Raw genomic sequence first — 113317 nt, 5'->3', positions numbered from 1 at the left:
GCCCACGATCTCGACGGAGCCCGCGACCTGCCGCCCGAGCAGGAAGAACGCGGTGCCGAAGACCAGTCCGACCAGGGAGCCGGCGAGCGCCTCGCCCGCCGCGATCCGCCGGGTCATCCGGCCGTCGGCGCCGACCAGCCGCAGCGCGGCCAGTCTGCGGTCGCGCCGCTCGCCGCCGAACCGTACGGCCGTGGCGATGAACACGGCGACCGGTGTCAGCAGCACCACGAAGGCGACCAGCACGAGCAGCAGCAGGACCGGGTCCGTCGGGTCGGACTGGGTCTGCTCCTCCGGCCCGAAGTGCGTGATCCGGGCCGTCCGCCACCCGTCGAGCTGCCGGTCCAGGTTCTTCGCCCCGGCGTAGTAGGCGAGATCGTGCGAGCCGATGAGCCCGGGCTCGGCGATCGTGCCGACGATCCGGTACGGCAGCCGCTCGCGCAGCAGCCTGCCGTCCGCCGAGCCGAGGAGGTCGCGCAGCGCGGGGGAGACGATCATCTCGCCCGGCGCGGGATACCGGGTCAGCCCCGGGGGAAGGGGTGCCCGCGGCCCCTCGGGCTGCACCAGCCGGCCGCGCAGGTCACTGCCGCGGAAGCTGCTGTCGGCGTCGGAGATCACCAGGGTGTCCGACGCCTTCGGCCGGTAGGGGCCGTAGGTGTGGTCCTGGCGGGCCTGGCCGCGCTGGTCCCGTACCGCCAGCGCGTTCGGGATCGCGGTCGTCAGCAGCAGCAGCGCCACGCCGAGTCCGACCCCGACCGCCGTCAGCAGCACCCGGACCCAGCCCTCGCGCCCGCCGGTGAACGCGAACCTGACCCCCATGCCCAGATCGCGGCTCCACTGCCGGATGCTCATACGGTGCGCTCCATGTCCCGCGACTTCCCGTCCCGTACGACGATCTCCCGGTCGGAGTAGGCGGCCACCCGGGCCTCGTGCGTGACCAGCACGACGGCCGCGTTGGTGGAGCGGGCCGCGTCGGTCAGCAGCTCCATCACGCGCTCGCCGTTGAGCGAGTCGAGCGCGCCGGTCGGCTCGTCGGCGAACACCACCCGGGGGCTGGTGACCAGGGCGCGCGCCACCGCGACCCGCTGTCCCTGGCCGCCGGAGACCTCGCCGGGCCGCTTGCCCGCGAGATCGTCCACCTCCAGGCGTTCCAGCCAGCCCAGCGCCGTCCTCTCGGCGGCCTTGCGGGAGGCGCCGTTCAGCCGCAGCGGCAACGCCACGTTCTCCACACAGGTCAGCTCGGGCACCAGCTGGCCGAACTGGAAGACGAACCCGAACTCGGAGCGGCGCAGCGCGCTGCGCTCGGCGTCGCCCATCCCGGCCAGTTCGCGGCCGTTGTAGCGGATCGACCCGGAGTCCGGCGGCACGATGCCGGCGAGGCAGTGCAGCAGCGTCGACTTGCCCGAGCCGGACGGGCCCATCACGGCGACGACCTCGCCGGGGTGGATGGAGAACTCGGCGCCGTCGAGCGCGACGGTCGGGCCGTAGCTCTTGCGCAGGTCGTCGGCGACGAGCAGGGAGCCTGCGGGAGCGTTCACCGGGCCACCGCCTCGCGCAGCCGGTCCAGCCGGGCCGCGGTCAGCTCCAGCCAGCGCAGGTCCGCCTCCAGGTGGAACAGGGCGTGGTCGCAGATCAGCTGGTCGGCGAGGTCGCCCTTGCGCTTGCGGTCGGTGAGGATCCGCATGCTGCGCAGATGCTCGGCGCGCTGGGTGTCGAGGACGACACCTGCGTCGCGGTGGGTGAGCAGGGCGAGGACGACCTTGGTGTAGAGGGTCGACTGGAGGTACTCCTCGGGCTTCTCCGGCGTGCCGAGCCAGCGCTCGACGTCGGTGATGCCGGCGTCGGTGATGGCGTACCGCTTGCGCTCGGGGCCCTCGCCGGCCTCGATCCCGTCGACCTGCACGAGGCCGTGCTTGAGCAGCCGGGACATCGTCGAGTAGACCTGGCCGTAGTGCAGCGGCCGGTCCTGACCGAACTTCTCGTCGAAGGTCCGCTTGAGGTCGTAGCCGTGCCGAGGGCCGGACTCCAGGAGACCCAGAAGGGTGTGACCGATGGACATGCCGAGCACTCTACACACCGTGTATACGCGGTATGTATAGAACCCGGGTATACCCGCGAAGTCGCAGGTCACCCGGGTTGTCGGCCGGTCAGGAGCTGCCGGGCGGCCGTCCGCGGCGGGGCAGCGGCCCGGTGTCCTTCGGCAGTCGCCCCGCCTCCGCCAGCGCCTTGCGCAGCAGGAACTCGATCTGCGCGTTGGCGGACCGCAGCTCGTCCCCGGCCCACCGGGCGAGCGCGTCGTACACCGCCGGGTCGAGCCTCAGCAGCACCTGTTTGCGCTGCTGAGGCCGGCGCCGCGGGGCCGCGCCCTCGGCCGGGTCGGTCACTGGTAGAGCGTCCCGGTGTTGAGGACCGGCTGCGGGGCGCGGTCCCCGCACAGCACCACCATCAGGTTCGACACCATTGCCGCCTTCCGCTCCTCGTCCAGCTCCACGATGTCCGCCTCGGAGATCCGGGCGAGCGCCGCCTCCACCATGCCGACCGCGCCGTCCACGATCTCCCGGCGGGCCGCCACGACCGCGCCCGCCTGCTGCCGCTGGAGCATCGCGGAGGCGATCTCCGGAGCGTACGCGAGATGCGTGAAGCGCGACTCGACGATCTGCACACCGGCCGCCTCCACCCGGACCTGGAGCTCCACGGCCAGCTTCTCGGTGATCTCCTCGGCGTTGCCGCGCAGCGAGAGGCCGTCCGCGTCGTGCGCGTCGTAGGGGTACTCGATCGCGATGTGCCGTACGGCCGTCTCGGTCTGCGTGGCGACGAACTCGGCGAAGTCGTCCACCTCGAACACGGCCTGGGCGGTGTCCTGCACCTTCCAGACCACGACCGCGGCCAGCTCGATCGGGTTGCCGTAGGCGTCGTTGACCTTCAGTACGGCGGTCTCGTGGTTGCGCACCCGGGTGGAGATCCGGGTCCGCGAGGTGAAGGGGTTCACCCAGCGCAGGCCGTCCTGCCGGATGGTGCCCCGGTAGCGGCCGAAGAGCTGCACCACCCGGGCCTCGCCGGGCGCGACCGTGTTCAGGCCGCGCAGCGAGATGACCGCGGCGAGGAAGACGACGATCCCGGCGATGATCAGCCCCGCCTTGGGGCCCGCCGCGGAGACGTTCGCGGCGGCGGCCAGCAGCGCCGCGGTGCCGCCGAGCCCCAGCAGGCCGAGCAGCAGGGCGAGCCCGCCGCCGATGCTGTGCGCGGGGAACTCCCGCACCCGCGGGGCGGGCATCTCGGGTACGTCGGCGGTGGTGTGCGTGGACATGGTCGTGTCCCCCGTTCCTGGTCGTGCTCGACGGCGCCCGTCGGGGCGCCTGGTGTGTGACTAGCTAAGTGATATCACTTTTCTCTGTCAAGCAACCCTGCAACCGTCACAGCCGTCGGTTCCGTTGGGGCGGGTGCTGATTGTCACGTCCGTAAAAGGGCGGATCGGACGCCCTTTGTCATAGAGACGGGTGTTAGCTTTCGGAGCTGACCATCCAGAGACGGAAGCGAGCGTAGGGACTCATGGGACGAGCGGAAGAGAGACGAGCGCGGCAGCGCGGTGGCCGCCGCGCGGCGCCCCAGCCGCGCCGCTCCGGGCCCGAGACCGGCCGCAGGCCGCTCATACGCCGGCTGTTCACCTGGAAGAAGGTCCTCGGCACCTTCTTCGGGCTGTGCCTGCTGCTGATCGGCGGCTTCATCGCGCTCTACCTGTCCGTCGACATCCCCCAGGCGAACGCGGCCGCACAGCAGCAGAGCAACGTCTACAAGTTCAGCGACGGCACGGTGCTGGCCCGCGACGGCAAGACCAACCGCGAGATCGTCGACCTGTCGAAGGTGCCCCGCAAGGTCCAGCTGACCTTCGTGGCCGCCGAGAACAAGAGCTTCTACAACGACGTCGGCATCGACTTCAAGGGCACCGCCCGCGCCATGCTCAACACGCTGACCGGCAAGGGCAAGCAGGGCGGCTCGACGATCACCCAGCAGTACGTCAAGAACTACTACCTCAACCAGGACCAGACCGTCACCCGCAAGCTGAGGGAACTGGTCATCTCGTTGAAGGTGGACCGCGAGAAGACCAAGGACCAGATCCTCGCCGGCTACATCAACACCAGCTACTACGGCCGTGGCGCCTACGGCATCCAGGCCGCGGCCCAGGCGTACTACCACATCGACGCCAAGAAGCTCAGTGTCCAGCAGGGCGCCTATCTCGCCGCCCTGCTCCAGGCGCCCAGCCAGTACGACTGGGCCGTCGCGAGCGACACCGGCAAGCGGCTGGTCAAGGAGCGCTGGAACTACGTCCTCGACAACATGGTCAAGCAGCACTGGCTGGACCCCGCCGCGCGGCAGGCCATGCACTTCCCCAAGCCCAAGGCCCCCAAGGGCGCCCCGGGCCTCGACGGGCAGAAGGGCTATCTGGTCGAACTCGCCAACCAGCAGCTCGAACAGCGGCTCATGCAGACCGACGGCCTGACCCAGGCCCAGGCCGAGACCGCGGTCGAACGCAAGGGCTGGACCATCACGCTCAGCGTCGACCGCAAGAAGCAGGCCGCGCTGGAACAGGCCGTCAAGACCCAGCTGACCGGCAAGCTCGAGCCCAAGCAGCGCAAGGTCGACCGCAACGTCCAGGCCGGAGCCGTCTCGGTCAACCCCCGCAACGGCCAGATCGTCGCGCTGTACGGCGGCCAGGACTACTACAAGCACTACATCGACAACGCCACCCGGCGGGACTACCAGCCGGCCTCGACGTTCAAGCCCGTCATCCTCGCCGCCGCGCTCCAGAACGGCGCCACCACCCAGGACGGCACCCCGATCAGCGCCGACACCGTCTACGACGGCACCAGCGGCCGCCCGGTCGTGGACCACGGCAGCAAGGCCGGGTTCGCACCGCCCAACGAGGACGACGTCGACTACGGGCCCATCACCGTCCAGCAGGCGATGAACAACTCGGTCAACTCGGTCTTCGCGCAGATGGGCGTGGACGTCGGGATGACCCGGGTGATGGACACCGCCAAGCAGCTCGGCATGGACACCAAGGGCATGCAGGCCGTCCCCGCCCAGACCCTGGGCTCCATGGGCGCGAGCCCGCTGGAGATGGCCGGCATCTACGCCACCTTCGCCAACCACGGCGACCGGGTCACCCCGTCGATCATCAAGTCGGCCGAGCTGAACGGCCGTACCGTCAAGCCGGACTCGCTCGGCGCCTCGGTGCTCAGCCGGAGCGCCGCCGACACCGTCACCTCGGTGCTCACCGGCGTGGTCGACGACGGTACGGCGAAGGAGCACGTGGCCGACAACCCGCTGCGCGCCGGCCAGCAGGTGGCCGGCAAGACCGGCACCTCCGACGAGGACAAGTCCGCCTGGTTCACCGGCTACACGCCCGACCTGGTCACCTCCGTCGGCCTGTTCGGCGAGGAGAAGGGCACCGGCCGCCATGTCTCCCTGACGGGCGCGACCGGACAACTGCCCGGCTCGGGCCGCGTCAACGGCGGCACCTACCCGGCGCAGATCTGGGCCCAGTACACCTTCGGCGTGACCCACGCGGCCACGTTCGAGCTGGACACCACCCAGGGCGCCGCCGTCGCCCCGACCCCGCCGCCTACGGTCAGCCACACCCCGACCCGGACGCCCTCGCAGACGCCCACCAGCAAGGCACCGACGTCGTCCGCGCCGCCGTCCCGGACCCCGACGCAGACGCCGACCAGCGCGCCGCCGTCCCGGACGCCCACCCAGACCCCGCCGACCCAGACGCCGACCAGCCAGGAGCCGACGGACCCGATCACCCCGGAGGACCCGCTGGACCCGGCCAACCAGTAGGCCCGGCAGGGAAGCGGACACACGAAGGGCGCCCGGTGCACACCGGGCGCCCTTCGCGTGCGTACGGACCTCAGCTCCGGTTCAGCTCGAACCAGACCACCTTGCCCACGCTCAGCCGGGTCGCACCCCAGCGCCGGGCCAGCCGGTTCACCAGGTACAGGCCGCGCCCGCCCTCGTCCGTGGCCCGCGCCTGCCGCAGCCGCGGCAACTGCGGCACATCGTCGCCGACCTCGCAGCGCAGCACGTCCGTGCGCAGCAGCCGCAGCGTCACCGGCCGGGACGCGTACCGTACGGCGTTCGTCACGACCTCGCTGACCAGCAGCTCCACCGAGTCCGTCAGCTCCTCCAGGTCCCAGCGGGCGAGCGCACGCCGGGCCAGCCGGCGGGCCTGGCCCGGCGCCGAGTCCTCCGGCGCCAGCGTCCAGTACGCCACATCGCTCGGCGCGATCCCGTCGAAGCGGGCCGCGAGCAGCGCGATGTCGTCGTCCCGGTCGCCCGGGCCGAGCATGTCGAGGACCTCGTCACACAGCGCCTCCAGCGGCGGCGGATGGTCCGGGCCGGTCAACTGGGCGGTCGCGGCCAGCCGTTCCCGCAGCTGCTCTATGCCGGTCCACACGTCCCGCAGCCGGGACTCCACCAGCCCGTCGGTGTACAGCAGCAGCGTGGCCCCGGCGGGCGCGTCCAGCTCCACCGCCTCGAAGTCCACCCCGCCCACGCCGATCGGCGCGCCCGGCGGCACCCGCAGCACCTCGGCCCGCCCGCCCAGATGCAGCAGCACGGGCGGCGGATGACCGGCGTTGGCGATGGTGATGCGGTGCGTCACCGGGTCGTAGACCGCGTACAGGCAGGTCGCCATGCGGTCGGTGCCCAGCCGCTGCGCCTGCTCGTCCAGGTGGTGCAGCACCTCCTGCGGCGGCAGGTCCAGCCCGGCCAGGGTCTGCGCGGTCGTGCGCAGCTGCCCCATGATCGCCGCCGAGGTCATCGAGTGCCCCATGACGTCCCCGACGACCAGCGCCACCCGGCTGCCGGGCAGCGGGATCGCGTCGTACCAGTCGCCGCCCACCCGGGCCGTCTCGGCGGCCGGCAGGTACCGGGAGGCGAGCCGCACACCGGTCGGCCGGGGCAGCGTCTCGGGCAGCATGGTGCGCTGCAACTCGTCGGCGATGTAGGCCTCCCGGCCGTACAGCACCGCCTTGTCGATGCCGAGCGCGCTGTGCGTGGCCAGCTGCGCGGCCACCAGCAGGTCGTCCGCCTCGAAGGCGAGCCGCTCCGGGCGGCGCAGGAACAGCGCCGCGCCGATCACCCGGCGCCGGCCGCGCAGCGGCGCGAGGATCGCGTGCTGCCCGGAGGGCACCAGCGCCTCGCCGTCCTCGCCGAGCAGCTCGGGCAGCGCGGCCCGGGCGGCGGGCGCGTCGGCGAACACCGGGCGCACCCCGCGCAGCACCTCGTTCAGCGCGCCGCCGGGCAGCACCTCGCACAGCTCGGTGGTCAGCGCCGACAGATCGGCCAGCGGGGAGGGATCCGGTTCCGGCTCGAAGGCCGGCGGCAGCAGCACACCGTCGGTGTCCCGCTCCTCCGGGATCCGGTCGGTGCGGCGCAGCCGCAGCATCACCGGACCGGTGGGCCGCTCGTCGCCGACCGGCAGCGGATCGCGCAGATAGACCAGGATCGCGTCCGAGAAGGTCGGTACCGTGGCCCGGCACAGGCCCATCACGATCTCGTCCAGGTCGAGGCCGCGGGCGATCCGCCGGGTGGCCGCGCCGACGAACCGGAGCCGGTCGCCGTCGCGCCGCATCGGCATCGGCCGCCCCGGCGGCAGTCCCCGCCCGGTACGGCGCTCCGCGGCGCCCGGTGTCCGGTCCTGCTCGGCACCGGGCTGCGGCGGAATCCCCTCCGCCGCGGGACGCGGGCGGTGCGCGCCGGGTTCGGCGGTGGCCGGCTGGGAGTGCTCTGGACCGTTGACTGCGGGCTCCTTCCCCTGGTCACCCGGGCCGCGGGACGTGGCCGTCCCGGGGCCGGAGGGCGTCCCGTCGGACCGGGCCTGGACCGGTAAGGCGGGCATGCCGAGCTGGGTCGGGGTACGCAAGAGCGCCCCGCGGGCCTCCGCGGGGTCGGCGCCCTGAGGGCGCTCGAAGGAGGTGGGCTGCTCCGTCACGCGTGTCGCATCCATCCGTCCGGGGCTGCGCGCCGGGCGCGCAGTTGGTCCCGCAGAAGTCCCGATACCCGCAATACGTGCCCCAGGAACGGAATTTCCGCGTGCTGAGCGGTTGTCGCCGTGCCACCGGCGGGGCCCGCGCGGCCGGTGATGGTGCCCTGGTACCCCTCGTTCACGTGCTGACGCCCCTCGGTGACGATCGGTCAGGCCCGGTGCTTGCTCCGGTAGTTGCTGCTGTTGTACGCCCTTGCGGAGGACGATCCTACGTTTCTTGCCCGGGGGCGCATCAAGGGTCTCATGAGGACACGTGCGCGGGGGTGCGGTCCCAGTCCTCGGGGAGTGACGGTACCGCCCAGGAGGGGTCCGGGCGCCAGTGCTGCCAGCCGTCGGAGAACGGCGCCCCCCACGCCTCGATCACCCCGATCGCCTCCCGCCCGGCCGCCCGGACCCGCTCGGCGGTCACCGCGTCCATCAGCCCGTCCCGCTGGGCCTGGGCGAACTCGTCCTCGTCGCGCCACTGCCAGCTGCGGTCCGGATCGACCGTGATGTCCAGGAAGTGGTCCTCGGAGTCCACCCCGCCCGCCCAACGGGCCAGCGGCTCCTCGAGGTTGACGTACCAGTTCTTGAACTGCCAGCCCGCCTCCCAGAACAGCCACACCGACCAGGGCCGGCCGGGCTGGGCCAGCTTCAGCACACCGGTGCCGAACCAGCGGCCCCGCTGCACCGCGCGGGGCTTGGTGTAGCGGGACTCCAGCGGCTCCTGGTGGACCGGGGTGCCGTCGGCCAGCACCGGCTTGACGCACTCGGTGCCGGGGGCCATCCAGACGGCGAGCAGCTCGGCGTCGTCGCGGACGACGGTGACGGGCCGTGCGATGTGGAAGTGCGCACCGGAGTTCTCCCGGTACCGCCACAGGATCGGTGTCCCCGGGGCCCAGTAGGTCACGGGTCCGGCTGCCATCTGTGTCATCGCTCCGTCGTCCGTCATGGACAGATATTAGGTGCCCCGGGACCGTGCCGCTGCGGTGCGGGTCACGGTCCCCGGCGGTGGCCGGAAACGTTCGCCGCCGGGGACGTGCCCGGTCACCGGGCCGTCACGGGCGGGTCATCCGCAGCACGTCCAGCGCCTCGTCCAGCTGCTGCGCCGTCAGATCGCCCCGCTCGACGTATCCGCCCTCCAGCACCACCTCACGGATCGTCTTCCGCTCGGCGAGCGACTTCTTGGCGACCTTCGCGGCCTCCTCGTACCCGATGTACTTGTTCAGCGGGGTGACGACGGACGGGGACGACTCGGCGTACTCCCGGGCGCGTTCACGGTCGGCGGTGATGCCGTCGACGGTCCGGTCGGCCAGCAGCCGCGAGACGTTGGCGAGCAGCCGGACCGACTCCAGCACGTTCTTGGCGATGACCGGCAGCATGACGTTGAGTTCGAAGTTGCCGGCGGCACCGGCGGTCGCGATGGTGGCGTCGTTGCCGATCACCTGCGCGGCGACCATCAGCACCGCCTCCGGTACGACCGGATTCACCTTGCCCGGCATGATGGACGACCCCGGCTGGAGATCGGGCAGCCGGATCTCCGCGAGCCCGGTCCGCGGCCCCGACGACATCCACCGCAGATCGTTGGCGATCTTCGTCAGGCCCACCGCGATGGTCCTGAGCTGTCCGCTGGTCTCCACGATCCCGTCCCGGGCGCCCTGCGCCTCGAAGTGGTCGCGGGCCTCGGTCAGCGGCAGCCCGGTGACCCGGGCGACCTCCTCGATCACGGCGCCCGAGAACCCGGGCGGCGTGTTGATCCCGGTCCCGACCGCGGTCCCGCCGAGCGGCAGTTCGGCGAGCCGGGGAAGGGACGCCCGCAGCCGCTCGACGCCGTACCGCACCTGGGCCGCGTACCCCCCGAACTCCTGCCCCAGGGTCACCGGGGTGGCGTCCATCAGGTGCGTCCGCCCGGACTTGACGACGTCGGCGAACTCGTCGGCCTTGCGGGACAGCGCGGCGGCGAGGTGGTCGAGGGCCGGGATCAGGTCGTGGGTCACGGCGGCGGTGGCCGCGATGTGGATGCTGGACGGGAAGACGTCGTTGGACGACTGCGAGGCGTTGACGTGGTCGTTGGGGTGCACGTCCCGGCCGAGCCGCTCGCTCGCCAGGGTGGCGATGACCTCGTTGGTGTTCATGTTGGACGAGGTCCCCGAGCCGGTCTGGAACACGTCCACCGGGAAGTGCTCGTCCCACCTGCCCTCGGCGACCTCCCGGGCCGCTTCCTGGATCGCCTCGGCGATGTCCTTGTCCACCACTCCCAACTCGGCGTTCACCTTGGCGGCGGCGCCCTTGATCCGGGCCAGCGCCTCGATGTGGGCGCGTTCCAGCCGCTGCCCCGAGACGGGGAAGTTCTCGACGGCACGCTGGGTCTGCGCCCGCCACTTCGCGTGCGCCGGAACCCTGACCTCGCCCATGGAGTCGTGCTCGATGCGGTAGTCGCTCATGCCGGGTACAGCGATCGGACGCACGCGTATGTTCCGGGCGCTGGGCCGGTTGGCTGCGGGCCGCGGTCCGCCACACTGGGCCGATGGATCATGTGACGATCGCCCGGGACCTGGTGCGGGACCGCTTCCCCGACGCGCGCGCCGCGTTCCTCGCCGGAAGCGTGCTGACCGAGCGCCGTACCCCCACCTCGGACCTGGACATCGTGGTGCTGCTGGCGGGGCCGCCCGCGCCCTTCCGGGAGAGCCTGGTGCACCGGGGATGGCCGGTGGAGCTGTTCGTCCAGACGGAGACCGACTGGCGGGCCTTCGCGGAGCGGGAGACGGCCGGGCGGAGCTCCCCGCTGCTGCACATGTGCGCGCACGGCATGCTGCTGGCCGACGCGGACGGCCTCGGCGCGGCCCTGCGCACCGAGGCCCGGGAACGCCTCGCCGCGGGCCCGCCGCCCGTCCCGCCCGCCGAGCTGGCCGACCGGCGGTACGCGCTGACCGACACCCTGGACGACCTCCGCGGCTGCACCGACCCGCTGGAGCGCACCTATCTGGTGGCCGACCTGCTCCGCCGCGCCTCCGAGCTGGTGCTGCTCGCGGGGGGCCACTGGCTGGGCGGCGGCAAGTGGCTCTCCCGCCGTCTGGCCATGGCCGACCCCGGCCTGCACGGCCGGCTGACGGCGGGCGCGGCGGCGGCGGTCGCCGGTACGGCGGAGGGGGCCGACGCTTTCGCGGCGGCGGTCCGGGAGGCTCTGGACCTGGCCGGCGGCCCCCTGTGGGCCGGCTACCGCCGGGGCTGACGGCGCCTCCGGCAACCGCCCGTCCCGCCGCCTCTCAGCCCGTCCGGCGTTTGAGGACGAGGCCCTTTCGGGGCCGATCGGGGGTCCAGGGGGGCGGGCCCCCAGGGTGCGGGGGCGACTGGGCGGCCGCCCCAGGGGATGGGTACGGGTGGGGCGGGGGGGGCGCTTAACATACCCCCCCCCCCCCGGCCCGCCGGCGGGCCGGGGGGGGGGGGGGGGGGCCCCGCCCCGCGGGGGGGGGGTGGGGGGGCGCGGCCCCCCCCTGGGGAGGGGACGGGTAGGGGCGGCGGGGGCGAGATCCGTCCCCCGCCGCGCCCGACGTACTACGCCAGCCCGGGCCCGCGAACCGGAATCGACGTGAACGTCGGCTGGGGGGCGGGATCCTGGAAGAAGTCGTTGCCCTTGTCGTCCACCACGATGAACGCCGGGAAGTCCTCGACCTCGATCTTCCAGACGGCCTCCATGCCCAGCTCCTCGTACTCCAGGACCTCCACCTTCTTGATGCAGTCCTGGGCGAGACGGGCGGCGGGGCCGCCGATGGAGCCGAGGTAGAAGCCGCCGTGCGCGGCACACGCGTCGGTGACCTGCTTGGACCGGTTGCCCTTCGCGAGCATCACCTTGGAGCCGCCCGCCGCCTGGAACTGCTCCACGTAGGAGTCCATCCGGCCGGCCGTCGTCGGGCCGAAGGAACCGGAGGCGTACCCGTCGGGCGTCTTCGCCGGGCCCGCGTAGTACACCGGGTGGTCCTTCAGGTACTGCGGCATCTCCTCGCCCGCGTCCAGCCGCTCCTTGATCTTGGCGTGCGCGATGTCACGGGCCACGACCAGCGGGCCGGTCAGCGAGAGACGGGTCTTGACCGGGTACTTGGTCAGCTCCGCGAGGATCGTGTCCATCGGCTGGTTGAGGTCGATCTTGACGACGTCCGAGGACTCGTCGAGGTGCTCGTCCGTGGTCTCCGGCAGGAACCGCGCCGGGTCGGTCTCCAGCTGCTCCAGGAAGACGCCCTCGGCGGTGATCTTCGCGACCGCCTGGCGGTCGGCCGAGCAGGAGACGGCGATGGCGACCGGGCAGGACGCGCCGTGCCGCGGCAGCCGGATCACCCGCACGTCGTGGCAGAAGTACTTGCCGCCGAACTGCGCGCCGATGCCGATCTTCTGGGTCAGCTCGAAGACCTTCTCCTCCAGGTCCTTGTCACGGAAGCCGTGGCCCAGCTCCGAGCCCTCCGCCGGGATCTCGTCCAGGTAGTGCGCGGAGGCGTACTTCGCGGTCTTCAGCGCGTACTCCGCGCTGGTGCCGCCGACGACGATCGCCAGGTGGTACGGCGGGCAGGCGGCCGTACCGAGCGAACGGATCTTCTCCTCCAGGAACTTCATCATGGAGGCCTCGTTCAGGACGGCCTTCGTCTCCTGGTAGAGGAAGGACTTGTTGGCGGAGCCGCCGCCCTTCGCCATGAACAGGAACTTGTAGGCGCCGCCGTCCGTGGCGTACAGCTCGATCTGGGCCGGCAGGTTGGAGCCGGTGTTCTTCTCCTCCCACATGGTGAGCGGAGCCATCTGCGAGTAGCGCAGGTTGAGCTTGGTGTAGGCGTCGTAGATGCCGTGGGAGAGGTGCTTCTCGTCCTCGCCGGACGTGAGCACGTTCTGGCCGCGCTTGCCCATCACGATCGCCGTGCCGGTGTCCTGGCACATGGGCAGCACGCCGGCCGCCGCGATGTTCGCGTTCTTCAGCAGGTCCAGCGCGACGAACTTGTCGTTGCCGGACGCCTCCGGGTCGTCGATGATCCGGCGCAGCTGGGCGAGGTGGGCGGGGCGCAGATAGTGCTGGATGTCGTGGATGGCCTCGGCGGCCAGCGTGCGCAGCGCCTCCGGCTCCACCTTGAGGAACGTCCGCCCGTCCGGGCCCTCGACGGTGGAGACGCCCTCCGACGTCACCAGCCGGTACGGGGTGGTGTCCTCTCCCTGGGGGAGCAGGTCGGTGTACGCGAACTCAGGCATCTCAGCCCATTCCTCACTCTGACGGACGGCCGCCCGCCGACGCTGGCGGGCCTCACCAGCCTAGAACCTGCCGCCGACACGAAAGCTGTGAGGTAAGGCTCAGTTCGACACGCCGGGGTTTTCCACAGCCCCTAGTCGCGATCTATCGCGTTTCGGTACGCTGCTGCCGTGGACCTTCAGAAGCCCGCCCGAACCCCCGACGCGACCGACACGGCCGACACGGTCGCCGCCGCCCCGAGTGCCCCGGGTGCCCCGGGCCCCGGCGGGCTGCGCGCCTCGGACGCCGACCGTGACCGGGTCGCCGACATCCTCCGCGAGGCCCTCGCCGAGGGCCGGCTGACCGCCGACGAGCACGCCGAGCGCGTGGACGGCGTGCTGCGCGCCAAGACCGTGGGCGAACTGGAGGTCTTCCTCCAGGACCTGCCCGGCGCCCACCAGCGGCCGGCCGCCTCCGCCTACACCGCGGCCGCGCCCCGGCCCGCCCCGGACGCGCTGCCCGCCGAGGCCGACGCCAGCGTGGTCGCGGTCTTCAGCAGCGCCGTCCGCCGCGGCCGCTGGCGCGCCGGGCGCCGGCTGCACGCGTACTCGGTCTTCGGCAGCGTCGAGATCGACCTCAGCGAGGCGATCTTCGAGTACCAGCAGGTCGTCATCAAGGCCGTGTCGGTCTTCGGCGACGTCCAGATCCGGGTGCCGGAGAACGTGTCGCTGCGCGGCACCGGCGGCGGCGTCCTCGGCAACTTCGAGGTGGACACGCTGGACTCGGTCGACGCGAACGCGCCGGTCGTCTACGTCGACGGCTGGGCCGTACTCGGCAATGTGGAGGCGCGGGCCAAGCGCGGCAGACGAGTGGCGGACATCCTGGAGCGGGTGCAGGGCAAGGTCGACCGGAAGCTGGAGCGCGTCCAGGACAAGGTCGACCGGAAGCTGCGCAAGCACCTGGGGCGTTGACGGCCGCGCATCGCCCGCCGGGCGGACGGCCGGACCGCCGGGGGCGCTGCGCCGGTGGCGCCGTGCCGGGGGGCGCGAACGAGCCGCCGTGCGCCTGCGCTTGGGAACGCTGTGCATAGGCCCGCGCACAGCGGGTAGGCCTTGCTGCATCGTGTCTCGCCCGCGAAGCCGTCGTCAGGAGTAGACCGTGCTGCAACCGCCGCATTCGTCCCTGCATGTAGCTGCCGTTCCGGCCCAGCGGATGCCGGCACAGGACAGGGATCGAGGCAGGGACCGGGACCAGGACGCCCCGTGGCACACCGAGGCGGTGTGCCGGCGCGACGAGGCGGGTCTGTTCTTCGCCCCGTCGAAGGAGCCGACCGCGGCCCGGCTGTCCCGTGAGGAAGCGGCCAAACGCGTCTGCGCCCGCTGCCCGGTCATGGTCGAGTGCCGCGAACACGCCCTCCTCCAGCCCGAGCCCTACGGCGTCTGGGGCGGCCTGACGGCGGCGGAGCGCCGCGTGGTGCTGGCGAGGCGCCGCCGGCGGGACCTGGAGCTGAAGAAGGCGGCGCGGGCGACCACCAACCGCATAGCGGGATGAGCCCGGCCGCGTAGCCGCAGGCAGAGCCGCCGCCCGGCCGGACGAGATCAGCGCCCCCTCCGCACAGGGGGCGCCGCACGTCCCGGCAGGTGCTACTTGGCCCGGTCGAAGTCGATCGCGCTGTAGGCCCGCAGCTTCCGCAGCCGGTGCTCGGAGTCGATCCTGCGCACCGTCCCCGACTTCGACCGCATCACGATCGACTCGGTCAGCGCGGTCTCCGACCGGTACCGCACACCCCGCAGCAGCTCACCGTCGGTGATGCCGGTCGCGACGAAGAAGACGTTCTCGCCGGACACCAGGTCGTCGGTGGTCAGCACCCGGTCCAGGTCGTGCCCGGCGTCGATGGCCCGCTGCCGCTCCTCGTCGTCCTTGGGCCACAGCTTGCCCTGGATGGTGCCGCCGAGGCACTTCACGGCGCAGGCCGAGATGATTCCCTCGGGGGTACCGCCGATGCCGAGCAGCAGATCGACGCCGGTGCCCTCGCGCAGCGCGTAGATGGAGCCGGCGACATCGCCGTCGGAGATCAGCTTGATCCGCGCGCCGGCCTCCCGGACCTCGCGGATCAGACCCTCGTGCCGCGGCCGGTCGAGGATGACGACGGTGACGTCCTCCGGCGCGGACCGCTTGGCCTTGGCGATGCGCTTGATGTTCACGGCCACGGGCGCGTCGATGTCGACGAACTCGGCGGCCTCGGGGCCGGTGACCAGCTTGTCCATGTAGAACACGGCGGACGGGTCGAACATCGCGCCGCGCTCGGCGGCGGCCAGCACGGCGATCGCGTTCGGCATGCCCTTGGCGGTCAGCGTGGTGCCGTCGATCGGGTCCACGGCGATGTCGACCTCGGGGCCGGTGCCGTCGCCCACGTGCTCCCCGTTGAAGAGCATCGGGGCCTCGTCCTTCTCGCCCTCACCGATGACGACGACGCCGTTCATCGAGACGGTGGAGACGAGGGTCCGCATGGCACGCACCGCGGCACCGTCGGCGCCGTTCTTGTCACCGCGCCCCACCCAGCGGCCCGCGGCCATCGCCGCGGCCTCGGTCACCCGGACCAGTTCCAGGGCGAGGTTGCGGTCGGGAGCCTCGGAGGGAACGTCAAGCTCGGACGGCAGATGATGATTTTCGGTCATCGGAGCGCACCTTTCTGATACGACGACGGCCGGATGAGGGTAGTGCCCCTGACTCTATCGTTAGGCAGACAAAATGAGCAGGGGACCCCACGGATGAGCGCTTGGGGCACCTGCGACGATAGAGGGCGTGGCAGGTTCGAAAGGCAAGCAGAAGACGGCCCGGGACATGGTTCTCTCCCTGGCCCTGATCGCCGTCGTGGCGGCCGGCATCTGGTTCGTCGGTGTCCCGCACGACGATCACGCTCCGGAACTCAAGCGGGTCGACTACCGGGTCGAGCTGCTCACGGCCCGCCGGGCCGCGGGCTACCCGGTCGCGGCACCCGAGGGCCTGCCGAGTACCTGGAAGGCGACCTCCGTAAGCTTCCAGGAGGACAGCGGCGACCGCTGGCACCTGGGCTTCCAGACCCCGGACGGGCAGTACGTCCAGGTCGAGCAGTCCACGCAGAAGCGCGCCGGGTTCATCGACGACGCCAGCCAGGGCGCCTCGGCGACCCAGCGGACCGAGGAGATCGCCGGCCGCACCTGGACCCGCTACACCGGCGGCCGCTACGACGCGCTCGTCCTGGAGAAGACGCCCGGCTCCACCACGGTGGTGGCCGGCACCGCGTCCTTCACCGAGCTGACGAAGATGGCGGCGGCGCTGAAGACCGGGTGACCCGCCCGCCGGCGCACGCGAACACACGAGAACCGGCGCACGCGCACACACGAGAAGAGGCCCCCGGCGATGCTGGGGGCCTCTTCTCGTGTGCCGTGTTCTCGTGTGCCGTGGTGGCTCAGACGGTCGTGACGACGTCCTCGTAGGCCAGGCGCGGCGAGCGCGGGTACCAGGCGTCGGGGCCCGGCTTGCCGATGTTGACGACCATCAGCGGGGTGTGGTCCTCGTCCAGGAACTCCTTGCGGACGCCCTCGAAGTCGAACCCGGTCATCGGGCCGGCGGCCAGACCCGCGGCGCGCACGCCGACGATGAAGTAGGCGGCCTGGAGCGCGGCGTTGAGCGCGGCGGCGCTCTCCCGGGCCGGGCGCTCGGCGAAGAAGAGGTCCTTGGCCTGCGGGAAGGCCGGGAAGAGGGTCGGCAGCTCCTCGTGGAACTCGTTGTCCGCGGAGAGGATCGCGACCAGCGGGGCGGCAGCGGTCTTCGGCTGGTTGCCCTCGGCCATGTGCTTCACCAGGCGCTCACGGGCCTCGGGGGAGCGGACCAGGGTGATGCGCAGCGGGGTCTGGTTGAAGGCGGTGGGGCCGTACTTGACCAGGTCGTAGATCGCCTGGACCTGCTCCTCGGTCACCGGCTCGTCGGTGAAGGTGTTCGCGGTGCGGGCCTCGCGGAACAGCAGGTCCTGGGCGGCGGGGTCAAGAACGAGAGACATGCGTGCCTTCCTCGGATGCGCGTCCGGTCCGGGGTGCGGACCGGCTGACGGGTACGACCCTACGGCAATGAGGTTTAACCTTCAACCAACCTCTGGCCAGGGTGACCCGCCTCACGCGGACCGAGTCCCGCCGGCGCCCTACTCGCTCTCCTCCTCCTCGGCCAGTGCCGCGTCCAGCCGGGCCCGCGCGCCCTCCAGCCAGCGCCGGCACACCTTGGCCAGCTCCTCGCCGCGCTCCCACAGAGCGAGGGACTCCTCCAGCGTCGTACCGCCCGCCTCCAGCCGCCGTACCACCTCGATCAGCTCGTCCCGCGCCCGCTCGTACGACAGCGCCTCGTCCACCTTGCTCGTCATTCGCCCACCTTCACTGTGAATTCACCGTCGGCGACGCGGGCCCGCAGCGCCTCGCCGCCCGTCACCTCGGCCGGATCGCGCACCACATGCCCGTCGGCCTTCTGCAGCACCGCGTAGCCGCGCCGGAGCGTGGCCGCGGGGGAGAGCGCCACCACACGCGCGTGCGTGTGCGACAGCTCCGAGTCCGCCCGGTCGAGGAGATGACCGAGGGTGCGCCGGCCGCGCTCCGCCAGGGCGGCCACCTGATCGGCGCGCTCGTCCAGCATCCGGTGCGGATCCTCCATGCACGGCCGGCCCAGCGCATGCGCCAGCCCCCGCTCCTCCCGCTCCACGAACGCGCGCGCACAGCGCCGGGCGCGGTCCCGGAGCATCAGCACCCGCTCGAGCTCCTCACCGACGTCCGGTACGACCTTCTTGGCCGCGTCCGTCGGCGTCGAGGCCCGCAGATCGGCGACGTGATCGAGCAGCGGGCTGTCCGGTTCGTGCCCGATCGCCGACACCACGGGCGTACGGCACTCCGCCACCGCCCGGACGAGCTGCTCGTCGGAGAACGGCAGCAGGTCCTCCACGCTGCCGCCGCCCCGCGCGACGATGATGACGTCCACGTCCTCCAGCGCGTCCAGCTCCTTCACCGCCTGCACGACCTGCGGCACCGCGTGCACGCCCTGCACGGCGACGTTGCGCACCTCGAAGCGGACCGCGGGCCAGCGGTGCCGGGCGTTCTCCAGCACGTCCCGCTCCGCGGCGGAGGCGCGTCCGCAGACCAGCCCGATCAGCTGCGGCAGGAACGGCAGCGGCTTCTTCCGCTCCGGTGCGAACAGCCCCTCGGTCGCGAGCGCCTTCTTCAGCTGCTCCAGCCGGGCCAGCAGCTCGCCGACGCCGACCGGCCTTATCTCGGCGGCCCGCAGCGACAGCTGCCCCCGTGGCGCGTACCACTCGGGCTTCGCCAGTACGACGACCCGGGCGCCCTCCCCGACGACGTCCGCGACCGCGTCGAACACCTGCCGGTAGCAGGTCACGCTCACGGAGATGTCGTGCGACGGGTCGCGCAGCGTCAGGAAGACGACCCCGGCACCGGGCCGCCGCGACAACTGTGTGATCTGCCCCTCGACCCAGACGGCGCCGAGCCGGTCGATCCAGCCCCCGATCATCCGGGAGACCTCCCCGACGGGAAGCGGGGCTTCGGGGGACGTGTTCACAGCCATGCGCCGAGCGTAACGGTCCCCTGTGACACCGGGTCCCTCCCGCCGTGGGGCTCGCGGTCGTCCGAGGAGTGCGGCTCCGTCGTGGCCGTTCGCGCAGTTCCCCGCGCCCCTAAGGGGCGCAGCCCCGCGCCGTCGGCCTCTCTGGCACCGGGTCCCTCCCGCCGTGGGGCTCGCGGTCGTCCGAGGAGTGCGGCTGCGTCGTGGCCGTTCGCGCAGTTCCCCGCGCCCCTAAGGGGCGCCGCTCCCGCGCCGCTGCGCCACCAGCACCCCCAGCCCGCACACCAGCCACACCGCCCCCACCACCTGCGCCGCCCTGCTCGCCTCCGCGATCACCGCCACCGTGACCCCCGCGCCCACCACCGGCACCACCCCATGCCGCCACCAGCTCCACCCCGCCCGGCGCCGCCCGAAATACCCCACCACGCTCGCGTGCAGCAGCGTGAACGCGGTCAGCGCCCCGATGTCGACCACCGACACCAGCTTGTCCAGCCCGTCCCCGCGCCCCGCCGCCCACACCGCCGCAACCATGGTGATCACCGCCGAGACCAGCAACGCGACCCGCGGAACCCCCGCATCCGTGCGCGCCAGCGCCCGCGGCAGCCGCCGGTCCCGGCCCATCGCGAACAGCAGCCGGCCGGCCGCCGCCTGCCCCGCCAGCGCGGCGAACGCCGCCCCGACCGCCTTGCTCGCGGCCACCAGATCATGCAGCCAGCCACCGACCGACGCGTCCACGGCGTCGTAGAAGGCCGGCCCCTGCCGTACCGGCTCGGCCGCCAGCCGCGCGGACGTCGTCGGCTCCAGCAGCGCCACCAGATAGGTCTGCGCCACGAACAGCACCCCGGCCAGCGCCAGACAGCACAGCAGCGCCCGAGCCACCTTCGCCGAGCCCCCGCCGACCTCCTCCGCGAAGGTCGCGATCGCGTCGAAGCCCAGATACGACAGCACCGCCACCGACACCGCCCCGAGCACCGCCGACAGCGCGAACGCGCCCTGGCTGCCGTCCCCGGACAGCGGCGACCACAGCCCCCGCTGCGCCCCGTCCCGCGCCAGCACCACGACCGCCGACACCACGAACACCAGCAGGACCACGACCTCCAGGACCAGCACGAGGAACCCGACCAGCGCGGCGGCCCGCACCCCCCACAGGTTCAGCAGCGTCGTGACCACCACGGCCAGCGCGGTCCACGCCCACCGGGACACCCCGGGGACCAGCGCGTGCAGGGCGATCCCGGAGAAGAGATAGGCCACCGCCGGGATCAGCACGTAGTCCAGCATCGCCATCCACCCCGCGATGAACCCCGCGCCCGGGCCGAGCCCCGCGCGCGCGTAGGCGAACACCGACCCGGCCTGCGGCACCACCCGCACCATCTGCGCATAACTGAACGCGGTGAACGCCATGGCGACCGTGGCCACCAGGTACACCAGCGCCACCGCGCCGTGCGACCTGGCGTCCAGCGTGCCGAACACGCCGACCGGCGCCATGGGCGCGATGAACAGCAGCCCGTAGACCACCAGGTCGCGGAAGCCGAGGCTGCGCCGCAGCCGGTGGTGTTCGTCGGCGGGGGACGGCGTCGGCGTCGTATGCGTGCCGGCGAACATGCGCACCTCCCGGTCGGCGTACCCCTCCTAGTCTTTCCGCCGGTACCCCGCGACGCGATCTCTGTGCGGCCGATCGCGGGCGGCCCTTACGATGGGGCGCATGACCGCTTCCTCTGGCCGCCGTGTCCTGCTCGCCGCCCCCCGGGGCTACTGCGCCGGTGTGGACCGCGCCGTGATCGCCGTCGAGAAGGCCCTGGAGCAGTACGGGGCCCCGATCTACGTCCGGCACGAGATCGTCCACAACAAGTACGTCGTGCAGACCCTGGAGAAGAAGGGCGCGATCTTCGTCGAGCGCACGGAGGAGGTGCCGCCCGGCAACATCGTCATGTTCTCCGCCCACGGTGTCGCGCCGGCCGTGCACGAGGAGGCCAGGCAGGGCCGTCTCGCCACCATCGACGCCACCTGCCCGCTGGTCACCAAGGTCCACAAGGAAGCCGTCCGGTACGCCAACGAGGACTACGACATCCTGCTGATCGGCCACGAGGGCCACGAGGAGGTCATCGGCACCTCCGGCGAGGCCCCCGACCACATCCAGCTGGTGGACGGCCCCGAGGACGTCGCCAAGGTCGAGGTCCGCGACCCGTCGAAGGTCGTCTGGCTCTCGCAGACCACCCTCTCCGTGGACGAGACCATGGAGACCGTCGACGCCCTGAAGACCAAGTTCCCCGGGCTGGTCTCGCCGCCCAGCGACGACATCTGCTACGCCACCCAGAACCGTCAGCTCGCCGTGAAGCAGATGGGCTCCGAGGCCGAGCTGGTCATCGTGGTCGGCTCGCGCAACTCCTCCAACTCCAAGCGCCTGGTCGAGGTCGCCAAGCTGGCCGGCGCCCGCGAGGCCTACCTGGTGGACTTCGCCAGCGAGATCGAGGAGGCCTGGCTGGAGGGCGTGACGACCGTCGGTGTCACCTCCGGCGCCTCCGTCCCGGACGTCCTGGTCGAGGAGGTCCTCCAGTGGCTCGCCGAGCGCGGCTACGGCGATGTGGAGATCGTCAAGGCGGCCGAGGAGTCCATCACCTTCTCGCTGCCCAAGGAGCTCCGCCGCGACCTGCGCGAGGAGGCCGCCGCCCTGGTGGCCGCGCGCGGCGGAAGCGGTACCTCCGAGGCCTGAGCCGACGCTCGCGGACCGATCGGGGCGTGACTGTCAGTCGTCCGTCGTAACGTAGGGCCATGCAGATCTTCGGCGTGGACATCGGCGGATCCGGGATCAAGGGCGCCCCTGTGGACCTGGACAAGGGCGAGCTGGCCCAGGAGCGCTGCAAGGTGCTCACCCCGCACCCGGCGACGCCCGACGGCGTGGCCGACGGGGTCAAGCAGGTGATCGACCACTTCGGCTGGACCGGCCCGGTCGGGCTGACCTTCCCCGGAGTGGTCACCGGCGGGTCCACGGTGCGTACGGCGGCGAACGTCGACAAGGGCTGGATCGACACGGACGCGCGCGCGTTGTTCGGCTCCCGGCTGGGCGGCCTGCCGGTGACCGTGGTCAACGACGCGGACGCGGCGGGCGTCGCCGAGATGCAGTTCGGCGCCGGCCGGGGCAGAGGGGGCACGGTCGTCCTGCTCACCTTCGGCACCGGCATCGGCAGCGCCGTCTTCGTGGACGGCGTCCTGCTTCCCAACACCGAGCTGGGCCACCTGGAGCTGCACGGCCACGACGCCGAGAAGCGGGCCTCCAGCAAGGCCAAGGAGGACCACGACCTCAGCTGGGAGCAGTGGGCGCGCCGGGTCCAGAAGTACCTGGCCCATGTCGAGATGCTGTTCTCGCCGGAGCTGTTCGTCATCGGCGGCGGAGTGAGCCGCAAGGCGGCCAAGTTCCTGCACTACATCGAGGGCGTCAAGGCCGAGATCGTGCCCGCCCAGCTCCAGAACGACGCGGGGATCGTGGGAGCGGCGATGAGAGCCGCCCAGGAGTGCTGAGCCGGGAGCCGTGAGCCGGACCGGCGGTTCAGCCGGTCCGGCGCTGCCGTTGCCGCTGCCGCACCCAGCCCACCCGTCGTACGAGCACGATCACCCCTGCGACCAGCGTCCCCCCGTACAGCCAGCCCGCCTGGGTGGCCAGGCCGGTGACCAGCCCCATCAGCCGGCCGAGCAGCCCCCCGCCGCCGTCGGCGACGGTCAGCAGCCCGGCGGCGAAGCCGATCGGCACCACGACGGGCGCGGTCAGTACGTCCCCGGCGCGCACCCACAGCGCGGTCAGCACGCACACCGGCAGGAACAGCACGCCGTACACCGCCGGCACGCCGTCGAACAGCAGCTGGTCCAGGCAGCCGAGCAGGACCATCGCGGCCAGGCAGAACAGCCCGGTGCCGAGCCCGGTGAGCCGGGGGTTCGGCAGCCGCCGCACCGGCGGCGCCGGGCGCGCCACCCTCACCCGTCGTATGTCCCGGTCCGCGTCCGGTCCCGGCCTGCGCTCACCGGCCGCCCCGCGCCGGCCCTGCGGCGGCAGCGGGGTGGGCGGCGTGCCGCGTCGCCGTCCGCCGTTCGGGGGTCGCGTCCTGTGTTGCTCCACTGGACCAACTTAGGTCGGCTTATGTGCCGAATCGCCCATCAGACACGCCGGTGGGCAGGGCTTGGCCGGGCGTTCGACGCTCTCGGGAGGCACCCGCCGGGGACGCCGTAGACTGGGGGATCGGCGAGTGCCCTCCTCGGCCCTGGCACCCCCCGCAGCTCTTGGCCCTCTCATCCACGGGAAGTCGCAACGTGTCGCTCACGATCGGAATCGTCGGCCTGCCCAATGTCGGCAAGTCGACCCTGTTCAACGCCCTGACCAAGAACGACGTGCTGGCGGCCAACTACCCGTTCGCCACGATCGAGCCCAACGTCGGCGTGGTCGGTGTCCCCGACGCCCGCCTGGCCAAGCTGGCGTCGATCTTCTCCTCGGAGCGCATCCTCCCGGCCACCGTCGACTTCGTCGACATCGCGGGCATCGTGCGCGGCGCCTCCGAGGGCGAGGGCCTGGGCAACAAGTTCCTCGCGAACATCCGTGAGTCCGACGCGATCTGCCAGGTCATCCGCGCCTTCAAGGACGAGAACGTCGTCCACGTCGACGGCAAGGTCTCGCCGAAGGACGACATCGAGACGATCAACACCGAGCTGATCCTCGCCGACCTCCAGACCATCGAGAAGGTCCTTCCGCGCCTCCAGAAGGAGTCGCGGATCAAGAAGGACGTGGCCCCCAAGGTCAAGGCGGTCGAGGAGGCGAAGGAGATCCTGGAGAAGGGCGACACGCTCTTCGCGCACGGCGTGGTCCAGGGTTCGGAGCGCGCCGAGCTCCTCCACGACCTGCACCTGCTCACCACGAAGCCCTTCCTCTACGTCTTCAACGTGGACGAGGACGAACTGACCGACGAGGACTTCAAGAACGAGCAGCGCGCCCTGGTCGCCCCCGCCGAGGCGATCTTCCTCAACGCCAAGCTCGAGGCCGACCTCGCCGAGCTGGACGAGGAGGAGGCCCTGGAGCTCCTCCAGTCGGTCGGCCAGAACGAGCCCGGCCTCGCCACCCTGGCCCGCGTCGGCTTCAACACCCTCGGCCTCCAGACCTACCTCACGGCCGGCCCCAAGGAATCCCGCGCCTGGACCATCAAGAAGGGCGCCACGGCCCCCGAGGCGGCCGGTGTGATCCACACCGACTTCCAGAAGGGCTTCATCAAGGCCGAGGTCATCTCCTTCGACGACCTGGTCGCCACCGGCTCCGTCGCCGAAGCCCGCGCCAAGGGCAAGGCCCGCATGGAGGGCAAGGACTACGTCATGCAGGACGGGGACGTGGTGGAGTTCCGCTTCAACGTGTGAGCGGTCCGTTTCCACGGAAGAGGCCGGGCTCGACGGAGCCCGGCCTCTTTCCTGTTGCTAATCGGCCCGCGGCGGGACGAGCTTGTCGAGATCCATGTTGATCTCGAAGGGAACGGGGCGCTTCAAGGTGCCCCGGAAGATACCGGCGGGAGCGTAGGCACCGGTGGGTTCATCGAGCTCGTAGGCATGGACGACAGGGGCGCCGTCTTCTTCCTCGACACACCAGTAGTGCGGGATCTTCGCTTGCGCGTATTTGTGCAGTTTCACTCTGCGGTCACGATGCGCGGACTCGGGAGAGACGACCTCGACGACGAGCTGCACCTCTTCCGGTGCGTAGCAGGTGCGGTCGGGGTCGTAGGGGATGGTCGCCACGAGGAGGTCGGGTTCCGGGCGGTTGCGAGCGTCGAGACGAATGGTCATCTCTCGTTCGACCTCGAAACCAGCGGGTGCGATGGCCATGAGCGTGGTGGTGAAGGCGGTGACGAGGCGGCCGTGCCAGGACCGCTGGGGCGACATCATGAAGACAAGCGCTCCGTCGATCAGCTCGGTGTGGCGGGGTGCCTCGGGGAGGCGGTCCAGGTCCTCCGCGAACCAGCCTTCCTCGCGCGGCGGGCGCATCCAGTCGGGCAGTGCGGTCATGGCTCAACGGTAGCGATTCGGCGGGGCCCCGGCCACGAGGTCGTCAAGGGCCCGTGATCAGGACACCGCCACCGGATAAGGCGCCGGGTCCGTCACCCAGCCCGCGATCAGGACCAGGCGGGTCTCGCGGTCCACCGCGAGGAAGCCGAAGGGGCGGTCGAAGGAGGCGCGGACCACCGTGGTCTCGTAGGGGTACTGGGGCAGGCCGCCCGCGGCCACCGGCATCATCGCCGTCACCGCCGCCGCCCGGAAGCCGAGCGCGCCGAACTGGGCGACGGCCGACTGCCTGGCCTCGCCGACGGCCAGCGGGGTGTCGCTGATGCCGGGGAAGTGGCCGTACCGGTCGTCCAGGGCCGAGGTGAGGCCGAACAGGGCCGCCGTCGCGGTCAGATCGTGGTCGGCGCGCACCTCGAAGCCGACCGTCCGCACATCGAGCGAGCGGGGCTCCGGCGCCATGGCCGGCTGCTGCTCCACATGCAGCCCGGGGCCGACGTGGCCGTGTGGGAGGGCGCCGCCCGCCGTGACCGGGAGCGCGCGTTCCACGACGGCGACGCCCGCCGCCAGCACCTGACCGGGCGTCATGCGTTCCTCGCCGAGCGCGAGATGGACGTCGATGCCGTTGTCGCCGGGCACGGTCAGCGTGGTGACGAAGCCGTCCGGGGTGCCGGTGACGCCCACCCGGTCCGGCCGTACGCTCCTGCGGTGCAGTCCGCGCAGGGTACGGCCCTGCCAGGGGCCGGTGTCCGGGCGGTGCGGCAGTTCCTGGAAGGGCTGGCGCCAGGCGGTGCGCAGGGCCAGGGCGCTGGCCAGCACCATGCGGGCCTCCCGGGTCAGGGTGACCGGCATGCGCTCGACCAGCCCGCCGGTGCGCTCGGCCGCCCAGGCGTCCAGCCGTTCCTGCGCGGTGACGAGGTCGTCCCCGAACACCCCGTGGGTGCCGGCCGGCAGCCCGGCCCGCCACTCCTCGCGCACCGCCAGCTGCGCGTGGGTCCACAGCCCCAGCGCGGTGTCCAGGCCGGACACCGACTGGAGCGCGGCGAGCAACTCCCGTGCCGCGGCGGCCGCCTGATCGGCCGGCACGCCCAGCGCGGCGGACAGTTCCGCCCGGGCCGGGCCGCCCGCGCCGTCGGCCAGATGGGCCAGCAGCGGCCAGACGCCCGGTGCCGAGAACACCGTGTTCTCGTGCAGGGCTTGCGCCCAGCGGGCGGTCAACCCGTTGACCCGGCCGACCGTCTCGGCGCTCACCTTGCTCACTCGTCGTCCTCCAACAGGTATTTCGGGATACGGCAGGAGCATACGGAGGTGTGAGCGACCCCCGGTACGGGGGAGAAAGTGGCTGGGTAAAGCCCGTGTGGACGTCATGTCATCACTTCGAGTGATTCTCTGGCCTTCACTTGCACGGCACAACCCACGGTTGCCAGGCTGTTGCTGTCTGTACAACCTGATGGGAGCGGCCAGTGACTTTCGGTGAGCAGCCGGCGTACCTGCGTGTCGCGGGTGATCTCCGCAAGAAGATCGTCGAGGGTTCGCTGCCGCCGCACACCCGTCTCCCCTCCCAGGCCCGCATCCGCGAGGAGTACGGCGTCTCGGACACGGTCGCGCTGGAGGCGCGCAAGGTGCTGATGGCCGAGGGGCTGGTCGAGGGCCGTTCCGGATCGGGGACGTATGTGCGCGAGCGGCCCGTGCCCCGGCGGGTGGCCCGGTCCGGATACCGCCCGGCCGGCGGCGCCACCCCCTTCCGCCAGGAGCAGGCCGAGCCCTCGGTGCGCGGCACCTGGGAGTCCAGCAGCGAGCAGACCGCGGCCGGCGCCGCGATCGCCGAGCGGCTCGGGCTCCAGACCGGCGACCGCGTCATGCGCACCAAGTACCTGTTCCGGGAGGCCGGCGAGCCGATGATGCTCTCCACCTCCTGGGAGCCCCTCGCCGTCACCGGCCGGACCCCGGTGATGCTGCCCGAGGAGGGACCGCTCGGCGGCATGGGCGTGGTGGAGCGCATGCGTGCCATCGACGTCATCGTGGACAACGTCACCGAGGAGGTCGGCGCCCGCCCCGGTCTCGCCGAGGAGCTGCACCTGCTCGGCGGGGTCCCCGGTCATGTGGTGCTGGTCGTCCAGCGCACCTATTACGCCTCCGGCCGCCCCGTGGAGACCGCCGACGTGGTGATCCCGGCGGACCGGTACCGGGTGGCCTACCACCTGCCCGTGAAGTAGGCCCGCCCCGCACTCCGTTCCCGTTCCGCGCGCCCTCGCATGAGGTCTCCGGACGCGACGGAGACCTCCGACGCGCACCCCTGGCGCACACCCCTGACGCCCCTCCGCTGCCTCGCACCCGGTCGAGCGGCCCGCGCCGAGCCCCGGCTGGCCGCTGCAATCCGGCCGTTTTCCCAGGTGGCCCCGGTTCCCCCGGGCATGCCTCGCGACCCGGCCAGCGGTGTTCACGACGGCGCGTTCAGTCCCGTGCGCCCCCGGGGTTCTGGCTGGTTGCGTACCTCTTTGTGAAAACCCGTATTCGCTCCGTAAAGGTTGGGCGTACGCTCGGGCATATGCGGATTGCGGTTTCCTTAGACGCGGCTCGGCGGGGGCCCGGGACAGGACGCAAGGGCGATGCGAGAAAGGGCGGGGGCGGTGGGGGCGATGAGTGAGGGCACGGTCTCCCTGCCCTGGATCGTGATACGGCAGGACGACAACGGCAACCGCTACCGCGTCGGCCGCTATGCGACCCGCGCGGAGGCCCAGCGGATCGCCGACAGCCTCGATGACCGGGGACACAAGCAGCTCTACTGGGTCGAGCGCATCGGCCGGCACGGGGACGACCTCCCGAGCGACCTCCGGAACTGACCGCGCGCACGCTCCCGTACGCTCCGACGCATGACACCCATGCCGTCCGTGAACTCAGGGCCGGAACCGATCGTGCCGGAACCGAACGTGCCGGAACCGATCGTGCCGGAACCCGTCGTGGTGGTGGGCGCCGCCCTGTTCGACGGCGGTCGGCTGCTCGCGGCGCGCCGCAGCGCGCCCGCCGAACTGGCCGGACGCTGGGAGCTGCCCGGCGGCAAGGTGGAGCCAGGCGAGCGCCCCGAGGACGCCCTGGTGCGCGAACTGCGCGAGGAACTCGGCGTCGACGCCGAGCCGGTCGAGCGGGTGCCGGGCGAGTGGCCCCTGCGGGCGCCGTACGTCTTCCGGGTGTGGACCGCCCGGCTGCGCCCCGGCTCCGCCGCGCCCCGGCCCCTCGAGGACCACGACGACCTGCGCTGGCTCGGTCCGGACGAGATCTGGGACGTGGCCTGGCTCGACCAGGACGTCCCGGCGGTCCGGGAGGCCGCCGCCCGCCTGGCCGCGGACACCGAACGGCGTACCCCCTGAGCCGCTGTCCGGCGAGGGCGCCCGGTGTGCTCCCCGGTCTCTGCGCCCCCTGCTTCTTCACCGACCAGACGAGCCGCGCGTACGCCGTTCGTGCCACAGTGCGCCCTCGCGCACGGTACTGCCCACTGGATATCGGGTATGTGCCCATTAACCCCACGAAACCGGACAAGGGTGGGCTCGCTGGCCTGGGAAGTGATCGGCGTGATCGACACCGATGGCGACTGCGCCGACTGGACCTTTGCCGCGGAACCGGGCGCCGTGCGCTCCGCCCGGGCCGCGGTCCGGGGCCAGTTGCACGGCTGGGACCTCGACTGCCTCGCCGACCTGGCCGCGTTGCTGGTCAGCGAGCTGGTCACCAACGCGCTGCGGCATGCCGCCGGCCCCATCGGGGTGCGGCTGGTCCGCCCCACCGGGCGCTCTGACGCCCTGCTGGTCGAGGTCTCCGACCCGCTCCCGGACCCGCCGCGGGAACGCACCGCGCGGCCCGAGGACGAGAGCGGGCGCGGCCTGCAACTGGTCGCGGGCTCCTCGCGCGCCTGGGGCACGCGCCCCGGCGCGAGCGGAAAGACCGTCTGGTTCGAGCTGGCGGTGCCGGGGAGTGCGTGATTCGAGGGCCTGTTCCCTGGTTAGAAGAGGGGAAGTGTTGTCACGGAACGGTCCGAAAAACACCTGGACCGAGCTGTGATCGTGAACACCGTGTCGTGCGGCGCCGTAGTGCTGGATACTGCGGGCAGCCGCCCCCGGTGACCGGTGCCGGGCGCGGTGAGCTGGAGGGGACGGTTCGCGTGAGCGAGATACCAGCGAAGGCCACGGAGTCCGAGGACCCGTCGGACGGCGCGAGGGGCCAGGCCGCGGAGGGTGCCGCGGTGCCCGGAGACGCCCTGTGGCAGAGCAGTCCGCCCGGCTCGATCTACGACTACATCAAGGTGGCGTCCTTCGCCATCGGCCCCGGTGGCCTGGTCGAGCAGTGGAGCCTGCGCGCCGAGCAGCTCTTCGGCATCCCCGCGTCCCGGGCCGTCGGCATGGACCCCATCGAGGCGTTCATCGACCCCGATCTCCGTGCGCGCGGTCAGCGCAAGATGGCCGAGATCCTCGACGGGCGCGAATGGACCGGTGTGGTGCCCTTCCGGATGCCCGACACGCCGGACGGCCTGCGCGGTGCGGAGGGGCTGGCCGAGGTGTACGTCATGCCGACCCGGACCGCCGAGGGCGACCGGGCCGCCGTCTGCATCGTCGTGGACGTCCGGACCCTGCGCAGCATCGAGACCGACCTCGCCGCATCACAGGCGATTTTCGGCCAGTCCCCGTTCGGATTCCTGCTCATCGACGCGGATCTGAGGGTCCGTCGGGCCAACGAGCAGTTCGCCTCCGTCTTCGGCGGAACCCCGGACGACCACCGGGGCAAGGGTGTGCACGACTATCTGGTGCGCGGTGAGGCCGAGCGGGTTTCGGCCACCCTGCGCCGGGTGCTGGAGACCGGGGAATCCATCACCGACATGCATGTCACGGGGTTCGTCCCGGGCTCGCAGGAACGCCGGCACTGGTCCGTCAACCTCTACCGGGTGCACAGCGGCAGCGGCCGGCCCATCGGCATCGCCTGGCTCGGCACCGACATCACCGCCCGCCGCGCCGCCGCCCGCGAGGCCGCCGCCGCCCGCCGCAACCTCGCCCTGCTCAACGAGGCCGGAGCCCGTATCGGCAACTCCCTCGACCTGGAGACGACGGCCCGGGAACTCCTCGACGTCGTCGTCCCCGGCTTCTGCGACCTCGCCACCGTCGACCTCTACCAGGGGCTGCTGACCGGCGACGAGAACCCTCCCGGCCGCGCCGACGGCAGCGCGGCACTGCGCCGGGTCGCCTACGCCAGCGCGGTCACCGGCGCTCCCTTCGCCGGGTCCGGCGAACCCGTCGAGGTCGGCGCCGTCCACCACTTCCCCTTCAACTCGCCCTGCGCGGACGCCCTGCGCACCGCCCGCCCGCAGCGGGTGCCGGCCGAGGAGGGCGGGCTGGTGCAGTCCACGCTGGCCGTGCCGATGGTCGCCCACGACACGGTCGTAGGACTCGCGCAGTTCGCGCGGACCAAGGGCAGCGAGCCGTTCGGCGACCGGGACCGCGAGCTGGCGGTGGAGCTGGCCGCGCGTGCGGCGGTGTGCATCGACAACGCGCGGCTGTACCGCCGGGAGCACGAGCGGGCGCTGATACTGCAACGGTCGCTGCTGCCGCCCGGCGACCCCGAGGCGTCCGGGCTGGACATCGCCTGCCGCTATCTGCCGGGCAACGCGGCGACCGAGGTCGGCGGCGACTGGTTCGACGTGATCGAACTGCCCGGCCACCGCACGGCGCTGGTGGTCGGCGACGTGATGGGGCGCGGGCTGCGCGCCGCCGTCGCCATGGGGGAACTGCGCACCGCCGTGCGGACCTTGGCGCTGCTCGATCTCGAACCGGCCGAGGTGCTGTCCGCGCTGGACGAGATCGCGCGCGGGCTCGGCACCCCCGGCGGGGTCCGGCAGGCCGGCCGTACGGGCCGGCAGCCGCGGGACGCCGACCTGTCCGAGGTGTACCTCGCGACCTGCGTGTACGCGGTGTACGACTCCGTCACCAGACGCTGTACGTTCGCCAACGCCGGGCATCTGCCACCGGTTCTGGTCGAGCCCGGCGAGCCGGCGCTGATGCTGGACGTGCCGCCCGGGATGCCGCTCGGGGTGGGGGGCGAGCCCTTCGAGGAGGTCGAGGTCGAACTCCCTGAGGGCGCGCTGCTCGCGCTGTACACGGACGGGCTGGTGGAGTCCCGGGACCATCCGCTGGACGAGGGCTTGCAGGCGTTCGTCGGGGCGCTGACCGACTCCTCGCGCCCGCTGGAGGATGTCTGCGACCACGTCCTGAACACCCTGGACACCCATCACGGCGAGGACGACATCGCGCTGTTGATGGCCCGGGTGCAGGGGCTGCCGGCCGAGTCCGTCGGCGACTGGACGCTGCCCCGGGAGCCGCGCAGTGTGGGGCGGGCGCGGGAGTACGCCCGGGGGCAGCTGCTCAGCTGGGACCTGGAGCCGCTGGTCGACACCGCCGAGTTGCTGGTCAGCGAGTTGGTGACCAATGCGCTGCGGTACGGCGAGGGGGAGATACGGCTGCGGCTGCTGCTGGACCGGACGCTGGTGTGCGAGGTGTGGGACTCCGGGCTGGTGCAGCCTCGGCGACGGCGGGCCCGGGACACCGACGAGGGCGGCCGGGGCTTGCAGTTGGTGGGCTTGCTCAGTGCGGCGTGGGGTTCGCGGCGGACGCCCCGGGGCAAGACGGTCTGGTTCGAGCTGCCGTTGCCCGGGGGCGAGGGCGGGCTGACGGACCCGGCGGAGGCGCTGTTGAGCCTGTTCTGAGTCCGCGCCCGGGTCGGCCGGGAAGGCACCGCCGGCCTGATCCGGAAGCAAGGCCCTACGCCCGGTTGCCCTGTGCCCGCACGTCCCGTTCGGCCAGGGCGCGGGCGTGGGCCGCCAGGGTGTCGGCCTCGGCTGCCGCCCCCGCGGCCACTGCGCGGACCGCCGCCGCCAGGTCCGAGCGGGCCTCCGGGCCCACTGCCGAGCCGTACGCCGAGATGAAGCCCTCCGCCCCGGCCACCGAACTGCGGGCGACGAGCAGCGCCGCCGTGTCGAGGACGCCGGAGCGGCCCGTGGCCAGGCGCTCCACGGCCCGGGTGATCCGGCGCAGCGCGTCCAGCGGGTCGTACGCGCCCGAGATCAGCTCCTGCCGTACCCCGTTCAGCACCCCGCGCGCATGGGCGAGCCGGGCATGCAGGTCGCCCTCGGTCAGTGGAGTGCGGGAACGCCCTTCCCGGGCCGCCGCGAGTTCCGCCTCCGCGCCGGTCAGCGCGGCCGGGACCAGCTCCGCGGCCCGGCGCAGCTCGGACGCCAGGCGCTCCACCGCGTCGACGAAGACGGCCGCCTGCGCCACCGCGCTCTCCCCGGCGCGCAGGCGTTCGGCGGCCCGGGCCACATCCCCGGTGTCGGCTGCCTGGCGGGCGTCGTTGAGGTGGGAGGTGGCGAGCACCAGCCGGTCCTTGGCCCGTTCGGGATACCCGGTGACCGGGCCGGTGGCCGAGGGCGGATACCGGTCGTGCAGGCCGCGCAGGGTCTCCTCGGCCGAGGTCGTCCGTGCGGCCAGCTCGCGGAACCGGGTCTCGGCGGTCTCCAGGGCCGGGCGCAGCCCCGCGCCGTCCAGCGCCCGGAGCCGGTCCAGGGCCGGGGTCTCCGCGTCCAGGCGCCGGCTCGCCTCCGCGCACCGGCCGAGCACCCCCACCAGGGCCTGCCGCCGGGCCTCGGGATCCTCCGGTACCCCCTGCTCGTACCGCCGCCAGATCGCGAACGCGGCCGCCAGCTCGGTCTCGGCGGCCCGCAGCGCATGCGTGAACGGCTCGGTCTCCGGCTTGTCGAAACGGCACTGGACGAAGGCGAGTTCCTCGCGGCTCGCCCGCACCCGGTCGTCGGCGAGCAGCAGTGCGGCCCGCGCCTGCCGCTCGGACTCGGCCGGGCTGCTCGGGGCGGGCGGCGTCGCGGAGACGGTGCCCGGGGTCGTCCGGGTCCGGGCGCGCCGGGTGCGGCGCAGATAGCCGTATCCGGCCAGCGTCACGGCCGCCACCCCGGCGAGGAGCGGCAGCACGAGGTCGGCCGTGGACGTCCCGCCCTGCTGCTGTGCGGGGGCGCTCGCCACCGGTCCGGCCGGTGCCGGGGGAACCGGCTCGTGGGGGCCGGCGGTCGTCACCGGCAACACCAGCCACCCGATCCCCGTCAGCGCGCCCAGCACGACATGCGTCACCCGCGCCCATATGTGCGCATGGGCGCGCCGGGGGCGGCCCCGAATCAGGGAGGACGTCACATTTCGGAGCGTATGGGCAGGTAGACGGCTTCGCGAGCGGGGCGGATACGGGTGGGGGACGAGACGGGCAGGGGGACGGAATGGACGACGGCACGGCAGGGGGCGCCGTCATGTCGTACGACACATCACCGGAGTTGACGGAATCCATACGCGGGAACGCGGCGCACGATCTGGCGGAAAAGCTTCGCCCGGTGGCACCCTGACCGTCATGCACATGTTCCTGGTGGTGGCGGGTGCCATCGTCCTTGGGCTGCTCGGGCTGAGCGGCGTGATGACCCTCACCACGGGCTGGATCGTGCCCTGGGGGCGCGCCCGGGTGCTGCGCCCGGCCCTGTGGGGGTACGGCTCCCTGCTGGCCGCAGCCGGCGGCGCGGTGTTCCTGTTCCTGGGTCCGCTCGCCCGCCAGTACGGCCCCGTGCCGTGGACCGGCTGGCTCGCCTTCATGGCCGGGCTGGGCCTCCAGACGCTGGCCCAGCGGCCCGGCCGTGCCGCCGCCGCGCCGAAGGACGCCCCCTGACCCCCTCGAACCACACCCCCTGACCCCCTCGACCCGCCCCTGCTGAGCTTCGGCCCCGTCGACAGCGGCGGGGCCTACGCATGCTCCACCGCTCAGGGAGCGTGCCGGTCGCGGGCGCCCAGGCCCTCGTCGTCCGCGTCCGTCCACAGACTGATGTCGTAGGGCGTGTCGGAGACGGTGACGAGGTCGGGCCGGCCGGATCCGGCCGGTGTCGCCGCCTCGCGCAGCAGCGCCACACTCTCGCGCAGGTGGTCGGCGTCCAGCCGGACCCGGCGGAGCTCCAGGCCACCCCTGCCGAGCTGGTTCTCCAGCCGGCCCAGCGACCGATCGAGGTCGTCGAGGCAGCGCTGGACGGTGGTGATGTCGTCGTGCACGGTCATGGCTTGCCCTCGCTTTCCCGGCTCCGGCGGGCGGGCGGGGAGGCGTCTTCCGGGTGTGTTGCGCCGCTCGGGTGGGCTTGCAGGCCCTCGTCGCCGTGTCGCCCGCGCTGGCCGGAACCTTTCCTCTTCAGTGGCCGCATAGATCTGATCAGCTCCATATACCGCCAAAAGTGATCATAACGCTCGCGGCTTCCCGGAGGTAGCAGAGATGTCGTATTCGGCGACGGCAGGGGAGCGCCCCGACGGGGCGCGGGACCGCAGCGATGTGCGAGCGGCCACAACGGCGCCGCAGCCGAACAACGGCGCCCGGCAGCTCCGGCGCGGCCTCGCCCTGCTGACCGCCGGCGCGCTCGCCCTGCCCCTGCTCACCGCCTGCGGCTCCGACGACGAGGCCGGCAAGCCCCTGGCCGGGCAGGACATCGCCCTGGCCGCCCGGGACCTGGTCGCCGACGGCGGCACCCTGAAATGGGCCGTGGACGCCGTGCCCGAGACCCTGAACACCTTCCAGGCCGACGCCGACGCCGGCACCAACCGCGTCGCCCAGGCCGTGCTGCCCTCGATGTTCCGGCTCGACGCGACCGGCCGGCCGGTGCCCAACCCCGCCTATCTGGAATCGGCCAAGGTCATCGAGACCGAGCCGCGCCAGGTGGTGCTGTACAAGCTGAACCAGCAGGCCGTCTGGAGCGACGGCCGGGAGATCGGCGCCGCCGACTTCGTCGCCCAGTGGCGCGCCCTGTCCGGCAAGGACAGCGCCTACTGGACCGCCCGCAACGCCGGCTACGACCGCATCGAGAAGATCGAGCGCGGCGCCAACGACCTCCAGGTCCGGGTCACCTTCTCCCGCCCCTACGCCGACTGGAAGTCGCTGTTCTCCCCGCTGTACCCGAAGGACGTCATGGGCACCCCGGACGCCTTCAACGACGGCGCCCGGCGCAAGCTCAAGGTCACCGCCGGGCCGTTCAAGGTGGAGAAGGTCGACACCGCCGCCAAGGACGTCGTCCTCACCCGCAACCCGCGCTGGTGGGGCAGGCCGGCCAAGCTGGACGAGATCGTGCTGCACGCCGTACCCCGCGACAAGCGGGCCGCCGCGCTCGCCGACGGCAGCGTGGACCTCGCCGACATCGACTCCGCCGAGGCCGAGCGGATCGGGCTCGCCGCCCAGGGCACCGCCAACCCGCTCCAGGGCGCCGGCAAGACCTCGGTGAAGAAGCTGCGCTCCTGGGCGCTGGCACACGGCTTCGACGAGGACAAGGTGCCCACCGGCAAGAAGAAGCTGCGCAAGGCGATCACCCGCTACCTGGACCAGCAGCAGGCCCTGCGCGGCTTCGACGTGCGCAGGTCGCTGGAGCCCGCCTACACCCAGCTCGCCCTCAACGGCTCCGCGGGCCCCCTCGCCGACGAGCGGGTCCGCCGGGCCGTCGCCCGCGCCCTGGACCGCGAGGAACTGGCCAAGCTGGTGCTCACCCCGCTCGGCCTGCCCGCCGTCCCGGTCGGCAGCCACCTCGCCCTGGCCGGCCAGGCCGACTACGCCGACAACAGCGGCGCCGTCGGCGGCCCGGACACCAAGGAGGCCCAGGCGCTGCTCACCGACGCGGGCTGGGTGGCCGGAGGGCCGGTCAAGGAGGAGAAGAAGGGCGAGAAGGCGGCCGGTCCCGAGAGCGACGACCACACGGGCGACGACCAGGCGAGCGAGGAGAAGAAGTCCGACGGCGGCAAGGACGGCGAGTACATCGTCGGCGAGGACGACAAGAACGGCGGGCGGGGCGACACCGGGGACCGGCACCTCGCGCAGGAGGGCAAGCACGGGGGCGCCCCCGGCGCCTACGCCCCCCAGGGCACGGCGGCACCGGCCGCCGCACCGGCAGCGCCGCTCGCCAAGGACGGCAAGGCCCTGCTGCTCCGCTTCGTGCTGCCCTCCGGGCCGGGCTCCGAGACGCTGAACCGGGTCGCGGAGCGGATCTCCGCGATGCTGGAGAAGGTCGGGGTCCGCACCACGATCAGCAAGGTCCCGGACGAGAGCTTCTTCAAGGACCACATCGCCGCCGGCGACTACGACCTCGCCCTGTACTCGTGGCCGGCGACCCCCTTCCCGGCGACCGACGCCCGGCCGATCTACGCCAAGCCGGTGGCCGCGGCCGACGGCTCGGTGAACATCGAGCAGAACTACACCCGGGTCGGCACCGACCAGGTGGACCAGCTCTTCGACCAGGCGGCGGCGACCCTCGACGAGGACGAGGCCCGGGACCTGATCAGGAAGGCCGACGCCCGGATCTGGGCGACGGCCGGGTCGATCCCGCTGTACCAGCGGCCCCAGTTGGTCGGGGTGCGCAGGAACCTGGTGAACGCCGGGGCCTTCGGCTTCCAGACCCCGGTCTACGAGGACATGGGCTATCTGAAGAAGGGCGCGAAGATCTCCCCGAGCCCCCGCAACAGCTAGCGGAAATCGGCCCGGCGAGCCCTTGGTGCGGAGGACACGTACCATGGGGTAAGGCCGTGGCGTGTCCAGCCCGGCAGGGCCCGCGCGGCACAGATGTACGCGCAGGGCGTTCCTCACACTCCGGGAGTACGGCAACCTATGGCCACGCGCCACGACATCCGCAACGTCGCCATCGTCGCCCACGTCGACCACGGCAAGACCACCATCGTCGACGGCATGCTGAAGCAGGCCGGTGCCTTCGCCGCCCACCAGCTCGACTCGGTCGACGACCGCATGATGGACTCGAACGACCTGGAGCGTGAGAAGGGCATCACGATCCTCGCCAAGAACACGGCGGTGAAGTACCACCCCAAGGACGGCGGGGACCCGATCACGATCAACATCATCGACACCCCCGGCCACGCCGACTTCGGTGGCGAGGTCGAGCGCGGTCTGTCGATGGTCGACGGTGTCGTGCTGCTCGTGGACGCCTCCGAGGGCCCGCTCCCGCAGACCCGCTTCGTGCTGCGCAAGGCGCTCCAGCAGCGGCTCCCCGTCATCCTGTGCATCAACAAGACGGACCGCCCGGACTCCCGCATCGACGAGGTCGTCAACGAGACGTACGACCTCTTCCTCGACCTGGACGCGGACGAGGAGCAGATCGAGTTCCCGATCGTCTACGCCTGCGGCCGTGACGGCATCGCCTCGCTGACCAAGCCGGAGAACGGCACGGTCCCGGCCGACTCCAACAGCCTGGAGCCGTTCTTCTCGACGATCCTGGAGCACATCCCGGCTCCGACCTACGACGAGGACGCCCCGCTCCAGGCGCACGTCACCAACCTGGACGCCGACAACTTCCTCGGCCGTATCGCGCTGCTGCGCGTCGAGCAGGGCGAGCTGCGCAAGGGCCAGACGGTCGCGTGGATCAAGCGCGACGGCTCCATCAGCAACGTCCGCATCTCCGAGCTGCTGATGACCGAGGCGCTCACCCGCAAGCCTGCCGAGGTGGCCGGCCCGGGTGACATCTGTGCCGTCGCCGGTATCGCCGACATCATGATCGGCGAGACCCTCGCCGACCCCGAGAACCCGATCCCGCTGCCGCTGATCACGGTCGACGAGCCCGCGATCTCCATGACCATCGGCACCAACACCTCGCCGCTGGTCGGCCGGGGCGGCACCGGCAAGGGCGCCGACGCGAAGTCGGCCGTCAAGGACCGCAAGGTCACCGCCCGTCAGGTCAAGGACCGCCTGGACCGCGAGCTGATCGGTAACGTCTCGCTGCGCGTCCTGGAGACGGACCGTCCGGACGCCTGGGAGGTCCAGGGCCGTGGTGAGCTGGCGCTCGCCATCCTGGTCGAGACCATGCGCCGGGAAGGCTTCGAGCTGACCATCGGCAAGCCGCAGGTCGTCACCAAGGAGATCGACGGCAAGACGTACGAGCCCGTCGAGCGCATGACGATCGACGTGCCCGAGGAGCACATGGGCGCGGTCACGCAGCTCATGGGTGTCCGCAAGGGCCGTATGGACAACATGTCCAACCACGGCTCCGGCTGGGTGCGCATGGAGTTCGTCGTGCCGTCGCGCGGTCTCATCGGCTTCCGGACCGAGTTCCTGACCCAGACCCGCGGTACGGGCATCGGGCACTCGATCCACGAGGGCTTCGAGCCCTGGTTCGGCACCCTCCAGACCCGTAACAACGGCTCCCTGGTCGCCGACCGCGCCGGTGCCGTCACCGCGTTCGCGATGACGAACCTCCAGGAGCGCGGCGTGCTGTTCGTCGAGCCGGGCACCGAGGTGTACGAGGGCATGATCGTCGGCGAGAACTCGCGCTCCGACGACATGGACGTCAACATCACCAAGGAGAAGAAGCTCACGAACATGCGGTCCTCGACCGCTGACGTCTCCGAGTCCATCGTCCCGCCGCGCAAGCTGTCGCTGGAGCAGTCGCTGGAGTTCTGCCGCGACGACGAGTGCGTCGAGGTGACCCCGGAGGCGGTCCGCATCCGCAAGGTCAACCTGGACCAGCGTGAGCGGGCCCGCGCCGCGAGCCGCGCCAAGCACGGCTGATCCACCGGCAGTCGAGCCCGGGCACCCCATGGCGGGGTGCCCGGGCTTTTTGCCGCCCGCTTTCAGGGGTAGTTTGCGGACAGCGCTCGGGTCATTGAGTGAACACGCGGAGTCACATTCCTTCGGGTGAAGTGGGCGAACCGTGACAACTCCTGGCAAGATCGAGGGCCGGTCACCCGGCCGGCTCATGTGGCTGCGTTTCCGACGCGACCGCACGGGTGTGCTCTCGGCCTGCGTGGTGGGCTGCTTCTTCCTGCTCGGCCTGCTCGCCCCGCTGATAGCCAAGGGGTACGGCAAGGACCCCTACACCGTGTACGCGGACGAACGTCCCGAACTCTTCGACAGCGCCGGAGTGCCGGTGCGGCCCAACGGCGGCATCAGCGGCGAGTTCTGGTTCGGACTCGAACCCGGCAACGGGTACGACGTCTTCACCAAGCTCCTCTACGGCATCCGCACCTCGCTGATGATCTCGGTCGCGGTCACCCTCGCGGTCGTCGTCACCGGCATCCTGCTCGGCGTCACGGCCGGCTACCTCGGCGGCCGGGCCGACTACCTCATCGGCCGGGTCATCGACTTCCTGCTCGCCTTCCCGGCCCAGCTGTTCTTCATCGCGAGCATGCCCGTCGTCGTCTCGCTGTTCGTCAGCCCCCGCGACGAGACCCCCACCTACGTCCGGGTCGTCGCCCTCGTCCTGGTCCAGTGGTTCCTCGGCTGGATGGGCCTCGGCCGGATCCTGCGCGGCACCACACTGGCCCTGCGCGAACGGGAGTTCATCGACGCGGCGAGGATCAGCGGGGCCTCGCCGTGGCGGATCATCCGCAGGGAGATCCTGCCGAACATCGTCACCCCGCTGCTGGTGCAGGCGACGTACCTGCTGCCCAACTTCGTGACCGCCGAGGCCGGGCTGTCCTACCTGGGCGTCGGCATCGTCGAACCGACGCCGGACTGGGGGCAGATGTTCGCCAAGGCGTCCACCCAGCTGGTGATGCAGAACGACATCACCTACATGTTCTTCCCCGGCGTGTCGATGATCGTCTTCGTCGTCGCCTTCAACCTGCTCGGGGACTCGGTCAGGGACGCCTTCGACCCCAAGACCGCGCACTGAACCGGCACTTCAGGCAAGCGCACACGGTACTTCGGACAACCGCACGGCACCTCAGGCAAGCGCACGGCACTTCCATCGCACCTCCACGGTCCCGGTGACACACAGATGGGTGGGAATCGCGTGATGAACAGGGGTGGACGTCAACTCCACGGCGCGCTCTGCGTCCTCGCGGCCGGAGCTCTCGTGCTCACGGGTTGCAGCAAGGGCGGCAGCGGCAGCGGCGGCGACAACCGGAAGGACCAGCAGAACGCACGACGCCAGCAGGCCCCCATCAAGTTCGGCGGTACGGCCGACTCCACCGGGCCCGCGGCGCCCGTGCCCGGCGCCAGGTCCGGAGGCACCATGGAGGTGCTCCAGCGCGACTCCTACGCCCACCTGGACCCCGCTCAGATCTACGTCTTCGACCAGATGTCGCTCGCCCAGCTGATCCACCGCGGCCTCACCGGCTACAAGGCGACCGGCAACGACGGCCACCGGCACGAGGTGGTCGGCGACCTCGCCACCGACTCCGGCACCACCACCGACGGCGGCAGGACCTGGAAGTACACCCTCAAGGACGGGATCAGGTTCGCCGACGGCACCCCGATCACCTCCAAGGACGTCCGGCAGACCGTCGAGCGGCTCTTCGCGCCCTTCATCACCCAGGGCCCCGCCTACCTCCAGCAGTGGCTGGCGGGCACCGACGGCGCGGGTTACCGCAAGCTGCTCCCGGACGGCCCCTACAAGGGCAGACACCTGCCGGACAGCGTCCTTTCGACGCCCGACGCGAAGACCGTCGTCTTCCACTTCGCCAAGCCGCACCCGGACCTGCCGTACGCGCTCGCCATGGCCGGCTACTCCATCGTGTCCGCCAAGGGCGACACCCGGCAGCAGTACGACAAGAACCCGGTCACCACCGGCCCGTACAAGATCCAGTCCTTCAAGTCCGGCAAGTCGATGGTGCTGGTCAGAAACCCCGCATGGGACCCGAGGACGGACCCCATCCGGCACCAGTACGTGGACCGCTTCAACATCGTCTTCAACCAGCAGTTCGAGACCTCCACCAAGGCGCTGCTGGCGGACAGCGGCCCCGACCGGGCCGGCCTCAGCTTCAACAACCAGGTCGACGCGGGCAACCTGTCCCAGGTCCTGCGGGACCCGAAGCTCAGGTCCCGCACGGTCTCCGGCTACCAGCCCTACGTCGGCCAGATGAACATCAACCTGAGCAAGCCCGAGATGAAGGACATCCGGGTCCGCCGGGCCATCGCGTACGCCCTGCCGATCACCCCGTTCGTGCGGGCCTACGGCGGTAGCGACGCCATGGAGGTCGCGGGCGGCCTGATCTCCCCGACCGTCCCCGGCTACGACCCCGCCTTCGACCCGTTCGGCAAGAAGAAGCACCCCGAGGGCGACCCGGCCAGGGCCAGGAAGCTGCTCCAGGCGGCCGGCAAGCTCCACATGAAGCTGACCTTCGGCTACACGAACACCAACGAGGGCCAGCAGTACTCCACCGCCATGGCGGCGGGCCTGAAGAAGGCCGGCTTCGACGTCCAGCGCCGGGAGATCCCCTCCGAGACCTACTTCGACCAGGTCTCCAAGCTCGACAACGACTACGACATCTTCCACACCTCGTGGGCCGCCGACTGGCCGTCCGGCGGGACGGTCATCCCGCCGCTGTACGACGGCCGCCAGATCGCCGACGGCGCGTCGAACTACTCCCAGCTCAACGACCCCCACGTGAACAGCGAGATCGACCGCATCGGCCGGATCGCCGACCCCGCCAAGGCCGCGGCCGAGTGGGAGAAGGTCGACAAGTACCTGCTCACCAAGGTGGTGAACGAGGTCCCGACCGCCTACTACAAGCAGGTCCAGATCGCCGGCTCCCGGGTCGGCGGCCTCGTCTACGACGACGTGATCGGCAGCATCGACCCCCGCTGCCTCTACATCAAGTGACCGGCCGTGCTGCGCTTCCTCGTCCGCCGGACCCTCGGCGCCGTCGTCATCCTGTTCCTGCTGAGCATCGTCACGTTCGCGCTGTTCTTCGGGGTGCCCCGGGACCCGGCGCTGCTGATGTGCGGCAAGACCTGCAACCCGGGCAGCCTCGCGAACATCCACCATGTGCTCGGCCTGGACAAGCCGCTCACCGAGCAGTACTTGATCTTCCTGCACAATGTGTTCCTGGGCAGCGACAGCTTCGCCCAGGGACCGTGCCCGGCGCCCTGTTTCGGCTACTCGTACCACACCGACGAGCAGGTCTGGGGCACGCTGACGGACCGGCTGCCCACTACCGTCTCGCTCACCCTGGGCGCGGCCGTGTGCTTCCTGGCCGTCGGCCTCGGCACCGGACTGCTGGCCGCCTGGCGGCGCGGCACGCTGATCGACAAGACGGCCACCGCGGGTGCCATGGTCGTCAGCTCGCTCCAGATCTACTTCCTCGGCCCGCTGGTGCTGGCCGTGTTCGTCTACCAGACCCACTGGTTCGCCAAACCCGCCTACAACGAGTTCACCCACGACCCCGTCGGCTGGTTCACCGGGCTGCTGATCCCCTGGGCCGTGCTCTCCACGATCTTCGCCGCGCAGTACACCCGGATGGCCCGGTCCTCGATGATCGAGCAGCTCCAGGAGGAACACGTCCGCACCGCCCGCGCCAAGGGCATGTCCCGGCGGTACGTCTTCTTCCGCTACGCCTGGCGGGGTTCGCTCATCCCGATCGTCACCATCTTCGGCATCGACCTCGGCTCCCTGTTCGGCGGCGCCATCATCACCGAGTACACCTTCGGTCTGCCGGGCATCGGCCAACTCGCCGTCCAGGCGGTCCTCTTCAGTGACCTGCCGCTGCTGCTCGGGGTGATGCTGTTCGCCGCCAGCATGATCCTGCTCTTCAACATCGTCGTCGACGCGACGTACGCCTTCATCGACCCGCGGGTGCGGCTGTCGTGAGGAGGGACACCATGGAAGAGGAACTGCTGCGGGTCTCGGGGCTGACCAAGCACTTCCCGGTCAAGGGAGGCTTCCCCGTCCGCCGTACGGTCGGCCGGGTGCAGGCCGTCGACGGCATCGACCTGACCGTGCGCGCCGGGGAGAGCTTCGGCCTGGTCGGCGAGTCGGGCTGCGGCAAGTCGACCACGGGCCGGCTGATCACCCGGCTGCTGGAGCCGACGGCCGGCACGATCACCTACCGGGGCCGGGACATCAGCCATGCGACGCGCAGACAGCTGGCGCCGATCCGCTCCGAGATACAGATGATCTTCCAGGACCCGTACGCGTCACTGAACCCGCGCCAGACCGTCGGCAAGATCATCTCCGGGCCGATGGAGATCAACGACATCAACCCGGAGGGCGGCCGGGAGAAGCGGGTCCGGGAACTCCTGGAGATCGTCGGTCTCAACCCCGAGCACTTCAACCGCTTCCCGCACGAGTTCTCCGGCGGTCAGCGCCAGCGCATCGGTGTCGCCCGCGCGCTGGCCCTGAACCCGAAGCTGATCGTCGCCGACGAGCCGGTCTCCGCCCTCGACGTGTCGATCCAGGCACAGGTGGTCAACCTGCTCCAGCAGGTGCAGCGGGACCTGGGCATCGCGTTCCTGTTCATCGCCCACGACCTGGCCGTCGTACGGCACTTCTCCCAGCGGGTGGCGGTGATGTACCTCGGCAAGATCGTCGAGATGGGCGACCGCGCGTCCCTCTACACCCGCCCGCGCCACCCCTACACCCACGCCCTGCTGTCCGCCGTACCGGAGCTGACGCCGGACGAGGAGCCGCGCGAGCGGATCCGGCTGGCCGGCGACGTGCCGTCCCCCATCGCCCCGCCCTCCGGCTGCCGCTTCCGCACCCGCTGCTGGAAGGCGACGGAGAAGTGCGCGGCCGAGGAGCCGCCGCTGGAGCGCATATCCGGCAACCGGGAGGGCCATCTGACCGCCTGCCACTTCCCGGAGGAGCCCACCACCACGGCCCGCGAGGAGGACATCGTCCTGGACCCGGCCCTGACTGCCGTGGAGCAGGGGGAGGAGGGCGCCGGAGGCTAGAGACCGCTCCGACGGGCCGTGTAGTAGGTGGGCTCGGGGGAGTCCGAGTCGTCGACGGTGAGGCTCAGCAGGGTGCCGTAGCGGGTGCGGGCGGCCGTCAGGGGCAGTGGGGCGCGCGGGGTGGTGGTGCAGCGCTCGTGGACGGTGAACCGGGTCGGTCGGGAGCACGCGGCGGGCTCCGCGACGCGGTGCGGCCGGGGTGCGCCCGGGCGGTCCCAGTCGACCGACAGCCCCGGAGCCCTGAGCACCGGGGCGGGCATCGGGGTGCCGTCCTGGAAGCGGCCGTGCTCGCGGTAGTAGTCCAGGGCGAAGGACACGGTGCCCGTCGCGCTGGGCACCTCGTCCCCGGTGGCGTCCCGGGGCCCCCAGGCGGCGATCCGGGCCGCGCGGAGGCGGGGGAGTACGTCGGTGATCCGGCCCCGGACGCCGAAGTAGGCGACGGCCCCCATCCGGCACTCCAGGGAGTTCGGCGACCGGTCGCTGTCGAAGAGCGAGCTGGGCGGCTGGTAACAGGTGTCGGTGAGCCGCGTCCCGATGTGCTCCAGCCCCTCGACCGCGCCCAGCCGCGCGACCAGGGCGTGGATCCGCCGCTCCGCGGCCGCCCGGTGGGACCTCGCCTCGGGTGACTCGGCCTGGTTGCGCAGGTCCTGCACCGACGGCTCGACCGAGCACCCGGTGCCGAGCCCCGCCAGGATCAGCGCCAGCAGCCCTGCGGCCGCCCGTGTCCTCCGCATCCGCACACCTCCGCCCCCCACTCTGCGGCGCCCGGGGCCCGGGAGGCATGAGTAGGCGTACTCAAGCGCGCCGGGCCACCGTGATGATCTCGGGCGCGGCGGCGGTGACCGGGCCCCGCGCCCAGTCGCCGTACTGCTCGACGACGGCCAGCCCGGCCTCGCCGAGGAAGCCGGCCAGGGACTGCGGGTCCAGGAACCGCAGGACGCTGGGGCAGGCCCGGGGCGCCGGCCAGCCGTCGGCGTCGTAGGTCTCGGTGAACCGCACCCGGCCGGCGCCGGGCTCCCACTCCTGGACCTCGTGCCACACCCGTACGGTGCTGCCGTCGCCGGTCCCGAACTCGTGCACCCGGTCGGGAGTCCACCGCTCCCAGGCGCGGACGGCCGGGTTGCGGGTCTCGAACACGAACCGCCCGTCCTCGCCCAGCGCCTCCCGGGCCGCCCGCAGACAGCGGCGGATCTCCTCGTCCCCGACCAGCTCCTGGAAGGCGTGCCCGGTCATGACGACGAGGTCGAACTCCCCGTCCCACCGGCGCACCCGCGCGTCCCCGAGGACCCACTCGACGTCCGGCCGGGCCCGGCGTGCCTGTACGAGCATGGCGGCGGCCGGATCGAGCCCGGTCAGCCGGCCGCGGTGCCCCTCGGCCCGGGCCCGCCGCAGCAGCCGCCCGGTGCCGCACCCGATGTCCAGCACCGAGCGGGCCCGACGCACCAGCCCGAGATAGAAGTCGTCGTCCGGGCCCCAGGGGTTGAGGCTGTCGTAGAACGCGGCGAGCGTGAGATCCGTGAAGACATGGTCCGGCACCGCGGCAGTCTGACACACGTTGCTGAACGGTGCGTCAGTTTCCGGGACACTTCTTGAGGGACCGTCAACTTCTTTCGCCACCCGACTCGTTGAACGCCGCAGGCCCGCGTCCGGGAAGGGCGCGGGCCTGCGGGGATGCCGTCAGTGGAAGGTCAGGCGAGGTCCTTGGAGAGGCGGTCCTTGGACTCCCGGGGCGCGGGGACGGTCTCCTGCGTCTCGGGGTAGTGGCACGCCGTGAGGTGGCCGGCCTTGTTGCCGGTCACCTGGACCAGCTGCGGCGCCTCGGTCGCGCACTTCTCCGTCGCCTTCCAGCAGCGGGTGCGGAAGCGGCAGCCCGACGGCGGGTTGATCGGTGACGGGACGTCACCGACCAGCCGGATCCGCTCGCGCGGCTCCTCGTCCACCGTCGCCTCGGGCACGGCGGACAGCAGCGCCCGGGTGTACGGGTGACGCGGGTTCTCGTACAGGTCCTCGCGGTCCGCGATCTCGACGATCTTGCCGAGGTACATCACCGCGACGCGCTGCGAGAAGTGCCGCACGATCGCCAGGTCGTGGGCGATGAAGACGAAGGCGATGCCCATCTCCTTCTGAACCTCCTGGAGGAGGTTCACCACCTGTGCCTGGATCGACACGTCGAGGGCGGAGACCGGCTCGTCGGCGACGATCAGCTTCGGGTTCAGGGCCAGCGCGCGGGCGACACCGATGCGCTGGCGCTGACCGCCGGAGAACTCGTGCGGGAAGCGGTTGAAGTGCTCGGGGTTGAGACCGACGATCTCCAGGAGTTCCCGGACCCGCTTCTCGCGGCCGCCCTCCGGGTTGATGTCGTTGATCTCCATCGGCCCGGAGATGATCTTGCCGACCGTCTGCCGCGGGTTCAGCGAGGCGTACGGGTCCTGGAAGATCATCTGGATCTCGGAGCGGATCGGCGCCAGCTCCTTGCGGCCCGCGTGCGTGATGTCCTGGCCGCGGTAGGTGATCTTGCCGCCGGTCGGCTCCAGCAGCCGGGTGATCAGCCGGCCCGTGGTCGACTTGCCACAGCCCGACTCGCCGACCAGACCCAGGCTCTCGCCCTCGGACACCTGGAAGTCCAGGCCGTCCACGGCCTGCACCGCGCCGACCGTACGGCGGATCGGGAAGCCGCCCTTGATCGGGAAGTGCTTGGTCAGCCCCGAGACGTCCAGGAGGGGGTTCGTGTTGCTCATGATGGTGAAGTCCCGTCTGCTGTCCGTCAGTTGTGCCGGGTCTCGGCGAGGTCGGCGAAGAGCGTCCGCTTCTGCTCCGCGGTGAGGTGGCAGGCGGAGCCACGCCCCTCGACCACGTCCAGCACCGGCCGCTCACTGGAGCACCGGCCGCCCTCCACCTGGTCCGCGAAGGCGCAGCGCGGGTGGAAGCGGCAGCCGCTCGGCGGGTTGAGCAGCGAGGGCGGGGAACCGGGGATCGGCGTCAGGGGCACGTCGACCGGGCCGTTCAGGCTCGGCATCGAGTTCAGCAGGCCCACCGTGTAGGGGTGGTCGGGGGCGCGGAGCACCTGCTTCTTGGTGCCGCGCTCCACGCACCGGCCGCCGTACATCACCAGCACGTCGTCCGCGATGTCGGCGATCACGCCGAGGTCGTGGGTGATGAAGATGATGGCGGTGCCGAACTCCTGCTGGAGGTCCTTGAGCAGGTCCATGATCTGGGCCTGGACCGTCACGTCGAGGGCCGTGGTCGGCTCGTCGGCGATCAGCAGCTCGGGGTCGCAGACCAGCGCCATGGCGATCATCGCGCGCTGGCGCATACCGCCGGAGAACTGGTGCGGGTACTCGTCCACCCGGACGTCCGGCTGCGGGATGCCGACGCGGCGCAGCATCTCGATCGCACGCGCCCGGGCCTCCTTCTTGGAGCAGCCGGTGTGCTTGCGGTACGTCTCGGAGATCTGGGCGCCGACCGTGTGGTACGGCGACAGGGAGGCCAGCGCGTCCTGGAAGATCATGGACATCTTGTTGCCGCGCAGCTTCTCCAGCGTCCGCTCGGACGCGGTCAGCAGCTCCTGGCCGTCGAGCAGGATCTCGCCCTCCAGGGCGGTGCGCTCGGGGTTGTGCAGGCCCAGGATGGCCAGGTTGGTCACCGACTTGCCGGAGCCGGACTCGCCGACGATGCCGAGGGTCTTGCCCTTCTCCAGGTCGAAGGAGAGGCCGTCGACGGCCTTGACCACGCCGTCCTCGGTGGAGAAGTGCACGCGCAGGTCGCGGACGGAGAGGAAGGGGGTGCTCATGGTTTCTCTCCTTAAGCGAGGCGGACGCGCGGGTCGATGAGGGCGTAGACGGCGTCGACCACGATGTTGAAGACGACGATCGCGGCGGCGGCGACCAGGGTCACGCCGAGCAGCATCGGCAGATCGTTGTCCTTGACGGCCTTGACCGACACGGCACCGAGGCCGTGCAGGCCGAACGTCGCCTCCGTGATGACCGCGCCGCCGAGCAGCGTGCCGAGGTCCAGGCCGAGGATCGTCACGATCGGGCCCATCGCACCACGCCAGGCGAACCGGAAGAACACCGTGCGCCAGGCGAGGCCCTTGGCGCGGGCGGTGCGGACGTAGTCCTCGCTCAGCGTCTCGACCAGCTGGGAACGGGTCATACGGGTGTAGTTGGCGGTGAAGATGATCGCCAGCACGAACCACGGCAGCAGGAAGCCGGTGAACCAGGACACCGGGTCCTCGGTGATGCCGGAGTTGTCGTTCGGGCGGGCGAAGATCTGCCACTCGTCTGCCAGGTAGAACATCGCGACGATACCGACGATGTAGATCTGGAGCGAGGAGCCGATCAGCGAGGCCGAGGAGGCGATCTTGTCCATCGCCTTGCCCTGCTTGACGGCGGCGATCATGCCGGTGCCGACACCGAAGATGACGAAGACGACCGCGCTGCCCAGTGCCAGGGAGATCGTGGTCGGGAAGCGGTCCAGGATGATGCCCGTGACCGGCTCGCGGTTGATGAACGAGTAGCCGAGGCAGGGCGCGTTGCAGTGCCCGTACGACGCGTAGTCACGGCCCATGAAGACGCCCTCGAGCCAGTGCCAGTACTGCACCGGCAGCGGATCGTCGATCCCCAGGTTGTGCTTGACCAGCGCCAGAGTCTGTGGCGTGCAGACCTTGCCGCAGGCGACCCGGGCGGGGTCACGCGGAGCGACATAGAAGAGGAAGAAGGTGATGGCACTGATGATCAGCAGGATCACCGCTGCGCCGAGTATCCGGCGGACGAGGAAGCGGAACATGGCGATGGGATTCCCTGGGCGACGCCGTGGTGGGGGCGGAGGGGGACGGGGGGGGGGGGGGGGGGGGGGGGGCCCCCCCCCCCCCCGCCCCTGGACTGGCTGTGAGCGTCAGGCCTTCACGTACAGCTTGTACATGATGAACGCCGAGAACTGCGGGTCGAACATCGCGCCGCCGACCTTCGAGCCGTGCAGGTAGAACCGGCGCTGGAAGGTTTCGGGGATGATCGGAGCCAGCTCCGTCATGATCTTCTTGTCCAGCGCCTCCCAGGCCTTGGCGGCCTGGTTCGGGTCGGGGATGACCGCGTTCTTCTTGATCGCGTCGTTGACCCAGCTGACGTTCAGCTGCGAGACGTTGTTGGAGCCGTTGGCGATGGTGGAGCCGTCGAACAGCGGCTGCATGACGGTGTAACCGGTCGGCCAGTCCGGGGACCAGCCGAACCACATCACGTCGAAGCTGTTGTCGATCTGCTGGACCTGGTCGTAGTAGCTGGTGGAGTCCACCGGCTTGACGACCGGGTCGAAGCCCGCCGCCTTCAGGGCGTTGGTGATGACGACCGCCGTCTTGGTGTAGGCGTCGTTGCTGCCCTTGGGGTAGGTGTAGACGATCTTCTGGCCGAGCTTGCCGGCCTCCTTCAGAAGCGCCTTGGCCTTCTCCGGGTCGCCCTGCGGCTTCTTCAGCTTGCCGTAGACGTCCTGGTGCTCGTAGCCCAGGATGTCGGGGCTGATGATGGAGGTCGCGTAGTCACCGGCGGACGGACCGCCGTAGATGCGGCGGATCTGCTCCAGCGGCCAGGCGTGGTTGAGCGCCTGACGCACCTTCGGGTCGGTGATCCGCTTGCAGTTGATGGCGTAGTAGTACAGGCCGGTGAGCAGACCGTTGATGGTGCGCTTCTTCAGCTCCGGGTCGCCGAGGACCTTCTGGAGACGCTCGGCCGGGACACCGCTGTACGCCATGACCGCGTACTGGTCGTCGCCGCTCTGGGCGATCAGACGGTCGGTGGCCGCGAGCGACTCGTTGCCGAACTGGAAGGTGAAGCTGTCCGGGTAGGCGTTGCGGATCGCGTCCGTCTTCGGGTCCCAGTTCGGGTTGCGGACCAGCTTCAGGGACTTGTCGACGGAGTGCTGCGCGATCTTGTAAGGACCGGCGGAGACCGGGTCCTTGTCGTACTTCTCCTTGGAGTCGTGGCCGACCGGCACGGCGCCGTAGGAGTGCATCGCCAGGGTGAAGTTGAGGTCCGGGCGGGCGACCTTCAGCTTCAGGGTGATGGTCTTCTTCGCCTTGTCGGTGACGATCGAGTCCAGGTGCTTGCCGCTGAACGGGCCCTTGTACTTGGACCGGAAGTCGCTGGAGCCGACGAGCGCGGACTGGACGTACTGCGCACCCTCGGTGGTGAAGCTGGCGAAGCCGCGCTCGATGCCGTGGCGGACGTCCTCGACGGTCAGCTCGCTGCCGTCGTCCCACTTCAGACCGTCCTTCAGGGTGAAGGTCCAGGTCTTGCCGCCGTCGGACATGGTGCCCGGGTCGGTCGCCAGGTCACCGACGAGCTTCATGGAGCCGTCGGAGGCGATCTTGTAGCCGGTCAGGGTACGGACGTACAGGTTGGCGATGGTGGAGTTCCACGCGAAGTAGATCCGCTGCGGGTCCAGGTGGGAGAAGTCGTCCGGCCCGAGGCCGATGATGTTGCCGCCCTTCTTCGCGCCCGGGATCTCCGGGGCGGGGCCGGTCGAGTCCTCCTTGGTGCCGACGGTCACGGAACCCGTGTACTTGTCGGTACCGGCGTGGGAGTTCTTGCCACCGTTCCCGCTCCCGCCGCTGCTGCACGCGGAGAGGACCATGGAGCCGCCGGCCGCGACCGACGTGGCGATGACGAAGTTTCTGCGGGAAAGGGACATGGCTTCCTGCTCTTGTCGAGGAGAGTTACGAGCTGCTCCGGCGGGCCCCGTCGCCCGGGCCGGAAGGTGGTACGGGAGGTTCAGCGCCCGGCCTTGGGGTCCAGCGCGTCACGCACCGAGTCGCCGAGGAGGTTGAAGGCGATCACGAAGATCACCATCGACAGGCCCGGGAAGAGCATGTACGTGATGTCGGACTGGTAGTACTTCGAGGCGTTCTGGACCATGACGCCCCAGTCCGGGGTGGGGTCGGAGAGGCCGACACCCACGAAGGCCAGACCCGCTTCGGTCGTGACGTACATGGGAAGCGCAAGAGTGGCCTGGATCAGGATCGGCGTCCAGAGGTTGGGCAGCAGTTCCTTGAAGATGATCCGCGCCGAGGACGCTCCGGTGACCTTGGCGGCCTCGACGAACTCACGCTCGCGCAGGGCGAGTACCTCACCGCGCAGCAGTCGGGCCATGGGTGCCCAGCCGAAGATCGTCATGATCACGATCAGCGAGGTGACGATGAGCCAGACCGGAGTGGCCTCCTCGGGGGAGACCAGGATGGTCAGCATGACCGGGAAGAAGCCGATGAAGAACAGCATCTGCGGGAAGGCCAGCAGGATGTCGATGATCCGGCCGACGAAGTAGTCGGTCCTGCCGCCCAGGTAGCCGGCGGTGACGCCGACGATCACGCCGATGACGGCCACCAGGAGGGTCGTCGCCGTGGCGATCAGGAGCGAGTTGCGGATGCCGTAGAGCAGGAACGTGAGCACGTCCCGGCCCAGCTGGGGGTCGATTCCGAACCAGAAGTCACCGCTCATGCCGCCGTTGGGCTTCGCCGGGAAGCCGAAGTCGTCCAGCAGCGTCGGGTCGTTCTGGCCGTACGTCGTGTACGGGTCCTTGCCGTACAGCTTGGCTATGAGCGGCGCGCAGATGCCGATCACGAAGAAGAAGATCACCACATAGGCGGATATGACGCCCGTCCTGTCCCGCTTGAAACGGGTCCAGGCCAGCCGTCCCGGAGAGCGGCTCTCGGTGCCCTTGGGGTTGCCGGGCTTCGCCGATGCGGCGCTGTCTTCGTCGGTCACCTCGAGGGGGGCGGCCGGGGAAGGAGTTGCGGGGGTCATGATGCTCCGTGCCTTGTGGGTCAAGGCTCCGCAGGGCGCTCCCCTACGGGCTACGCCGGACTTTTTCAACGCAATTCATTCAAGGTCAATAAATTCTGGGCCGCCTTGGTTGCGTCTTTACCTTCTTGGCTCGTACTTGACCATTCCGCAGCTACACGGGTAGCGCGCCGTAATCAATCCGTGCTTCAGATCGGACCAATTGGGCGAATCGGGCAAGGCGTTCGTTATGCGGACGGTCGTGTGTCGAAATGCGTACATCGACACGTCCCAATCCAACGTTTCAGCATCGTTAAGCGAAGATCTGTTGCGCTCCTCGGGCAAGATCGTCCAGGGGGTTCACGGGGGTGCCTGCAATCGGATGACGTGTCCCTCTAAAGGCCCCTCAATCGGGCGGCGCGCATGCGGTATGTGATCTATGAGCCGATATTGGCCGGTATCGGGGCAGTGATCACGAAGGAGGCAGCCATGCGGGGAATCTCGCGCGCCCGGTGCGCCGTCTGCGCGGTGGCGGTGGCGCTCGCCGCGGCGGGCTGCGGAGGCGGCGGAGGCTCAGGCGGCGGCGGCAACGGCGGCGGGGTGCTCAGCTCCTCCTGGGGCGATCCGCAGAACCCGCTGGAGCCCGCCAACACCAACGAGGTGCAGGGCGGCAAGGTCCTCGACATGATCTTCCGAGGTCTGAAGCGGTACGACCCGAAGACCGCCAAGGCCGAGAACTGGCTCGCCCAGTCCATCGACACCAAGGACTCGCAGACCTTCACGATCAAGGTGAAGGACGGCTGGACGTTCTCGAATGGCGAAAAAGTGACCGCCCGGTCCTTCGTGGACGCCTGGAACTACGGGGCCAGCCTGAAGAACAACCAGAAGAACGCGTACTTCTTCGGGTACATCGAGGGCTACGACAAGGTGCACCCCGACAGCGGCAGCCAGAGCGCCGGCACCCTGTCCGGGCTGAACGTGGTGGACGACCACACCTTCACGGTCCGGCTCCGGCAGAAGTTCTCCGGCTTCCCCGACACCCTCGGCTACGCGGCCTTCGCCCCGCTGCCCCGCGCCTTCTTCACCGACCACGCGGGCTGGCTGAGCAAGCCGGTCGGCAACGGGCCGTACACGATCGAGTCCTATACGAAGGGTTCGCAGATGACCCTGAGGAAGTGGGACGGGTACCCCGGCAGCGACAAGGCGCAGAACGACGGAGTGACCCTCAAGGTCTACACGGACAACAACACCGCCTACACCGATCTGATGGCGGGCAACCTCGACCTCGTCGACGACGTCCCCGCCGCCCAGCTGAAGAACGTCAAGAGCGACCTGGGCGACCGGTACATCAACACCCCGGCCGGCATCATCCAGACCCTGGCCTTCCCCTACTACGACCCGGCCTGGAACAAGGCCGGGTCGGAGAAGGTCCGCACGGGCCTGTCCATGGCGATCAACCGCAAGCAGATCACCGAGACCATCTTCAGCAACACCCGCACCCCGGCCACCGACTGGACCTCCCCGGTGCTCGGCACGGCCGGCGGCTACCAGGCCGGCCTGTGCGGCAAGGCCTGCGACTACGACCCCGCCGGGGCCAGGAAGCTGATCCAGCAGGGCGGCGGCATCCCCGGCGGCCAGGTCAGGATCACCTACAACGCCGACACGGGCTCGCACAAGGAGTGGGTGGACGCGGTGTGCAACTCCATCAACAACGCCCTCGGCAACGGCACGGCCTGCGTGGGCAACCCCGTCGGCACCTTCGCCGACTTCCGCAACCAGATCGGGCAGCACAAGATGCACGGCCCGTTCCGGGCGGGCTGGCAGATGGACTACCCGCTCATCCAGAACTTCCTCCAGCCGCTCTACTACACCGACGCCTCCTCCAACGACGGCAAGTGGTCCAACAAGAACTTCGACCACCTCGTCGACCAGGCCAACGCGCAGACCGACACCGGCAAGGCCGTGGACCTCTTCCGGCAGGCCGAGGGGGTCGTCCGCGACAACATGGCCGCCATCCCACTCTGGTACCAGAACGGCAGCGCCGGCTACTCGCAGCGGCTGTCCCATGTGGCCCTCAACCCCTTCAGCGTCCCCGTCTACAACGAGATCAAGGTCGGCTGACCGGGCATGGGGCGCTATGTCCTGCGGCGACTGCTCCAGATGATCCCGGTGTTCATCGGGTCCACCCTGCTGATCTTCCTCATGGTGAACGTGATGGGCGACCCCGTCGCGGGCCTGTGCGGGGAGCGGGCGTGCGACCCGGCGACCGCGGCCCAGCTGAGGAAGGAGTTCGGCCTGGACAAGCCGGTCTGGCAGCAGTACCTCACCTACATGGGGAACGTCTTCACCGGAGACTTCGGTACGGCGTTCAACGGCCAGAAGGTCACCGAGCTGATGGCCACGGCCTTCCCCGTGACCATCCGGCTCACCCTCGTCGCCATCCTCATCGAGATCGTCATCGGCATCACCCTCGGCGTGGTCACCGGTCTGCGCCGGGGCCGTCCCGTCGACACCGGGGTGCTCCTCGCCACCCTCGTGGTCATCTCCGTCCCCACCTTCGTCACCGGTCTGCTGCTGCAACTGCTGCTCGGCGTCGAGTGGCAGTGGATCAAGCCGTCCGTCTCGCCGGACGCCACCTTCGGCGAGCTGCTCGTGCCCGGCCTGGTCCTGGCCTCGGTCTCGCTCGCCTATGTCACCCGGCTGACCCGGACCTCCATCGCCGAGAACAAGCGGTCCGACTACGTCCGCACGGCGATCGCCAAGGGCCTGCCGAGACGCCGGGTCATCACCCGCCACCTGCTGCGCAACTCGCTGATCCCGGTGGTCACCTTCATCGGCACCGACATCGGCGCGCTGATGGGCGGGGCGATCGTCACCGAGCGGATCTTCAACATCCACGGCGTCGGCTACCAGCTCTACCAGGGCATCCTGCGGCAGAACACCCAGACGGTCGTCGGCTTCGTGACGATCCTCGTGCTGGTCTTCCTGGTGGCCAACCTCCTCGTCGACCTCCTGTACGCCGTACTCGACCCGAGGATCCGCTATGCCTGAGCAGCCGTACGAACCCGAGCGCGCGATCGCCGGCACGGGCATGGGCGGCACGATGGACCTGGGCGCCAGCGAGGCCGCGACCCTGGAGAAGACGCCGGGGGGCCCGGAAGGCACCGGCCCGGCCGGCGCACCCCGCTCGCTCTGGTCCGACGCCTGGCGGGACCTGCGCCGCAACCCCGTCTTCCTGCTCTCCGCCGTGGTCATCCTCTTCCTGGTCTTCATCTCCCTGTGGCCCTCGGCGATCGCCTCCGGCTCCCCCCTCACCTGCGACCTCGCCAAGGCCCAGGACGGCCCCGGCCCCGGCGCCCCCTTCGGCTACGACGGCCAGGGCTGCAACGTCTACACCCGCACCGTCTACGGCGCCCGTACGTCCGTCACGGTCGGCGTGCTGGCCACCCTCGGGGTGGCGCTGTTCGGCTCCGTGCTGGGCGGCCTCGCGGGGTACTTCGGCGGCACCTGGGACGCGATCCTGTCCCGGATCACCGACATCTTCTTCGCCATCCCGGTCGTCCTCGGCGGCCTCGTCCTCCTCTCCGTGGTGACCAGCAATACGGTCTGGCCGGTCATCGGGTTCATGGTCCTGCTCGGCTGGCCGCAGATCTCCCGCATCGCGCGCGGCTCGGTCATCACCGCCAAGCAGAGCGACTACGTCCAGGCCGCCCGCGCCCTCGGCGCCTCCGACTCCCGCATCCTGCTGCGCCACATCGCGCCCAACGCCGTGGCGCCGGTGATCGTCGTCGCCACCATCGCCCTCGGCACCTACATCGCCCTGGAGGCGACCCTGTCCTACCTCGGCGTCGGCCTCAAACCGCCCAGCGTCTCCTGGGGCATCGACATCTCGTCGGCCTCCAACTACATCCGCAACGCCCCGCACGCCCTGCTCTGGCCCGCGGGCGCCCTGGCGGTCACGGTCCTGGCCTTCATCATGCTCGGCGACGCGGTCCGCGACGCCCTCGACCCGAAGCTGAGGTGATCGTGCCGTGCTGCTCGACGTGCGGGACCTGCATGTGGAGTTCCGGACCCGGGACGGGGTCGCCCATGCCGTCAACGGGGTCAGCTACCGGGTGGACGAGGGGGAGACGCTGGCGGTGCTGGGGGAGTCCGGGTCGGGCAAGTCCGTCACCGCGCAGGCGGTCATGGGGATCCTCGACTCGCCGCCCGGGAGGATCACCGCAGGGCAGATCCTCTTCCAGGGGCGGGATCTGCTCACCCTGAAGGAGGAGGAGCGCAGGAGGATCCGGGGCGCCGGAATGGCGATGATCTTCCAGGACGCGCTGTCGGCCCTCAACCCGGTCCTCCCCGTCGGGGACCAGCTCGGCGAGATGTTCGTCGTGCACCGCGGGATGTCCCGCAAGGACGCCCGGGCCCGGGCCGTCGAGCTGATGGACCGGGTGCGGATCCCGGGCGCCGCCCAGCGCGTGCGGGACTACCCCCACCAGTTCTCCGGGGGCATGCGCCAGCGCATCATGATCGCCATGGCGCTGGCCCTGGAGCCCGCGCTCATCATCGCCGACGAGCCGACCACCGCCCTGGACGTCACCGTGCAGGCCCAGGTCATGGACCTGCTCGCGGAGTTGCAGCGCGAGTACCACATGGGACTCATCCTCATCACCCACGACCTGGGCGTGGTCGCGGACGTCGCCGACCGGATCGCGGTGATGTACGCGGGGAAGATCGTCGAGTCCGCGCCGGTGCTGGACATCTACAAGGCGCCCGCCCACCCCTACACCCGGGGCCTGCTGGACTCCGTACCCCGCCTGGACCAGAAGGGCCGGCAGCTGTACGCCATCCAGGGCCTGCCGCCCAACCTGATGCACATCCCGCCCGGCTGCTCCTTCCATCCCCGCTGCCCGATGGCGCAGGACGTCTGCCGCGCCGACGAACCCCCGCTGTACCCGGTGTCCGAGGTGCGCGGCAGCGCCTGCCACTTCTGGAGGGAGTGTCTGCATGGCCGTGAGCGCTGAGCCGATCCTGGAGGTCGCCGGGCTGGTCAAGCACTACCCGCTGACCCGGGGCGTCCTCTTCAAGAAGCAGGTCGGCGCGGTGAAGGCCGTGGACGGCGTGGACTTCACCCTGGCCAGGGGCGAGACCCTCGGCATCGTCGGCGAGTCCGGCTGCGGCAAGTCGACGGTCGCGAAGCTGCTGTGCAACCTGGAACGCCCCACGGCCGGCTCCATCCGCTTCAAGGGCGAGGACATCACCCGGCTGTCCGGCCGCGCGCTGAAGGCCGTACGCCGCAACATCCAGATGGTCTTCCAGGACCCGTACACCTCCCTCAACCCCCGGATGACGGTGGGGGACATCATCGGGGAGCCGTACGAGATCCACCCCGAGGCGGCCCCCAAGGGCGACCGGCGCCGCCGGGTGCAGGAACTGCTGGACGTGGTCGGCCTCAACCCGGAGTACATCAACCGCTATCCGCACCAGTTCTCCGGCGGCCAGCGCCAGCGCATCGGGATCGCCCGGGGCCTGGCGCTGCGCCCGGAGGTGATCGTCGCCGACGAGCCGGTCTCCGCTCTCGACGTCTCGGTGCAGGCCCAGGTGATCAACCTGCTGGCCCGGCTCCAGTCGGATTTCGACCTCTCCTACGTCTTCATCGCGCACGACCTGTCCATCGTCCGGCACATCTCGGACCGGGTCGGGGTGATGTACCTGGGCCGGATCGTGGAGATCGGCCGGGACGCCGAGATCTACGACCATCCCACGCACCCCTACACCCAGGCGCTGCTCTCCGCCGTCCCGGTCCCGGACCCCGAGGCCCGTGAACACCGGGAGCGGATCATCCTCTTCGGCGATGTGCCGTCCCCGACGGACATCCCGTCCGGCTGCCGCTTCCGCACCCGCTGCTGGAAGGCGCAGGAGCGCTGCGCCCTGGAGGTGCCGGCGCTGGCCGTGCCGGCTCATCTGCACGGCGCCGCCGGGCCCGCCGCGCACGACTCGGCCTGCCACTTCGCCGAGGAGAAGCGGGTCGTACCGCCGGAGGACGTCCTGGAGAACGGCAACGGGCCGGGGTGATATGACGCACCCCGGCCCGTTCACGGCACCCGCACGGCCGTACATGGATCAGCCTCGCGCGTCCGTATATCGGCACCGCTTCCGTGAAGTTGCCTGTGTGTTAACGCGGTTCACGTTCATTTTGCGGGGCGGGCCAGCGACCGCCGCAGGAAGTCCAGCTGGAGCCGCAGCAGGTTCTCCGCGACGGTCTCCTGCGGGGTCATATGGGTCACCCCGGACAGCGGCAGCACCTCGTGCGGGCGGCCGGCGGCGAGCAGCGCGGAGGAGAGCCGCAGGGAGTGCGCGACGACCACGTTGTCGTCCGCCAGCCCGTGGACGATCATCATCGGCCGGTGCGGCTCGGCGGCGTCGACCAGGCCCGCGTCGTCGATCACCGAGTTGCGGCGGTAGACCTCCGGCTGCTCGTCCGGGTGGCCCAGATAGCGCTCCTCGTAGTGGGTGTCGTAGAGCCGCAGGTCGGTGACGGGCGCGCCGACCACCGCCGCGTGGAAGACGTCCGGGCGGCGCAGTACCGCGAGGGCCGCCAGATAGCCGCCGAAGGACCAGCCCCGGATGGCCACCCGGTCCAGGTCCAGCGGGAACCGCCCGGCGAGCGCGTGCAGCGCGTCCACCTGGTCCTGGACCACGACGGCCGCCTTGTCGTCCCGGATCGCCTTCTCCCAGCCGGGGGAGTGGCCCGGGGTGCCCCGCCCGTCGGCGACGACCACCGCGAAGCCCTGGTCGGCGAACCACTGGGAGGTGAGGTGGGCGTTGTGCGCGGCGACCACCCGCTGGCCGTGCGGACCGCCGTAGGGGTCCAGCAGCACCGGCAGGGGCGTGTCACCGTGGTAGTCCCGTGGCATAAGCACGGCGCATGGAATTCTGCGTGCGCCCCCCTGGGTGAGCGTCACCCGGGGGGACATACCGGGATCTTCGGCGTACGACCGGACAGTGGCCGCCGGTTTTCCGTCACGCAGTACCTGCGCCCGGGTGCCCGGCCGGTCCAGCGCCGCGGACACCAGGACCGTCACCCCTCCGCAGCGCACCGCCGAGTGCACACCCGGCTCCTGGGACAGGCGCTCCACGCCCAGCTCGTTCACCCGGTACACATGGATTTCGCCGATTTCCGGGTCCTCCGCCTCCGCGCCCGCGGCGGCGGAAACCAGTACGTCCTGCGGACCGACGTCCAGCACCGCCCGGATGTGCAACTGGCCGCTGGTCAGCGGCCTTTCGCCGACCGCCAGCACGCGTGCCCCGCCCTCGTCCGCGATACGGACAAGCTGCCCGGAGGGGCTCCAGCAGGGCACTCCAGCGAAAAGTTCCAGCCAACTTGGATCTTCATCGGCGTGCACCATCCGGGTGGCCCCGGTGTCCGGGTCCACCGCGAGGATCAACTGGCTCCGCTGGTCCCGCGCCTGCACGAGTACCAGCGGGGCACCTGCCTCTGACCAGTGCACTCGTGCCAGATACGGATAGCGGGACCGGTCCCACGCGACCTCCGTGCGCTCCCCGTCCAGGCCGAGCACGAACAGCCGTACCTCCGCGTTAGGAGTGCCGGCGGCGGGGTACGCGACGTTATTTGGCTCACGCTCCGGGTGGGCCGGGTCGGCGATCCACCACCGCTGCACCGGCGTGTCGTCCACGCGCGCCACGAGCAGCCGGCGCCCGTCCGGCGCCCACCAGAAACCACGCGAACGGTGCATCTCCTCGGCCGCGATGAACTCCGCGAGCCCGTAGGAAACCCCCTCCGCCTCCGGCTCGGCGAGCGCCCGGTCGGCGCCGCCCTCCGCGTCCACCACCCGCAGCGCGCCCCGCGCGACATACGCGATGTGCCGGCCGTCGGGCGCCGGGCGCGGGTCGATCACCGGCCCGGGGACGCCCAGTTCGCGTGCCGTGCCGACCCGCAGCTCGGCCGCGAAAAGCCGCCCTGACAAGGTGAAAGCCGCCAACTCCACGGCCGCGTCGGTGGCGTACCCGACGATCCCGGCGCCGCCCTCGCGGCTCCGCTCCCGGCGCGCCCGCTCCTCGGCGGAGAGTTCTTCCCCGGCCCCCGCAAGCAGTGCGGCCGGGTCCGCCGCGAGGCGCTCGGTGCCCTCCGGAAGATCCAGCACCCACAGGGAGTGGGCGCGGTCCGTGCCGGAACCGGAACGCAGGAACGCGACACGCGAGCCGTCGGGCGCCACGGTGAACGCACGCGGCGCGCCGAGCGTGAACCGCAGCGTCCGGGCGTGCCGACGGGGGAAGGAGTCAGCCTCGGTCGTCATACCCCGACCATATTGGCCATGCGCCCCCTTGTGCGGCCGTGCGCCGAGCGATGCGCGCATACGGATAGTTATGATCACTACCGCTGTGTGGGTATGAACCTGCTGGCGTCCGCATGGATTTGCTCAACTGATCTAGATCTGGCGATCTTTGTGACTGGCGATCTTTGGAGGTGAGCCGCCGTGGCACTCTCGATTTCGGCGGTGGTGCTGCTGGCGATCATCGTCTTCTTGCTGATCAAGAAGTCCGGGCTGAAGGGCGGTCACGCAGCTGTCTGCGTCCTGCTGGGGTTCTATCTCGCCTCCTCGACGATCGCTCCGACGATCAGCGAGCTGACGACCAACGTGGCCAGCATGATCGGCAGCATCAAGTTCTGAGCCGGGCCCGGTCGCGGCCGGCTCCGGCGCCGACTTCGCCGATCGCCCTCGCCACGCTTGGATAGTTGCACTACCTTTCCGGCGTGGACCAGTTGACCGCTGACGACCCGACCCGCATCGGCCCGTACCGCCTGATCGCCCGGCTGGGCGAGGGCGGCATGGGGCTGGTCTATCTCGGGCGCTCCGAGGGCGGCCGCACCGTGGCCGTGAAAGTCGTGCAGGCCGAGTACGCCGGGCATCAGGAGTTCCGCCGGCGGTTCGCCCGTGAGGTGGCCGCCGCCCGGCGGGTGGGCGGCAGTTGGACGGCGGCCGTGCTCGACGCCGACCCCGAGGCCGCCGTCCCCTGGGTCGCCACCCAGTACATCCCGGGGCCCGACCTGCACACCGTGGTCGCCAAGGACTTCGGGCCGCTGCCCGAGTACTCGGTGCACGCCCTGGCCAACCGGCTCGCCCTCGCCCTCGGTGCCGTGCACGAGGCGGGCCTGATCCACCGCGACCTCAAGCCCTCCAACGTCCTCGTCACCGTCGACGGCCCCCGCGTCATCGACTTCGGCATCGCCCGCGCCATGGACAGCCTCTCCGGGCACAGCCTGCTCACCCGCACCGGCATGCTCATCGGCTCGCCCGGCTTCATGTCGCCGGAACAGGTCCGCGGCCTCGAACTCACCCCCGCCAGCGATGTGTTCTGCCTCGGCGCGGTCCTCGTCTACGCCGCCACCGGCCGCCTTCTCTTCGGCGCCACGGAAACCGGTCTGAACGCCCACCTCTTCCGGATCGCCGAGGAGGAGGCCGATCTGACCGGCGTACCCGAGCCGCTGGCCGATCTGGTCGCCGCCTGCCTGCACAAGGACCCGGCCCAGCGGCCGACCCCGCGACAGGTGGCCGAGCGCACGGCACCGGAGCGGGCCGGGGAATGGCTGCCGGGGCCCGTCCTGGCACAACTCGGTCGGCACGCGGCCCAGTTGCTGGACTTCGCCCCGGCGCCGCGGGCGGAGACGCCGGCAGTACATCCCCAGCGGGAGGCGCCCGCGCCGGGATCCTCGGGGGAGGCACCGGTGCCCGGCCCCGGCGCCGAACCCCAGCCGGACCCGCGGGTCGCGCTGGTTCGGTCCCGCGCCGATGCCCCGGTGCCGCAGGCCCCGCCCGCGTCCCCGCCCCCGCCGCCCGCCTACTCGCCGACGGTCCCCACCGCCCCCGCGCCGCCGAACCCCCGGCGCTGGTGGGGTCTGGTGGCGCTGATGCTGGCGCAGCTGACGGTCCCGCTGGAAACGGCGGCGTTCGTGCTGGGGATGCAACCCGTCCAGATCGATCTGCACGCGTCCTACGCCGGCCCGTTCACCCTGCCCGCCGTCTACGCCATCGCCTTCGGCGGCCTGCTGCTGCCCGGCGGGTATCTCGGGGACCGGATCGGGCGCAAACCGGCCCTGGTCATCGGCCTGATCGGGTTCGCGGTGGCCTCCGCGCTCGGCGGCTCCGCCGAGACCGCCGCGGTGCTGACCCTCGCCCGCGCCCTCCAGGGCGTCTTCGCCGCCCTGGTCACCCCGTCCGTGCTCGCCCTGGTGAGCACCGGCTTCCCCGAGCCCAGCGAGCGCCGCAGGGCCTTCGGGATCTACGCCCTGGTGACCGCCGGCGGTACGGCCCTCGGGCTGGCCCTGTCCGGACCGATGCTGGAGTACCTCTCCTGGCGGATCTGCCTGTACGTCGTCGTCCCGCTGGCCGTGCTCGCCCTGGCCGGCGTCGGCCCCCTGGTCCAGGACGGCCCGCGCCGCACCGGTGCCGGATCCGACCTGCCCGGTGTGCTCTCCGGCTCCCTGGGCATGGTGGCGCTCGCCTACTGCTTCAACCGGGTCCGGGACTTCGGGTGGGCCGACCCGCAGGTCCTCGTGCTGCTCCTGGGAGGTGCGGCCCTGTTCGCGGGCCGCGTGTGGCGGCAGCGCAGGAAGGAGCCGTACGTCCTGCGAGACCGCCGCCGCCTCGGCAGCCACCTCACCCTGATCCTGTTCGGCACGGGCGCCATGGGCCTCTGGCACGCCGTGGCCCTCTTGCTGCTCCACCGGGGCAGCGGTTTCGCGCAGATCGGGACGGGCCTCCTGCCGCCGGCCCTGGCGGTGGCCGTCGGCGCCACCCAGGTCTCCGCCCGCCTGCTGGGCCGGGCCGCGCCCCGCGCCCTGGTCGCGGCGGGCCTGCTGGTGGCGGCGCTCGGGGCGGCGTTGCTGGCCGTCCTGTCGCCGGAGGGGGGTCCGCTGCTCCTGGTGGGCACGCTGACGGCCGGTTTCGGCATCGGCTTCGCCGGCGTGCCGCTCTACGCGATGGCCACCGCGGACATCGCCCCGGAACACGCCGGTGCGGCAGCGGCGGCCGCCGGTACGGCCCAGCAGCTGGGCGAGGCGCTCGGCTGGGGACTGCTCATGTCGGCCTCCGGGAACTCCTACAACTCCTACGCCCTGACGTTCGGCTGGTCGGCGGCCGCGCTGCTGCTGGCGGCCCTCCCCGCCACGCTGATCGGCTCACCCCGGACGGCCGCCGCCTCGTAGGGTGGCCCCATGACGGAACTGCCCTCCCGGCGTCTGCTGCTGGTGCACGCGCACCCGGACGACGAGTCGATCAACAACGGCGCGACCATGGCCAGGTACGCGGCCGAAGGTGCCCATGTGACCCTCGTCACCTGCACTCTCGGCGAGCGGGGGGAGGTCATCCCCCCGGAGCTGCGGCACCTGACGGGCCCCGCGCTGGGCGCCCACCGGCGCGGTGAGCTGGCCGCCGCCGTGCGCGAGCTGGGCGTGACCGACGCCCGGCTGCTCGGCGGGGCGGGCCGGTACGGGGACTCCGGGATGATGGGCACCGCCGACAACGACGACCCTGGCTGCTTCTGGCAGGCCGACGTCGACGAGGCCGCGGGGCTGCTGGCGGACGTGATCCTGGAGGTCCGGCCGCAGGTGCTGGTCACCTATGACCCCGACGGCGGCTACGGCCACCCCGACCACATCCAGGCCCACCGCGTCGCCATGCGCGCCGTCGAACTGGCGGACGAGCGCGGGCACCGCATCGCCAAGGTCTACTGGAACCGTGCCCCGCGCTCCGTCGTGGAGGCCGCCTTCGCCCGCCTCCAGGACGAGCTGACCGCGCTGCCGTTCGACAAGAGCGCCGCCGTGGACGACGTACCGGGTGTGGTGGACGACGAGCGCGTCACCACCACCGTCGACGGCACCGCGTTCGCCGCCGCAAAGGCTGCCGCGATGCGCGCCCACGTCACCCAGATCGAGGTCGCCGAACCGTACTTCGCACTCTCGAACGAACTCGCCCAGCCGCTGTTCACCACCGAGTACTACGAGTTGGTGCGCGGCCAGGGGCAGGACGGCGAGACCGACCTGTTCGCGGGCGTCCAGGGCGGGGAGGCGTCGTGAGCGGCAACGGAAACGGCTCGTTGCTCACGCAGCCGCTGCGGCCGCCCTCCGCCGGGCGCGCCGCCGCCCACGTCGGACTGTTCCTGCTCGGCGCGGTCGTCGGCCTGGCCGGCGCCCTGGTGCAGGCCGCCTGGTTCCCCGGCGGGCTGCTGCTCGCCCTCGCGGGCGCCACCGGGGTGTTCCTCGGCGGGGCGTACGCCACCGGCGGGCGCGGCGGGGCGGTCGCCCCGGCGGCCGGCTGGATGGTCTGCGTCATCCTGCTCACCGCCTCGCGCCCCGAAGGCGACTTCCTCTTCGGCGCCGGCGGCGGCTCCTATCTCTTCCTGCTCGGCGGCATGGCCCTCGCTGTGATCTGCGCCACCGTTGGTGCGGTACGGCAACCCGGCGGCGGTCCCGTCCGACTTGGCAAGTGACGTACCACTTCGCCGTACGGTGTGCGTGCGAGTCCGGTGTGGGTTTCCTCAGCGGTCATGGGATACACGCCAGAAGTGGCCAGTATGGTGGTGCGCGCCGCCGAGCTGCCCGAGCAAATGAGGTCGTGACGGGCGGTGGAGCCAACTGGGAGAACCTGCCTTGAGTCGTGAAACTGACACTCCGTCCTCCGGGCCCGACGGGCGCGGCGGAGCCGCATACCCCTCCGGCACGCCGCCGTACGGGACCCCCTTGGCTTCCGACGACGGTACGGACGCGGGCCGTTCGGGTGCGCGTCCGGAGGAGAAGAAGACCGAGACCACGCTGACCACCCGGATCCGGATCAACATCCCCGGTTCCCGGCCCATCCCGCCCGTCGTCGTGCGCAAGCCCGTCGGGGAGGCCGAGGGCTCCGCCGCGGACGAGGCACCCGCCGAGCAGGCGCCCGCCGCTCCGGCCGAGCCCGACCGGGCCGCCGCCGAACCGGCCGCGCAGGCCGAGGAGAAGGCCAGCGACTGGTTCGCGCCCCGCAAGTCCTCGGCGCCCAAGGGCGCTCCGGGCGGCGGCGGCACGAACGGGGCCGGGACGCCCGGCGGTTCCGGCACCGCCCCCGGCGCGTCGGCCGCCCGTCCGGGTGGTCCGGGTGCATCCGGTACGACTGGTAGCACCGGCGCACGCCCGGGTGGCGCACGCTCCGGCGGTGGCCGTCCCGGTGGCGTGGTCGGCTCCATGAGCATGTCCGGCGGCTCCCGGCCCGGCGGTACGGGCGGCAAGGGCGGTCTGCCCGGCGCCACCGGCGGTCCGGTCGCCCCGGGCCACGGCGGTGGCACCGGCTCCTTCGACGTGACCGAGGCGCTGGCCGCGGGCCCGCTGGGCGGCGGCTCCCGCCCGTCCGGCACGGGTGACTCCCGCCGGGACGAGCTGCCGTACTTCTCGGACGGCGCCGACACCGGCGCGGCCGACGGCTTCGGCGGCGGTGCCGCGGCCGGTTCCGGCGGTTCCGGCGGCTTCGACGGGCCGCTCGGTTCCGGCGGTCCCGGCGGCCCGCAGGGTCCGGCCGGGCCCACCGGCGGCCCGGTCACCGGCGACAGCCCCTTCCTCACGTCCGGCGCCGACCTCGGCCGCGGTGAGCCCTTCGGCGGCCCGCGGGCCACGGCCCAGCGCAGCGCCATCGCCGACCTCGCAGGCACGGAGGCCGCCGGCGCCCCCGTCGGCCGCGGTCCCGGCGGCGGGATCAGCGACGACACCGCGATCCTCACCCCGCAGAAGCCGGCCCCGGAACCCGGCACCCCCGGCTACCGCTCCCCGGCCGACGACAACGTCTCCGGGCACACCGTCACCAGCGGCATCCCGGTCGTCCCGGGCGCCGGCAGCCCGTCGGGCGCCCCCTTCGGCTCGCACTCCGACGGCCCGGTGCCGCACACGGCGCCGAAGCCCGCGCCGGCCCCCGCGCCCAGGGCGCAGAACAAGGCGCAGGCCAAGCCGAAGAAGAAGGGCCGCAGCAAGCTGATGCTGCTCGCCGTCGGCCTGGTCGTCGTCGCGGGCGGTGTGTACGGCGCCGGACTGCTGATGAACCACACCGACGTGCCCAACGGCACCACCGTGCTCGGCGTGGACATCAGCGGCACCCGCGACGACGCCGTCAAGAAGCTCGACGACACCTTCGGCAGCCGGGTGAACAAGCCGCTGAAGCTGTCCGTCGACGGCCGCACGGTCACCCTCACCCCGGCCAACGCGGGGCTCCAGTTCGACTTCCAGGCCACCGTGAGCAAGGCCGCGAAGAGCGACTACAACCCGGTCTCCGTGGTCGGCTCCCTCTTCGGCCAGAAGCGCGTGATCGACCCGGTCATGCCGGTGGACGAGGAGAAGCTCCAGGCCGCCCTCCAGCAGGCCGGCGGCGGCTCCGGCTCGGTCACCGACGGCACCGTGAAGTTCGTGGCGGGCAAGGCCGTCGCCGTCTACGGCAAGACGGGCAAGGGCATCGACGCGGGCCGCTCCACCGCGGCCATCGAGCAGGCCTACCGCACCATGGTGGAGACGGACAGCGCGGCCGCGGTCGCGGTACCGACGACCACCCGGCAGCCGACGGTCTCGAACGCCGAGGTCGACCGCGAGCTGAAGGAGTTCGGGGAGCCGGCGATGTCGGGGCTCGTGACCGTACGGGTGGACGCGGCGCACTCGGTCCTGATGAGCCCGCAGAAGTCGCTGTGGAAGTTCCTCAAGGTGACGGCCGTCAACGGCAAGCTGGTCGACAAGCCCGACCTGGTCGCCCTGAAGCAGCTGTACGGCCAGGCCTTCGACGGGGTGCTCATCACGCGCGGCAACGGCAAGAAGACGCCGGTCACCCCACAGGACGTGTACGCCGCGCTGCGTCCGGCACTGCTGAGCAAGACCAACCGGGTCGGGGTCATCTCCACCAACCCCAGCTGACACCCGCGCGGCGGGCCCGTGGCCGTCCACGGGCCCGTCGCGCTTGTGCGTATGACATCTGTCATGCGGCACTCAGGACCGGCGACACTGCCCGCCTCCCGGTCCGCTCGGCGAGCATGGGTGTCATGACAACGACAGCGGCACCGGCCACCGCCGCCCCGGTGGTCGGGTTCGACCAGGTGACCAAGACCTACGGGAACGTGCGGGCCGTCGACGGCCTCTCGCTCCGCCTCCACCCCGGCGAGACCGTGGCCCTGCTCGGCCCGAACGGCGCCGGCAAGTCCACCACCCTCGACCTGCTCCTCGGCCTCAAGCAGCCCGACAGCGGCTCGGTGAGCCTGTTCGGCGGCACCCCGCGCGAGGCGATCGTGGCCGGCCGGGTCGGGGCCATGCTCCAGAGCGGCGGCCTGATGGACGAGGTCACCGTCGCCGAACTCGTCAAGCTCGGCTGCTCGCTGCACCCGAGGCCGCACAAGCCGGCCGACGTGATGGCCCGCGCGGGCATCACCCAGATCGCCGACCGCAAGGTCAACAAGCTCTCCGGCGGCCAGGTCCAGCGGGTCCGGTTCGCGCTCGCCACCGCCGGGGACAGCGACCTCATCCTGCTGGACGAGCCGACCACCGGCATGGACGTCTCCGCCCGCCAGGCCTTCTGGGCCACCATGCGGGAACAGGCCGACCAGGGCCGTACGGTGCTGTTCGCCACCCACTACCTCGAAGAGGCCGACGCCATCGCCGACCGGGTGCTCGTGCTGCACCGCGGCCGGCTCCTCGCCGACGGCACCGCCGCCGAGATCAAGGCCAGGGCGGGCGCCCGGCGGGTCTCCTTCGACCTGGAGGGCCGGATCGACGAGGACGCGCTGCGCGCGCTGCCGTTCCTGACGTCCGTCGACGTGTCCGGGCAGACCGTCCGGCTCCAGTCGTCCGACGCCGACGCCACCGTCCACGCCCTGTACGGCCTCGGTGTCTACCCCCGCAACCTCGAAGTCGCCGGGCTCGGCCTGGAGCAGGCCTTCGTCGCCATCACGGAGGCCGAGGAGGCCAAGCAGTCATGAACTCGCTGATCAAGCTGGAACTCGCCCGCGTCATGCGGAACAAGAAGTTCCTGTTCTTCTCGGTGCTCTACCCCTCCTTCATCTACCTGATCTTCTCCAGCAGCGCCGGCTCGAACCAGAAGGTCGACGGCACCGGCCTGACCGTCGCGACCTATCTGATGGTGTCCATGGCCTCCTTCGGCGCCCTGACCGCCGTGCTGATGGGCAACAGCGAGCGCATCGCCAAGGAGCGCGAGAGCGGCTGGGTACGGCAGCTGCGGCTGACCCCGCTGCCCGGGCACGGCTACGTCCTCGCCAAGACCGCCAGCGCGGCCGTGGTGAGCCTGCCGTCCATCGTCGTGGTCTTCGCGGTCGCCGCCGCCGTCAAGCACGTACGCCTCGACGCCTGGCAGTGGCTCGCGCTGACCGGGGTCATCTGGGCCGGCAGCCTGGTCTTCGCCGCGCTCGGCGTGGCCATCGGCTATATCGCTTCCGGGGACGCGGTCCGCCCCATCACGATGATCGTCTACTTCGGTCTGTCGATCCTCGGCGGCCTGTGGATGCCGACCACGACCTTCCCGCAGTTCCTCCAGGACATCGCGAAGTGGCTGCCCACCCACGCGTACGCTGCCCTCGGACGGGCGATCGAGCAGAGCCAGGCACCGCACGCCACCGACATCGCCGTCCTCGCCGTCTACTTCCTGCTGTTCGCGGGCGGCGCGGCCTGGCTGTACCGGAAGGACACGCTGAAGGCGTGAGCGCCATGACGGAAGACACCCGGGCCCGCGAACGGCGGCCCGAGCGCTTGGTGCTGATCGGCCACGGCCCGCGTACGTGGCGCGAGCTGCGGGTCAAGGCGCTGTGGATCGGGGTCTGGCTGGTCTTCCTCGCCCCGCCGGTCGGCGACCTGGCCGGCGGCCGGCACCCGGCCGCGGCCACCGCGGCCGGCGCGCTCGGCCTCACCGTCTTCGTCGCGGCCTATCTGACGCTGGTCTTCCGGAACATGGGCCGGCCGTTCGCCCGGCGGACCGTGGTCGGTCTGCTCGCGGTCCTCGGCGTCCTGGCCCCCCTGCTCGCCTTCACCCTCGGCAGTGCCTGGCTCGGGCTCTTCGTCTACGTCTCGGTGGCCTGCGGGGCGACCCTGCCGGTCCGGGCCACCTACTGGGCGATCCCGGCCACGGCCGCCGTGGCCCTCCTCGTCGGGCTGCACGACGGGCAGCGGCCGGGCTGGGACCTGCTGCTCGTCCTCCTCATCGGGTTCGCGATGACCGGCGTCGGCCAACTGGTGCGGACCACGATCGAGTTGCGCAAGGCGCGGGCCACCGTCGCCCAGCTCGCCGCCAACGAGGAGCGCCTGCGCCTCGCCCGCGACCTGCACGACCTGCTCGGTCACTCCCTCTCCCTGATCACGCTGAAGAGCGAGCTGGCCGGCCGGATGCTGCCCGACCACCCCGACAAGGCGGCCCAGCAGGTCGCCGACATCGAACAGGTCAGCCGGCAGGCCCTGGTCGACGTCCGGGAGGCCGTCACCGGCTACCGGCGGCCTCGCCTCGCCGCCGAACTCGCCGGTGCCGAAGTGGCCCTGACCGCCGCCGGGGTCACCGCCGAGATCCCCGCCGAGCCCGACCTCACCGGCGTGCCCGAGGAGGCCGAGGCGGCGCTCGCCTGGGCGCTGCGCGAGGCGGTCACCAATGTCGTCCGGCACAGCGGCGCCGACACCTGTGCCGTGCGGCTGCTGCGCCGCCAGACCCTGGACGGGCCGGTCCTCGAACTCACCGTGGAGGACGACGGGTCCGGCGCGACCGGCAGCGTCCCCGGCGGCGGCCCCGGCAACGGGCTGACGGGCCTGGCCGAGCGGCTGGAGAAGGCCGGCGGCGCTCTGGAGGCGGGCCGGTTCAGGCACGGCTTCCGGCTGGTCGCCCGCGTGCCCACGGAGCCCGGCGCGGACATAGGATCCGGGGCATGACGAGCACGATCAAGGTCCTGTTGGCCGAGGACCAGTCGATGGTCCGCGAGGCGCTGGCCGCACTGCTCGGCCTCGAGGACGACATCGAGGTCGTCGCCCAGGTGGCGCGCGGCGACGAGGTGCTCGCCGCCGTCGGCGCCCACGGTGTGGACGTGGCGCTGCTCGACATCGAGATGCCGGGCTGCACCGGCATCGAGGCGGCGGCCCGGGTGCACCAGGAGTTTCCGCAGGTCAAGCTCGTCGTGCTGACCACCTTCGGGCGGCCCGGCTATCTGCGCAGCGCCATGGAGGCGGGTGCCGACGCCTTCCTGGTCAAGGACGCGCCGGCCGCCCAGCTCGCGGCGGCCGTGCGCAAGGTGCTGGCCGGGGAGCGGGTCATCGACCCCACCCTGGCCGCCGCCGCGCTCGCCGAGGGCGCCAACCCGCTCACCGACCGCGAGCGCGAGGTGCTCCGCGCGGCGGCCGACGGCTCCACCAACGCCGAACTGGCCAAGGCCCTCCACCTCTCCCAGGGCACGGTCCGCAACTACCTCTCCACCGCCATCCAGAAGCTGGCGGTGCGCAACCGGGCGGAGGCGGTCCGCATAGCCCGGGAGAAGGGCTGGCTCTGACCGCCCCGGACCGTCAGTTGAGCTTGGCCCGCGCCGTGTTCGCCTCCTGGCGGACCTGGTGGGCGGCGCTCTCGTCGACCACCTCGATCAGGTGGGCGTAGGCGTCCAGTTCCGCCGCCCCCGCGGTGAACTGCCCCCGCTGCACCAGCAGCTGCCCGCGCTCGTAGCGCAGCCGGGCCGGATGCGAGGGGATCAGCAGCGCCAGCTCCACGGCCAGCAGCCCGACGTCCGACCGCTCGGGCCGGGCGGCGGCCCACGCGCGCATGTTGTTCAGGATCCGCTGGACGACCTCCAGCGGCGGCGCGGGCTCCAGCATCCCGGGGTCCAGCGGCGCGCCCGTGGCACCGGCCACCAGCAGTTCGGCGTCGGTGCCGGTCAGCACCCGCCCGCCGTCGAACGGATCGGCCAGCACCTGCTCCTTGGCCGTACCGAAGCCGACCACGAAGTGCCCCGGCAGCGCGACGCCGTACACCGGGGCGCCCGCCCGCCGCGCGACCTCCAGCCACACCACCGACAGCAGGATCGGCAGCCCGCGCCGCCGCCGCAGCACCTCGTGCAGCAGCGAGGACTCCAGCCGCTGGTAGTCGCCCGGGGTGCCGTGGAAGTCGTACGCCCCGCCGAGCAGCCGTCGTACCGCCTCGGCCCAGGCGCGCGGCCCGCCCGGCCGGTACGGCAGCTCACCGGCCAGCCGGTCCAGCTCCAGCTGGGCGGCGTCGATGCCGGCCTCGTCCAGCGTGCCGTCCGCCTCCGCGCCGATCAGCAGGCACAGCGCGGCGAGGTCGGGCCGCTCGGACCGGGCCTCCTGGGCGAACCGCTCGCGCAGCTCGGCGGAACGTTCCGGCGGGGGCGGGTACGGCGGCGGCAGATACGGGTGGTGCATGACTGGCTCCTGCCCATTCCCGACGGGTTCTACGACCGTGCCGACCCGGTCGCCGAGCCGTCCTCCGGCCGGTCCGGCGCCCGGTAGTAGTGGTAGGCGTGGTGCGGGGCGAAGCCCAGGGCCGTGTACAGGCCCCGCGCGGCCTCGTTGTCCCGCTCCACCTGGAGCCAGGCCGCCGAGGCGCCCTCGTCCAGGGCGCGCCGGGCCAGCGCGGCCATCACCTCGGTGGCGAGCCCCTGACGGCGCCGTTCGGGGTCCACCTCGACCGCGGCGAACCCGGCCCACCTCCCGTCCACCACACACCGCCCGATCGCGGCGGGAGCCTGCCCACCGGGAACCGTCGCGAACCACGTCGAGGGCCCGCTGTGCAGCACCCGCAGGGCCACCTCGCTCACCCCCTTGCGCCGGTACCGCGCGAGCCATGCCTCGTCCGCCTCCCGGGACAGCACCACCCCGGCGCCCTCGGCCCGGTCCGCGACCGGCGCCGCCGCACCGGTCCACAGCTCGGCGGTCACCTCCCGCACCCAGCCGCGCCGCTCCAGCTCCGCGCCCAGCAGCTCCTGGGTGCCCTCGGCCCCGGTGGCGGTCTGGACGTAGGCGGGCAGGCCGCGCTCGCCGTACCAGCGTCGTACGGCCTCCAGGGCGGCGTCGAGCGGGCGGCCCGGGTCGCCGAGCGGCAACACGCTGTTGGCCCGCCGGGTAAAGCCCTGGGCAGCCCGCAGCTCCCACTCGCCGAGCCGCTCGCTCTCCACCGGCTGCCAGGCGCGCGCGGCGATCCGGGCCAGCTCGGCATAGGAGGCCGCGGGGCCCGGCCGGCGGGCCGGGGCGGCCGGCACGACCTTCCCCGCGACCAGGGACTTTTCCGGAATCCGGACGCGCTGACCGTCCCGTCGTGTGATCATGAGCACGCCAGCATCCCATGATGTGAGAACACCGACCGTGTCAGTGAACTTCTGGGCTCCCTGACCGGTTCCGGCCAAGCATCGTACCGAGATACGTTTTCCCACGTCAGAAGGGGTAACACGGACTTCCAGACGTCCTGCCGCCGAGATTCCCACTGGTCAGATCACCCCTCCTGCTCGGATCATGCTCCGGAACGGAGATACTAGGGGCGGGCATCGACTACGCCGCGCTCCCGCGCGCCAGGCGGCGGAGCCTGAGGAGGCCCGCCAGCGCCCTATCGAGGAGGAACGACAGCGTGACCTACGTCATCGCGCAGCCTTGTGTCGACGTCAAGGACAAGGCGTGCATCGAGGAGTGCCCGGTCGACTGCATTTACGAGGGCTCCCGGTCCTTGTACATCCACCCGGACGAATGCGTCGACTGTGGTGCCTGTGAGCCGGTCTGCCCGGTCGAGGCGATCTTCTACGAGGACGACGTCCCGGAGGAGTGGAAGGACTACTACAAGGCCAACGTCGAGTTCTTCGACGAGCTGGGCTCGCCCGGCGGGGCCAGCAAGCTGGGGCTGATCGAGCGCGACCACCCCTTCGTCGCCGCGCTGCCGCCGCAGGGCGAGTGACCGTTTAAGCACCAAGCGGCCCGCCCACCGCGCCGCGCCGCCTCGGTCCCGTACGGCCGGATCGCCCTGATCGCCGCCGCACGGGACCGAGGCGTTTTCCCACGCCGCCGGGCGTTCCGCCGTACCAGACGAAAGCGAGCCACCGACCGTGTCCGCAGTCTCCGACCGGCTCCCCACCTTCCCCTGGGACAAGCTGGACCCGTACAAGAAGACGGCCGCCGCGCACCTCGACGGCATCGTCGACCTCTCCGTCGGCACCCCCGTCGACCCGGTTCCCGAGCTGGTCCAGAAGGCGCTCGTCGCCGCCGCGGACTCGCCTGGCTACCCGACGGTCTGGGGCACCCCGGCGCTGCGCGACGCGATCACCGGCTGGCTGGAGCGCCGCCTGGGCGCCCGCGAGGTGACCCACCGCCATGTCCTGCCGGTGGTCGGCTCCAAGGAGCTGGTGGCCTGGCTGCCGACCCAGCTCGGCCTCGGCCCCGGCGACCGGGTCGCCTACCCGCGCCTGGCCTATCCCACCTACGAGGTCGGCGCCCGCCTGGCCCGCGCCGCGTACGAGGTCTACGACGACCCGCGCGAGCTGGACCCCGAGGGCCTGAAGCTGCTCTGGCTGAACTCCCCGTCCAACCCGACCGGCCGGGTCGTCCCGAAGCAGGACCTGGCCGACATCGTCGCCTGGGCCCGCGCGCACGGCGTCCTGCTCGTCTCCGACGAGTGCTACCTGGAGCTGGGCTGGGAGGCCGACCCGGTCTCGGTCCTGCACCCGGACGTGAACGGCGGCTCCTACGACGGCATCGTGGCCGTCCACTCCCTGTCCAAGCGGTCCAACCTGGCCGGCTACCGGGCGGCCTTCATCGCCGGCGACCCGGCGGTGCTGGGCCCGCTGCTGGAGATCCGCAAGCACGGCGGCATGATGACCTCGGCGCCGACCCAGGCGGCGGTCGTGGCGGCGCTGTCCGACGACACCCACGTCCACGAACAGCGCGAGCGCTACGCGGCCCGCCGGGAGATCCTGCGGGCGGCGCTGCTGGCCCACGGCTTCCGCATCGAGCACAGCGAGGCGAGCCTGTACCTCTGGGCCACCCGCGACGAGTCCTGCTGGACCACCGTCGCCCACCTGGCCGAGCGGGGCATCCTGGTCGCCCCCGGCGACTTCTACGGCGAGGCGGGCCGGAACTTCGTCCGCGTGGCCCTGACCGCCTCCGACGAGCGCGTACGGGCCGCTGCGCAGCGTCTGACGGTGTAGCACCCGCCTGACGGCCCGGCAGCCGGGCGGGTACGGCAAAACGGGGCCCGGGGAACTCCCCGGGCCCCGTCAGCGGCCGTCAGCGGTCGAGCGGCGCGCTCAGCCGCCCAGCGGCAGGCCGCCCTGCACCGGCAGGTTCGGCAGGCCGCCCTTCGTCGCGGTGGACGCGGTGTCGCCGAGCACGCCCCCCGCGGCACCGGCCGCGTCCCCCGCGGCCTTCTGCGCCACGGGCGTCGTCTTCTTCACGGCGCTGCCACCGGTCTTGCCCGCGGCCGGCACCGTCTGCTCGACGGCCTTGCCGCCCGCGTGGCCCGCGAGCGAGGTGACGTTCTGCGTGGCACCGTCGACCGTGTTGCCGACGTGCGCCCCGTCCACGGCGGTCAGACCACCGAGGTTCGGCGTGGCCGCCGGCAGGTTCGCGGCCGCATTGGCGGAGCCGGCCGCACCGACCCCGGCAGCCGCTCCCGCTGCGACGAGCAGCGCGGCACGGGCGATCCGGCGGGTCAGAGGGAGGGACATGATGCTCCATTCGACGGAAGAAAACGGTGGTGGTGTCCGGTCCGGTTCCGGCTCGGACGCCGTGACTACCGCTCGAACCCCCTGAAGGTTGCGGACGCCGCAGGTAAAGAATGGATAACGCATCGCATTATCAGGTGTGGATAAAAACGGGCAAAGAACGTCTGCCCGAGCGTGTGCAGAATCCTTCCGGCCCTTGAATTCCCGGGAATTCCGGCACAGAGGCCACCCTCGCCGGGGCGGCGGTCCGGTCCGGCGCCGCGCAACCCCCCGGAGTGATCCCCCGTACTACTGTCCGGTCACGATCCGGACGACGCCCGTCGGGCGCTCCCCGGCCTGGCTGCCGGCGCCGGCCCCCGCGGAGCCGTCCGAGGCCACCGTCCGCCAGGTGTTGCTGGTGCTGCCCACGGTCCACTCCCGGCCCGCGTAGGCCACCCGCTGGATGTGCAGCGCCGAGGAGTTGGCGACGGCCCAGTGCGCCAGCTGCCAGCCCCGCTCCAGTTCCGTACGCCCCCGCGCGTCGGTCCGCGCGCCCTCGGGCACCGCCACCGTCACCGTCGAGCCCTGCGCGGTCGCGGCCACGCTCGGCGCCGGGGACGGCGACGGCACGGGCACCCCGCCCACCTCCGCGCCGGTCTCCTGCAACGCGTCCCGCCCGAAGTCCCGGACCAGCGCGGCCCGTACCGCGTCCGGGCCGGTCGCCGTGGCCGTGGTGTCCCGGCGTCCGTCGCAGGTCAGGGTGGCCGCCGCCCGGCCGGTCAGCGCCGCCGCCAGCAGCCCGGCGTCCGCCTCGTGCTTGGCGTACGCCTCCGGATAGCCGCTGCGCTGCACCCGCTGCGCGGCCACCGTCAGCGGCAGGTCCATGTAGTCGGGCACCTTGGCCAGGTGCGCGTAGAAGATGCCGGCCGCGTAGTCCGGGTCCATGATCTGTTGCTCGGTGCCCCAGCCCTGCGAGGGGCGCTGCTGGAACAGGCCCAGCGAGTCCCGGTCGCCGTGCTCGATGTTGCGCAGCCCCGACTCCTGGAGGGCGGTCGCGAGCGCGATGGTGACGGCCCGCTCGGGCATCCCGCGCCCGGTGCCGACGGCGGCGATCGTCGCCGCGTTCGCCGCCTGCTCCGGCGTGAACTCGAACGACGTCCCGCTCCCGTCGGCGGAGACCACCGTGCAGCCGCGCGCTCCGCCGCCGCCGGTGATGTACTGCACCACGAGATAGGCGGCGACACCGCACAGGACCAACAGGGCCGCCGTGAAACGGAAGAGGCGGCCGCGGCGCTTGGGACGGGTGGGGGACGGCTCTGGCACGCGTACAAGGTACTGGAGCCCCCGACGGCCCTCACGAGGGGTTCCGCACAGCGCGAGCGAGGGGGCCCCGGCGGGGGCGCGCTAGGGTCGTGAGCATGGCCGACACCTCGCTTGACCTCACGCTGGACGCCGCCGCGCTCACCGCGCGGCTCGTGGACTTCCCCTCCGAGAGCGGCACCGAGAAGCCCCTCGCGGACGCCATCGAGACCGCCCTGCGCGCCCTGCCGCACCTGACGGTGGACCGGTACGGCAACAACGTGGTCGCCCGCACCGACCTCGGCCGGGCCGAGCGGGTGATCCTGGCCGGCCACATCGACACCGTCCCGATCGCGGACAACGTCCCCTCCCGGCTGGACGAGGACGGCGTGCTGTGGGGCTGCGGCACCTGCGACATGAAGTCCGGGGTCGCCGTGCAGCTGCGCCTCGCGGCCACGGTCCCCGCCCCCAACCGCGACCTGACCTTCGTCTTCTACGACAACGAGGAGGTCGCCGCGGAGCTGAACGGCCTCAAGCACATCGCCGCGGCCCACCCGGAGTGGCTGGCGGGCGACTTCGCGGTCCTGCTGGAGCCCTCCGACGGCGAGGTGGAGGGCGGCTGCCAGGGCACGCTCCGCGTGCTGCTGAAGACCAAGGGCGAGCGGGCCCACTCCGCGCGCGGCTGGATGGGCTCCAACGCCATCCACGCCGCGGCGCCCATCCTGGCCCGGCTGGCCTCCTACGAGCCGCGTCGGCCGCTGATCGACGGCCTCGAGTACCGCGAGGGCCTGAACGCGGTGCGCATCGCCGGGGGAGTGGCGGGCAACGTCATCCCCGACGAGTGCGTCGTCACCGTCAACTTCCGCTACGCCCCCGACCGCACCGAGGAGGAGGCGCTCGCGCACGTCCGCGAGGTGTTCGCGGACTGCGGTGTCGAGGAGTTCGTGGTCGACGACCACAGCCCCGGCGCCCTCCCCGGCCTCTCCCAGCCGGCCGCGGCCGCCTTCGTCGAGGCGGTGGGCGGCACCCCGCGCCCCAAGTACGGCTGGACGGACGTCTCCCGGTTCTCCGCGCTCGGCATCCCGGCGGTCAACTACGGCCCCGGCAACCCGCACCTGGCCCACAAGCGCGACGAGCGGGTGGAGACGGCGAAGATCATCGCGGGCGAGGAGCACCTGCGGAACTGGCTCACCGCGTAAGCGGGCACCGCAGGGCCGCCGCGCGGCGCTTCGTGACCGGACACGCCGACGTACCCCCTCCGTAACCCGGGTGGATCCAGGGCCTGTCTTTCGGATCTTGCCGGCGTCGCGGGCCCTGGCACGCACATCTGCTGCGTTGTCGTCCCTCGCCGACGCTCCGCGTCGACTCGGTCCTCCGCCTTGCATCTGCACGCACCAGGGCCCGCTCGGGTCGGCCGAGAAGGCGCCGTCAGCCGAAGCCGACCTGATCCGAAAGACAGGCCCTAGTCTGAGACCGAACTACCGGCAAGCGGAGGGAGCGCACATGGCTACCGGAAACCCCGAGGGGAAGAAGCAGCCGCCGGACGAGCAGCGGCTCGGACCGGTCCTCCGACGGCGCGGCCAGGTGACCGCCAGTACGACCGACCAGCGGCTGCTGGACGCGGGCGGCCCCTCGGACTGGGTGCACACCGACCCCTGGCGGGTACTGCGCATCCAGTCGGAATTCATCGAGGGCTTCGGTACGCTCGCCGAACTCCCGCCCGCCATCAGCGTGTTCGGCTCGGCCCGCACGCCGGAGGGCTCGCCGGAGTACGACGCGGGAGTGCGGCTCGGCCGGGGGCTGGTGGAGGCCGGCTGGGCGGTGATCACGGGCGGCGGCCCCGGGGCGATGGAGGCGGCCAACCGGGGCGCGTGCGAGGCGGGCGGCATCTCGGTCGGCCTCGGCATCGAGCTGCCCTTCGAGCAGGGGCTCAACCCCTACGTCGACATCGGGCTGAACTTCCGCTACTTCTTCGTCAGAAAAATGATGTTCGTGAAGTATGCCCAGGGGTTCGTGGTCCTGCCCGGCGGCCTCGGCACCCTCGACGAACTCTTCGAGGCCCTCACCCTGGTGCAGACCCAGAAGGTCACCCGCTTCCCGATCGTCCTCTTCGGCAGCGCGTACTGGGGCGGCCTGGTGGACTGGCTGAAGAACACCCTGGTGGCCCAGGGCAAGGCGGCCGAGAAGGACCTCCTCCTCTTCCACGTCACGGACGACGTGTCGGAAGCGGTGGCCCTGGTCTCCAAGGAGGCGGCCCGCTAGGCGCCCTACGTCAGGCCAGGCCTCGCCGGGCCACCGCAGGGGGGCGGTGCCCGGCGATGGAGGCCACCATGTCCAGCACCTGACGGGTCTCGGCCACCTCGTGCACCCGGTACACCTGTGCCCCGAGCCACGCCGACACCGCGGTCGTCGCCAGCGTGCCGATCAACCGCTCCTTCACCGGCCGGTCCAGCGTCTCGCCGACGAAGTCCTTGTTGGACAGCGACACCAGCACCGGCCAGCCCGTCGCGACCATCTCGTCCAGCCGCCGCGTGGCCTCCAGGCTGTGCCGGGTGTTCTTCCCGAAGTCGTGCCCGGGATCGATGAGCACCGACTCGCGCGGCACCCCCAGCGCGACCGCCCGCTCCGCCAGCCCCACGGTCACCTCCAGGACGTCGGCCATCACATCGTCGTACGCCACCCGGTGCGGACGCGTCCGCGGCTGCACCCCGCCCGCGTGCGTGCACACCAGCCCCACCTTGTGGCGCGCCGCGACCTCGGCCAGACCGGGGTCCACACCGCCCCAGGCGTCGTTCAGCAGATCCGCCCCGGCCGCGCAGACCGCCTCGCCGACCTCGGCCCGCCAGGTGTCCACGCTGATGACCACGTCCGGGAAGCGGCGCCGCACCTCCGCCACGAAGCCCACCGTGCGCCGGGCCTCCTCCGCCGCGGAGACCTCCTCGCCGGGCCCGGCCTTCACCCCGCCGATGTCGATGATCGCGGCGCCCTCGGCCACCGCCTGCTCCACGCGCGCGAGGGCGGGCTCGTCGCGGAAGGTGGCCCCCTGGTCGTAGAAGGAGTCCGGGGTCCGGTTCACGATCGCCATGATCACCGGCTCGTGCGGGCCGAATTCCCGCCTGCCCAGCCTGAGCATCCGCTGTGACCTCTCCTAGTACGTCCCGCAGTACGGCCGTCTGTGACCCTAACTGTCGGACCCGCATGGCACGATCGGACCCATACAGTTCGGCTGCCGGCACCGTGTCCGGCTGAGAGCGTGGGGACCCCCTGGCGATGGTGATGTTCTTGTTCCTGGTCGTCGCGCTGGCCGTCGTGGTCGCCGCGGTGACACTCGCCGTGGTGGGCGGCGGTGAGAGCGCCCCGCTGCCCGAGGCGGCGCCCGAGCGGCTGCGCGATCCGCTGCCCGCCGACCGCCCGGTCGACAGCGCGGACGTGGAGGGCCTGCGCTTCCCCGTCGCGCCGCGCGGCTACCGCATGGCGGACGTCGACGACGCCCTCGGCCGGCTGGCCGCGGAGCTCGCCGAGCGGGACGCCCACATCGCCGACCTGGAGTCCGCCCTGGCCGGCGCCCGCGCCGCCGCCGCGCACGTGCACGCGCACGGCCAGGCGCACCAGCCGGAGCGGGGCGAGCGCCCGGAGGAGCAGCGATGAGCGACGGAGGTGCCCTCGCCGGGGCCGACGGCGCGCTGCGCTGCCCGTGGGCCCTGTCCACCGAGGACTACGTGTCGTACCACGACGAGGAATGGGGCCGCCCGGTCCACGGCGACGACGCCCTCTTCGAGCGGATCAGCCTGGAGGCCTTCCAGTCCGGCCTGTCCTGGATCACGATCCTGCGCCGCCGCCCCGGCTTCCGTACCGCCTTCGCCGGCTTCCACATCGAGAAGGTCGCGGCCTTCACCGAGGAGGACCGCGACCGGCTGCTGGCCGACGCCGGCATCATCCGCAACCGCGCCAAGATCGACGCCACGCTCGCCAACGCGCGCGTGCTCGCCGGCTGGGCCGAGGGCGAGCTGGACGAGCTGATCTGGTCCCACGCCCCGGACCCGGCCGCCCGCCCGGTCCCGCGGACCCTGGCCGACGTCCCTGCGGTCACCCCGGAGTCGACGGCCCTGTCCAAGGCCCTGAAGAAGCGGGGCCTCAGATTCGTCGGCCCGACGACGGCCTACGCCCTGATGCAGGCGTGCGGGCTCGTCAACGACCACCTGGCGACCTGCGTGGCCCGCAGCGCGCCCTGAGACGAGCCCTGCGAGAAGTCCTCTAAGTAGGACTCACCGCCCCAGGTACTTCGGCTTCTCCTTGTTCACGAACGCCTGCACCGCGATCGCGTGGTCCTCGGACTGCCCCGCCCGCGTCTGGAGCTCGTCCTCCTTCTCCAGCGTCTCGTCGAGGGAGTGCGTCAGCCCGTAGGCCACCGCCTCCTTGATCGCCGCGTACGCGACCGTCGGTCCCTCGGCCAGCGCCCGCGCCACCTTCTCGGCCTCGGCGCGCAGCTGAGCGGAGGGCACGACCCGGTTGGCGACACCCAGCTCCAGCGCGTCCTGGGCGCTGATGCTGCGCGGGAAGAGCAGCAGGTCGGCGGCGCGGCTGGGGCCGATCACCCGCGGCAGGGTCCAGGAGATGCCGGAGTCGGCGGTGAGCGCCACCCCCGCGAACGACGTGTTGAAGGAGGCGGTGTCGGCCACGATCCGGTAGTCCGCGGCGAGCGCGAAGCCGAAGCCCGCCCCGGCCGCGACGCCGTTCACCGCGGCGACCACCGGCTTGGCCGCCCCGGTGAGCGCCCGGACGATCGGGTTGTAGTGCTCCTTGACCGTGCTCATGGTGTGCCCGGAGCCGGTCTCCCGGTCGGCGGCGAGCAGTCCGATGTGCTCCTTGAGGTCCTGGCCCACGCAGAACGCCCGGTCCCCGGCGGCGGTCAGCAGGATCGCCCGTACGGCCGTGTCCCCGGCCGCGGATTCCGCCGCCTCCCGCAGGGCGACCTTGGTCGCGATGTTCAGCGCGTTCATCGCCTCGGGGCGGTTCAGCGTGATCGTCGCGAGCCCGTCGCCCACCTCGTAGAGCACGGTGTCGGTCATGGCGTCCCCTCCGTTGTCCTCGCGGCTGACGTACCGCTCAGTACGTCCCTGTCCGAAGGACAGCATGGCGGAGATCGCCGTCCAAGGGCCGGAACGGACGTGTGACCTGTGTCAAAGAAAAGCGGAGCGGCGCCGTGCGGTGCGGGTTCGCGCGGGGGAGCAGTATCACAGCCACATCGCCGAATTGAGTGGTTTTGCTCGCGCGCGTTGCCCAAGCGATGCCGACTGATGTTGGTCATCGGGTCCTGAGATGCGGGATAATGGCCTGGAAGCAATGTGTTCGATGCCGGTGTCGTGTGTCCGAGCCGGACCGCGGGTGCGCCCCTCGGGGCTGTCGGCAGACGATGAGCTGGTTTCAGGAAGGGGAACGAGCATGGCGGCCATGAAGCCGCGGACGGGCGATGGCCCGCTCGAGGTGACCAAGGAGGGGCGGGGCATCGTCATGCGCGTTCCGCTCGAAGGCGGCGGTCGGCTTGTCGTCGAGCTGACCCCTGACGAGGCCGCGGCGCTCGGCGACGCGCTGAAGAACGTCGTCGTCTGAGCGAACGAGTCAGTCCTCCCGGCTGCCCCGGCATCGTACGCGGTGCCGGGGCAGCCGCGTCTTCGGAACCTGCGCTCTGCGGCCTGCCGAGGCGGGCCGTGGAGCGCAGGTTTTGTTCAGCGTCTGACCGCGCACAGCAGCCCGTCGCCCACCGGCAGCAGCGACGGCACCAGCTCCTGGCTCTCGCGCACCGTGCGCAGCAGCTCCCGCAGCCGCAGCACCTCCGTGGGCTGCGGCCCGGAGTCGACCGTGCGGCCGTTGGCGAAGACCCCCTCGAACACCACCAGACCGCCAGGTCGCAGCAGGCGCAACGATTCAGCGAGATAGTCCGAGTACTCCAGCCGGTCCCCGTCGCAGAAGACCAGGTCGTAGCCGGCGTCCGCGAGCCGGGGCAGCACGTCGAGGGCGCGGCCCGGGATGAAGCGGGCCCGGTTGCTGGCGAAGCCCCCGGCGCGGAAGGCCTGCCGGGCGAACTGCTGGTGCTCCGGCTCCGGGTCGACCGTGGTGAGCACCCCGTCCGGCCGCATCCCGTGCAGCAGATGGATTCCGGACACCCCGCAGCCCGTGCCGATCTCCGCGACCGCCTTCGCGTCCACGGAGGCGGCGAGCAGTCGCAGCGCGGCGCCCGTGCTGGGGGACACCGAACGCAGCCCTGCCTCCCGGGCGCGGTCACGGGCCCAGAGCAGCGCTTCTTCCTCGGCGACAAAGGCGTCGGCGAACGCCCAGCTCGTCTGCCGGTTGCCGGTAATGACCCTCTCCTGTCCCCGTGGATGCCTGGGCGTGACTGTATCCGTTGGCGACGGGAACCCGCAGATGGGACCGGGCGTTTATAGGGATGAGACGGTGGCCGGGGAGGCGACGGGGGGGTAAGAGGTGGAAGAGGACACCGAGCAACTGCCGACACAGCCGGGTGAGGCGTGTCAGCGCGTATCAAATTCTCGTAAAACCGCTTATCCGGAGCTAACGGGCGAGGTGGCTATGGTAGGGGCTCCACTGGACACCACCAGAGCCGACAGGGGAGGTGCGGCTGCGCCCGGGGACCGGGGCGGAGTGCTGCGGCGCTTCCTCGGGTCGGCGGGCAGGCCGAAATCCGTGACCGACACCGCTGCTGACAGCCACGCCACCGGTTTCGCCGCAGGCGACGCCCAGACCGCGACCTTCTCCACCGACGCGGACGGGCAGGCGTGGACTCCGCCCACCTGGGACGAGATCGTCAGCACCCACAGTGCTCGCGTCTACCGCCTCGCCTACCGCCTGACGGGCAACCAGCACGACGCCGAGGACCTCACCCAGGAGGTCTTCGTCCGGGTCTTCCGCTCGCTGTCGACGTACTCGCCGGGCACCTTCGAGGGCTGGCTGCACCGCATCACCACCAACCTCTTCCTGGACATGGTCCGGCGCAAGCAGCGCATCCGCTTCGACGCCCTCGGCGAGGACGCGGCCGAGCGCCTGGCCAGCCGCGAGCCCACCCCGCACCAGATCTTCAGCGACGCGCACTTCGACGCCGACGTCCAGCAGGCCCTCGACACCCTCGCGCCCGAGTTCCGCGCCGCCGTCGTCCTGTGCGACATCGAAGGACTGTCGTACGAGGAGATCGCCGCCACCCTCGGCGTCAAGCTCGGCACCGTCCGCTCCCGTATCCACCGCGGCCGCTCCCAGCTCCGCAAGGCGCTCGCGCACCGGTCCCCGGAGGCCCGCGCGGCCGAGCGCCGCTCCTTCAGGCCCCGTGTGCCCGCTCTGGGGGGAGGGGGCGCGACCGCGTGAGTGGATCACGGCCGAAACCTGTCGAGGAAGGGCACCTCGCAGAGCAGCACCTGGGAGACCGACTCTCCGCCCTGGTGGACGGGGAGCTCGGTCATGAGACGCGCGAGCGGGTCCTCGCCCACCTGGCCACCTGCGCCCGGTGCAAGGCGGAGGCGGACGCCCAGCGCGCACTGAAGAGCGTCTTCGCGGAGGCCGCCCCGCCGCCGCCCTCGGCGAGCCTGCTGGCCCGCCTCCAAGGCCTGCCCGGCGGCGACCTGGACGGGGACGGCCCGACGCCCGGCGGCGGCCTCTTCGGACGCGGCATCGCCCCCGGCCCCTCCGGAACCTCCGCCGCCCTCGGCGTCTTCGGGGCGCGGCGCGGCGAGCGCTTCACCCTCGGATACGTCCCCGACGCCCCGCACGCCCCGGCCGCACCCGATTCCGCGGCGGAGCAGCGCGGCTTCCGCATCCATCCCGTCGGCCGCCCGGACGACGCCCGCCCGGCCTCGCGCGGGCTGCGGTTCGCGTTCGCCGCGGCCGGTGCGGTGTCGCTGGCCGCGATCGCCCTCGGCGGCGTCACCACCGCCGTTCCCGGGGACTTCAGCGCGGACGCCCGCGGCGGTTCCGGCACCGGAGTCGTGCCGTCCCGTCCGGCGGGCAGCGGATCGGGCGCGGCGACGCCCGACACCCAGCGCCGCCGGCCGGTCGGCCCGCTGCTCGCCCAGGGTGGCAGCGCGCTGCTCGCCGGGACCTCGGTCGCACCGACCTCCGTCGCCGCGCCGATGGTGCCCGGCATGCCCTCGCCCGGGACCGGGCAGCAGGACACCGGCCCCCAGGGCGCCGTACGCCCGCTGACCGCCCCGGCGACAGCGGGCGCGGCCGTCGCGTCCCCGCTGATACGCCCGCTGGACGAGACGGTGCTGCCACCGCTCCCCGCCTGGTCGCCGACGCCCGATGCCACCGGTCCCGGCCTGCTGTCCGGACACAGGCTGCTGTCCGGACACGGGCTGCTGTCCGCTCCCGCCCCCCTCCCCACATCCGCTCCCTCGGCGTCCCCCTCCCTGCTCGACCCACCCCACCCCCACAAGGCCCGCTGAGACCGGCCCCTGCTCCCCGGCCCGCGAACCTGGTTGAATCCTGTGAGGGCCGTGCCCGTGGCGATGACCCGGGCGCGCAGTCGACGTTCCGCGGCCGCCGCCGAAGCGTGCGGCCGCGGCCAGCCGTGGGGAGAGCATGAACGAGGGGAACCGTGTCCCGCCGGGCGACGACTCGGAGGGAGCGGCGGGGGAGTCCGCGGAATCCCGGTCCAGGACCGACGACTTCGAACTGGCACGCCCCGCCGAGACACCCCCCGACGGCGACTTCGAACTGCCCAAGCCGGCCGCTGCCGCGGAGGAGGGGGCGGAGGACGGGCCGGTGCAGGGTGCTGCGGCTGGAGGTGCGGCCGAGGGGGCTGCGCGCGAGGGTGTGGCCGAGGGTTCTGCCGTGAAGGCGGCTGCGGCGCAGGGCACTGCGGTTGAGGGGCCTGTCGCCGAGGGCCCTGCCATGGATGGTTCTGCCGTCAAGATGACTGCGGCGCTCGGGTCTGCCGACGAGACTGTTGCGGTGCAGGGGCCTGCTGCCGTAGGAGGGCCTGCCGTAGCGGGGGCCGACGTCGAGGGCCTTGTCGTCCAGGGCGCTGACCTAGCGGGGACCGTGGTCGAGGGGGCCGCCGGCGCCGGTGGGGTGGTCGAGGGTGGGCAGGCCGGGTGGCCGGCTCCGGGCGAGCGGCCCAGGCCCCTGCACGACCCCGACCCGTACAGCACCCCGCCGTACGGCGAGCCGGGGCCCTGGGCACCCGCACCCCCCGTCCAGCACCCGGCGACGGCCACCCTGCCCCAGGGAGCGGCCGTACCGGTGCAGAGCCAGGCCGCCCCCGGACAAATATCGATACCGGCAGGGGCCGTACCGTCGGCTCCGGGGCACCCGGTACCGGCAGCGGCCGTACCGTCGGCTCCCGGGCACCCGGCACCCGCAGCGGCCGTGCCGTCGGCCCCTGGGCATGCACAGGCGCCCGCGCTGGCCGCACCCGTTCCCGCTGCCCCGGCCGGGGTGGGGCCCGAGTCGCAGGTTCCCTCGGATCCATGGCAGCGGTACGACCCCTGGGCCGGCGGTTCCGGCGAGGGGCGGATGCTGGTGCACGGGCCGTTGCAGCAGAGCGGTGCCGCCGTGCCGTCGAAGGAGCAGCGGCGCCGCCGGGCCAGGCGGCTTCTGCTCGGGTGGACCCTGGTCGTCGCGGTCCTCTCCGCCGGGGTCGGCGGGATCGTGGGCGCGTATGTCGAGCGCCAGCGACTGGACGGCGACGTGAGCCTGCCGCAGGCCGGGCACGTGCCCGCGGGGCGGGCGCCGGACAGCGTGGCGGGGATCGCCGCCCGGGCGCTGCCGAGCGTGGTCACGATCCATGTCAGCGGCTCCGACGAGGCCGGCACCGGCACCGGATTCGTGCTCGACACCCGGGGCCACATCCTCACCAACAACCACGTCGTCGCGCCCGCCGCGTCGGGCGGCCGGATATCCGTGACCTTCAGCAGCGGTGACACCGTCAAGGCGCGGATCGTCGGCCGGGACAGCGGCTACGACCTCGCCGTCGTCCAGGTCCAGGGCATCCACGGACTCACCCCGCTGCCCCTCGGCAACTCCGACGAGGTCCGGGTCGGCGACCCCGTCGTGGCCATCGGCGCCCCCTTCGACCTGGCCAACACCGTCACCTCCGGCATCATCAGCGCCAAGGAGCGGCCCATCACGTCCGGCGGCGAGAAGGACGACGGCAGCGACGTCTCGTACGTCGACGCGTTGCAGACCGACGCGCCCATCAACCCGGGCAACTCCGGCGGGCCCCTGCTGGACCGGCAGGCCCAGGTCATCGGCATCAATTCGGCCATCCGCTCCGCCGACAGCGGCTCCGACTCCGCGGACGGCCAGGCCGGTTCCATCGGCCTCGGCTTCGCCATCCCCGTCAACCAGGCCAAGCGCGTCGCCGAGGAACTGATCAACGACGGCCGTGCCAGCCACCCGGTGATCGGCGTGACCCTCGATATGGGCTACACCGGTGACGGCGCCCGGATCGACCGCCAGAGCGCGGACGGCGGCCCCGCGGTCCTCAAGGGCGGCCCCGGCGAGCGGGCGGGCCTGCGGTCGGGCGACGTCATCACCGACGTGGACGGACAGCGTGTGCACACCGCCCAGGAGCTGATCGTCAAGATCCGCGCCCATCGCCCCGGCGACCGGCTGCGGCTGACGGTCGAACGCGGCGGCGGCGAGCGCGAGGTCTCACTCGTGCTGGGCGCTTCCGAGCAGAACTGACAGAAGTCTCACCTCGGGACGGTACCGGTCGGACAGGAACGCCGGGTACCGTTGAGCGACCGAGGACATCGCAAGGAGCGTCAGGTGTTCAATGACATAGGGCCACTGGAGCTGGTGACGATCATCGTTATCGCCGTGCTCGTCTTCGGCCCGGACAAGCTCCCCAAGGTCATTCAGGACGTCACACGGACGATCAAGAAGATCCGCGAGTTCTCGGAGAGCGCCAAGCAGGACATCCGCAACGAACTGGGTCCCGAGTTCAAGGACTTCGAGTTCGAGGACCTCAACCCCAAGACGTTCATCCGCAAGCAGCTGGACAACGACGATCTGGGGCTGAAGGAGATCCGCAACGGCTTCGACCTGAAGAAGGAGGTGGCCGAGGTCACGGACGCGGTCAACGGCTACGACACCGAGCCGTCCGCCCCCGCCTCCTCCTCGTCCTCCGCTTCCTCGTCCTCCGGCGGCCGGGTCGACATGACCAAGAAGCCCGAGGAGCCCGGCACGGACGACCGGCCGCTCTTCGACGCCGACGCCACATAGCGGCCCACCACATAGCGGCCCACCACATAGCGGCACGCCACACGGCAGCAGGCCACACGGCGACACGCCACACGGCGACACGCGCACCGGCGCACGCGCCGTGCACGTGACGCGTTTCATAACGGACATCCGGCTCGCACGGCCTGAACAGGCCGTTCGCGCGACCCACGCAACCGACGCCTGCCCTGCCGCTCTCACCGGTGTGGATATGCTGCCGAGTTGTTGTGCGGACCGGAGGAGTACGCCCGAAGGGGGGCGGGCCGCCCCGGTCCGACGAGAGCGAGGAGGCGTCCGGGCAGATGGAGACGACGAGTCGGGTGGGCGCGCAGGCGCCGGTCGCGGAGGGGCAGCAGCTGCCCTCCGCCCGGCGTACGGTCGACGGTTACCTGGAGGCGCCCTTCCCGTGGTACGCCCTGGACGAGGCGTTCACGGGACCGCGCTGGCTGATGCAGGTCGGTATGGCTTCCGACGGCGCCGTCGAACACGGGTCGATCGGGCACGGCGACGAGCCCTCCGTCCGCGGCGAGACCGGCTCCCCCGGTGAGCCGCGGGAGAAGTTCGCGGTCGTGGTCACCGTCGCCGCGCATCCGTCCCGGCGCAGCGCCGACGGTACGGGACTGCTGGAGGCCACCTCGGTCTCCTCGGCTGCGTGGCTGGCGGGGGTGGGGCTGCTCTCCTTCACCTGGCCCGGGCAGATGGACCACAGCCTGCGCGACGACTGGCTGGAGCAGCAGACGGAGACCGCCTGGGCGCTGGCCGACGACCTGGACGGGTCGGAGTGGTCCAGACTGTCCCTGCCGGTGGACGGGGCGGCCGCCTCTTTCTACTACCGGGAGTCCGAGTTCGGCTGGGTACTGGCCGGTACGACGGAGGCAGGCGTGCATCTGGGGGCGTACGGGCGGGGCATGAGCGCGTACGGGCTGGGCTTCTCCGTGGTGAAGGACATCGCCGCGTACGCGTAGCCGGATCCGTCAGGGGGACCGCCGTAGCCGTCGGCGGTCCCGGACGTGTCCGGCTAGTGGCTCGTCAACTGATGCCAGATGGCTACGGCCACCCCGATCTGGGCCAGGATCGAGGCGCCCTGTGTCGAGAGCCCCCGAAGCTGGTAGAGCGACAACAGCAGCGCGAGACGACGGGGCCAGTACTGCCGTTCCTCCCCGAAGGTCGAGGTGTCCATCCAGATGCTGGTGAGCGTCAGGATGAGGAGCATGAGCACCGAGTAGAAGAGCAGATCACGGAAGTCCACACCGGTGAACTCGTTGAGCAGCAGGAACAGGCAGGCGGGCACGGCGTAGGCGAAGGTCAGGCTCCATGCGCGAGCGGGGCTGTGGCGGCCGGGGAGCACACGCCACAGCGCGCCCAGGACGAAACCGGCGCCCGCCCACGCCACCTGGTAGGCGAGGAAGTTCGCGACGACTCCCGGGATCGCCGTGGGCTCGGAAGTGAGCTGGATCCAGCTCCAGGGGTCCTTGGTGTCCAGATAGAGCAGGGCTCCGCTTGCGGGGATCCCGAAGCAGAAGGCCACACACCCGGCGTGCACGCCATTGTTCCACCAGTGGTCTCTCGGCCCCCAGGCCAGGGCGGCGTCCAGGACGGAAAGATAGGCGGGTGGTTTCTTTTCCCCGCATCCGTCCACCAGCCACCGGCGCAGTGCCCGAAGTCTTCCTTCCAGTTCCTCGCGTGTGACGTTCCCGGCGCGTCCTTGGTCCAGCAGCTGCAACTGGTGGTTGATGTTGCGGTATTCGTGGGCCTTCGCCATCAGGTCACCGCGACGCTTCATGCTTCTCAGTCTCTTCACGCAAAACGTGTTGCCCAGCTGGTTCAGTACCGCCCACTTTCGCCCCACGGCGAGAACCACGAACAGCGAACCCATGTTCAGGATGATCCAGACGCCGTACTGGTAATTGATTCCGGCGAAGGCGGCGCCCCGCAGTCCCACCGTGAAGACGAACACCGCCGCGACGAGCAGCAGGTCGGGGGCTGCCGGGCCCAGGATCGGCTTCTCATGTTTATGGTCTGCCGATGTCCTTTGCGCTCCGAAGTGAAAGTGCAACAAGGCGAAAAGTGCGACACCCGTCAAAATCCAACTGTAGGCGAAAATCCAGATCAGGCCGGTGAACGAGAAATTTGCCCGGGATTTACTGGCGTATTCTCCGTACCCGTGCACAGCGTTCTGGTCGGTGAGCCAGTAGAGCCTCTTCCACTGGTTTTCGGCCACCCACCAGAAGCAGCCGAGCAGACTCCCGGCGACCGCAGCGAGCAGCGTGGAGACGACGAGGACACAGCGCACGGGAGCGTTGTTCCACGTCCGGTACCAGGAGCCGGGGAGCAGCGCGCCCTCGCGGGCGAAACGCCACGCCCACGCCGCCATGGCGGCCAGCCACAACCACACGATCGCCAGGCCCATGAGCACATAGCCGATATCGCCGGAGACACTCGGCTCCGCCTTTGACACAAGGGCGTCCGGCAGGCCGAACATCGCCGGCGCCAGGATCACCAGCAGAGCGATGGCCGCCACCGCCGACGCCACGCCGAGGACGGCGTACCTCTGGCGAGGGCGATGACTGTCGGCGGTGCCGGTGTCACCGGTCGCGCCGTCCGGGGCGGGGACGGGCGTACCGCTGTACCAGGGGCGGGCGACGAGAACCAGGGCGAGGCCGGCGGCGACGCAGACGAGAGCACGCCACCGGGGGCTGATCGGCGGCTGGGAGATGAGCAGCAGCAGCATGAGGGCGAATGCGCCGCTGAGCAGGGCCCATTGCAGCACGGCCCCCGCGGCGCTGTCGTCGTCCCTTCCGGTGTCGGCGACCACGGCCTGCGCCGTTGGGGCCGACGCCCCGGCCGCGGCGGCGGAATGCGTTCGCCGGGTGCGCCGTGCGGCCAGTGCGATCACGAGGGAAGCGCTCACCCACCAAGCCGCGACTCCGACCTTGTTCCAGATCGACTGGTCATAACTCAAGCGCCAGTAGCGCTGCCACGGGAGATCGATTTTGAACGTGATGCGCGTGGGCTTCTGATTTTCCCAGAGCAGGGTCTTCTCGTTGGAGGACGATGCCAGCTTGGAGCTGTCATTGAAACGCATGCCGCCCATCTCCGCCTTGATGGTCTGCCAGTGCGCATTCTGCAGCGTCGGCGGAAGGAGGCGGATCTGCCACATTCTGTGGCTGTCCCTGGCGATCTGCCAGGGACCGAGCCGGATGGGTCTGTAGTTCTTGATCCAGGTGAAAGAATCATACTGTACCGTGACGTTTCGGGTGTCGGCCGTCACCACCGGATCGTGCGGCCGCCATTCCTGACGCGGACCATTGTCCGTCCCACGCAGCAGACAGTGCATCGCCTTGTGGTAGTCCGCGGAGTCCTCACTGAAGGTCAGCTGCCGCGCTGCAGGCCACTGGTTCAGGGGGACCCGGACCATCATGTAGGAATAGATCTTCAGGTAGTTCTTGCTGTGCTGGTCGAATTGGATTCTGGCGTCCACCGTGCTGGCGTCGAGCCGATGGGCCCAGCAGGCGTCACTGTTGTTCTGTCGCGCCTCCGCCGAGGGAGTCACCCACCACATCGCGGCCAGGACCATCAGCAGTAAAAAGCGCCGCCACCGGATACCCTGCATCGCCCCGAAACCTCCTCTGTGAGGAATTTAGGACCATGTCATATGCCGCGGTCCCCGACGCGCGGAAGAAATTTCGAAACCCACCCCATCAGCCGTTCTCTGTCGAATTGCAGGAAATAGGTCAGTGGCTGATAATGGAATCGGATGACCGTCAACTACTTGACGGAGGAACCATGACGGACATAAACGTTTCCGCTCCGAGAGTTCCGCTGCCCGGCTTCGCGGAAGCCGAGGGGCTGGGGCCCCGGGACGCGGAGTTCGTCCGGGATCTGGTGGCGGTGCTGGCCAAGCACGGGAATCTGGACCGTTTCGGTCTGTGCCTGTTGCACGACCACTTCCCGCTCGCGGCGGACGAGGTGCTGGTGGAGACGAACGACCCGAAGGACCGCACGCTGCACGTTCATGTGGAGAAGGCGGACCGGACGCGGCACGTCAAGGCATCGCAATGGCGGTTCGTGCCACACGCCGAACGAGGCCCGGACGGTCAGACCCCGGCCGGCTCCTTCCAGGAGGTCATGCTGTGCACCACGCTGGACCTGTGCCCGGGGCGCGAGCAGGAGCGCGTGCGTGAAGAGGGGCACCGTCCGTGAAGGACGGCGCCCCTTCGGCGTAGCCGTAGCTGCTGTCGCCCGTCGTGGCGGCAGCGGCTTCTAGAACTTGTTCTTCGGTGTGATCCCCAGCGACAGACCCGACAGGCCCCGCTGCCGGCCGCCGAGCTTGCCCGCGATCGCGCGCAGGGCCGAGCCCGCCGGGGAGTCCGGGTCGGTCAGGACGACCGGCTTGCCCTCGTCGCCGCCCTCGCGCAGGCGGACGTCGATCGGGATGGAGCCGAGCACCGGGACGGTCGCACCGGTGGTGCGGGTCAGGCCGTCGGCGACCAGCTGGCCGCCACCGGTGCCGAAGACGTCGACCATCTCGTCGCAGTGCGGGCAGGGCAGCCCGGACATGTTCTCGACCACGCCGACGATCTTCTGGTGGGTCTGTACGGCGATGGAACCGGCGCGCTCGGCGACCTCGGCCGCCGCCTGCTGCGGGGTCGTCACGACCAGGATCTCGGCGTTCGGGACCAGCTGCGCGACCGAGATCGCGATGTCGCCGGTGCCGGGCGGCAGGTCCAGGAGCAGGACGTCCAGGTCACCCCAGTAGACGTCGGCCAGGAACTGCTGGAGGGCGCGGTGCAGCATGGGGCCGCGCCAGACCACCGGAGCGTTGCCCGGCGTGAACATGCCGATGGAGATGACCTTCACGCCGTTCGCGGACGGCGGCATGATCATGTTCTCGACCTGGGTGGGACGGCCGTCCGCTCCCAGCATGCGCGGCACCGAGTGGCCGTAGATGTCGGCGTCGACGACACCGACCTTGAGGCCGTCGGCCGCCATCGCGGCCGCCAGGTTGACCGTGACCGAGGACTTGCCGACGCCGCCCTTGCCGGAGGCGACCGCGTAGACCCGGGTGAGGCTGCCCGGCTTGGCGAAGGGCACCTCGCGCTCGGTCTGGCCGCCGCGCAGGGCCGCCGCCAGCTCCTTGCGCTGCTCGTCGCTCATCACGTCGAGCGTGACATCGACCCGGGTGACGCCCTCGACCCGGGAGACCGCCTCGGTGACGCGCTGGGTGATCGTGTCGCGCATCGGGCAGCCGGAGACCGTGAGGTACACGGTGACCGCGACCGCCCCGTCCGCTCCGATCTCCACCGACTTGACCATCCCCAGCTCGGTGATGGGGCGGTTGATCTCGGGGTCGTTCACCGTCGCCAGTGCCTCGCGCACCGCGTCTTCCGTAGCCATAAGGACGATGGTACGGCGCCGTGAGGGGCCCCCGGGTAGCCCCTCAGCGGTCGTCTGCGTCACGTCCCGGTGACCGGTCTGACCGTTCCGCCGGGAATACGACACGGTCGCTGCGGCCCTGGCGCTCCTCCAGCTCCTTGAGCAGGTCCTGGAGCTCCGAGCGGATCCAGTCGCGGGTGGCCACCTCGCCGAGGCCCATCCGCAGCGCGGCGACCTCCCGGGTCAGGTACTCGGTGTCGGCGATGGACCGCTCGTTCTGCTTGCGGTCCTGCTCCAGGTTGACCCGGTCCCGGTCGTCCTGCCGGTTCTGCGCGAGCAGGATCAGCGGGGCCGCGTAGGAGGCCTGAAGGGACAGCACCAGGGTCAGGAAGATGAACGGGTATTCGTCGAAGCGCAGGTGCCGGGGCGCGGTGATGTTCCACAGCACCCAGACGATGATGACGACCGTCATCCAGACGATGAAGCGTCCGGTGCCCAGGAACCGGGCGATCCGCTCCGACAGCCGGCCGAAGGCCTCGGGGTCCCACTCGGGCAGGAACCGGTGCCGGGGCGGGCGCGGCAGGTCCAGCCGGGGCATGCGGGGCCGGGTCGCGGCGGTGGCGCCCGAGGGGTTGCGTTCCCGGCCGTGCTCGGAACGGGCCGCCGTGCGGCCGCTGTCGCGCTCAGGAGCCATGGCTGACCACCCCGTCGCCCGCGCCCGCGCCCTCGTCCAGGTGGAACTCCGTCTCCCGCCAGTCCTCGGGCAGCATGTGGTCCAGTACGTCGTCCACGGTCACCGCGCCGAGCAGCGAGCCGGAGTCGTCCACCACGGGCGCGGCGACCATGTCGTACGCGGCGAAGAACCCGGCGATCACCGGCAGCGTGGCGTCCGGGGCGAGCGGTTGCAGATCGTCGTCCACCAGCGAGCTGACCAGGGTGTACGGGGGGTCGCGCAGCAGCCGCTGGAAGTGCACGGTGCCCAGGTACTTCCCGGTCGGCGTCTCGTCCGGCGGGCGGCAGACATAGACCTGGGCGGCGAGGGCGGGGGACAGGTCCGGGTTGCGCACCCGGGCGAGCGCGTCGGCGACGGTGGCGTCCGGCCGCAGCACGATCGGCTCGGTGGTCATCAGTCCGCCGGCCGTGTGCTCCTCGTACGACATCAGGCGCCGCATGTCGGCCGCGTCGCCGGGCTGCATCAGGCTGAGCAGCCGCTCCTTGTCCGCCTCCGGCAGCTCGGCGAGCAGGTCGGCCGCGTCGTCCGGGTCCATGGCCTCCAGCACGTCCGCCGCGCGCTCCTCCGCGAGCTTGCCGAGGATCTCGATCTGGTCGTCCTCCGGCAGCTCCTCCAGTACGTCGGCCAGCCGGTCGTCGTCGAGGGCGGCGGCGACCTCCGCGCGCCGCTTGGGGGAGAGGTGGTGCAGCACATTGGCCAGGTCGGCGGGGCGCAGCTGTTCGAAGGTGGCGAGCAGGTTCTCGGCGCCCTGTCCGTGCTCCTCCAGCGAGAACCCGGTCACGGCCGACCACTCGGCGGTCAGCGTCTCGCCCTTGGCCCGGCGGAAGGCGCTGCCCTTCCTGCCCTTGCGCACGAAGACCCGGTCGACCTCCCAGTCCCGGCGGGCGGGCAGCTGCTGCACGGAGACATCGAGGACGGTGACCTCCTCGCCGGTCTCCACCAGCGTCACGCGGCGGTCCAGCAGCTCGCCGAAGACCAGTCGCTCGGTGGGCCGCTGCTCGAAGCGGCGGACGTTCATCACGCCGGTGATGATGACCTGCCCGGACTCGACGCCGGTGACCCGGGTCATCGGCAGGAAGATACGGCGCCGGGTGGCCAGCTCCACGACCAGGCCGAGCACGCGCGGGGGCCTGCGGCCCACCCGCAGCATGACGACCAGATCGCGGACGCGGCCCACCTGGTCGCCGTTCGGATCGAAGACGGGGACCCCGGCGAGATGCGAGACGAAGATCCGGGGGGCGCCGGCTGCCATGGCTCTGCTTCCTTTGCCTTGCTGTGCGGATGCCTTGCTGTGCGGATGCCTTGCTGTACGGATGGCTCCTGTACGGATGGCTCCTGTACGGGTGCCGCTGCTGTACGGGTGCCTTGCTGGGTGTGAAGTACGGGGCGGGATTTGCTCGGATCTGCCCGCTCGGGTGCGCTTCAGGCTAGCCCGTACCGGTCGGATACGCCCTGGTGGGCGGTCCGGACGGACTGGCTCCGCCGGGCGGCCGGTACACCGGTACGCTGCGGTACGCCGTTCAGGAGCCGTCGGAAAGGCCCCCCATCCGTGACTTCGATTCCCCCCGGCCGCCCTCGCCGGGCCCCTCTGCTGACCGCGACATGCGCGCTGGCCGTGACCGGTGCGGTGGTGCTGACCGGGTGTGGCGGCGGTGGCGATCCGGACGCGGGGACGAACGGGGTGGGCAAGCTGTCCGCCGGGCAGATCCAGTCCCGGACCCGGTCGGCGGCGGACGCGGCCGAGACCGTACGGCTGTCCGGGACCGTGGTCGCCGGCGGCCGTACGTACACCCTGGACATGCGGCTCAAGGCCGACGGCGGCACCGGCTCGGTGACCTCGCAGGGCTCCACCCTCCAGCTGCTGCGGGTCGGCCGGCGGCTGTACCTGAAGGCCGACGCCGGCTTCTGGAACCAGGCCGAGGGGCAGGACGGCGGCAGCGGTGACGCGGTCGCCGCCAAGCTGGGCGGGAAGTACGTGAAGGTCCCGCAGGGGGACCCCGCGTACAAGAAGTTCAGCGGCTTCACGTACAAGTCCGTGCTCCTCGACGGTCTGCTGCCGCTGCACGGCAGGCTGGCGAAGGAAGGCCATCACGACCAGGCGGGTACCCCGACGATCCGCATCACCGGCGACGACGGCTCCGGCGGCACCCTGGACGTCTCCCTCCAGGGCAAGCCGTACCCGCTGCGCCTGGTCCGCGCCGGCGCGGCGGGCACGCTCCGCTTCTCGGACTGGGGCCAGGACTTCACCGTCACCGAGCCGGCCTCCTCGGACACGGTGGACTACGGCAAGCAGCTCCCGACGTCCTGACGTCCCGGGGCTTCGGCCGGCCGCTACTTCCGTCGCTTGGCCAGCAGCCTCGGCAGGCCCGCCGGAATCGGTCGCCGGGTCGTCGCCGGCGTCGGCACCGGCGCCTCGGCCAGGCTGCCCTCGGGCAACGGCGTCACGGCCCCGGCCGGGGTCAGCCGCAGCACCCTGCACTCGCGGGCCCAGCGGGCCGGCATCTCCTCGCCGTCGGGGGCGTTCAGCCGCTTGCCCTTCAGCTCGGCGACCGCCGCCTCCCACTCCGGCGAGCCGGCCGCCACCTCGGACACGGTCACCGGGAAGGTCACCAGCCGGCCGCCCTTGTCCTTGCTGCGCACGCTCACCTCGGCGGTGCCCCCGTCGGCCAGCCCCTCCAGCGGCTGCTCACCGGGGCCGCCGCCCACCAGGCACACCGCGCCCTCGTGCCACACGTGCCACAGCGCACGCGCCGCCGGAGCGCCGGTGGCCCTGACCCAGATGAGGCCGGACTTCTTCGTGGCCTCCTCGATGAGGGCCCGGTCGAGCAGCTCGCTTGTCATGGGGCTCACCCTATCCAGGCCCGGCGGGCCCGCTCACAGCCAGCCGTTGCGCTTCAGCGTGCGGTGGATGCCGAGACACAGGGCGACCGTGAGGCCCATGATCACCGGGTAGCCGTACTTCCAGTGCAGCTCCGGCATGTACGTGAAGTTCATGCCGTACACGCCGGCGACCATCGTCGGCACCGCGAAGATCGCGGCCCACGAGGTGATCTTCCGCATGTCCTCGTTCTGCGCCACCGAGGCCTGGGCGAGGTTGGCCTGGAGGATGGAGTTGAGGAGTTCGTCGAAGCCCAGCACCTGCTCCTGGACCCGGGCGAGGTGGTCGGCGACGTCCCGGAAGTACTTCTGGATGTCCGGGTCGATCAGCCGCATCGGCCGCTCGCTCAGCAGCTGCATCGGCCGCAGCAGCGGCGCCACCGCCCGCTTGAACTCCAGCACCTCACGCTTGAGTTGGTAGATCCGCGTCGAGTCCACACCGCGCGAGGCCCCGCCGCGCGGGCCCGGCGAGAAGACCTCGGTCTCCACCTCGTCGATGTCGTCCTGCACCGCGTCGGCGACCGCGATATAGCCGTCCACGACGTGGTCGGCGATCGCGTGCAGCACCGCCGAGGGCCCCTTGGCCAGCAGCTCCGGCTCGTCCTGGAGCCGGTGCCGCAGCGCCCTGAGCGAGCCCTGGCCGCCGTGCCGGACGGTGATGAAGAAGTCCCGGCCGGTGAAGCACATGACCTCGCCGGTCTCCACGACCTCGCTGCTGTCGGTCAGCTGGTCGTGCTCGACGTAGTGGATGGTCTTGAACACGGTGAAGAGCGAGTCGTCGTACCGCTCCAGCTTCGGCCGCTGGTGTGCCTGCACCGCGTCCTCGACGGCCAGCGGGTGCAGCCCGAACTCGGCCGCGATACCGGCGAATTCCGCCTCGGTGGGCTCGTGCAGCCCGATCCAGACGAAGCCGCCGTCACGGCGCACCAGGCGCATGGCCTCCTGCGGGGTGAGCGGCTTGGCGTGCTGCACCCGCACCCCGTCGCGGTAGACGGCGCAGTCGACGACGGCCGAGGGCGTGGCCGGGTCGCGCGTGGTGTCGTACGACGGGCCGGGGCTCGGGGCGGCGTTCATCGCCTTGCGCAGCGAGACGCGGGACGGACGGACCACGGCGCGCAGGTCGCGGATCATCGACATGGGCAGGCTCCTTCGCGGGCAGGCGGCGAAAGCGCGCGGCGACGGGTGGAACTACCCGGAATGGGGACGTCCTCGACTGCGGATGTTTGGCACGTCCACAAAGCGGGGAGCACCGCACCGTCACGGTGGCGACTTCGCCACTGATGCAGAACTGATTCAGATCAGCAGACAGATCAGGCAAAGCGAAACGAGTGCTCTTCCGGACGACCACGCGCACGGGAAGGCGGCAACCAGCCGACAGCAGACAGGGACTACATCAGCGGGCGGAAGAGCGAGTGGTACTACCAGGTCGACTTCGATCCATGACAGCCCCACCTCCTCCGGCCGGTCCCTCGTAAGGGAGTGTCCTCGGCGTCGGGACTCGATAGCGACGCTTCTGCGTGCTGCCCCGAACTACCGGCTCAGAGTATCAGCCGCCTGAACTGTCAAGGCGCCCCTTTGCTTGCTACTGACGAGTTCTATGCTCACCGCATGGTTGATGTTCTTCCTCTGGTCGAGGCACGGTTGACGACCGCGCTGGGCGAACCGGACGCGCGCGCCGCCGTCACCTTCCTCGGTACGGACCGCATCGAGGTGCTCCGGTTCCACGAGGGGGACGTGGTCCGTTACGCCACCCTCGGCATGTCCGCACAGCCCATGGCGGACCCGACCGCGATGCTCGCCGACCCGGTCAAGGGCCCGCGCGCCGAACTGGTCCTCTCCGTCCGCGCCGGCGCCGCCGACACCGACAAGGTGCTCCGTCCGCTCGCCGTGCTCGCCGCGTCCCCGCAGGTGGAGGGGTTGGTGGTGACCCCGGGCGCGTCCCTGGACACCGGCGAGCCGCTGTGGCCGGGGGCGCCCTTCACCTCGGTCCTGGTGGGTGAGCCGGGCGGTCTGGTGGAGGACCTGGAGCTGGACGCTCCGCTGGATCCCGTACGGTTCCTGCCGCTGCTGCCGATGACCCCGAACGAGGCCGCCTGGAAGCGGGTGCACGGCGCCCAGGCCCTCCAGGAGCGCTGGCTCGCGAACGGCACGGATCTGCGGGACCCCGTCCGCCGGTCCGTCCCACTGGACTGACACCGAGTGAGCAAGCTCACCAAGAGGCGCGCCGCACCGGCCAGTTGGCGTCGGCAAGATCCGTAGGAGAGCCCTGGGCGGGTGATGTCTTCCGCCCGGACGGGTGATCGTCCTTGACGTGGGCGTGCGGTGGTAGGACCGTGGAGCCCTATGAGGGGCGAACCCAGTTGCCCGAGGTGCGGTGGCCGGGTCAGGGCGCCCGGTCTCTTCGCCGATGCGTGGCAGTGCGATGTGCACGGGCCGGTGTATCCGCTACAGCCCGTGATCCCGCCCAGCGTCGAGGCCCTCGCAGCCGTCGTGCACCGCACGCATGCACCCGTGTGGATGCCCTGGCCGCTGCCGGTCGGCTGGCTCTTCACCGGGGTGGCGTACGCGGGCGACGACCGCAGTGGCGGTCGTGCGACCGCCGTGGCCTGCACGGGACCCGGCCCGCTGGGCGGTCCCGGTGAGCTGATCCTGGTGGCCGAGGAGCTGGGCGTCGGACTCGGCTCGCGGTACGCGGGCATCGACGGCCCGGACCCGGGGCCGTACATCAGTGTCGAGAAGCCGCCCCAGGCCAAGGTGCTGGCCGCCGGCCGGCCCACCCCGCTCTGGCATGTCTCGGCCACCCCCGACGACCGCGCGGTGTTCGCCGGCGAGGCGTGCGGGCTGTGGCTGTGGGCGGTGCTGTGGCCCGAGTCGTCCGCCATGCTCATGTACGACGAGCTGGTGCTGACCGATCTGCGGGATGCGGGAGCGGAGCTGGACCTGGTGCCGTGCGGGGCCCTGTCGCCGCGGCTGCTTCGGCCGTAACGCGCGGGGAGCCGAGGGCGGCGGGGCGGCGGCTGCGGCCTGGCGTCCCCCGGCCGGCCGTTATCCTTAGGTGTCCCCCTGTTGTGCCGTCACCCGTCTGGAGCTTGCGTGCGTATCGATCTGCACTGTCACTCCACGGCTTCCGACGGCACGGACACCCCGGCCGAGCTGGTGCGCCATGCCGCCGCGGCCGGGCTGGACGTGGTCGCGCTGACCGACCACGACACCACCCGTGGGTACGCCGAGGCGATCGCCGCGCTGCCCGAGGGGCTCACCCTGGTCACTGGTGCCGAGCTGTCCTGCCGGATCGACGGCGTCTCGATGCACCTGCTGGCCTACCTCTTCGACCCCGAGGAGCCCGCTCTGCTCGCCGAGCGCGAGCTGGTCCGGGACGACCGGGTGCCGCGCGCGAAGGGCATGGTCGCCCAGCTGAACGCGCTGGGCGTCCCGGTCACCTGGGAGCAGGTGGAGCGCATCGCGGCCGGCGGCTCGGTGGGCCGCCCGCATGTCGCGAGCGCGCTGGTCGAGCTGGGTGTGGTGCCGACCGTGAGCGACGCGTTCACCCAGGAGTGGCTGGCCGACGGCGGACGAGCCTACGTGGCGAAGCACGAGACGGATCCCTTCGAGGCGATCCGGCTGGTCAAGGGCGCGGGCGGCGTGGCCGTCTTCGCGCACCCGGCCGCCGCCAAGCGCGGTCGCACGGTCCCCGAGTCGGCGATCGCCGAGATGGCTGCCGCCGGTCTCGACGGCATCGAGGTCGACCACATGGACCACGACCCGGACGACCGCGCCCGGCTGCGGGGTCTCGCGAAGGAACTGGGCCTGCTGGTCACCGGCTCCTCGGACTACCACGGCAGCCGCAAGACCGTGTCGCTCGGCGAGTACACCACCGATCCCGAGGTGTACGGCGAGATCACGCGGCGCGCGACCGGGGCCTTCCCCGTCCCCGGCACCGGCGGAGCCTGACCCGCCCGGGCCGCTCGGCCCGTAGTCCCGCCGTATGTCCGCCCGGGGCACCTGTGTGCCACCGGGCTTCCCCCTCACAGCCGGTCCATGGCCGGTTCATGCCCGTCGTTTCTTCCTCCAGCAAGGCCTGTACTTCCTCATGTTCGACCTCGCCGTCTTCGGCTCTCTGTTTCTGACCCTTTTTGTCATCATGGATCCCCCCGGGATCACCCCGATCTTCCTCGCCCTCACCGCCGGGCGCCCGGCCAAGGTGCAGAAGCGGATGGCGTTCCAGGCCGTCTGCGTGGCGGGCGGGGTCATCGCCGTCTTCGGTGTCCTGGGCCATCAGATCCTGGACTACCTGCATGTGTCCGTGCCCGCGCTGATGATCGCGGGCGGGCTGCTGCTTCTGCTGATCGCGCTGGACCTGCTCACCGGCAAGAACGACGAGCCGAAGGCGACCAAGGACGTGAACGTCGCGCTGGTGCCGCTGGGCATGCCGCTGCTGGCGGGGCCGGGGGCGATCGTGTCGGTGATCCTGGCCGTGCAGAAGGCGGACAGTGTGGCCACGCAGGTCTCGGTGTGGACCGCGATCCTCGCGATCCATGTCGTGCTGTGGCTGGTGATGCGTTACTCGCTGCTGATCATCCGGATCATCAAGGACGGGGGTGTCGTCCTGGTGACGCGGCTCGCGGGCATGATGCTCTCCGCGATCGCGGTGCAGCAGATCATCAACGGGATCACTCAGGTGATCCGGGGGAGCTGAGCGGCGTCCGCTCGGCTCCCCCGGAAAGCTTGAGTGGGGAAGGCCCCGGCTGACCCGTTACGAGGCCGGGGAGTCGGCCGGGCGGATCCACAGGCGCTGTCCGATGGCGGCGGCCTGCTGCACGATCCGGTTGACGGAGGCGGCGTCCACGACGGTGGTGTCCACGGTGGAACCGTCGACCTCGTCGAGTCGCATGATCTCGAAGCGCATGGCTTCTCCCTTCGTCTGGTCATCCTCCTGCGGAGAACTACGCGGAGAACTACTGGGTGCGCCGGGAGGATGCCCGGCTTCGTAGTGAGTCAACGCGCCGCATGTTACAAACATTCCCTACGCTAAATAAATTTTTCGAACGGCTAATTACTGACCGGTAAAAGATCGCCAGGTGTCCCGACGGGACCGATCGGGACCGGTTGTGTTCGCAGTGTGACCAACTGGACAATAGGGGCGATGAACGACGACCTCGCGGTCCTCCGCGCCCGCATCGACCACACGAACGAGCTGCTGGAACGCATGCTCGCCGAGGTGGCGAAGACACCCTCGACCCACGCGATCTTCGTGGACGCGGGCTATCTGTACGCGGCCGCGGGCCGCCTCGTCGCCGGTACCGAGGACCGCCGGGCCTTCGACCTCGACGCCGAGGGCCTGATCGACGCCCTGATCGACAAGGCCCGCACGATCTTCGCGGACAGCCGGCTGCTGCGCGTCTACTGGTACGACGGCGCCCGCCGCCGCATCCACACCGCCGAGCAGCAGTCCATCGCCGAGCTGCCCGACGTCAAGGTCCGCCTCGGCAACCTCAACGCCAGCAACCAGCAGAAGGGCGTGGACTCCCTGATCCGCACGGACCTGGAGTCGCTGGCCCGCCACCGCGCCATCAGCGACGCGGCCCTGCTCGGCGGCGACGAGGATCTCGTCTCGGCGGTCGAGGCCGCCCAGGGCTACGGCGCCCGCGTCCACCTCTGGGGCGTCGAGGCCCCCGAGGGGCGCAACCAGGCGGAACCGCTGCTCTGGGAGGTCGACAGCCAGCGCACCTTCGACCTCGACTTCTTCAAGCCGTACGTCTCCCGTCGTACCGCCGCGGCGTACGAGGCCACCGCCGGGGCCCGTCCCACCCGCGACGACGTCCGCTTCGTCGGCGCCCAGATCGCGGCCAAGTGGCTCGCCTCCCGGGGCCGTGAGGCGCTGGTCGAACTGCTTCCCGGCCATCCCTATCTGCCCGGCTCCGTCGACCAGGACCTGCTGGTCGAGGCCGAGAGCCTGCTCCAGTGCTCCCTGCGCGGCCAGGCGGACCTGCGCCGCGCCCTGCGCGACGGCTTCTGGGCGCACCTCCAGGCGCAGTACTAGGGCGCTGCCGGGGCCGGCTCAGGTGCGGGTGCCGCAGTCGTCCCAGAAGTCGGCGAGGGCCCGGGCCGTGGCGAGCGGGCGGTCGGTGTTGGGGGAGTGTTCGGCGCCCGCGATGACCGTCCGCCGCGCGGAGAGTCGTACCGCCATGTCGTCCAGCAGCGGCAGCGGCCAGGTGTCGTCCTGCGCGCCCGACAGCACATGGAACGGCAGCGGCACCGCGGCCAGTTCCGTGACCCGGTCCGGCTCCGTGCACAACTGCCGGCCGGTGGCGAGGAGTTGCGCGGGCCGGGTGCCCAGCCAGCGGCGCCGCAGGTCCTCCCGGTCGTCCAGCCCGCCCTCGATCTCGCGGGTCTCCGTCTCCTCGGGCGTCTCCATCGCCTGGAGGGCGTCCCAGACCTCCGCCATCGTCATCACCGACAGCGCGTCATGGAGCAGCTTCACCCGCTCCTGCTGGGACTCGGAGATCTGCGCCGGGCCGGAGGACATCAGGGTCAGCGAGAGGAACGGCGTGTGGTCGAGCAGGACGGCCGCGCGCGAGATCTGTCCGCCGAGGGAGTGCCCCAGCAGATGCGCCGGCTGCCCGAGCGCCTCCGCCAGCGCGAGCACGTCCAGCGCCAACTCGGCCTGGGCGTAGGCGGATTCGTCGTCTTCGGGGCCGTCGGACTCGTACTGTCCACGGCCGTCGACGGCCACGGTCCGGTACCCGCGCTCGGCCAGCGGCACATGCAGCGGGTTGAAGTCCTCCTTGCTGCCGGTGAAACCCGGCAGCAGCAGCGCGACACCCCTGGGCTCGACCCCGGCGGCCACGGCAGCGTCGACGACGGCGAACTCGCCGCGCGCGGTCCGCAGGGAGTACGCACGGGCACCGGGGGGCGGGACGAAGGTGTCGGGCCTGCTCATGCGAAGAGGTTATCGGGCACGGTGGCCGAGCGGACCGCGCAGGGCGGGGCCGACAGGGGCCGAGCGGACCGCGCAGGGGCGGGGCGGCCAGGGGCAGGGCGGGAAACGGGCGATGGCCCGGCCCACCGAAGTGGACCGGGCCATCGCCCGCAGGGTGTACCGCCGCCTGAGCGGCGCCCAATCAGGCCTCGGGGGCCTCCACGGCCGCCGTCGCCTTGCGCGTACGGCGACGCGGCTTGACCTCCGGCTCCTCGGTGGCCTGCGCCGGGATCTCCGCGACGGCCGCCTCGGCGACCGCCTTGCGGGTCCGCCGCGGCTTCGGCGTGACCGCCTCGGCCCCGTCGACCGCCTCGACCGCGGCAGCGGCCGTCTTGCGGGTACGGCGCGGCTTGGCCTCCGCGGCGTCCGCCACCGGCTCGGCGGAGGCCGCCGTCTTGCGGGTCCGCTTGGGCCTGGCCTCGGCCTCGGGGGCGTCGGCTGCCTCGGCGGGGGCCGCGGTCTTGCGCGTGCGCCTGGGCTTGGCCTCGGCCGCGGGCGCATCCGTGGTCTCGGCGGGAGCCGCCGTCTTCCGGGTGCGCTTGGGCTTGGCCTCGGCTTCGGCCTCGGGGGCTTCGGCGGTCGGCGCGGCTGCGGCGGTCTTGCGGGTGCGGCGCGGCTTGGCGGCGGGGGCTGCCTCGTCGGCCGGGGTGTCCGCGGTGTCCGTGGCGGCCTTGGTGGCTGCGGTGGTCTTGCGGGTCCGCTTGGGCTTGGCTTCGGCTTCGACCTCGGCCGCGGGGGCGTCGGTGGTCTCGGCCGGGGCCGCGGTCTTGCGGGTGCGGCGCGGCTTGGCCTCGGCTTCGGCCGTGGAGGCCTCGGCGGTCGGCACAGCTGCGGTCGTTTTGCGGGTGCGGCGCGGCTTGGCCTCGGTGGTGTCCGTTGCCGTGTCCGCGGCCGTTGCCGTCTCCGTCTCGGCGGCCGGCGCGGCCGTCTTGCGGGTACGGCGACGCGGGGTGGGCTCCGCGACCGGGGCGGCCTCGGGCTCCGCGACCGCGACCGGGGCGGCGGACTCCGGTGCCGTCGGCTCGGTCGCCGTGGTGGCCGGTGCCACGGCCGCCTCGGTGCGCTCCGCCGTCCTGCGGGTGCGGCGGCGACGCGGCTTCTCCGGCGTCTCCGGAGCGGCCGGGGCCGGCGCCTCTTCCACCGCCTCGACGGTGGCCTCGGCAGTCGCGGCGGCCGTCAGCGGCTCCGCGGTGGCTCCGCCGCGGGTACGACGGCGACGGCGCGGGGTGCGGGACGCGCGGGGCTCCTCCGCACCGGTGGCCTCGGCGGAGCCGGACTCGGCGACGGGAGCGGTCGGGGCGGCGGCGTCCAGCGCGGTTCCGCCGCGCGTACGGCGACGGCGGCGCGGGGTGCGGGACGGGCGCTCGCGTTCGGCGGCGACGGTCTCGGTGCGGTCGGTGCGACCACCCCGGTCCCCGCGGCCACGGCCACCGCGGCCACCACGTCCGCCGGTCTCGCCCAGGTCCTCCAGCACCTCCGCGTCGAGCCCCGCGCGGGTGCGCTCGGAACGCGGCAGGGTGCCCTTGGTGCCCTCGGGGATACCGAGGTCGGAGAACAGGTGCGGGGACGACGAGTACGTCTCCACCGGGTCGTTGAAGTCCAGCTCCAGCGCCTTGTTGATCAGCTGCCAGCGCGGGATGTCGTCCCAGTCGACGAACGTGATCGCCGTACCCTTGGCGCCCGCGCGGCCGGTACGGCCGACACGGTGCAGGTACGTCTTCTCGTCCTCGGGCGACTGGTAGTTGATGACGTGGGTGACACCCTCGACGTCGATACCGCGCGCGGCGACGTCGGTGCAGACCAGGACGTCGACCTTGCCGTTGCGGAAGGCGCGCAGCGCCTGCTCGCGGGCGCCCTGGCCGAGGTCGCCGTGGACCGCGCCGGAGGCGAAACCGCGGCGCTCCAGCTGCTCGGCGATGTCGGCCGCCGTGCGCTTGGTACGGCAGAAGATCATCGCCAGCCCGCGGCCCTCGGCCTGAAGGATGCGCGCGACCATCTCCGGCTTGTCCATGTTGTGCGCGCGGTAGACGAATTGCTTGATGTTCGCGACCGTCACGCCCTCGTCGTCCGGCGCGGTGGCGCGGATGTGCGTGGGCCGGGACATGTAGCGGCGGGCGAGACCGATGACCGCGCCCGGCATGGTCGCCGAGAACAGCATGGTCTGCCGCTTGGCCGGCAGCATGTTGATGATCTTCTCGACGTCGGGCAGGAAGCCCAGGTCGAGCATCTCGTCGGCCTCGTCGAGGACCAGGCACTTGACGTGCTTCAGGTCCAGCTTCTTCTGGCCGGCCAGGTCCAGCAGCCGGCCCGGGGTGCCGACGACCACGTCGACGCCCTTCTTCAGGGCCTCGACCTGCGGCTCGTAGGCGCGACCGCCGTAGATGGCCGTCACCCGCACGTTACGCACCTTGCCGGCGGTCAGCAGGTCGTTGGTGACCTGCGTGCACAGCTCGCGCGTGGGGACGACGACCAGGGCCTGCGGGGCGTCGGTGAGCGCCTCCGGGGCGGCGCGGCCGGCCTCGACGTCGGCGGGGACGGTGACCCGCTCCAGGAGCGGAAGACCGAAGCCCAGCGTCTTGCCGGTACCGGTCTTGGCCTGGCCGATGACGTCCGTGCCGGACAGGGCGACGGGAAGCGTCATCTCCTGGATGGGGAAGGGGGTGATGATGCCGACGGCCTCCAGGGCCTCGGCGGTCTCGGGGAGGATTCCGATTTCTCGAAACGTCGTAGTCAGGGTCATGCCTCTTCTGTGTGTGCGGCGCGAGGCGAGCGCGGGGGTCATGTGCGACCGTGCCGGGGGACGTCGGCTGCCGTACGGACGAACCACTCGGGCAAGCCGTATGACACGGGACCTCTGCCGACGCTCTAGCGCTCGAACCGCTGAGGGTGTCCCTCCGGTCGTCGTACGGATTACTGCGCCGTACGGCCAGGGAGGGCTGTCGGGTCGGAGCCGATCGGGCCACCGACCGGGCATCCTCATGCGTGCAGCCTGTCGGGACGCGTCGAACATCGTCGACGCACTCAGCAGGCGCATTACCACCATACCCCGGAATCGCGCACATGCGATGGCCGATTTGGTCACGTAGTCGTGGTCACAGTGACCGAGGGACCGCTGCCGGAGGCTGCCGAGCGGGCTATTGTGCGCCTCATGACTAGCTCTGACAAGCCTGAGAACTCCACCGCACCCACGGGCGTCGCGGCCCAGGACTGGGCCCAGGCCGCCGCCGACCCGCAGTACCGCGCCGCCGTGGTGGACCTGCTCGGCGCGCTCGCCTACGGGGAGATGGCGGCGTTCGAGCGGCTCGCGGAGGACGCCAAGCTGGCGCCGACCCTCGCGGACAAGGCGGAGCTGGCGAAGATGGCCTCGGCGGAGTTCCACCACTTCGAGCGGCTGCGGGACCGGCTGACCGAGATCGGCGAGGAGCCCACGGCCGCCATGGACCCGTTCGTCGCGGCCCTGGACGGCTTCCACCGGCAGACCGCTCCGTCGGACTGGCTGGAGGGCCTGGTCAAGGCATATGTCGGTGACTCCATCGCGAGCGACTTCTACCGGGAGGTCGCGGCCCGTCTCGACTCGGACACGCGCGAACTGGTCCTCGCCGTGCTCGACGACACCGGACACGCCGAGTTCGCGGTGGAGAAGGTGCGCGCCGCCATCGACGCCGACCCCCGGCTGGGCGGCCGGCTGGCGCTGTGGGCGCGGCGGCTGATGGGCGAGGCCCTGTCGCAGTCGCAGCGCGTGGTCGCCGACCGGGACGCGCTGTCCACCATGCTCGTGGGTGGCGTCGCCGACGGGTTCGACCTCGCGGAGGTCGGAAAGATGTTCTCGCGGATCACCGAGGCGCACACCAAGCGGATGGCCGCACTGGGCCTGGCCGCGTAAGCCTGCGCGGGGGCGCGCGGTCGCGCGCCCCTTCGCTACGCCGCCGCTGATCGGCGGCGCAGGCTCCCTGACGGGCGCAGCAGCAGCGACAGGGACGCCGCCGAGACGGCGGCGGCGCCGAGCAGGCTGAGGTAGGCACTGCCGAGGCCCAGCGCGCTGCGGGTGACGAAGTCGCCGAAGAGGGCTCCGGCGGCCCCCGTCGAGTACACCAGCGGGCGGGCCGGCAGCCGGTGGGCCAGGCGGTGGGCGGCCGCCCAGGCGAGGACGAGACCGAGCACCACGGATCCGAGTGCTTCCAGGATCATCTCTGGGTCCCTCCCACGGCCGGTCTGCGTTGACGGTCGTAGCCCGTCATACCCGTGACCTGCGAAGGACAATCCTCCCCTGTGGAGAGGTTGTGCTCCATCCGTGGGCGTGTCTCATGCGGAGGGATCAACTGGCTCATCGGGAGGGATCGACTGGCTCGTGCGGAGGGATCAACGCCGAAGGGCCCGGCGGCACACGGCCACCGGGCCCTTCCGGGCGATGTCGGCTACAGCGCGCCGAACCCCACCTTGCGCACGGTCGGCTGGCCGATCTCCACGTACGCCAGGCGGTCGGCCGGCACCAGGACCTTGCGGCCCTTCTCGTCCTGGAGGCTCAGGAACTGCGTCTTCCCGGCCAGCGCCTCGCTCACCGCGCGCTCGACCTCCTCGACGCTCTGACCGCTCTCCAGAACGATCTCGCGGGGCGCGTGCTGCACGCCGATCTTGACCTCCACGGCTATGTCCCTCCGACGGTCAGTGATGTGCGCGATCTTCCGCGCCGTACCCAGCACACATTAGCCCGGTGAGGGGACCAGCACGCTGCGGGCCGGAACGCCGTCAGCGAACAGCGCCGCGGCGGACCGGTGTCAGTGGCCCTCGGTGCCGTGCATCGGGAAACCGGCGATGCCGCGCCAGGCCAGCGAGGTGAGCAGCTGCACCGCCTGGTCGCGCGGGACGCTGCGGTCGCTGTGCAGCCAGGAGCGGGCGACCACCTGGGCGAGTCCGCCGAGGCCGGAGGCGAGCAGCATCGACTCCGCGCGCGACAGGCCGGTGTCCTCGGCGATGACGTCGCAGATCGCCTCGGCGCATTCGTTGGTGACCTTGTCGACGCGTTCGCGCACCGCGGGCTCGTTCGTCAGGTCCGACTCGAAGACCAGCCGGAAGGCGCCGCCGTCGTCCTCGACATAGGCGAAGTAGGCGTCCATCGTCGCCCGGACGCGCTGCTTGTTGTCGGTCGTCGACGCGAGCGCGTGGCGCACAGCCTGGATCAGCGACTCGCAGTGCTGGTCCAGCAGTGCGAGATAGAGGTCGAGCTTGCCCGGGAAGTGCTGGTAGAGCACCGGCTTGCTCACGCCTGCCCGCTCGGCGATGTCGTCCATCGCCGCCGCGTGGTAGCCCTGTGCGACGAAAACCTCCTGGGCGGCGCCCAGCAACTGGTTCCGTCGGGCGCGGCGCGGCAGACGGGTGCCACGCGGGCGTGCCGCCTCTGTTTGCTCGATGGCTGTCACGCCGCCTCCCAAAGTCGTCCACATGCGGTGTCACCGCGCGGCCATCGTACTTTTCGGTAACCGTGGTGTGCGCGGTGCGAGCGCAGAATTTCACGTACCGGACGGCGGCGAAAGCGCGAGACGGCCCTTCTCGGCCGTGCGACGGCGCTTGCCGGCCGTGGGAGGGCGCCCTGCCGGCCACGGGAGTCCGGCGAGGTCAGCGGTAGTCGTCCTCGTCGAGCGAGACGACACGCGCCTGTTCGACGAGATCGGCCTCGTTCGCGCGGTCCGGTTCGACTCCGGTCAGGGGGTCGTCGCGTTCCGGTGTGATGTCGGTGTGCTGCTCTGCGGCGTCCACCTCGGGCGCCTCGACGCCGAACTCCGGGGCTGCCTCGTCCGCCAGCTCCTCGATCGTGTCCGGCTCGGTGGGGTCATAGGCCATGGTGGGCTCCCTTCCTACGAACGTCCCTGGATGCAGCAGGGGCCACACGCGGGTGCCCTCTGTACGAGCCTAGGAGACTGCTGATCCGGACGCCATGCCATCGCGCCCGTCCGCCCTCCGGTTCCCCCGCCGCGCGCGTGTCATGCGTACGCCGTCCGCCTGTGACGGCCAACACACGGACCCGGGCGTGATCACCTCGTAACATTGCCGCATGTCTTCGACCGAGTCGCCGTCCGTTCCGGCCGCCAGCGCGCTTCCGAGAGTGGCGCCCGTCCGGGTCGGCGAGGGCGAGCGGCTGCGCTCGGTGAGCCTGCCCGGCGTGACCCTGTCGGTCCGTTCCCGGCGCCCCGCGCGCGAGGGGCTGCCGCCCGCGCTGTTCGTCCACGGCCTCGGCGGCTCCTCGCAGAACTGGTCGCAGCTGATGGCCGAGCTGGACGGGGTCGTCGACAGCGAGGCGGTCGACCTGCCGGGCTTCGGCGACTCCCCGCCGCCGGACGACGGCAACTACTCCGTCACCGGGCACGCACGCGCGGTGATCCGCTATCTCGACGCCGCCGACCGCGGCCCGGTGCACCTGTTCGGCAACTCCCTCGGGGGCGCCGTCGCCACGCGCGTGGCCGCCGTACGCCCGGATCTCGTGCGGACGCTCACGCTCGTCTCGCCGGCCCTGCCGGAGCTGCGGATCCAGCGCAGTGCGGTGCCGACCGGGCTGCTCGGCGTGCCGGGCATCGCCGCGCTGTTCACCCGGCTCACCAGGGAGTGGACGGCCGAGCAGCGGGTGCGCGGGGTCATGGCGCTCTGCTACGGCGATCCGTCGCGGGTGTCGCCGGAGGCGTTCCGGTACGCCGTGGAGGAGCTGGAGCGGCGGCAGCGGCTGCCCTACTTCTGGGACGCGATGGCCCGCTCCGCGCGCGGGATCGTCGACGCCTACACGCTCGGCGGGCAGCACGGGCTGTGGCGCCAGGCCGAGCGTGTGCTCGCCCCGACCCTGCTGGTCTACGGCGGCCGCGACCAGCTGGTCGGCTTCCGCATGGCCCACAAGGCCGCCCGCGCCTTCCGCCACTCCCGCCTGCTGTCCCTGCCGGACGCCGGACACGTGGCGATGATGGAGTACCCGGAGCTGGTGGCCGGGGCGTTCCGCGAGCTGCTGGCGGCGGCGGGCGAGGAGGATCCGGGTGAGGGGCGCGTGGACGCCGGGCGCGGCGACGGCGTCACCGCAGCGGGTACGGGGAGCTGAGGCCGGCGTGGGACGTCACAGCCGCCGCGGACCGGCACCCAAGAGCGACTCCGGGGACATACCCGCCGCTCGGCGCAAGGAGCGTCCGGCCGCGGCGCCGGGATCCCAAGGGACCCCTCCGGGCGCCCGTGGCGGCGAACCCGGACCGCGGGGAGACCTGCCCCGCCCGGACGACACGCCCGGCTTCGGCGGGGGCACGCGTGCGCGTGGCGTTCCCGGATTCGGCGGCGGTGCGCCCGGGCAGGGTGCGCAGCCGTTTCCGCCGGGTGGGCAGTCCTTTTCTACGAGTGCGCCCGGGCAGGGTGCGGCCGGCTTCCCTCCGGGCACGCCCGCGCGGGGGGTGCCACAGGGCACGCCCGGCTTCCCTCCGGGCACGCCCGCGCAGGGGATCCCGCGGTTGCCCGACGGCACCCCCGCGCGCGGTGTCCCCCGTCTGCCCGATGAGGCGGATGCCCGTGGTGGGCATCCGGAGCAGCGGGAAGCAGGCGGAGGCTGGGGCGAGTTCACGAAGGCGGCCGGGGCCGGCGGGCCCGGTGTGACGCTGCCCCGGCAGCGCCGGGCGCCGGGACGGACGCCCGGTCCCCGGCAGGACTACCTCGACGCCTTCGAAGCCGGACGCACCGGCGCCCGGAGCCCCGAGGGAACCGACGAGCAGGCGGCCGCTCCCGGCGCCGTACCCCCCGCCGGGACCCGGCCGGCCGAGGCGCCGCAGGCCGACGTGCCGGCGCAGCGGGGCAGCGGCCGGGGCCGGACCTACACCGGGATCGCCGCGGCCGCCGTCACCACCGTGCTCGCGGTGGTGGTCGCCGGGCAGGTGGCCGGGGCGCGGGGCGGCGGCGCCGCGCCGTCGGCCGCGGACCGGGCGCGGGACACCCGGGCCACCGGCGGCGCGACGCCCTCCGCCGCACCGGGCGGGGTGACGCTGACGTACGAGCAGAAGATGGACCGTACGTACCCGCTGAGCGCGAAGCTGAAGGGCTCCGGGAAGTTCGACGCCGTGCCCGGTTTCGACAAGGCGCCCGGCACCGGGCAGAAGTACCGCTACCGGATCGACGTCGAGCAGGGGCTCGGGCTGGACGGCGCGCTGTTCGCGGAGGCCGTGCAGAAGACGCTGAACGACGACCGCAGCTGGGCCCACGGCGGCGCGAAGACCTTCGAGCGGATCTCCTCCGGCAAGCCCGACTTCGTCATCACCCTGGCGAGCCCGGGCACCACCGCCCAGTGGTGCGCCAAGTCGGGGCTGGACACCACGGAGGACAACGTCTCCTGCGACTCGGCCGCCACCGAACGCGTGATGATCAACGCCTACCGGTGGGCGCAGGGCAGCAAGACGTACGGGAACAAGATCCACGCGTACCGGCAGATGCTCATCAACCACGAGGTCGGCCACCGGCTCGGCCACGGCCATGTGTCGTGTCAGAAGGACGGCGAGCTGGCGCCGGTCATGCAGCAGCAGACCAAGTTCCTCAACCACGACGGAATCCACTGTCTACCCAATCCATGGCCGTATCCAGGGAGTTGACAGGATCCACTGATGTCACATTGACATGAGCCGGATGGTCGTTGCATATTCTTGCGCATGTGGTCTAGTCATGCTGTTCTCGACAGCGCCGCCATCGAGCTGGCGCTCATCGGCGTGACCCCGCTCTGCGTGTCCGACATCCACTGTCGCTGACGCCGCCTCCCTGGCGTTCGCGTCGCGACTTCTCTCCACCTTTCCGTCCGTCACTTCACGGACCCCTTTTCGACGACCCGGCGCCGGGGCCGACGACTGTCCGCAGTCGTCTCATCCCTCGTCTCACCGTCTCGCATTCCGAGACACCCCATGGTCGAGAAATCCTCGACATGTCCCCGAGAGGTCGTCATCCCCATGCGTCAACCGTCCGTGAAGAGAGCCCGCGCGGCGACTGTTTCGCTTGCCCTGGTCGTGGCAGCGGGCGCCGCCGCCTGTGGCCCGAAGGACAGCGATGCCAAGGGCTCCGGTGGCGACTCCACGCCCCACAAGGGCGGCACGCTCACGGTCCTGAACTCCGAGCCGCAGACCGACTTCGACCCCGCGCGCCTCTACACCTCCGGCGGCGGAAACGTTCCGTCGCTGGTGTTCCGCACCCTCACCACCCGCCACCGGGCCAACGGCGCGGCCGGCGCGAAGGTGGTCCCGGACCTCGCCACCGACACCGGGCGTCCCAGCAAGGACGCGACCGTGTGGACGTACACCCTGAAGAAGGGGCTGAAGTACGAGGACGGCACGCCGATCACCTCGGCCGACGTCAAGTACGGCATCGAGCGCTCCTTCGCCCCCGAACTCTCCGGCGGAGCGCCCTATCTGCGGGACTGGCTGGTCGGCGCCGCCGACTACCAGGGGCCGTACAAGGACAAGAAGGGGCTGTCGGCGATCGAGACGCCGGACAGCCGGACCATCGTCTTCCATCTGGTCAAGCCCGAGGGCGAGTTCCCCTACCTGGCCACCCAGACGCAGTTCACCCCGGTCCCGAAGAGCAAGGACACGGGCACCAAGTACGAGGAGCACCCGGTCTCCTCCGGCCCCTACAAGGTCGTCAAGAACGAGAACGACGGCGAGCACCTGCTGCTCCAGCGCAACCCGTACTGGTCCCCGGCCGTCGACGACCAGCGCAAGGCCTACCCGGACACCGTCGACGTCCGCTCCGGCATCGACTCCTCGGTGATCAACCAGCGGCTGTCCGCGTCTCAGGGAGCGGACGCCGCGGCCGTCACCACGGACACCAACCTCGGCCCCGCCGAGCTGGCCAAGGTGAGCGGCGACAAGGAGCTGGCCGCACGCGTGGGCACCGGCCACTTCGGCTACACGAACTACCTCGCGTTCAACCCGACCGTGAAGCCGTTCGACAACCCCAAGGTCCGGGAGGCGATCGCCTACGCGGTCGACCGCTCCTCCGTGGTCAACGCGGCCGGCGGCTCCGCGCTCGCCGAGTCCGCGACCACCTTCCTGCCCGACCAGAAGTCCTTCGGCTACACGCCGTACGACCCGTTCCCGGCGGGTGCCTCCGGCAACCCGGCCAAGGCCAGGGAGCTGCTCGCCCAGGCCGGCTACAAGAACGGGCTCACGGTGACGCTGACCCATTCCAACGCCAAGGACTTCGAGACCAGCCCCGAGATCGCGACCGCCGTCCAGGACGCGCTCAAGAAGGCCGGCATCACGGTCAGGCTCCAGGGCCTGGAGGACAACGCCTACCGGGACACCATCCACGCGGTGAAGACCGAGCCGGGCTTCTTCCTCGCCCACTGGGGTGCCGACTGGCCCTCCGGCGGCCCGTTCCTCGCGCCCATCTTCGACGGCCGGCAGATCGTCAAGGATGGAGCGAACTTCAACACGGGCCTGCTCAACGACAAGTCGGTCAATGACGAGATTGACGCGATCAACAAGTTGACCGACCTTGACGCGGCTGCCAAGCGATGGGGTGCACTGGACAAGAAGATCGGCGAGAAGGCCCTCGTCGTCCCGCTGTTCCACCCGGTCTACAAGCGTCTGTACGGCAAGGACGTCAAGAACATCGTCATCAGCGACTGGACCGGTGTACTGGACATCTCCCAGGTCGCGGTGAAGTAGCGCCGTGAGCGAGGCACTTGTCGCCGTGGGGGGCCGCGGGGGGGGGGCCCCCCCCCCCCCCGGGGGCGGGGGGGGGGGGGTGGGGGGGGGGGGGCCCCCCCGCGCGGGGCCACTGGCGCCCCGCTCACGCCCCCCCCCCGCGCCCC

At 71.5% G+C, this 113317-nt stretch carries 105 protein-coding genes (1 of these 105 running past the window's edge); 58 read left to right on the top strand and 47 right to left on the bottom strand.

Features of this window, described 5'->3' with window-relative positions; all coding sequences use genetic code 11:
* The 5 genes from ACFVIU_RS03265 to ACFVIU_RS03245 form a co-directional block, all read right to left on the bottom strand.
* On the bottom strand, nt 1–849 hold the 5' portion of the coding sequence (locus ACFVIU_RS03265; protein WP_385840266.1) for an FtsX-like permease family protein. 1494 nt of this gene lie to the left of the window's left edge; 849 of the gene's 2343 nt are visible here — the first part of the coding sequence; the start codon lies at nt 847–849; its stop codon lies off the left edge, out of view.
* Nucleotides 846–1535 carry an ABC transporter ATP-binding protein gene (locus ACFVIU_RS03260; RefSeq protein WP_385840265.1) on the bottom strand — a complete coding sequence of 230 codons (690 nt, stop codon included), beginning with the start codon at nt 1533–1535 and terminating at the stop codon, nt 846–848. Before ACFVIU_RS03260 ends, ACFVIU_RS03265 begins: the two co-directional genes overlap by 4 nt.
* Nucleotides 1532–2056, bottom strand: a complete 525-nt coding sequence (locus tag ACFVIU_RS03255) for a PadR family transcriptional regulator (RefSeq protein WP_385840263.1) — start codon at nt 2054–2056, stop codon at nt 1532–1534. The genes ACFVIU_RS03260 and ACFVIU_RS03255 overlap by 4 nt, the downstream gene beginning before the upstream one ends.
* 88 nt (nt 2057–2144) lie before the next feature.
* Nucleotides 2145–2432, bottom strand: coding sequence for a hypothetical protein (locus ACFVIU_RS03250; protein WP_385840262.1), 288 nt, complete (start codon nt 2430–2432; stop codon nt 2145–2147).
* The gene (locus tag ACFVIU_RS03245; RefSeq protein WP_385840261.1) at nt 2378–3304 is read right to left on the bottom strand and encodes an SPFH domain-containing protein; all 927 of its coding nucleotides are present in this window, start codon (nt 3302–3304) and stop codon (nt 2378–2380) included. The genes ACFVIU_RS03250 and ACFVIU_RS03245 overlap by 55 nt, the downstream gene beginning before the upstream one ends.
* A 242-nt stretch (nt 3305–3546) precedes the next feature.
* Here ACFVIU_RS03245 and ACFVIU_RS03240 point away from each other — a divergent pair, with 242 nt between their 5' ends.
* The gene (locus ACFVIU_RS03240) at nt 3547–5838 is read left to right on the top strand and encodes a transglycosylase domain-containing protein (protein ID WP_385840259.1); all 2292 of its coding nucleotides are present in this window, start codon (nt 3547–3549) and stop codon (nt 5836–5838) included.
* Between the two features lie 70 nt (nt 5839–5908).
* On the opposite strand, the gene ACFVIU_RS03235 is transcribed toward ACFVIU_RS03240, so the two are convergent.
* The 3 genes from ACFVIU_RS03235 to ACFVIU_RS03225 form a co-directional block, all read right to left on the bottom strand.
* On the bottom strand, nt 5909–7993 hold the full coding sequence (locus tag ACFVIU_RS03235) for a SpoIIE family protein phosphatase (protein WP_385840258.1): 2085 nt from the start codon (nt 7991–7993) through the stop codon (nt 5909–5911).
* 295 nt (nt 7994–8288) lie between these two features.
* Nucleotides 8289–8978, bottom strand: coding sequence for a DUF402 domain-containing protein (locus tag ACFVIU_RS03230; RefSeq protein WP_385840257.1), 690 nt, complete (start codon nt 8976–8978; stop codon nt 8289–8291).
* A gap of 106 nt (nt 8979–9084) precedes the next feature.
* Nucleotides 9085–10470, bottom strand: a complete 1386-nt coding sequence (locus tag ACFVIU_RS03225; RefSeq protein WP_385840256.1) for a class II fumarate hydratase — start codon at nt 10468–10470, stop codon at nt 9085–9087.
* Nucleotides 10471–10553: 83 nt separating this feature from the next.
* Between ACFVIU_RS03225 and ACFVIU_RS03220 the strand changes: the two genes are divergently transcribed.
* Complete coding sequence (locus ACFVIU_RS03220; RefSeq protein WP_385840255.1) at nt 10554–11258, top strand: nucleotidyltransferase domain-containing protein; 705 nt, start codon at nt 10554–10556, stop codon at nt 11256–11258.
* Nucleotides 11259–11581: 323 nt separating this feature from the next.
* Here ACFVIU_RS03220 and ACFVIU_RS03215 read toward each other — a convergent pair whose 3' ends face one another.
* Nucleotides 11582–13252, bottom strand: a complete 1671-nt coding sequence (locus tag ACFVIU_RS03215; RefSeq protein WP_385840254.1) for a fumarate hydratase — start codon at nt 13250–13252, stop codon at nt 11582–11584.
* A 168-nt stretch (nt 13253–13420) separates the two neighbouring features.
* Here ACFVIU_RS03215 and ACFVIU_RS03210 point away from each other — a divergent pair, with 168 nt between their 5' ends.
* Together ACFVIU_RS03210 and ACFVIU_RS03205 are read left to right on the top strand one after the other, a co-directional pair.
* On the top strand, nt 13421–14200 hold the full coding sequence (locus ACFVIU_RS03210) for a DUF1707 domain-containing protein (protein WP_385840253.1): 780 nt from the start codon (nt 13421–13423) through the stop codon (nt 14198–14200).
* A 187-nt stretch (nt 14201–14387) separates the two neighbouring features.
* Nucleotides 14388–14780, top strand: a complete 393-nt coding sequence (locus ACFVIU_RS03205) for a WhiB family transcriptional regulator (RefSeq protein ID WP_385840251.1) — start codon at nt 14388–14390, stop codon at nt 14778–14780.
* A 92-nt stretch (nt 14781–14872) separates the two neighbouring features.
* On the opposite strand, the gene glpX is transcribed toward ACFVIU_RS03205, so the two are convergent.
* On the bottom strand, nt 14873–15907 hold the full coding sequence (glpX, locus tag ACFVIU_RS03200; protein WP_385840250.1) for a class II fructose-bisphosphatase: 1035 nt from the start codon (nt 15905–15907) through the stop codon (nt 14873–14875).
* A 127-nt stretch (nt 15908–16034) separates the two neighbouring features.
* On the opposite strand from glpX, the gene ACFVIU_RS03195 reads away from it, so the two are divergent.
* A complete protein-coding gene (locus tag ACFVIU_RS03195) occupies nt 16035–16562 on the top strand; it encodes a DUF4245 domain-containing protein (RefSeq protein WP_385840249.1) in 528 nt (175 codons plus the stop codon).
* 118 nt (nt 16563–16680) lie between these two features.
* On the opposite strand, the gene ACFVIU_RS03190 is transcribed toward ACFVIU_RS03195, so the two are convergent.
* From ACFVIU_RS03190 to ACFVIU_RS03175, 4 genes are all read right to left on the bottom strand, one after another.
* Nucleotides 16681–17271 (bottom strand): malonic semialdehyde reductase, encoded by a 591-nt coding sequence (locus ACFVIU_RS03190; protein ID WP_385840248.1) that lies wholly within the window; start codon nt 17269–17271, stop codon nt 16681–16683.
* Nucleotides 17272–17409: 138 nt separating this feature from the next.
* On the bottom strand, nt 17410–17625 hold the full coding sequence (locus ACFVIU_RS03185) for an exodeoxyribonuclease VII small subunit (protein WP_385840247.1): 216 nt from the start codon (nt 17623–17625) through the stop codon (nt 17410–17412).
* The gene (gene xseA, locus ACFVIU_RS03180) at nt 17622–18830 is read right to left on the bottom strand and encodes an exodeoxyribonuclease VII large subunit (protein WP_385840246.1); all 1209 of its coding nucleotides are present in this window, start codon (nt 18828–18830) and stop codon (nt 17622–17624) included. The genes ACFVIU_RS03185 and xseA overlap by 4 nt, the downstream gene beginning before the upstream one ends.
* Before the next feature lie 228 nt (nt 18831–19058).
* Nucleotides 19059–20429 carry an APC family permease gene (locus ACFVIU_RS03175; RefSeq protein ID WP_385840245.1) on the bottom strand — a complete coding sequence of 457 codons (1371 nt, stop codon included), beginning with the start codon at nt 20427–20429 and terminating at the stop codon, nt 19059–19061.
* A 91-nt stretch (nt 20430–20520) separates the two neighbouring features.
* On the opposite strand from ACFVIU_RS03175, the gene ACFVIU_RS03170 reads away from it, so the two are divergent.
* Both ACFVIU_RS03170 and ppgK read left to right on the top strand, forming a co-directional pair.
* Nucleotides 20521–21537, top strand: coding sequence for a 4-hydroxy-3-methylbut-2-enyl diphosphate reductase (locus ACFVIU_RS03170; protein ID WP_385840243.1), 1017 nt, complete (start codon nt 20521–20523; stop codon nt 21535–21537).
* A 59-nt stretch (nt 21538–21596) separates the two neighbouring features.
* The gene (gene ppgK, locus ACFVIU_RS03165; RefSeq protein WP_385840242.1) at nt 21597–22343 is read left to right on the top strand and encodes a polyphosphate--glucose phosphotransferase; all 747 of its coding nucleotides are present in this window, start codon (nt 21597–21599) and stop codon (nt 22341–22343) included.
* A 28-nt stretch (nt 22344–22371) separates the two neighbouring features.
* Here the strand turns inward: ppgK and ACFVIU_RS03160 are convergent, their stop codons facing one another.
* Nucleotides 22372–22935: a DUF6542 domain-containing protein gene (locus ACFVIU_RS03160; RefSeq protein ID WP_385840241.1), complete on the bottom strand. Its 564-nt coding sequence runs from the start codon at nt 22933–22935 to the stop codon at nt 22372–22374.
* A 191-nt stretch (nt 22936–23126) separates the two neighbouring features.
* On the opposite strand from ACFVIU_RS03160, the gene ychF reads away from it, so the two are divergent.
* Nucleotides 23127–24215 (top strand): redox-regulated ATPase YchF, encoded by a 1089-nt coding sequence (gene ychF, locus ACFVIU_RS03155; RefSeq protein WP_385840240.1) that lies wholly within the window; start codon nt 23127–23129, stop codon nt 24213–24215.
* 57 nt (nt 24216–24272) lie between these two features.
* Here the strand turns inward: ychF and ACFVIU_RS03150 are convergent, their stop codons facing one another.
* Both ACFVIU_RS03150 and ACFVIU_RS03145 read right to left on the bottom strand, forming a co-directional pair.
* On the bottom strand, nt 24273–24854 hold the full coding sequence (locus ACFVIU_RS03150; RefSeq protein ID WP_385840239.1) for a Uma2 family endonuclease: 582 nt from the start codon (nt 24852–24854) through the stop codon (nt 24273–24275).
* Nucleotides 24855–24911: 57 nt separating this feature from the next.
* Nucleotides 24912–26150, bottom strand: a complete 1239-nt coding sequence (locus tag ACFVIU_RS03145) for a serpin family protein (protein ID WP_385840238.1) — start codon at nt 26148–26150, stop codon at nt 24912–24914.
* Nucleotides 26151–26311: 161 nt separating this feature from the next.
* Between ACFVIU_RS03145 and ACFVIU_RS03140 the strand changes: the two genes are divergently transcribed.
* The 5 genes from ACFVIU_RS03140 to ACFVIU_RS03120 all read left to right on the top strand — a co-directional run bounded on the left by ACFVIU_RS03140 (nt 26312) and on the right by ACFVIU_RS03120 (nt 31590).
* On the top strand, nt 26312–27064 hold the full coding sequence (locus ACFVIU_RS03140) for a GntR family transcriptional regulator (protein ID WP_385840237.1): 753 nt from the start codon (nt 26312–26314) through the stop codon (nt 27062–27064).
* A 393-nt stretch (nt 27065–27457) separates the two neighbouring features.
* Nucleotides 27458–27691 carry an SPOR domain-containing protein gene (locus ACFVIU_RS03135; protein ID WP_385840235.1) on the top strand — a complete coding sequence of 78 codons (234 nt, stop codon included), beginning with the start codon at nt 27458–27460 and terminating at the stop codon, nt 27689–27691.
* Between the two features lie 102 nt (nt 27692–27793).
* Nucleotides 27794–28216: a (deoxy)nucleoside triphosphate pyrophosphohydrolase gene (locus ACFVIU_RS03130; protein ID WP_385840331.1), complete on the top strand. Its 423-nt coding sequence runs from the start codon at nt 27794–27796 to the stop codon at nt 28214–28216.
* A 171-nt stretch (nt 28217–28387) separates the two neighbouring features.
* Nucleotides 28388–28822 (top strand): ATP-binding protein, encoded by a 435-nt coding sequence (locus tag ACFVIU_RS03125; protein WP_385840234.1) that lies wholly within the window; start codon nt 28388–28390, stop codon nt 28820–28822.
* A 179-nt stretch (nt 28823–29001) separates the two neighbouring features.
* On the top strand, nt 29002–31590 hold the full coding sequence (locus tag ACFVIU_RS03120; protein ID WP_385840233.1) for a SpoIIE family protein phosphatase: 2589 nt from the start codon (nt 29002–29004) through the stop codon (nt 31588–31590).
* Nucleotides 31591–31645: 55 nt separating this feature from the next.
* On the opposite strand, the gene ACFVIU_RS03115 is transcribed toward ACFVIU_RS03120, so the two are convergent.
* Nucleotides 31646–33082 (bottom strand): hypothetical protein, encoded by a 1437-nt coding sequence (locus ACFVIU_RS03115; protein WP_385840232.1) that lies wholly within the window; start codon nt 33080–33082, stop codon nt 31646–31648.
* A gap of 208 nt (nt 33083–33290) precedes the next feature.
* On the opposite strand from ACFVIU_RS03115, the gene ACFVIU_RS03110 reads away from it, so the two are divergent.
* A complete protein-coding gene (locus tag ACFVIU_RS03110; RefSeq protein WP_385840231.1) occupies nt 33291–33599 on the top strand; it encodes a hypothetical protein in 309 nt (102 codons plus the stop codon).
* Nucleotides 33600–33691: 92 nt separating this feature from the next.
* Here ACFVIU_RS03110 and ACFVIU_RS03105 read toward each other — a convergent pair whose 3' ends face one another.
* Nucleotides 33692–33979 (bottom strand): hypothetical protein, encoded by a 288-nt coding sequence (locus tag ACFVIU_RS03105; RefSeq protein WP_385840230.1) that lies wholly within the window; start codon nt 33977–33979, stop codon nt 33692–33694.
* Nucleotides 33980–34187: 208 nt separating this feature from the next.
* Between ACFVIU_RS03105 and ACFVIU_RS03100 the strand changes: the two genes are divergently transcribed.
* From ACFVIU_RS03100 to ACFVIU_RS03075, 6 genes are all read left to right on the top strand, one after another.
* Nucleotides 34188–36416, top strand: a complete 2229-nt coding sequence (locus ACFVIU_RS03100; RefSeq protein WP_385840229.1) for an ABC transporter family substrate-binding protein — start codon at nt 34188–34190, stop codon at nt 36414–36416.
* Nucleotides 36417–36554: 138 nt separating this feature from the next.
* Nucleotides 36555–38462, top strand: coding sequence for a translational GTPase TypA (typA, locus tag ACFVIU_RS03095; RefSeq protein ID WP_385840227.1), 1908 nt, complete (start codon nt 36555–36557; stop codon nt 38460–38462).
* A gap of 142 nt (nt 38463–38604) precedes the next feature.
* Complete coding sequence (locus ACFVIU_RS03090) at nt 38605–39567, top strand: ABC transporter permease (protein WP_385840226.1); 963 nt, start codon at nt 38605–38607, stop codon at nt 39565–39567.
* A gap of 123 nt (nt 39568–39690) precedes the next feature.
* The gene (locus tag ACFVIU_RS03085) at nt 39691–41499 is read left to right on the top strand and encodes an ABC transporter substrate-binding protein (protein WP_385840224.1); all 1809 of its coding nucleotides are present in this window, start codon (nt 39691–39693) and stop codon (nt 41497–41499) included.
* A 6-nt stretch (nt 41500–41505) separates the two neighbouring features.
* Nucleotides 41506–42486 (top strand): ABC transporter permease, encoded by a 981-nt coding sequence (locus tag ACFVIU_RS03080; RefSeq protein WP_385840223.1) that lies wholly within the window; start codon nt 41506–41508, stop codon nt 42484–42486.
* Between the two features lie 11 nt (nt 42487–42497).
* Nucleotides 42498–43568 (top strand): ABC transporter ATP-binding protein, encoded by a 1071-nt coding sequence (locus ACFVIU_RS03075; RefSeq protein WP_385840221.1) that lies wholly within the window; start codon nt 42498–42500, stop codon nt 43566–43568.
* Here ACFVIU_RS03075 and ACFVIU_RS03070 read toward each other — a convergent pair.
* The 7 genes from ACFVIU_RS03070 to ACFVIU_RS03040 form a co-directional block, all read right to left on the bottom strand.
* Nucleotides 43565–44302, bottom strand: a complete 738-nt coding sequence (locus ACFVIU_RS03070; protein ID WP_385840220.1) for a hypothetical protein — start codon at nt 44300–44302, stop codon at nt 43565–43567. The genes ACFVIU_RS03075 and ACFVIU_RS03070 overlap by 4 nt on opposite strands.
* Before the next feature lie 61 nt (nt 44303–44363).
* Nucleotides 44364–45104 (bottom strand): class I SAM-dependent methyltransferase, encoded by a 741-nt coding sequence (locus ACFVIU_RS03065; RefSeq protein WP_385840219.1) that lies wholly within the window; start codon nt 45102–45104, stop codon nt 44364–44366.
* A 152-nt stretch (nt 45105–45256) separates the two neighbouring features.
* A complete protein-coding gene (locus ACFVIU_RS03060; RefSeq protein ID WP_385840217.1) occupies nt 45257–46306 on the bottom strand; it encodes an ABC transporter ATP-binding protein in 1050 nt (349 codons plus the stop codon).
* 26 nt (nt 46307–46332) lie between these two features.
* Entirely contained in the window at nt 46333–47358 is a 1026-nt protein-coding gene (locus ACFVIU_RS03055) for an ABC transporter ATP-binding protein (RefSeq protein WP_385840216.1), read from the bottom strand.
* An 11-nt stretch (nt 47359–47369) separates the two neighbouring features.
* The gene (locus tag ACFVIU_RS03050; RefSeq protein WP_385840214.1) at nt 47370–48353 is read right to left on the bottom strand and encodes an ABC transporter permease; all 984 of its coding nucleotides are present in this window, start codon (nt 48351–48353) and stop codon (nt 47370–47372) included.
* 108 nt (nt 48354–48461) lie between these two features.
* Entirely contained in the window at nt 48462–50246 is a 1785-nt protein-coding gene (locus ACFVIU_RS03045) for an ABC transporter substrate-binding protein (protein WP_385840213.1), read from the bottom strand.
* An 80-nt stretch (nt 50247–50326) separates the two neighbouring features.
* Nucleotides 50327–51355 carry an ABC transporter permease gene (locus tag ACFVIU_RS03040; protein ID WP_385840212.1) on the bottom strand — a complete coding sequence of 343 codons (1029 nt, stop codon included), beginning with the start codon at nt 51353–51355 and terminating at the stop codon, nt 50327–50329.
* Between the two features lie 465 nt (nt 51356–51820).
* Between ACFVIU_RS03040 and ACFVIU_RS03035 the strand changes: the two genes are divergently transcribed.
* From ACFVIU_RS03035 to ACFVIU_RS03015, 5 genes are read left to right on the top strand one after another with little or no spacing between them, the layout of a single operon-like run.
* The gene (locus ACFVIU_RS03035; protein ID WP_385840211.1) at nt 51821–53452 is read left to right on the top strand and encodes an ABC transporter substrate-binding protein; all 1632 of its coding nucleotides are present in this window, start codon (nt 51821–51823) and stop codon (nt 53450–53452) included.
* A 6-nt stretch (nt 53453–53458) separates the two neighbouring features.
* A complete protein-coding gene (locus tag ACFVIU_RS03030; RefSeq protein WP_385840209.1) occupies nt 53459–54382 on the top strand; it encodes an ABC transporter permease in 924 nt (307 codons plus the stop codon).
* A complete protein-coding gene (locus ACFVIU_RS03025) occupies nt 54375–55355 on the top strand; it encodes an ABC transporter permease (RefSeq protein WP_385840208.1) in 981 nt (326 codons plus the stop codon). The genes ACFVIU_RS03030 and ACFVIU_RS03025 overlap by 8 nt, the downstream gene beginning before the upstream one ends.
* Nucleotides 55356–55362: 7 nt before the next feature.
* Entirely contained in the window at nt 55363–56346 is a 984-nt protein-coding gene (locus tag ACFVIU_RS03020; RefSeq protein ID WP_385840207.1) for an ABC transporter ATP-binding protein, read from the top strand.
* Entirely contained in the window at nt 56330–57397 is a 1068-nt protein-coding gene (locus ACFVIU_RS03015) for an ABC transporter ATP-binding protein (protein WP_385840205.1), read from the top strand. Before ACFVIU_RS03020 ends, ACFVIU_RS03015 begins: the two co-directional genes overlap by 17 nt.
* A 116-nt stretch (nt 57398–57513) precedes the next feature.
* On the opposite strand, the gene ACFVIU_RS03010 is transcribed toward ACFVIU_RS03015, so the two are convergent.
* Nucleotides 57514–59640: a prolyl oligopeptidase family serine peptidase gene (locus tag ACFVIU_RS03010; protein ID WP_385840204.1), complete on the bottom strand. Its 2127-nt coding sequence runs from the start codon at nt 59638–59640 to the stop codon at nt 57514–57516.
* Between the two features lie 180 nt (nt 59641–59820).
* Between ACFVIU_RS03010 and ACFVIU_RS03005 the strand changes: the two genes are divergently transcribed.
* The 9 genes from ACFVIU_RS03005 (at nt 59821) to ACFVIU_RS02965 (ending at nt 69871) form a co-directional block, all read left to right on the top strand.
* Nucleotides 59821–60015 (top strand): hypothetical protein, encoded by a 195-nt coding sequence (locus tag ACFVIU_RS03005; RefSeq protein WP_385840203.1) that lies wholly within the window; start codon nt 59821–59823, stop codon nt 60013–60015.
* Nucleotides 60016–60098: 83 nt separating this feature from the next.
* Nucleotides 60099–62549, top strand: a complete 2451-nt coding sequence (locus tag ACFVIU_RS03000; RefSeq protein ID WP_385840202.1) for an MFS transporter — start codon at nt 60099–60101, stop codon at nt 62547–62549.
* A gap of 9 nt (nt 62550–62558) precedes the next feature.
* Entirely contained in the window at nt 62559–63419 is an 861-nt protein-coding gene (gene mshB, locus ACFVIU_RS02995) for an N-acetyl-1-D-myo-inositol-2-amino-2-deoxy-alpha-D-glucopyranoside deacetylase (RefSeq protein WP_385840200.1), read from the top strand.
* Nucleotides 63416–63832, top strand: coding sequence for a DUF6113 family protein (locus ACFVIU_RS02990; RefSeq protein WP_385840199.1), 417 nt, complete (start codon nt 63416–63418; stop codon nt 63830–63832). The genes mshB and ACFVIU_RS02990 overlap by 4 nt, the downstream gene beginning before the upstream one ends.
* Before the next feature lie 160 nt (nt 63833–63992).
* Nucleotides 63993–66260 (top strand): hypothetical protein, encoded by a 2268-nt coding sequence (locus tag ACFVIU_RS02985; protein WP_385840197.1) that lies wholly within the window; start codon nt 63993–63995, stop codon nt 66258–66260.
* 125 nt (nt 66261–66385) lie between these two features.
* Nucleotides 66386–67315 carry an ABC transporter ATP-binding protein gene (locus tag ACFVIU_RS02980; RefSeq protein WP_385840196.1) on the top strand — a complete coding sequence of 310 codons (930 nt, stop codon included), beginning with the start codon at nt 66386–66388 and terminating at the stop codon, nt 67313–67315.
* Nucleotides 67312–68052, top strand: a complete 741-nt coding sequence (locus tag ACFVIU_RS02975; protein WP_385840195.1) for an ABC transporter permease — start codon at nt 67312–67314, stop codon at nt 68050–68052. The genes ACFVIU_RS02980 and ACFVIU_RS02975 overlap by 4 nt, the downstream gene beginning before the upstream one ends.
* Nucleotides 68053–68057: 5 nt before the next feature.
* Nucleotides 68058–69260 carry a sensor histidine kinase gene (locus tag ACFVIU_RS02970; RefSeq protein WP_385840193.1) on the top strand — a complete coding sequence of 401 codons (1203 nt, stop codon included), beginning with the start codon at nt 68058–68060 and terminating at the stop codon, nt 69258–69260.
* Nucleotides 69257–69871: a DNA-binding response regulator gene (locus tag ACFVIU_RS02965; RefSeq protein ID WP_385840191.1), complete on the top strand. Its 615-nt coding sequence runs from the start codon at nt 69257–69259 to the stop codon at nt 69869–69871. The genes ACFVIU_RS02970 and ACFVIU_RS02965 overlap by 4 nt, the downstream gene beginning before the upstream one ends.
* Nucleotides 69872–69884: 13 nt before the next feature.
* Here the strand turns inward: ACFVIU_RS02965 and ACFVIU_RS02960 are convergent, their stop codons facing one another.
* Complete coding sequence (locus ACFVIU_RS02960) at nt 69885–70751, bottom strand: tetratricopeptide repeat protein (RefSeq protein WP_385840190.1); 867 nt, start codon at nt 70749–70751, stop codon at nt 69885–69887.
* A 29-nt stretch (nt 70752–70780) separates the two neighbouring features.
* Complete coding sequence (locus tag ACFVIU_RS02955; protein WP_385840189.1) at nt 70781–71809, bottom strand: GNAT family N-acetyltransferase; 1029 nt, start codon at nt 71807–71809, stop codon at nt 70781–70783.
* Nucleotides 71810–71949: 140 nt separating this feature from the next.
* Here ACFVIU_RS02955 and fdxA point away from each other — a divergent pair, with 140 nt between their 5' ends.
* Together fdxA and ACFVIU_RS02945 are read left to right on the top strand one after the other, a co-directional pair.
* On the top strand, nt 71950–72270 hold the full coding sequence (gene fdxA, locus ACFVIU_RS02950; protein WP_023546973.1) for a ferredoxin: 321 nt from the start codon (nt 71950–71952) through the stop codon (nt 72268–72270).
* 148 nt (nt 72271–72418) lie between these two features.
* Nucleotides 72419–73516 carry a bifunctional succinyldiaminopimelate transaminase/glutamate-prephenate aminotransferase gene (locus ACFVIU_RS02945; protein ID WP_385840188.1) on the top strand — a complete coding sequence of 366 codons (1098 nt, stop codon included), beginning with the start codon at nt 72419–72421 and terminating at the stop codon, nt 73514–73516.
* Between the two features lie 99 nt (nt 73517–73615).
* On the opposite strand, the gene ACFVIU_RS02940 is transcribed toward ACFVIU_RS02945, so the two are convergent.
* Together ACFVIU_RS02940 and ACFVIU_RS02935 are read right to left on the bottom strand one after the other, a co-directional pair.
* Nucleotides 73616–74035 carry an ATP-binding protein gene (locus tag ACFVIU_RS02940; protein ID WP_385840187.1) on the bottom strand — a complete coding sequence of 140 codons (420 nt, stop codon included), beginning with the start codon at nt 74033–74035 and terminating at the stop codon, nt 73616–73618.
* Nucleotides 74036–74320: 285 nt separating this feature from the next.
* Nucleotides 74321–75334: a heavy metal transporter gene (locus tag ACFVIU_RS02935; protein ID WP_385840185.1), complete on the bottom strand. Its 1014-nt coding sequence runs from the start codon at nt 75332–75334 to the stop codon at nt 74321–74323.
* A gap of 95 nt (nt 75335–75429) precedes the next feature.
* Between ACFVIU_RS02935 and dapE the strand changes: the two genes are divergently transcribed.
* Both dapE and ACFVIU_RS02925 read left to right on the top strand, forming a co-directional pair.
* Complete coding sequence (dapE, locus tag ACFVIU_RS02930) at nt 75430–76509, top strand: succinyl-diaminopimelate desuccinylase (protein WP_385840184.1); 1080 nt, start codon at nt 75430–75432, stop codon at nt 76507–76509.
* A 304-nt stretch (nt 76510–76813) separates the two neighbouring features.
* Nucleotides 76814–77572 carry a TIGR00730 family Rossman fold protein gene (locus ACFVIU_RS02925; RefSeq protein WP_385840182.1) on the top strand — a complete coding sequence of 253 codons (759 nt, stop codon included), beginning with the start codon at nt 76814–76816 and terminating at the stop codon, nt 77570–77572.
* Nucleotides 77573–77582: 10 nt separating this feature from the next.
* On the opposite strand, the gene folP is transcribed toward ACFVIU_RS02925, so the two are convergent.
* On the bottom strand, nt 77583–78443 hold the full coding sequence (folP, locus tag ACFVIU_RS02920) for a dihydropteroate synthase (RefSeq protein ID WP_385840181.1): 861 nt from the start codon (nt 78441–78443) through the stop codon (nt 77583–77585).
* Nucleotides 78444–78580: 137 nt separating this feature from the next.
* On the opposite strand from folP, the gene ACFVIU_RS02915 reads away from it, so the two are divergent.
* On the top strand, nt 78581–78958 hold the full coding sequence (locus tag ACFVIU_RS02915; RefSeq protein ID WP_385840180.1) for a DivIVA domain-containing protein: 378 nt from the start codon (nt 78581–78583) through the stop codon (nt 78956–78958).
* Nucleotides 78955–79542: a DNA-3-methyladenine glycosylase I gene (locus ACFVIU_RS02910; protein WP_385840179.1), complete on the top strand. Its 588-nt coding sequence runs from the start codon at nt 78955–78957 to the stop codon at nt 79540–79542. The genes ACFVIU_RS02915 and ACFVIU_RS02910 overlap by 4 nt, the downstream gene beginning before the upstream one ends.
* 33 nt (nt 79543–79575) lie before the next feature.
* On the opposite strand, the gene ACFVIU_RS02905 is transcribed toward ACFVIU_RS02910, so the two are convergent.
* Nucleotides 79576–80379, bottom strand: a complete 804-nt coding sequence (locus ACFVIU_RS02905) for an enoyl-CoA hydratase/isomerase family protein (RefSeq protein ID WP_385840178.1) — start codon at nt 80377–80379, stop codon at nt 79576–79578.
* A gap of 373 nt (nt 80380–80752) precedes the next feature.
* On the opposite strand from ACFVIU_RS02905, the gene ACFVIU_RS02900 reads away from it, so the two are divergent.
* Nucleotides 80753–80920: a DUF3117 domain-containing protein gene (locus ACFVIU_RS02900; protein ID WP_385840176.1), complete on the top strand. Its 168-nt coding sequence runs from the start codon at nt 80753–80755 to the stop codon at nt 80918–80920.
* A 116-nt stretch (nt 80921–81036) separates the two neighbouring features.
* Here the strand turns inward: ACFVIU_RS02900 and ACFVIU_RS02895 are convergent, their stop codons facing one another.
* Nucleotides 81037–81735, bottom strand: a complete 699-nt coding sequence (locus ACFVIU_RS02895) for an O-methyltransferase (protein ID WP_385840330.1) — start codon at nt 81733–81735, stop codon at nt 81037–81039.
* A gap of 235 nt (nt 81736–81970) precedes the next feature.
* Between ACFVIU_RS02895 and sigE the strand changes: the two genes are divergently transcribed.
* The 5 genes from sigE to ACFVIU_RS02870 all read left to right on the top strand — a co-directional run bounded on the left by sigE (nt 81971) and on the right by ACFVIU_RS02870 (nt 87507).
* Nucleotides 81971–82684 (top strand): RNA polymerase sigma factor SigE, encoded by a 714-nt coding sequence (gene sigE / locus ACFVIU_RS02890; RefSeq protein ID WP_385840175.1) that lies wholly within the window; start codon nt 81971–81973, stop codon nt 82682–82684.
* Nucleotides 82681–83760, top strand: a complete 1080-nt coding sequence (locus ACFVIU_RS02885) for a zf-HC2 domain-containing protein (protein ID WP_385840174.1) — start codon at nt 82681–82683, stop codon at nt 83758–83760. The genes sigE and ACFVIU_RS02885 overlap by 4 nt, the downstream gene beginning before the upstream one ends.
* 469 nt (nt 83761–84229) lie before the next feature.
* Complete coding sequence (locus ACFVIU_RS02880; RefSeq protein ID WP_385840329.1) at nt 84230–86005, top strand: trypsin-like peptidase domain-containing protein; 1776 nt, start codon at nt 84230–84232, stop codon at nt 86003–86005.
* A gap of 84 nt (nt 86006–86089) precedes the next feature.
* Nucleotides 86090–86545: a sec-independent translocase gene (locus ACFVIU_RS02875; protein WP_385840172.1), complete on the top strand. Its 456-nt coding sequence runs from the start codon at nt 86090–86092 to the stop codon at nt 86543–86545.
* A gap of 299 nt (nt 86546–86844) precedes the next feature.
* Nucleotides 86845–87507, top strand: a complete 663-nt coding sequence (locus ACFVIU_RS02870; RefSeq protein WP_385840171.1) for a hypothetical protein — start codon at nt 86845–86847, stop codon at nt 87505–87507.
* Between the two features lie 53 nt (nt 87508–87560).
* Here ACFVIU_RS02870 and ACFVIU_RS02865 read toward each other — a convergent pair whose 3' ends face one another.
* Entirely contained in the window at nt 87561–90155 is a 2595-nt protein-coding gene (locus tag ACFVIU_RS02865) for a DUF6185 family protein (RefSeq protein WP_385840170.1), read from the bottom strand.
* 173 nt (nt 90156–90328) lie between these two features.
* On the opposite strand from ACFVIU_RS02865, the gene ACFVIU_RS02860 reads away from it, so the two are divergent.
* Nucleotides 90329–90745, top strand: coding sequence for a hypothetical protein (locus ACFVIU_RS02860; protein ID WP_385840168.1), 417 nt, complete (start codon nt 90329–90331; stop codon nt 90743–90745).
* Nucleotides 90746–90805: 60 nt separating this feature from the next.
* Here ACFVIU_RS02860 and ACFVIU_RS02855 read toward each other — a convergent pair whose 3' ends face one another.
* From ACFVIU_RS02855 to ACFVIU_RS02845, 3 genes are read right to left on the bottom strand one after another with little or no spacing between them, the layout of a single operon-like run.
* Nucleotides 90806–91939 carry an Mrp/NBP35 family ATP-binding protein gene (locus tag ACFVIU_RS02855; RefSeq protein ID WP_385840167.1) on the bottom strand — a complete coding sequence of 378 codons (1134 nt, stop codon included), beginning with the start codon at nt 91937–91939 and terminating at the stop codon, nt 90806–90808.
* A gap of 43 nt (nt 91940–91982) precedes the next feature.
* Nucleotides 91983–92612, bottom strand: coding sequence for a DUF1003 domain-containing protein (locus ACFVIU_RS02850; protein ID WP_385840166.1), 630 nt, complete (start codon nt 92610–92612; stop codon nt 91983–91985).
* Nucleotides 92602–93903 (bottom strand): magnesium transporter MgtE N-terminal domain-containing protein, encoded by a 1302-nt coding sequence (locus ACFVIU_RS02845; protein WP_385840164.1) that lies wholly within the window; start codon nt 93901–93903, stop codon nt 92602–92604. Before ACFVIU_RS02845 ends, ACFVIU_RS02850 begins: the two co-directional genes overlap by 11 nt.
* Nucleotides 93904–94200: 297 nt before the next feature.
* Between ACFVIU_RS02845 and ACFVIU_RS02840 the strand changes: the two genes are divergently transcribed.
* A complete protein-coding gene (locus tag ACFVIU_RS02840) occupies nt 94201–94959 on the top strand; it encodes a hypothetical protein (RefSeq protein WP_385840163.1) in 759 nt (252 codons plus the stop codon).
* Nucleotides 94960–94982: 23 nt separating this feature from the next.
* Here ACFVIU_RS02840 and ACFVIU_RS02835 read toward each other — a convergent pair whose 3' ends face one another.
* Nucleotides 94983–95492: a hypothetical protein gene (locus tag ACFVIU_RS02835; RefSeq protein ID WP_385840162.1), complete on the bottom strand. Its 510-nt coding sequence runs from the start codon at nt 95490–95492 to the stop codon at nt 94983–94985.
* Between the two features lie 33 nt (nt 95493–95525).
* Nucleotides 95526–96665, bottom strand: coding sequence for a magnesium and cobalt transport protein CorA (locus ACFVIU_RS02830; protein ID WP_385840161.1), 1140 nt, complete (start codon nt 96663–96665; stop codon nt 95526–95528).
* 471 nt (nt 96666–97136) lie between these two features.
* On the opposite strand from ACFVIU_RS02830, the gene ACFVIU_RS02825 reads away from it, so the two are divergent.
* From ACFVIU_RS02825 to ACFVIU_RS02810, 4 genes are all read left to right on the top strand, one after another.
* A complete protein-coding gene (locus ACFVIU_RS02825; RefSeq protein WP_385840160.1) occupies nt 97137–97721 on the top strand; it encodes a suppressor of fused domain protein in 585 nt (194 codons plus the stop codon).
* A gap of 150 nt (nt 97722–97871) precedes the next feature.
* Nucleotides 97872–98513, top strand: a complete 642-nt coding sequence (locus ACFVIU_RS02820) for a DUF6758 family protein (RefSeq protein ID WP_385840159.1) — start codon at nt 97872–97874, stop codon at nt 98511–98513.
* Nucleotides 98514–98621: 108 nt separating this feature from the next.
* Nucleotides 98622–99479 carry a PHP domain-containing protein gene (locus ACFVIU_RS02815; RefSeq protein WP_385840158.1) on the top strand — a complete coding sequence of 286 codons (858 nt, stop codon included), beginning with the start codon at nt 98622–98624 and terminating at the stop codon, nt 99477–99479.
* 139 nt (nt 99480–99618) lie between these two features.
* The gene (locus ACFVIU_RS02810) at nt 99619–100224 is read left to right on the top strand and encodes a MarC family protein (RefSeq protein ID WP_385840157.1); all 606 of its coding nucleotides are present in this window, start codon (nt 99619–99621) and stop codon (nt 100222–100224) included.
* Nucleotides 100225–100281: 57 nt separating this feature from the next.
* On the opposite strand, the gene ACFVIU_RS02805 is transcribed toward ACFVIU_RS02810, so the two are convergent.
* The gene (locus ACFVIU_RS02805) at nt 100282–100434 is read right to left on the bottom strand and encodes a hypothetical protein (RefSeq protein WP_385840156.1); all 153 of its coding nucleotides are present in this window, start codon (nt 100432–100434) and stop codon (nt 100282–100284) included.
* Between the two features lie 237 nt (nt 100435–100671).
* On the opposite strand from ACFVIU_RS02805, the gene ACFVIU_RS02800 reads away from it, so the two are divergent.
* Nucleotides 100672–101568: an NYN domain-containing protein gene (locus tag ACFVIU_RS02800; protein WP_385840155.1), complete on the top strand. Its 897-nt coding sequence runs from the start codon at nt 100672–100674 to the stop codon at nt 101566–101568.
* 18 nt (nt 101569–101586) lie between these two features.
* Here the strand turns inward: ACFVIU_RS02800 and ACFVIU_RS02795 are convergent, their stop codons facing one another.
* Together ACFVIU_RS02795 and ACFVIU_RS02790 are read right to left on the bottom strand one after the other, a co-directional pair.
* The gene (locus ACFVIU_RS02795; protein WP_385840154.1) at nt 101587–102468 is read right to left on the bottom strand and encodes an alpha/beta fold hydrolase; all 882 of its coding nucleotides are present in this window, start codon (nt 102466–102468) and stop codon (nt 101587–101589) included.
* A 181-nt stretch (nt 102469–102649) separates the two neighbouring features.
* Nucleotides 102650–105148 carry a DEAD/DEAH box helicase gene (locus ACFVIU_RS02790; protein ID WP_385840327.1) on the bottom strand — a complete coding sequence of 833 codons (2499 nt, stop codon included), beginning with the start codon at nt 105146–105148 and terminating at the stop codon, nt 102650–102652.
* Nucleotides 105149–105646: 498 nt separating this feature from the next.
* Between ACFVIU_RS02790 and ACFVIU_RS02785 the strand changes: the two genes are divergently transcribed.
* Nucleotides 105647–106390: a ferritin-like domain-containing protein gene (locus ACFVIU_RS02785; protein WP_385840326.1), complete on the top strand. Its 744-nt coding sequence runs from the start codon at nt 105647–105649 to the stop codon at nt 106388–106390.
* A 35-nt stretch (nt 106391–106425) separates the two neighbouring features.
* On the opposite strand, the gene ACFVIU_RS02780 is transcribed toward ACFVIU_RS02785, so the two are convergent.
* From ACFVIU_RS02780 to ACFVIU_RS02765, 4 genes are all read right to left on the bottom strand, one after another.
* A complete protein-coding gene (locus ACFVIU_RS02780; protein ID WP_385840152.1) occupies nt 106426–106695 on the bottom strand; it encodes a hypothetical protein in 270 nt (89 codons plus the stop codon).
* 227 nt (nt 106696–106922) lie between these two features.
* Nucleotides 106923–107150, bottom strand: a complete 228-nt coding sequence (locus ACFVIU_RS02775; RefSeq protein WP_385840151.1) for a DUF3107 domain-containing protein — start codon at nt 107148–107150, stop codon at nt 106923–106925.
* Nucleotides 107151–107282: 132 nt separating this feature from the next.
* Nucleotides 107283–107924 carry a TetR/AcrR family transcriptional regulator gene (locus tag ACFVIU_RS02770; RefSeq protein ID WP_385840150.1) on the bottom strand — a complete coding sequence of 214 codons (642 nt, stop codon included), beginning with the start codon at nt 107922–107924 and terminating at the stop codon, nt 107283–107285.
* Between the two features lie 196 nt (nt 107925–108120).
* Complete coding sequence (locus ACFVIU_RS02765) at nt 108121–108345, bottom strand: hypothetical protein (RefSeq protein WP_385840149.1); 225 nt, start codon at nt 108343–108345, stop codon at nt 108121–108123.
* Nucleotides 108346–108556: 211 nt separating this feature from the next.
* Here ACFVIU_RS02765 and ACFVIU_RS02760 point away from each other — a divergent pair, with 211 nt between their 5' ends.
* The 4 genes from ACFVIU_RS02760 to ACFVIU_RS02745 all read left to right on the top strand — a co-directional run bounded on the left by ACFVIU_RS02760 (nt 108557) and on the right by ACFVIU_RS02745 (nt 113171).
* A complete protein-coding gene (locus ACFVIU_RS02760) occupies nt 108557–109582 on the top strand; it encodes an alpha/beta fold hydrolase (RefSeq protein WP_385840147.1) in 1026 nt (341 codons plus the stop codon).
* A 7-nt stretch (nt 109583–109589) separates the two neighbouring features.
* The gene (locus ACFVIU_RS02755; RefSeq protein ID WP_385840146.1) at nt 109590–111104 is read left to right on the top strand and encodes a DUF3152 domain-containing protein; all 1515 of its coding nucleotides are present in this window, start codon (nt 109590–109592) and stop codon (nt 111102–111104) included.
* A 57-nt stretch (nt 111105–111161) separates the two neighbouring features.
* Nucleotides 111162–111257, top strand: a complete 96-nt coding sequence (locus ACFVIU_RS02750; protein ID WP_385840145.1) for an Ms4533A family Cys-rich leader peptide — start codon at nt 111162–111164, stop codon at nt 111255–111257.
* Between the two features lie 195 nt (nt 111258–111452).
* The gene (locus ACFVIU_RS02745) at nt 111453–113171 is read left to right on the top strand and encodes an ABC transporter substrate-binding protein (RefSeq protein WP_385840144.1); all 1719 of its coding nucleotides are present in this window, start codon (nt 111453–111455) and stop codon (nt 113169–113171) included.
* Nucleotides 113172–113317: the final 146 nt, after the last annotated feature.

Origin of the sequence: Streptomyces sp. NPDC127190 (assembly GCF_042672505.1) — a bacterium.
Classification (GTDB): Bacteria; Actinomycetota; Actinomycetes; order Streptomycetales; family Streptomycetaceae; genus Streptomyces.
The sequence above is the reverse complement of the archived record's forward strand: the minus strand, read 5'-3'. Positions and strand labels throughout refer to the sequence as shown.

Coding starts and splice junctions, on each gene's coding strand:
- ACFVIU_RS03110 (WP_385840231.1), top strand. CDS start 33,291: ATGCACATGTTCCTGGTGGTGGCGGGTGCCATCGTCCTTGGGCTGCTC.
- ACFVIU_RS02845 (WP_385840164.1), bottom strand. CDS start 93,903: ATGGCAGCCGGCGCCCCCCGGATCTTCGTCTCGCATCTCGCCGGGGTC.
- typA (WP_385840227.1), top strand. CDS start 36,555: ATGGCCACGCGCCACGACATCCGCAACGTCGCCATCGTCGCCCACGTC.
- ACFVIU_RS02765 (WP_385840149.1), bottom strand. CDS start 108,345: ATGGCCTATGACCCCACCGAGCCGGACACGATCGAGGAGCTGGCGGAC.
- folP (WP_385840181.1), bottom strand. CDS start 78,443: ATGCTCAGGCTGGGCAGGCGGGAATTCGGCCCGCACGAGCCGGTGATC.
- ACFVIU_RS02810 (WP_385840157.1), top strand. CDS start 99,619: ATGTTCGACCTCGCCGTCTTCGGCTCTCTGTTTCTGACCCTTTTTGTC.
- ACFVIU_RS03050 (WP_385840214.1), bottom strand. CDS start 48,353: ATGTTCCGCTTCCTCGTCCGCCGGATACTCGGCGCAGCGGTGATCCTG.
- ACFVIU_RS03190 (WP_385840248.1), bottom strand. CDS start 17,271: ATGTCTCTCGTTCTTGACCCCGCCGCCCAGGACCTGCTGTTCCGCGAG.
- ACFVIU_RS03145 (WP_385840238.1), bottom strand. CDS start 26,150: ATGCTCCTGCCGTATCCCGAAATACCTGTTGGAGGACGACGAGTGAGC.
- ACFVIU_RS02940 (WP_385840187.1), bottom strand. CDS start 74,035: ATGTCCCTCCCTCTGACCCGCCGGATCGCCCGTGCCGCGCTGCTCGTC.
- ACFVIU_RS02905 (WP_385840178.1), bottom strand. CDS start 80,379: ATGACCGACACCGTGCTCTACGAGGTGGGCGACGGGCTCGCGACGATC.
- ACFVIU_RS03240 (WP_385840259.1), top strand. CDS start 3,547: ATGGGACGAGCGGAAGAGAGACGAGCGCGGCAGCGCGGTGGCCGCCGC.
- ACFVIU_RS03245 (WP_385840261.1), bottom strand. CDS start 3,304: ATGTCCACGCACACCACCGCCGACGTACCCGAGATGCCCGCCCCGCGG.
- ACFVIU_RS02830 (WP_385840161.1), bottom strand. CDS start 96,665: ATGTCGATGATCCGCGACCTGCGCGCCGTGGTCCGTCCGTCCCGCGTC.
- ACFVIU_RS03060 (WP_385840217.1), bottom strand. CDS start 46,306: ATGAGCAACACGAACCCCCTCCTGGACGTCTCGGGGCTGACCAAGCAC.
- ACFVIU_RS02925 (WP_385840182.1), top strand. CDS start 76,814: ATGGCTACCGGAAACCCCGAGGGGAAGAAGCAGCCGCCGGACGAGCAG.
- ACFVIU_RS03010 (WP_385840204.1), bottom strand. CDS start 59,640: ATGACGACCGAGGCTGACTCCTTCCCCCGTCGGCACGCCCGGACGCTG.
- ACFVIU_RS03230 (WP_385840257.1), bottom strand. CDS start 8,978: ATGACGGACGACGGAGCGATGACACAGATGGCAGCCGGACCCGTGACC.
- ACFVIU_RS02825 (WP_385840160.1), top strand. CDS start 97,137: ATGGTTGATGTTCTTCCTCTGGTCGAGGCACGGTTGACGACCGCGCTG.
- ACFVIU_RS02780 (WP_385840152.1), bottom strand. CDS start 106,695: ATGATCCTGGAAGCACTCGGATCCGTGGTGCTCGGTCTCGTCCTCGCC.
- ACFVIU_RS03040 (WP_385840212.1), bottom strand. CDS start 51,355: ATGACCCCCGCAACTCCTTCCCCGGCCGCCCCCCTCGAGGTGACCGAC.
- ACFVIU_RS02855 (WP_385840167.1), bottom strand. CDS start 91,939: ATGGCTACGGAAGACGCGGTGCGCGAGGCACTGGCGACGGTGAACGAC.
- ACFVIU_RS02880 (WP_385840329.1), top strand. CDS start 84,230: ATGACTGCGGCGCTCGGGTCTGCCGACGAGACTGTTGCGGTGCAGGGG.
- ACFVIU_RS03105 (WP_385840230.1), bottom strand. CDS start 33,979: ATGACCGTGCACGACGACATCACCACCGTCCAGCGCTGCCTCGACGAC.
- glpX (WP_385840250.1), bottom strand. CDS start 15,907: ATGACCGAAAATCATCATCTGCCGTCCGAGCTTGACGTTCCCTCCGAG.
- ACFVIU_RS02970 (WP_385840193.1), top strand. CDS start 68,058: ATGACGGAAGACACCCGGGCCCGCGAACGGCGGCCCGAGCGCTTGGTG.
- ACFVIU_RS03070 (WP_385840220.1), bottom strand. CDS start 44,302: ATGCGGAGGACACGGGCGGCCGCAGGGCTGCTGGCGCTGATCCTGGCG.
- ACFVIU_RS03170 (WP_385840243.1), top strand. CDS start 20,521: ATGGGGCGCATGACCGCTTCCTCTGGCCGCCGTGTCCTGCTCGCCGCC.
- ACFVIU_RS03025 (WP_385840208.1), top strand. CDS start 54,375: ATGCCTGAGCAGCCGTACGAACCCGAGCGCGCGATCGCCGGCACGGGC.
- ACFVIU_RS03255 (WP_385840263.1), bottom strand. CDS start 2,056: ATGTCCATCGGTCACACCCTTCTGGGTCTCCTGGAGTCCGGCCCTCGG.
- xseA (WP_385840246.1), bottom strand. CDS start 18,830: ATGGCTGTGAACACGTCCCCCGAAGCCCCGCTTCCCGTCGGGGAGGTC.
- ACFVIU_RS02975 (WP_385840195.1), top strand. CDS start 67,312: ATGAACTCGCTGATCAAGCTGGAACTCGCCCGCGTCATGCGGAACAAG.
- ACFVIU_RS02750 (WP_385840145.1), top strand. CDS start 111,162: ATGTGGTCTAGTCATGCTGTTCTCGACAGCGCCGCCATCGAGCTGGCG.
- ACFVIU_RS02980 (WP_385840196.1), top strand. CDS start 66,386: ATGACAACGACAGCGGCACCGGCCACCGCCGCCCCGGTGGTCGGGTTC.
- ACFVIU_RS02835 (WP_385840162.1), bottom strand. CDS start 95,492: ATGACAAGCGAGCTGCTCGACCGGGCCCTCATCGAGGAGGCCACGAAG.
- ACFVIU_RS03150 (WP_385840239.1), bottom strand. CDS start 24,854: ATGACCGCACTGCCCGACTGGATGCGCCCGCCGCGCGAGGAAGGCTGG.
- ACFVIU_RS02910 (WP_385840179.1), top strand. CDS start 78,955: ATGAGCGACGGAGGTGCCCTCGCCGGGGCCGACGGCGCGCTGCGCTGC.
- ACFVIU_RS02820 (WP_385840159.1), top strand. CDS start 97,872: ATGAGGGGCGAACCCAGTTGCCCGAGGTGCGGTGGCCGGGTCAGGGCG.
- ACFVIU_RS02860 (WP_385840168.1), top strand. CDS start 90,329: ATGACGGACATAAACGTTTCCGCTCCGAGAGTTCCGCTGCCCGGCTTC.
- mshB (WP_385840200.1), top strand. CDS start 62,559: ATGACGGAACTGCCCTCCCGGCGTCTGCTGCTGGTGCACGCGCACCCG.
- ACFVIU_RS03075 (WP_385840221.1), top strand. CDS start 42,498: ATGGAAGAGGAACTGCTGCGGGTCTCGGGGCTGACCAAGCACTTCCCG.
- ACFVIU_RS02800 (WP_385840155.1), top strand. CDS start 100,672: ATGAACGACGACCTCGCGGTCCTCCGCGCCCGCATCGACCACACGAAC.
- ACFVIU_RS02760 (WP_385840147.1), top strand. CDS start 108,557: ATGTCTTCGACCGAGTCGCCGTCCGTTCCGGCCGCCAGCGCGCTTCCG.
- ACFVIU_RS03175 (WP_385840245.1), bottom strand. CDS start 20,429: ATGTTCGCCGGCACGCATACGACGCCGACGCCGTCCCCCGCCGACGAA.
- ACFVIU_RS02795 (WP_385840154.1), bottom strand. CDS start 102,468: ATGAGCAGGCCCGACACCTTCGTCCCGCCCCCCGGTGCCCGTGCGTAC.
- ACFVIU_RS03185 (WP_385840247.1), bottom strand. CDS start 17,625: ATGACGAGCAAGGTGGACGAGGCGCTGTCGTACGAGCGGGCGCGGGAC.
- dapE (WP_385840184.1), top strand. CDS start 75,430: ATGGCCGACACCTCGCTTGACCTCACGCTGGACGCCGCCGCGCTCACC.
- ACFVIU_RS02805 (WP_385840156.1), bottom strand. CDS start 100,434: ATGCGCTTCGAGATCATGCGACTCGACGAGGTCGACGGTTCCACCGTG.
- ACFVIU_RS02900 (WP_385840176.1), top strand. CDS start 80,753: ATGGCGGCCATGAAGCCGCGGACGGGCGATGGCCCGCTCGAGGTGACC.
- ACFVIU_RS03030 (WP_385840209.1), top strand. CDS start 53,459: ATGGGGCGCTATGTCCTGCGGCGACTGCTCCAGATGATCCCGGTGTTC.
- ACFVIU_RS02790 (WP_385840327.1), bottom strand. CDS start 105,148: ATGACGCTTCCCGTCGCCCTGTCCGGCACGGACGTCATCGGCCAGGCC.
- ACFVIU_RS03135 (WP_385840235.1), top strand. CDS start 27,458: ATGCGAGAAAGGGCGGGGGCGGTGGGGGCGATGAGTGAGGGCACGGTC.
- ACFVIU_RS03085 (WP_385840224.1), top strand. CDS start 39,691: ATGAACAGGGGTGGACGTCAACTCCACGGCGCGCTCTGCGTCCTCGCG.
- ACFVIU_RS02965 (WP_385840191.1), top strand. CDS start 69,257: ATGACGAGCACGATCAAGGTCCTGTTGGCCGAGGACCAGTCGATGGTC.
- ACFVIU_RS02865 (WP_385840170.1), bottom strand. CDS start 90,155: ATGCAGGGTATCCGGTGGCGGCGCTTTTTACTGCTGATGGTCCTGGCC.
- ACFVIU_RS02960 (WP_385840190.1), bottom strand. CDS start 70,751: ATGCACCACCCGTATCTGCCGCCGCCGTACCCGCCCCCGCCGGAACGT.
- ACFVIU_RS03055 (WP_385840216.1), bottom strand. CDS start 47,358: ATGAGCACCCCCTTCCTCTCCGTCCGCGACCTGCGCGTGCACTTCTCC.
- ACFVIU_RS03225 (WP_385840256.1), bottom strand. CDS start 10,470: ATGAGCGACTACCGCATCGAGCACGACTCCATGGGCGAGGTCAGGGTT.
- ACFVIU_RS03035 (WP_385840211.1), top strand. CDS start 51,821: ATGCGGGGAATCTCGCGCGCCCGGTGCGCCGTCTGCGCGGTGGCGGTG.
- ACFVIU_RS02870 (WP_385840171.1), top strand. CDS start 86,845: ATGGAGACGACGAGTCGGGTGGGCGCGCAGGCGCCGGTCGCGGAGGGG.
- ACFVIU_RS02745 (WP_385840144.1), top strand. CDS start 111,453: ATGCGTCAACCGTCCGTGAAGAGAGCCCGCGCGGCGACTGTTTCGCTT.
- ACFVIU_RS03100 (WP_385840229.1), top strand. CDS start 34,188: ATGTCGTATTCGGCGACGGCAGGGGAGCGCCCCGACGGGGCGCGGGAC.
- ACFVIU_RS03215 (WP_385840254.1), bottom strand. CDS start 13,252: ATGCCTGAGTTCGCGTACACCGACCTGCTCCCCCAGGGAGAGGACACC.
- ACFVIU_RS02850 (WP_385840166.1), bottom strand. CDS start 92,612: ATGGCTCCTGAGCGCGACAGCGGCCGCACGGCGGCCCGTTCCGAGCAC.
- ppgK (WP_385840242.1), top strand. CDS start 21,597: ATGCAGATCTTCGGCGTGGACATCGGCGGATCCGGGATCAAGGGCGCC.
- ACFVIU_RS03015 (WP_385840205.1), top strand. CDS start 56,330: ATGGCCGTGAGCGCTGAGCCGATCCTGGAGGTCGCCGGGCTGGTCAAG.
- ACFVIU_RS03045 (WP_385840213.1), bottom strand. CDS start 50,246: ATGTCCCTTTCCCGCAGAAACTTCGTCATCGCCACGTCGGTCGCGGCC.
- ACFVIU_RS03220 (WP_385840255.1), top strand. CDS start 10,554: ATGGATCATGTGACGATCGCCCGGGACCTGGTGCGGGACCGCTTCCCC.
- ACFVIU_RS02915 (WP_385840180.1), top strand. CDS start 78,581: ATGGTGATGTTCTTGTTCCTGGTCGTCGCGCTGGCCGTCGTGGTCGCC.